General features: G+C 38.1%; 109 protein-coding genes, 1 tRNA gene, 5 pseudogenes and 1 riboswitch (1 of these 116 cut by a window edge). Of the genes and pseudogenes, 20 read left to right on the top strand and 95 right to left on the bottom strand.

The features are described from left to right. From HMPREF1481_RS04230 to HMPREF1481_RS04190, 9 genes and pseudogenes are all read right to left on the bottom strand, one after another. On the bottom strand, positions 1-1208 hold the 5' portion of the coding sequence (locus HMPREF1481_RS04230; RefSeq protein ID WP_016465822.1) for a glucosaminidase domain-containing protein. The gene continues 862 nt to the left of window position 1, outside the view; 1208 of the gene's 2070 nt are visible here — the first part of the coding sequence; it begins with the start codon at positions 1206-1208; its stop codon lies beyond the left edge, outside the window. A 218-nt stretch (positions 1209-1426) separates the two neighbouring features. Then, a complete protein-coding gene (locus tag HMPREF1481_RS04225; RefSeq protein ID WP_016465821.1) occupies positions 1427-1852 on the bottom strand; it encodes a hypothetical protein in 426 nt (141 codons plus the stop codon). Beyond that, a pseudogene (locus HMPREF1481_RS10520) lies at positions 1827-2738 on the bottom strand (phosphodiester glycosidase family protein). Before HMPREF1481_RS10520 ends, HMPREF1481_RS04225 begins: the two are co-directional and overlap by 26 nt. Continuing rightward, positions 2735-3778: a bifunctional glycosyltransferase family 2/GtrA family protein gene (locus tag HMPREF1481_RS04215; protein ID WP_016465818.1), complete on the bottom strand. Its 1044-nt coding sequence runs from the start codon at positions 3776-3778 to the stop codon at positions 2735-2737. Before HMPREF1481_RS04215 ends, HMPREF1481_RS10520 begins: the two are co-directional and overlap by 4 nt. Before the next feature lie 238 nt (positions 3779-4016). Beyond that, on the bottom strand, positions 4017-5672 hold the full coding sequence (locus HMPREF1481_RS04210; RefSeq protein ID WP_016465817.1) for an LPXTG cell wall anchor domain-containing protein: 1656 nt from the start codon (positions 5670-5672) through the stop codon (positions 4017-4019). Positions 5673-5869: 197 nt separating this feature from the next. Further along, positions 5870-6367 carry a YkgJ family cysteine cluster protein gene (locus HMPREF1481_RS04205; protein ID WP_016465816.1) on the bottom strand — a complete coding sequence of 166 codons (498 nt, stop codon included), beginning with the start codon at positions 6365-6367 and terminating at the stop codon, positions 5870-5872. An 88-nt stretch (positions 6368-6455) separates the two neighbouring features. Further along, complete coding sequence (addA, locus tag HMPREF1481_RS04200; protein ID WP_016465815.1) at positions 6456-10106, bottom strand: helicase-exonuclease AddAB subunit AddA; 3651 nt, start codon at positions 10104-10106, stop codon at positions 6456-6458. Beyond that, entirely contained in the window at positions 10103-13354 is a 3252-nt protein-coding gene (rexB, locus tag HMPREF1481_RS04195; protein WP_016465814.1) for an ATP-dependent nuclease subunit B, read from the bottom strand. The genes addA and rexB overlap by 4 nt, the downstream gene beginning before the upstream one ends. Positions 13355-13484: 130 nt before the next feature. After that, positions 13485-14156 carry a CPBP family intramembrane glutamic endopeptidase gene (locus HMPREF1481_RS04190; protein WP_016465813.1) on the bottom strand — a complete coding sequence of 224 codons (672 nt, stop codon included), beginning with the start codon at positions 14154-14156 and terminating at the stop codon, positions 13485-13487. Between the two features lie 179 nt (positions 14157-14335). Between HMPREF1481_RS04190 and HMPREF1481_RS04185 the strand changes: the two genes are divergently transcribed. Then, positions 14336-15145 carry a Cof-type HAD-IIB family hydrolase gene (locus tag HMPREF1481_RS04185; RefSeq protein WP_016465812.1) on the top strand — a complete coding sequence of 270 codons (810 nt, stop codon included), beginning with the start codon at positions 14336-14338 and terminating at the stop codon, positions 15143-15145. 47 nt (positions 15146-15192) lie between these two features. Here HMPREF1481_RS04185 and HMPREF1481_RS04180 read toward each other — a convergent pair whose 3' ends face one another. From HMPREF1481_RS04180 to glmU, 6 genes are all read right to left on the bottom strand, one after another. After that, positions 15193-15453, bottom strand: coding sequence for a SemiSWEET family transporter (locus tag HMPREF1481_RS04180; RefSeq protein WP_016465811.1), 261 nt, complete (start codon positions 15451-15453; stop codon positions 15193-15195). A gap of 169 nt (positions 15454-15622) precedes the next feature. Continuing rightward, complete coding sequence (pcrA, locus tag HMPREF1481_RS04175) at positions 15623-17911, bottom strand: DNA helicase PcrA (protein ID WP_016465810.1); 2289 nt, start codon at positions 17909-17911, stop codon at positions 15623-15625. Between the two features lie 119 nt (positions 17912-18030). Then, positions 18031-18726: a 5'-methylthioadenosine/adenosylhomocysteine nucleosidase gene (locus tag HMPREF1481_RS04170; RefSeq protein ID WP_025173260.1), complete on the bottom strand. Its 696-nt coding sequence runs from the start codon at positions 18724-18726 to the stop codon at positions 18031-18033. 11 nt (positions 18727-18737) lie between these two features. Beyond that, positions 18738-19049 carry a cell wall synthase accessory phosphoprotein MacP gene (macP, locus tag HMPREF1481_RS04165; protein WP_016465808.1) on the bottom strand — a complete coding sequence of 104 codons (312 nt, stop codon included), beginning with the start codon at positions 19047-19049 and terminating at the stop codon, positions 18738-18740. An 11-nt stretch (positions 19050-19060) separates the two neighbouring features. Beyond that, on the bottom strand, positions 19061-19606 hold the full coding sequence (locus tag HMPREF1481_RS04160; RefSeq protein WP_016465807.1) for an NUDIX hydrolase: 546 nt from the start codon (positions 19604-19606) through the stop codon (positions 19061-19063). Between the two features lie 9 nt (positions 19607-19615). Continuing rightward, positions 19616-20995, bottom strand: coding sequence for a bifunctional UDP-N-acetylglucosamine diphosphorylase/glucosamine-1-phosphate N-acetyltransferase GlmU (gene glmU / locus HMPREF1481_RS04155; RefSeq protein WP_016465806.1), 1380 nt, complete (start codon positions 20993-20995; stop codon positions 19616-19618). A 157-nt stretch (positions 20996-21152) separates the two neighbouring features. Here glmU and HMPREF1481_RS04150 point away from each other — a divergent pair, with 157 nt between their 5' ends. The 5 genes and pseudogenes from HMPREF1481_RS04150 to lysS all read left to right on the top strand — a co-directional run bounded on the left by HMPREF1481_RS04150 (position 21153) and on the right by lysS (position 25638). Then, entirely contained in the window at positions 21153-21953 is an 801-nt protein-coding gene (locus HMPREF1481_RS04150) for a glycoside hydrolase family 25 protein (RefSeq protein ID WP_016465805.1), read from the top strand. 108 nt (positions 21954-22061) lie between these two features. Next, positions 22062-22903 (top strand): annotated as a pseudogene (locus HMPREF1481_RS10515) (DUF368 domain-containing protein). Then, the gene (locus HMPREF1481_RS04140; RefSeq protein ID WP_016465802.1) at positions 22903-23388 is read left to right on the top strand and encodes an aminoacyl-tRNA deacylase; all 486 of its coding nucleotides are present in this window, start codon (positions 22903-22905) and stop codon (positions 23386-23388) included. The pseudogene HMPREF1481_RS10515 and the gene HMPREF1481_RS04140 overlap by 1 nt, the downstream one beginning before the upstream one ends. Then, positions 23385-24008 (top strand): histidine phosphatase family protein, encoded by a 624-nt coding sequence (locus tag HMPREF1481_RS04135; protein WP_016465801.1) that lies wholly within the window; start codon positions 23385-23387, stop codon positions 24006-24008. Before HMPREF1481_RS04140 ends, HMPREF1481_RS04135 begins: the two co-directional genes overlap by 4 nt. Positions 24009-24147: 139 nt before the next feature. Continuing rightward, on the top strand, positions 24148-25638 hold the full coding sequence (lysS, locus tag HMPREF1481_RS04130; protein WP_016465800.1) for a lysine--tRNA ligase: 1491 nt from the start codon (positions 24148-24150) through the stop codon (positions 25636-25638). Between the two features lie 98 nt (positions 25639-25736). Here lysS and HMPREF1481_RS04125 read toward each other — a convergent pair whose 3' ends face one another. Next, positions 25737-27407, bottom strand: coding sequence for a formate--tetrahydrofolate ligase (locus HMPREF1481_RS04125; protein ID WP_016465799.1), 1671 nt, complete (start codon positions 27405-27407; stop codon positions 25737-25739). 232 nt (positions 27408-27639) lie between these two features. Between HMPREF1481_RS04125 and HMPREF1481_RS04120 the strand changes: the two genes are divergently transcribed. The 3 genes from HMPREF1481_RS04120 to HMPREF1481_RS04110 are packed head-to-tail and all read left to right on the top strand — an operon-like array spanning position 27640 to position 29439. Then, on the top strand, positions 27640-28326 hold the full coding sequence (locus tag HMPREF1481_RS04120; RefSeq protein ID WP_016465798.1) for a phosphopantothenate--cysteine ligase: 687 nt from the start codon (positions 27640-27642) through the stop codon (positions 28324-28326). Positions 28327-28340: 14 nt separating this feature from the next. Beyond that, positions 28341-28892: a phosphopantothenoylcysteine decarboxylase gene (gene coaC / locus HMPREF1481_RS04115; RefSeq protein ID WP_016465797.1), complete on the top strand. Its 552-nt coding sequence runs from the start codon at positions 28341-28343 to the stop codon at positions 28890-28892. Beyond that, complete coding sequence (locus tag HMPREF1481_RS04110) at positions 28876-29439, top strand: ECF transporter S component (protein WP_016465796.1); 564 nt, start codon at positions 28876-28878, stop codon at positions 29437-29439. The genes coaC and HMPREF1481_RS04110 overlap by 17 nt, the downstream gene beginning before the upstream one ends. A gap of 33 nt (positions 29440-29472) precedes the next feature. Here HMPREF1481_RS04110 and udk read toward each other — a convergent pair whose 3' ends face one another. The 3 genes from udk to HMPREF1481_RS04095 form a co-directional block, all read right to left on the bottom strand. After that, positions 29473-30111, bottom strand: a complete 639-nt coding sequence (udk, locus tag HMPREF1481_RS04105) for a uridine kinase (RefSeq protein WP_004253618.1) — start codon at positions 30109-30111, stop codon at positions 29473-29475. Positions 30112-30233: 122 nt separating this feature from the next. Then, positions 30234-31967: a phosphoenolpyruvate--protein phosphotransferase gene (gene ptsP / locus HMPREF1481_RS04100; protein ID WP_016465795.1), complete on the bottom strand. Its 1734-nt coding sequence runs from the start codon at positions 31965-31967 to the stop codon at positions 30234-30236. A 4-nt stretch (positions 31968-31971) separates the two neighbouring features. Then, positions 31972-32235 carry a phosphocarrier protein HPr gene (locus HMPREF1481_RS04095; RefSeq protein WP_000146947.1) on the bottom strand — a complete coding sequence of 88 codons (264 nt, stop codon included), beginning with the start codon at positions 32233-32235 and terminating at the stop codon, positions 31972-31974. Positions 32236-32596: 361 nt separating this feature from the next. Between HMPREF1481_RS04095 and nrdH the strand changes: the two genes are divergently transcribed. From nrdH to HMPREF1481_RS04075, 4 genes are all read left to right on the top strand, one after another. After that, positions 32597-32815: a glutaredoxin-like protein NrdH gene (gene nrdH, locus HMPREF1481_RS04090; protein ID WP_016465794.1), complete on the top strand. Its 219-nt coding sequence runs from the start codon at positions 32597-32599 to the stop codon at positions 32813-32815. A 69-nt stretch (positions 32816-32884) separates the two neighbouring features. Next, positions 32885-35044 (top strand): class 1b ribonucleoside-diphosphate reductase subunit alpha, encoded by a 2160-nt coding sequence (gene nrdE, locus HMPREF1481_RS04085; protein ID WP_016465793.1) that lies wholly within the window; start codon positions 32885-32887, stop codon positions 35042-35044. A gap of 138 nt (positions 35045-35182) precedes the next feature. Next, entirely contained in the window at positions 35183-36145 is a 963-nt protein-coding gene (gene nrdF, locus HMPREF1481_RS04080) for a class 1b ribonucleoside-diphosphate reductase subunit beta (RefSeq protein WP_006151169.1), read from the top strand. 133 nt (positions 36146-36278) lie between these two features. After that, complete coding sequence (locus tag HMPREF1481_RS04075; RefSeq protein WP_016465792.1) at positions 36279-37046, top strand: DeoR/GlpR family DNA-binding transcription regulator; 768 nt, start codon at positions 36279-36281, stop codon at positions 37044-37046. 35 nt (positions 37047-37081) lie between these two features. Here the strand turns inward: HMPREF1481_RS04075 and lacG are convergent, their stop codons facing one another. From lacG to eno, 22 genes are all read right to left on the bottom strand, one after another. Further along, positions 37082-38488: a 6-phospho-beta-galactosidase gene (gene lacG / locus HMPREF1481_RS04070; protein WP_025173259.1), complete on the bottom strand. Its 1407-nt coding sequence runs from the start codon at positions 38486-38488 to the stop codon at positions 37082-37084. A 213-nt stretch (positions 38489-38701) separates the two neighbouring features. Continuing rightward, positions 38702-40393, bottom strand: coding sequence for a lactose-specific PTS transporter subunit EIIC (locus tag HMPREF1481_RS04065; protein WP_016465790.1), 1692 nt, complete (start codon positions 40391-40393; stop codon positions 38702-38704). Further along, the gene (locus HMPREF1481_RS04060; protein ID WP_016465789.1) at positions 40390-40710 is read right to left on the bottom strand and encodes a PTS lactose/cellobiose transporter subunit IIA; all 321 of its coding nucleotides are present in this window, start codon (positions 40708-40710) and stop codon (positions 40390-40392) included. Before HMPREF1481_RS04060 ends, HMPREF1481_RS04065 begins: the two co-directional genes overlap by 4 nt. Positions 40711-40743: 33 nt before the next feature. Continuing rightward, complete coding sequence (locus HMPREF1481_RS04055) at positions 40744-41580, bottom strand: PRD domain-containing protein (protein WP_016465788.1); 837 nt, start codon at positions 41578-41580, stop codon at positions 40744-40746. A 222-nt stretch (positions 41581-41802) separates the two neighbouring features. Continuing rightward, entirely contained in the window at positions 41803-42783 is a 981-nt protein-coding gene (lacD, locus tag HMPREF1481_RS04050; protein WP_016465787.1) for a tagatose-bisphosphate aldolase, read from the bottom strand. Position 42784: 1 nt separating this feature from the next. Next, positions 42785-43714 (bottom strand): tagatose-6-phosphate kinase, encoded by a 930-nt coding sequence (locus HMPREF1481_RS04045; RefSeq protein WP_016465786.1) that lies wholly within the window; start codon positions 43712-43714, stop codon positions 42785-42787. 10 nt (positions 43715-43724) lie between these two features. Next, on the bottom strand, positions 43725-44240 hold the full coding sequence (gene lacB, locus HMPREF1481_RS04040; RefSeq protein ID WP_001216925.1) for a galactose-6-phosphate isomerase subunit LacB: 516 nt from the start codon (positions 44238-44240) through the stop codon (positions 43725-43727). 29 nt (positions 44241-44269) lie between these two features. Continuing rightward, entirely contained in the window at positions 44270-44695 is a 426-nt protein-coding gene (lacA, locus tag HMPREF1481_RS04035) for a galactose-6-phosphate isomerase subunit LacA (protein WP_006148584.1), read from the bottom strand. 255 nt (positions 44696-44950) lie between these two features. Then, on the bottom strand, positions 44951-45844 hold the full coding sequence (locus HMPREF1481_RS04030) for an aldose 1-epimerase family protein (protein WP_016465785.1): 894 nt from the start codon (positions 45842-45844) through the stop codon (positions 44951-44953). A gap of 95 nt (positions 45845-45939) precedes the next feature. Next, positions 45940-47415, bottom strand: a complete 1476-nt coding sequence (locus tag HMPREF1481_RS04025) for a PTS galactitol transporter subunit IIC (RefSeq protein WP_006151120.1) — start codon at positions 47413-47415, stop codon at positions 45940-45942. A gap of 44 nt (positions 47416-47459) precedes the next feature. After that, positions 47460-47765 (bottom strand): PTS sugar transporter subunit IIB, encoded by a 306-nt coding sequence (locus HMPREF1481_RS04020; RefSeq protein WP_000590575.1) that lies wholly within the window; start codon positions 47763-47765, stop codon positions 47460-47462. Positions 47766-47806: 41 nt separating this feature from the next. Next, positions 47807-48283: a PTS sugar transporter subunit IIA gene (locus tag HMPREF1481_RS04015; protein ID WP_016465784.1), complete on the bottom strand. Its 477-nt coding sequence runs from the start codon at positions 48281-48283 to the stop codon at positions 47807-47809. A 189-nt stretch (positions 48284-48472) separates the two neighbouring features. Beyond that, the gene (locus tag HMPREF1481_RS04010) at positions 48473-49084 is read right to left on the bottom strand and encodes a hypothetical protein (protein WP_016465783.1); all 612 of its coding nucleotides are present in this window, start codon (positions 49082-49084) and stop codon (positions 48473-48475) included. A gap of 90 nt (positions 49085-49174) precedes the next feature. After that, the gene (gene lepA, locus HMPREF1481_RS04005) at positions 49175-50998 is read right to left on the bottom strand and encodes a translation elongation factor 4 (protein ID WP_016465782.1); all 1824 of its coding nucleotides are present in this window, start codon (positions 50996-50998) and stop codon (positions 49175-49177) included. A gap of 78 nt (positions 50999-51076) precedes the next feature. After that, positions 51077-51805, bottom strand: a complete 729-nt coding sequence (locus HMPREF1481_RS04000; RefSeq protein ID WP_016465781.1) for a metallophosphoesterase family protein — start codon at positions 51803-51805, stop codon at positions 51077-51079. Continuing rightward, positions 51806-53473, bottom strand: a complete 1668-nt coding sequence (gene recN / locus HMPREF1481_RS03995) for a DNA repair protein RecN (protein WP_016465780.1) — start codon at positions 53471-53473, stop codon at positions 51806-51808. It lies immediately after the preceding gene. A 6-nt stretch (positions 53474-53479) separates the two neighbouring features. After that, the gene (locus HMPREF1481_RS03990) at positions 53480-53911 is read right to left on the bottom strand and encodes an arginine repressor (RefSeq protein WP_016465779.1); all 432 of its coding nucleotides are present in this window, start codon (positions 53909-53911) and stop codon (positions 53480-53482) included. After that, positions 53904-54719 (bottom strand): TlyA family RNA methyltransferase, encoded by an 816-nt coding sequence (locus HMPREF1481_RS03985; RefSeq protein WP_016465778.1) that lies wholly within the window; start codon positions 54717-54719, stop codon positions 53904-53906. The genes HMPREF1481_RS03990 and HMPREF1481_RS03985 overlap by 8 nt, the downstream gene beginning before the upstream one ends. Continuing rightward, complete coding sequence (locus tag HMPREF1481_RS03980; RefSeq protein WP_016465777.1) at positions 54712-55587, bottom strand: polyprenyl synthetase family protein; 876 nt, start codon at positions 55585-55587, stop codon at positions 54712-54714. The genes HMPREF1481_RS03985 and HMPREF1481_RS03980 overlap by 8 nt, the downstream gene beginning before the upstream one ends. Next, positions 55584-55796, bottom strand: coding sequence for an exodeoxyribonuclease VII small subunit (locus HMPREF1481_RS03975; RefSeq protein ID WP_016465776.1), 213 nt, complete (start codon positions 55794-55796; stop codon positions 55584-55586). The genes HMPREF1481_RS03980 and HMPREF1481_RS03975 overlap by 4 nt, the downstream gene beginning before the upstream one ends. Further along, on the bottom strand, positions 55774-57114 hold the full coding sequence (gene xseA, locus HMPREF1481_RS03970) for an exodeoxyribonuclease VII large subunit (RefSeq protein ID WP_016465775.1): 1341 nt from the start codon (positions 57112-57114) through the stop codon (positions 55774-55776). The genes HMPREF1481_RS03975 and xseA overlap by 23 nt, the downstream gene beginning before the upstream one ends. A 177-nt stretch (positions 57115-57291) precedes the next feature. Beyond that, positions 57292-58596, bottom strand: a complete 1305-nt coding sequence (gene eno, locus HMPREF1481_RS03965; RefSeq protein ID WP_006151137.1) for a surface-displayed alpha-enolase — start codon at positions 58594-58596, stop codon at positions 57292-57294. Between the two features lie 162 nt (positions 58597-58758). On the opposite strand from eno, the gene HMPREF1481_RS03960 reads away from it, so the two are divergent. Next, a complete protein-coding gene (locus tag HMPREF1481_RS03960) occupies positions 58759-59205 on the top strand; it encodes a DUF1694 domain-containing protein (protein WP_016465774.1) in 447 nt (148 codons plus the stop codon). On the opposite strand, the pseudogene HMPREF1481_RS10510 reads toward HMPREF1481_RS03960, so the two are convergent. The 26 genes and pseudogenes from HMPREF1481_RS10510 to gyrA form a co-directional block, all read right to left on the bottom strand. After that, positions 59202-60317 (bottom strand): annotated as a pseudogene (locus HMPREF1481_RS10510) (glycerate kinase). The gene HMPREF1481_RS03960 and the pseudogene HMPREF1481_RS10510 sit on opposite strands and share 4 nt — an antisense overlap. Positions 60318-60335: 18 nt before the next feature. After that, complete coding sequence (gene serB, locus HMPREF1481_RS03950) at positions 60336-60977, bottom strand: phosphoserine phosphatase SerB (protein ID WP_016465772.1); 642 nt, start codon at positions 60975-60977, stop codon at positions 60336-60338. A 62-nt stretch (positions 60978-61039) separates the two neighbouring features. After that, entirely contained in the window at positions 61040-62473 is a 1434-nt protein-coding gene (gene glgA / locus HMPREF1481_RS03945) for a glycogen synthase GlgA (protein ID WP_016465771.1), read from the bottom strand. Then, positions 62470-63609 (bottom strand): glucose-1-phosphate adenylyltransferase subunit GlgD, encoded by a 1140-nt coding sequence (gene glgD, locus HMPREF1481_RS03940; protein ID WP_016465770.1) that lies wholly within the window; start codon positions 63607-63609, stop codon positions 62470-62472. The genes glgA and glgD overlap by 4 nt, the downstream gene beginning before the upstream one ends. Next, entirely contained in the window at positions 63599-64741 is a 1143-nt protein-coding gene (locus HMPREF1481_RS03935; RefSeq protein ID WP_016465769.1) for a glucose-1-phosphate adenylyltransferase, read from the bottom strand. The genes glgD and HMPREF1481_RS03935 overlap by 11 nt, the downstream gene beginning before the upstream one ends. Beyond that, on the bottom strand, positions 64731-66659 hold the full coding sequence (glgB, locus tag HMPREF1481_RS03930) for a 1,4-alpha-glucan branching protein GlgB (RefSeq protein WP_016465768.1): 1929 nt from the start codon (positions 66657-66659) through the stop codon (positions 64731-64733). Before glgB ends, HMPREF1481_RS03935 begins: the two co-directional genes overlap by 11 nt. 411 nt (positions 66660-67070) lie before the next feature. Continuing rightward, positions 67071-69353, bottom strand: a complete 2283-nt coding sequence (gene pulA, locus HMPREF1481_RS03925; protein WP_016465767.1) for a type I pullulanase — start codon at positions 69351-69353, stop codon at positions 67071-67073. A 105-nt stretch (positions 69354-69458) separates the two neighbouring features. Next, positions 69459-71417, bottom strand: a complete 1959-nt coding sequence (ligA, locus tag HMPREF1481_RS03920; RefSeq protein WP_016465766.1) for an NAD-dependent DNA ligase LigA — start codon at positions 71415-71417, stop codon at positions 69459-69461. Between the two features lie 93 nt (positions 71418-71510). Further along, the gene (locus tag HMPREF1481_RS03915) at positions 71511-72770 is read right to left on the bottom strand and encodes a nucleobase:cation symporter-2 family protein (protein WP_016465765.1); all 1260 of its coding nucleotides are present in this window, start codon (positions 72768-72770) and stop codon (positions 71511-71513) included. Next, positions 72770-73351 carry a xanthine phosphoribosyltransferase gene (locus tag HMPREF1481_RS03910; protein ID WP_016465764.1) on the bottom strand — a complete coding sequence of 194 codons (582 nt, stop codon included), beginning with the start codon at positions 73349-73351 and terminating at the stop codon, positions 72770-72772. Before HMPREF1481_RS03910 ends, HMPREF1481_RS03915 begins: the two co-directional genes overlap by 1 nt. Positions 73352-73427: 76 nt before the next feature. Next, positions 73428-73524: riboswitch (purine riboswitch) on the bottom strand. Continuing rightward, on the bottom strand, positions 73517-74500 hold the full coding sequence (guaC, locus tag HMPREF1481_RS03905) for a GMP reductase (protein ID WP_006148610.1): 984 nt from the start codon (positions 74498-74500) through the stop codon (positions 73517-73519). (Overlaps the previous riboswitch by 8 nt.) Positions 74501-74698: 198 nt before the next feature. After that, positions 74699-75478 (bottom strand): L-threonylcarbamoyladenylate synthase, encoded by a 780-nt coding sequence (locus HMPREF1481_RS03900; protein WP_016465763.1) that lies wholly within the window; start codon positions 75476-75478, stop codon positions 74699-74701. Between the two features lie 27 nt (positions 75479-75505). Next, positions 75506-76099 (bottom strand): 3-isopropylmalate dehydratase small subunit, encoded by a 594-nt coding sequence (gene leuD / locus HMPREF1481_RS03895; RefSeq protein ID WP_016465762.1) that lies wholly within the window; start codon positions 76097-76099, stop codon positions 75506-75508. Between the two features lie 9 nt (positions 76100-76108). Beyond that, positions 76109-77491: a 3-isopropylmalate dehydratase large subunit gene (gene leuC / locus HMPREF1481_RS03890; RefSeq protein WP_016465761.1), complete on the bottom strand. Its 1383-nt coding sequence runs from the start codon at positions 77489-77491 to the stop codon at positions 76109-76111. Between the two features lie 3 nt (positions 77492-77494). Beyond that, positions 77495-77764, bottom strand: a complete 270-nt coding sequence (locus HMPREF1481_RS03885; RefSeq protein WP_016465760.1) for a DUF1294 domain-containing protein — start codon at positions 77762-77764, stop codon at positions 77495-77497. Beyond that, complete coding sequence (leuB, locus tag HMPREF1481_RS03880) at positions 77761-78798, bottom strand: 3-isopropylmalate dehydrogenase (RefSeq protein ID WP_016465759.1); 1038 nt, start codon at positions 78796-78798, stop codon at positions 77761-77763. The genes HMPREF1481_RS03885 and leuB overlap by 4 nt, the downstream gene beginning before the upstream one ends. Before the next feature lie 11 nt (positions 78799-78809). Further along, complete coding sequence (locus HMPREF1481_RS03875) at positions 78810-80372, bottom strand: 2-isopropylmalate synthase (protein ID WP_016465758.1); 1563 nt, start codon at positions 80370-80372, stop codon at positions 78810-78812. 314 nt (positions 80373-80686) lie between these two features. Continuing rightward, positions 80687-81343, bottom strand: coding sequence for an MmcQ/YjbR family DNA-binding protein (locus HMPREF1481_RS03870; RefSeq protein ID WP_016465757.1), 657 nt, complete (start codon positions 81341-81343; stop codon positions 80687-80689). Positions 81344-81386: 43 nt separating this feature from the next. Beyond that, entirely contained in the window at positions 81387-82019 is a 633-nt protein-coding gene (locus HMPREF1481_RS03865) for a copper homeostasis protein CutC (protein ID WP_016465756.1), read from the bottom strand. Positions 82020-82110: 91 nt separating this feature from the next. Next, positions 82111-82470: a YbaN family protein gene (locus HMPREF1481_RS03860; protein ID WP_006148621.1), complete on the bottom strand. Its 360-nt coding sequence runs from the start codon at positions 82468-82470 to the stop codon at positions 82111-82113. 108 nt (positions 82471-82578) lie between these two features. Further along, on the bottom strand, positions 82579-84666 hold the full coding sequence (topA, locus tag HMPREF1481_RS03855; protein WP_016465755.1) for a type I DNA topoisomerase: 2088 nt from the start codon (positions 84664-84666) through the stop codon (positions 82579-82581). Between the two features lie 120 nt (positions 84667-84786). Then, a complete protein-coding gene (gene dprA / locus HMPREF1481_RS03850; RefSeq protein ID WP_025173258.1) occupies positions 84787-85644 on the bottom strand; it encodes a DNA-processing protein DprA in 858 nt (285 codons plus the stop codon). Positions 85645-85750: 106 nt separating this feature from the next. Next, the gene (gene dapA / locus HMPREF1481_RS03845; RefSeq protein WP_016465753.1) at positions 85751-86686 is read right to left on the bottom strand and encodes a 4-hydroxy-tetrahydrodipicolinate synthase; all 936 of its coding nucleotides are present in this window, start codon (positions 86684-86686) and stop codon (positions 85751-85753) included. Positions 86687-86737: 51 nt separating this feature from the next. After that, positions 86738-87814 carry an aspartate-semialdehyde dehydrogenase gene (locus tag HMPREF1481_RS03840; protein WP_016465752.1) on the bottom strand — a complete coding sequence of 359 codons (1077 nt, stop codon included), beginning with the start codon at positions 87812-87814 and terminating at the stop codon, positions 86738-86740. A 156-nt stretch (positions 87815-87970) separates the two neighbouring features. Then, positions 87971-88717 carry a class A sortase gene (locus HMPREF1481_RS03835; protein WP_016465751.1) on the bottom strand — a complete coding sequence of 249 codons (747 nt, stop codon included), beginning with the start codon at positions 88715-88717 and terminating at the stop codon, positions 87971-87973. Beyond that, entirely contained in the window at positions 88717-91185 is a 2469-nt protein-coding gene (gene gyrA, locus HMPREF1481_RS03830) for a DNA gyrase subunit A (protein WP_016465750.1), read from the bottom strand. The genes HMPREF1481_RS03835 and gyrA overlap by 1 nt, the downstream gene beginning before the upstream one ends. A gap of 194 nt (positions 91186-91379) precedes the next feature. Here gyrA and HMPREF1481_RS03825 point away from each other — a divergent pair, with 194 nt between their 5' ends. Next, entirely contained in the window at positions 91380-92366 is a 987-nt protein-coding gene (locus tag HMPREF1481_RS03825) for an L-lactate dehydrogenase (RefSeq protein WP_004253416.1), read from the top strand. Between the two features lie 63 nt (positions 92367-92429). On the opposite strand, the gene sdbB is transcribed toward HMPREF1481_RS03825, so the two are convergent. The 10 genes from sdbB to HMPREF1481_RS03775 all read right to left on the bottom strand — a co-directional run bounded on the left by sdbB (position 92430) and on the right by HMPREF1481_RS03775 (position 99976). Beyond that, a complete protein-coding gene (gene sdbB, locus HMPREF1481_RS03820; RefSeq protein WP_016465749.1) occupies positions 92430-92993 on the bottom strand; it encodes a thiol-disulfide oxidoreductase-associated lipoprotein SdbB in 564 nt (187 codons plus the stop codon). A gap of 12 nt (positions 92994-93005) precedes the next feature. Next, positions 93006-93713 (bottom strand): thiol-disulfide oxidoreductase-associated membrane protein CcdA2, encoded by a 708-nt coding sequence (gene ccdA2, locus HMPREF1481_RS03815; protein ID WP_016465748.1) that lies wholly within the window; start codon positions 93711-93713, stop codon positions 93006-93008. A 126-nt stretch (positions 93714-93839) separates the two neighbouring features. Next, the gene (locus tag HMPREF1481_RS03810) at positions 93840-94700 is read right to left on the bottom strand and encodes a methionyl aminopeptidase (protein ID WP_006148631.1); all 861 of its coding nucleotides are present in this window, start codon (positions 94698-94700) and stop codon (positions 93840-93842) included. Between the two features lie 15 nt (positions 94701-94715). After that, complete coding sequence (gene spxR / locus HMPREF1481_RS03805) at positions 94716-95993, bottom strand: CBS-HotDog domain-containing transcription factor SpxR (RefSeq protein WP_016465747.1); 1278 nt, start codon at positions 95991-95993, stop codon at positions 94716-94718. Further along, on the bottom strand, positions 95986-96537 hold the full coding sequence (locus HMPREF1481_RS03800; protein ID WP_016465746.1) for a GNAT family N-acetyltransferase: 552 nt from the start codon (positions 96535-96537) through the stop codon (positions 95986-95988). Before HMPREF1481_RS03800 ends, spxR begins: the two co-directional genes overlap by 8 nt. Positions 96538-96554: 17 nt before the next feature. After that, the gene (locus HMPREF1481_RS03795; protein WP_016465745.1) at positions 96555-97814 is read right to left on the bottom strand and encodes a UDP-N-acetylglucosamine 1-carboxyvinyltransferase; all 1260 of its coding nucleotides are present in this window, start codon (positions 97812-97814) and stop codon (positions 96555-96557) included. Positions 97815-98026: 212 nt separating this feature from the next. After that, positions 98027-98320, bottom strand: coding sequence for a 50S ribosomal protein L27 (gene rpmA, locus HMPREF1481_RS03790; RefSeq protein WP_006154204.1), 294 nt, complete (start codon positions 98318-98320; stop codon positions 98027-98029). Positions 98321-98336: 16 nt separating this feature from the next. After that, positions 98337-98681, bottom strand: coding sequence for a ribosomal-processing cysteine protease Prp (locus HMPREF1481_RS03785; protein WP_000613699.1), 345 nt, complete (start codon positions 98679-98681; stop codon positions 98337-98339). Between the two features lie 15 nt (positions 98682-98696). Next, positions 98697-99011, bottom strand: a complete 315-nt coding sequence (rplU, locus tag HMPREF1481_RS03780) for a 50S ribosomal protein L21 (protein WP_000109141.1) — start codon at positions 99009-99011, stop codon at positions 98697-98699. A gap of 269 nt (positions 99012-99280) precedes the next feature. After that, positions 99281-99976 carry a YoaK family protein gene (locus HMPREF1481_RS03775; RefSeq protein WP_016465744.1) on the bottom strand — a complete coding sequence of 232 codons (696 nt, stop codon included), beginning with the start codon at positions 99974-99976 and terminating at the stop codon, positions 99281-99283. 146 nt (positions 99977-100122) lie between these two features. Between HMPREF1481_RS03775 and HMPREF1481_RS03770 the strand changes: the two genes are divergently transcribed. Beyond that, complete coding sequence (locus tag HMPREF1481_RS03770; RefSeq protein WP_016465743.1) at positions 100123-101100, top strand: Gfo/Idh/MocA family protein; 978 nt, start codon at positions 100123-100125, stop codon at positions 101098-101100. Further along, positions 101097-102179, top strand: a complete 1083-nt coding sequence (locus tag HMPREF1481_RS03765; RefSeq protein WP_016465742.1) for a DEAD/DEAH box helicase — start codon at positions 101097-101099, stop codon at positions 102177-102179. Before HMPREF1481_RS03770 ends, HMPREF1481_RS03765 begins: the two co-directional genes overlap by 4 nt. A gap of 179 nt (positions 102180-102358) precedes the next feature. Here HMPREF1481_RS03765 and HMPREF1481_RS03760 read toward each other — a convergent pair whose 3' ends face one another. Continuing rightward, a complete protein-coding gene (locus HMPREF1481_RS03760; protein ID WP_016465741.1) occupies positions 102359-102736 on the bottom strand; it encodes a DUF1934 domain-containing protein in 378 nt (125 codons plus the stop codon). A gap of 72 nt (positions 102737-102808) precedes the next feature. Here HMPREF1481_RS03760 and HMPREF1481_RS03755 point away from each other — a divergent pair, with 72 nt between their 5' ends. Continuing rightward, entirely contained in the window at positions 102809-104113 is a 1305-nt protein-coding gene (locus tag HMPREF1481_RS03755) for an HD domain-containing protein (protein WP_016465740.1), read from the top strand. 12 nt (positions 104114-104125) lie between these two features. Beyond that, positions 104126-104932, top strand: coding sequence for a sugar-phosphatase (yidA, locus tag HMPREF1481_RS03750; protein WP_016465739.1), 807 nt, complete (start codon positions 104126-104128; stop codon positions 104930-104932). Between the two features lie 74 nt (positions 104933-105006). Here yidA and HMPREF1481_RS03745 read toward each other — a convergent pair whose 3' ends face one another. The 17 genes and pseudogenes from HMPREF1481_RS03745 to HMPREF1481_RS03665 form a co-directional block, all read right to left on the bottom strand. Further along, positions 105007-105480, bottom strand: a complete 474-nt coding sequence (locus tag HMPREF1481_RS03745; protein WP_016465738.1) for a hypothetical protein — start codon at positions 105478-105480, stop codon at positions 105007-105009. Positions 105481-105529: 49 nt separating this feature from the next. After that, positions 105530-106402 (bottom strand): hypothetical protein, encoded by an 873-nt coding sequence (locus tag HMPREF1481_RS03740; protein WP_016465737.1) that lies wholly within the window; start codon positions 106400-106402, stop codon positions 105530-105532. A 78-nt stretch (positions 106403-106480) separates the two neighbouring features. Beyond that, a complete protein-coding gene (locus HMPREF1481_RS03735; protein ID WP_016465736.1) occupies positions 106481-107152 on the bottom strand; it encodes a hypothetical protein in 672 nt (223 codons plus the stop codon). A gap of 70 nt (positions 107153-107222) precedes the next feature. Continuing rightward, positions 107223-107890 (bottom strand): annotated as a pseudogene (locus HMPREF1481_RS10505) (hypothetical protein). A gap of 220 nt (positions 107891-108110) precedes the next feature. Continuing rightward, positions 108111-108770: a DUF6572 domain-containing protein gene (locus HMPREF1481_RS03725; RefSeq protein ID WP_016465734.1), complete on the bottom strand. Its 660-nt coding sequence runs from the start codon at positions 108768-108770 to the stop codon at positions 108111-108113. 32 nt (positions 108771-108802) lie between these two features. Then, a pseudogene (locus tag HMPREF1481_RS10995) lies at positions 108803-109237 on the bottom strand (hypothetical protein). A gap of 69 nt (positions 109238-109306) precedes the next feature. After that, positions 109307-109558 (bottom strand): hypothetical protein, encoded by a 252-nt coding sequence (locus HMPREF1481_RS10495; RefSeq protein ID WP_016465731.1) that lies wholly within the window; start codon positions 109556-109558, stop codon positions 109307-109309. 40 nt (positions 109559-109598) lie between these two features. Then, entirely contained in the window at positions 109599-110153 is a 555-nt protein-coding gene (locus HMPREF1481_RS03710; protein ID WP_016465730.1) for an NAD glycohydrolase inhibitor, read from the bottom strand. 153 nt (positions 110154-110306) lie between these two features. Next, positions 110307-110951, bottom strand: a complete 645-nt coding sequence (locus tag HMPREF1481_RS03705) for a DUF6572 domain-containing protein (RefSeq protein ID WP_016465729.1) — start codon at positions 110949-110951, stop codon at positions 110307-110309. A 16-nt stretch (positions 110952-110967) separates the two neighbouring features. Beyond that, the gene (locus tag HMPREF1481_RS03700) at positions 110968-111390 is read right to left on the bottom strand and encodes a hypothetical protein (protein WP_016465728.1); all 423 of its coding nucleotides are present in this window, start codon (positions 111388-111390) and stop codon (positions 110968-110970) included. Between the two features lie 5 nt (positions 111391-111395). Beyond that, entirely contained in the window at positions 111396-112052 is a 657-nt protein-coding gene (locus HMPREF1481_RS03695) for a hypothetical protein (protein WP_016465727.1), read from the bottom strand. A gap of 121 nt (positions 112053-112173) precedes the next feature. Continuing rightward, positions 112174-112245: transfer RNA gene (locus HMPREF1481_RS03690), tRNA-Arg, on the bottom strand. Positions 112246-112289: 44 nt separating this feature from the next. After that, a complete protein-coding gene (rplS, locus tag HMPREF1481_RS03685) occupies positions 112290-112637 on the bottom strand; it encodes a 50S ribosomal protein L19 (protein WP_001068670.1) in 348 nt (115 codons plus the stop codon). A 118-nt stretch (positions 112638-112755) separates the two neighbouring features. Next, positions 112756-113085: a fluoride efflux transporter CrcB gene (gene crcB, locus HMPREF1481_RS03680; RefSeq protein WP_016465726.1), complete on the bottom strand. Its 330-nt coding sequence runs from the start codon at positions 113083-113085 to the stop codon at positions 112756-112758. Further along, entirely contained in the window at positions 113079-113453 is a 375-nt protein-coding gene (gene crcB / locus HMPREF1481_RS03675; RefSeq protein ID WP_016465725.1) for a fluoride efflux transporter CrcB, read from the bottom strand. The genes crcB (HMPREF1481_RS03680) and crcB (HMPREF1481_RS03675) overlap by 7 nt, the downstream gene beginning before the upstream one ends. Next, positions 113450-113716 carry a chorismate mutase gene (locus HMPREF1481_RS03670; RefSeq protein ID WP_006149688.1) on the bottom strand — a complete coding sequence of 89 codons (267 nt, stop codon included), beginning with the start codon at positions 113714-113716 and terminating at the stop codon, positions 113450-113452. Before HMPREF1481_RS03670 ends, crcB (HMPREF1481_RS03675) begins: the two co-directional genes overlap by 4 nt. A gap of 115 nt (positions 113717-113831) precedes the next feature. Then, entirely contained in the window at positions 113832-114275 is a 444-nt protein-coding gene (locus HMPREF1481_RS03665; RefSeq protein ID WP_016465724.1) for a flavodoxin, read from the bottom strand. Positions 114276-114378: 103 nt separating this feature from the next. Between HMPREF1481_RS03665 and HMPREF1481_RS03660 the strand changes: the two genes are divergently transcribed. Further along, positions 114379-115317, top strand: coding sequence for a DHH family phosphoesterase (locus tag HMPREF1481_RS03660; RefSeq protein WP_016465723.1), 939 nt, complete (start codon positions 114379-114381; stop codon positions 115315-115317). Positions 115318-115343: the final 26 nt, after the last annotated feature.

Genomic DNA, 115343 nt, shown 5'->3' with positions numbered 1-115343 from the left:
TTACCATTGATTTTCAGAGTTCCAGTAGCATAAACTCCGTCTTCTTTTAGATAGTACCAGGCATTGTAACTCTTATCAAAGATCCATTCATTCTTGGCCATATAGCCATACGATTTGAGATAGTAAGAACCTTGCCACTGATTTTCAGCATAAGCACCATCAGATTTTAAGTAAAACCAACTATTGTACTTCTTATCAAAATACCATTCACTTTGAGCCATGGCACCACTATCTTTTAGATAGTATTTATCTTTCCATTGACTACTCAACATGATTCCGTCTTTATCAAATACATACCAAGTGCCATTGATTTTTTCCCATTTATTGCGGATGATTTTTCCGGAATCAGTAGCAAAATACCACTTCTCATCCATCTTCACCCAATCCTTTTCAGCCATAGCGCCGCTAGTTTTGAGAAGGTAGTCATTATAAAAAGTTTTACTTAACATGGTGCCAGATTCATCAAAACGATACCAAGAACCATTGATTTTTTCCCATTTATTGCGGATGATTTTTCCAGAATCAGTAGCATAATACCACTTCTCATCCATCTTCACCCAACCCTTTTCATGCATTGCTCCACTAGTCTGAAGAAGGTAGTCATTGTATACGGTATTACTTAACATGGCACCCGATTCATCGAAGCGATACCAAGAACCGTTGATTTTTTCCCACTTATTTCGGATAATTTTCCCTGAGTCTGTAGCGTAATACCATTTATCATCTATTTTTACCCAAGAATCCTCAACCATAGCACCACTTTTATTTAAGAGGTAGCCATCATAAACAGTATCACTAAGCATGACACCATCCTGGTTAAAATAGTACCAGCGACCTGCTATTTTCTTCCAATTTGTGACAGCTTTTTTATTCTCATAATAACGCCATTGGCCATTTTCTTTTTGCCAACCTTCTTTGTTGACTTCCTCAATAACTGCTTCTGTTGAAGTGTTTTCCTTTTTCTCAGACGTTTCCTTCTTCGGCGTGGTTTGCGAAGACTCTTTATTTTGTTCTTCTTTTGAACTTTGTTTACTATCCTTATCGTGGCTTTTGATTTGCTTTTGATCTTCTTTTTCAATACCATTAGCTACAGCCTGTTCTGAGGTTTGATTTTTATTTGTAGCCTGGTTTTCCTCAGCGAATACAGTAGTTTTTGTAATTCCAGCCATGGAAAGAACAACTGTACTTGCCAGTAATATCTTTTTCATTTTTATCCTTTCAATTTTATAAATTTCATATTCTATATTTCTTGCTTATCACTTGTATAGATTGCAATTATCCATTTTATTATACAATATAATTTTAAATATAAAAGGAACATCTTTAAGAAGAAAGAAAGTTGTAATATTGTTAAAACATTTTAGAAATATAAATCAACAAAAAGTAGTCGAAAATTACTGAACGACTACTTTTTTTATTCTAAGAATTAACCTTCTATTACTTTGGTACGTTTATTAGTTAGAAGCGGACTTATAAATATAGATAGAATAGCTAAAATCGCAAAACTAATACCGACATACCAATATGGTAAATCAAGTGTGGTTGAACGACCAGATAGATTGACTATCCCACGGAATAATGTTCCTGTTGTAACAATTGCTACTGCTGAGTTCCATAAATTAAGGCTTAATCTTGAAAAATACGGAAGGACTTTGAGCAAAATTGCTAGTATTATCCCACCCACCAGAGGTACAGCGAACAAGTAATGCATATGAACTGATGTCTCTCCAAAACTAAATGATTCATAAATTCTAGAGAAAGCAAAGAAGAAAATCGTAATTAATGTATAAGAAACAACAGTTTTTGTAAAGCGTTTTTTGTTAGGATTAATAACCAATGTAGACAATATCACTCACCGCCCTTTCTGAAATTCTGTTTCCTCCAGTCGTTGGCTTGTTAATAACCTGACCGTTGAAGTAAAGCGTAGATGATCCACCACCATCAAGGTTGTAGGCGGTTTTTACACCGTATGATTTCATGACTTCAGCCATTTGGTATAGGGATAGGCCCTTACTTTCGGATGTACGTCCGTCAGAAACTACGATAATATAGTGGTTCTCATCAATAATCCCAATCGCAGTACGAGGATTTGATGCCATAGCTTGTCCAACTTCTTCATTTGTTCCTACTGCAATCTCACCATTTTAACTAAAGCAGGACCAAAAAGCCAAGAGGTTGACAACACCATCTTTAACTAGTTGGTCAGCTGAAATTTGATCTTCGTAGATAATCTTGAAAGAACCAACTTTATAGATAGCTAAATCACCATTGCTTGAATCTTCTCGAACAGTATCACGATAGACGACACCATTACGGATAACATAACCAGTTGAGTTTGCACCGTAATAATCTCCGTTGACTGCTAGAATAGCATTGTTATCAGCTGCTGTTTCAGAAGTTTTTGCAGTTACGTTGGTCCCAAAGGCATTTTGGGCGAAAGCTGTTTTCAGATAATCTGATGAGCTTACTGTAACATCTGCAATGTAGACTTGCGTACTATTAACTGTCGTTTCAGACAAGTTAATGGAGATATTATCGTCCTTATAACTTGAGTCTGTTACTGTTGCTGTTTTTGCTGCTTGACTTGCCGTCGCAGTATTTGTACTAGTGCTAGTTGTTGCTACTGTCGAAATAGTCTCAGCAAGAACAAAAGTCTTTAGCATAGAGTAACTAAAAGATCCTGTCAAAAGTAACCCGACAACTGAAGCATAAGCATATCGTTTTTTTATAAATTTCATAGTACAGTTGATGTCCTTTCCTTAAAAATGAATTTCTTCTGAATGGTCCAAGAAACAGCAAAGAGAAGAATTCCAACAATAATCTTAACGATTAAGAGATTCATTCCAAATACTGCATAAAATAGACGAATAAGAAGCGTGTCTAGAACAAAGAGTCCTACTGCAAGACCGAAATATCCCATACCTGTTTTTACAAGACTATCCTCGTTTTTAAATACTAGTTTCTTATTTGTAGAGTAGTTAAAAATGGAGCTGGTCACACGGGCTAGTCCGTTAGCTAGGAAGATACGGAAACTCGTCGGTACTGTTGGTAAAAACAAAATCGCTAGAGCATAGACGATATAATCAATAACAAAGCTACTAAGGGATGATAAGGCAAATTTAAAAATATTTTTATAAATCATTAACCCATCTCTAATCGGGCGGAAGTGAGATCCTTCATTATCATTTATATAGACAGTTTCAATGGGAACTTCTAAGATTTCATATTCTTTTGTTGCTTCCAGAAGCATGTTCATTTCGTATTCATACCTTTTTCCTTCTATTTTTAACATAAAAGGTATAAGATTTGTTGTAAAAGCGCGAAGTCCTGTTTGTGTATCTGTTACTCCTACTCCTGTTTGTAATTTAAAGAGAGCTTTTGTCAGACTATTTCCGAAACGGCTACGAAGTGGTACTTTACCTGTGAAGGCCCGAACTCCTAGGATTAGTTTGTTAGGATTTTCAGAAGCTTTGTTAGACGTACGGAAAATATCCCAAATCTTATGCTGACCATCTGCGTCTGCTGTGACTACTGTTCCATAAATGTTTTGTTCTTGGATATAAGAAAAGGCTGTTTTAAGCGCTTGCCCTTTACCTTGATTCACTTCGTGACGGAGTACCGTAGCATATTGCTTAGCTTTTTCAAAGATATTTTGACACTTTGATGAACTCCCGTCGTCGATAACTAGAATATGAAAGTCACTCTTTTCATGGATTTTTTCGATGAGTTTGATAAGTTTATTATCAGGTTGATAAGCTGGAATTACTATATAGTTCATACCGGCACTCCTTTCTTAGTGATGGTATAACTATACAGAATATCGCTTAAAGATACCTTATATCAGTTTTCTTTAAGAAAAAGTTCAGATAAATTTAAGGTTTTAAAAAGATTGTTAATCGTTATTTGTAATAAATATGCATAATACCCTTTAAATGCTTCAGACTTCACTTAACAAATCATTCAATTAAAAAAGTCAGCCCCAAAGGGTTGACTCATGTTAATTCTTTGATTGAGACTCACTTATTATCGTGTGTCTTTTTTAATAGTGAAATTCCAAAGAATCCCATTAGAATAGATGCGATAGTAAAGAATAATTGAGAATTTGTCTCACCTGTATTTGGTAACTGTGCTTGTTCTGCTACAGATTTTGACTCTGTTTCTGTTGCTTTTTCGGAACTATAAGTCTGTATCTGTCCGGGGTCTGAACTCGTCTCAGTAATTGGCTCCTGCGTTTGGTCTGCACTAGGTGCTGGCTGAGCCTCTTTTTCATATTCGTAAACAATATGTACAGAACCATCTTTCAGGGTGCCAGTTTCTGCATCAGATGTAGCTGAAATTCCGACAAACTTATAAGCTGTACCATCAACTGTTATTGTTTCAGGACGGTCATTTTTATCATCCCCAACTGTATAGGAAATTAACGCTCCCGTAGAATCATAAATCGGAGATAAGGAAAGCTTGGTATAAGTATCTTTAAGTTTTTGATCAGTTCCTTTGATAACATAATCTACCAAAACATTACCTGTATAGAAAGCTGAAACATCTTGGTCAGCCATATCTTCTTTTTCAGATACGTAATAAACTACTTTCTTGTTTGCTCTTAACGTAAATTTATCAACATAATTGAAAAAAGTTGATCTATCTATATTGGTATCTTCAGGAATCCTTGTCCAGTCACCGTTATTTGGAGTGATATAGGTACTTGGATTTGAAACTGACTTTATAAGGTGACCATTCTTTACATGACTATCATCAATCAACGAAGGATTTCCTATACCACCAATGTCGTCACTATTCAAGTCGGCAGCAAAATAATGGTTAGAATATTCTTCTAAGTTTTGAGAACCTGTTTCATAGCTATTAACACCACCTTCTTGACTAGCTTTCCAAACCATTCTAGCGTCAATTGCTAAGTATTTGATTTTTTTAGCTTCTTCCATTGGAACTGTGACTTCTACTTTGTATGCTTGACTCTTATCAAAATTAGTAAACAAACCATAAGATTTAACTTTACCATCTGTCATGTAGCCATATTCATAGTTGCTGGTATTGACTACGTAAGGTGTTTTTCCAACTTCAAGTTCTTCAGAAGTCGGAGTATTAAAAGTTTCAGGATCATAATTTTCAGTATCATCAAAGCTAATCTCTGTCATTGGAGCATTAACATTAACAGGATTGCCCTGTGCGTCTCGTGTACCAATAAGAGTAAATTGAACTGTAGCATCCTTAATCTTTGGAACTCGAATCAAAAGATCATTTACTGTTTGCCCATGGTCACTAGAATGGATTCGCTGATAAGCAACTGTATAGCTATAAGTGACACTTTTCCCATCGGCACTTACAGTAGCATTCTGCCCCTCTACGTTAACCTGACCACCATCAGAAATGATATTGTTATTCTCTAAAACTTCAGTACTTGAATTGTTTTTATCAGTTGTCGAAGTTGATGAGTTTGTTGTTTCATTAGAACCATTCCCTTGTGTTTCTGAAACACTATCTACCTGTGGAACTGCATTCTCAGAGTTGTTTGAATTCAAATTTGCACTTGGAGATTTAAGAATGGCACTATTAGTGGCACCAACTTGTTCATCTGCTTTAGCATTAGTTTGGATATGAGCATTTAACACGAAGACTGAAAGAGATGCTATACCGAATTTTAATAATTTATTCATAATTAATGACTCCTACTTAGAATATAATATCAGTTAACAAAATTAAACTCATAGTCTTAAAAAATCATCCTTTATTATAAATAAAAAAGATTAATATTGCAACAAATCATATAAATTCCTTCTTTAAAGAAAATTTTATCTATAATCTATATCCAAGAAAAATCCCACCAAATTCTATCTAGTGGAGATTTTTTCTTTTATTCTATTTTGCCCCTTAACTTCTCAACAAAAAGATAGGCTGCTGGGCAGGTTAGAGTATTTTTGATTGTAAGATTGTTTATTTGGTAGATTTTCTTTCGGTCAGTATGAGGAAATTCTCGACAAGCTTTTGGGCGGACCTCGTAAATAGAGCAGAGGTTATCGCCACCTAAGAAAGGACAAGGCATAGATTTAAAAACCTTATCTCCATCTTCATCAACTTGTAAGAATTCGGCTTCGAAGGCAGGAAGTTTCATCTTAAAATACTTGGCAATGCGTGTGATATCTGCTTCTTTAAAGTCAGGACCAAGAGTTTTACAACAGTTAGCACAAGCTGTACAATCAATCTCTTTAAAAACCTCTTGGTGTATCTCAAGTGCAATCTTATCCAAATTTTTAGGAGCTTTCTTCTTTAAGTTTCCTAGAAATTTTCTGTGTTCCTTTTGTTTTTGTAGCGCTAATTGATGATAGTATTCAATATCGATTTCTTTTGGCATAAATTCTTTTACATCCTTTTCTGAAACTAGTATACCATAACTGAAAACAAATAAAAACTACTGCCAAAAAGGCAATAGTTTTAATAGGTTAGTTAACCTCGACTATTTCTACAGTATCCTTGCCAAGTAAAATTAGATGTTTCTCAATTCTATCTATCTGATAAGAACGAGATAGAGCCTCAGCATATAATTCTAATTGACCACGATAACGTTCAATCAGTTGACTAGCGTAATCGTATCGGTCTGTCTTGTAGTCAAACAGAACAATCTTATCATCATAAAGTAAATAACCATCTAAAATACCACGGACAACAAAGTATTCCTGACTCTTTTCATCTCTTTTTAACATAGAGAAGGGTTGTTCACGATAAAGCTTGTCCTGGTTTGCAAGAATTTCTTGACCGAGTTGAGTATCGAAAAAGGACAAGATTTTATCTAGATTAACTTTATCTTTAACAGCAGGGCTTGCTTGCACTTGCTCTAAAGCCTCTGTCAAAGTCTCTAAAGTAGGTTTCTTATTGAGATTAATTCGCTGCATGAGTTCGTGAGTTGCACTACCAATCTCAGCCCCTGTAACTTTTTCAGTTTTTGAAAAATCTGGAAGCTCAAACTGAACAGTAGTCTCTTTTGGTTTGCTTTGACCAGCTACTACAACTCCTTCCATATCCATGACCGGTTCATAGAACTTTTTAATCTGACTCGGTGTCTGAACACTTGGAAGATTGATTGCTGCACGGTGGATTTCGTTATACACTTCCACTTCTTTTAGCATTTCCAACGCATCTTTGATGGTTTCTGACTGACGGTTGTCTGCTTGGGATAAATCTTGAAGTTGACTTTTATGTTCCAATTTTCCGATAGCTTCTTTGGTTAGGTCTTCTTCACCTTCAAAGCGCACACTAAAGTGTAAATCCTCTTTAAAAAATGCTTGATAGATGGCCCAAATCCAATCCTGGAAATTTTGAGCGTCTAGTCTAGTTTCTCTCGTCAAAAGACCTTTTCCATTTGTCGGATATTCTTTAGACTCTAATTTTTCACGTGATCCTTTTCCGACTAGATAGAGTTTCTTCTCAGCACGTGTCATGGCTACATAGAGCAAACGCATGAGTTCAGAATAACTTGCTAATTGGAGTTCTTCCTCATTTTGAGTATATGTCAAGCTTGGAATAGATAATTTAATGGTAGATGGAACATATTCCTCTTTTGCATTTGTAGCGACTCTAGCTACATAATTTAACCCAATTCCATTTGTGCGACTGAGGATAACCTCAGACATAGTATCCTTCTTGTTGAATTTTTGATCAATATTGAGGATAAAGACATAAGGAAATTCAAGCCCTTTACTCTTATGAATACTCATAAGTTCTACAGCATCCTTTGGTGGTGCTACAGCAACATTGGCAAGGTCATGCTGGGCTTCCAAGACTTGGTCAATCATTCGAATAAAACGGGATAATCCCTTGTAATTACTCTTTTCAAACTGATCTGCTCTTAGAGCAAGAGCGTAGAGATTTGCCTGTCTGGCCTGTCCATTTGGCAACGCACCGACATAGTCATAGTAAAAGCGGTCGCTATAGATTTTCCAAATGAGATCATAAAGAGAATGTGTTTTTGAATATAAACGCCAAGCCTGGACGGTTTCCATGAAAAATTCTAATTTTTTATGAAGTTCAGACTTAATTAAATCCTTATGAAGACTAGTTTTCGCTTGAGCATTGACTAGTTTCTCATAAAAGTTCTCTTGAACTTTATCCTCAGATTTTTGGAGAGCGAGACGAGCCAATTCATCCTCATCAAAGCTAAACATCGGAGATTTCATTAGAGAAACCAAAGCAAAGTCTTGAAGAGGGTTGTGGATGACACGAAGAGTATCCAACATCACCTGGACTTCTAGGGATTGCAAATAGTTTGCTTGAGCACCGTCTGTCTTGACAGGAATACCATATTCAGACAAGGCGAGCAGAACTTGATCATTACGACTTCGACTAGCAGTTAAGAGAGCCATGTCCTTGAAAGGTACACCCTTATCATTATGAAGGTGAATTATCTCCTTAAGCACCATCCGCATTTCACCAGTCAGTTTGTTAGTTACAAGTTCCTCCTCATCATCAGAATCGCTATCATCATCCTTATCGTACAAGAGAACTTCTGCCTTGTTTTCTGGATTTGATTGAATATCAGTATTTCCAAAAACAAGCTGGTGCATACCGTCATAAGATATCTCTCCAACTTCCTCGTCCATGAGGTGTTTAAAGACATCGTTCGTAGCATCAAGAACCTCTGAACTGCTTCGGAAATTTTCTTTAAGCAGAATTAACTGACCTTCTTTGTCATCTTGAGTGAAGCTGTGGAATTTTTCATTGAAGATTTGGGGATCTGCCTGTCTAAAACGATAAATAGACTGCTTAATATCTCCTACCATAAAACGATTATGACCGTTTGAGAGGAGTTCTAGCATTCTTTCCTGAATGTGGTTAGTATCCTGGTACTCATCAACCATGACTTCATGGAAGCGTTCCTGATACTCATGTCGAACCTGAGGGAAGTTTTCCAAAATCTCAATGGTATAGTGACTAATATCAGCAAATTCGAAGGCATTTTCTTCACGTTTTCGTTGTCGATAGGCATCAACAAAATCTCTCATGAACACTTGGAATATCTTTGCCAAGTCCCAGGACTCTTGATGATAATCTTCTTGGAATTTTAGTAAAGTGATTTGATTATTGAGTGCAATCAGCTTTTCAAATTTTGATTTTCTATCTTGGTTGTAAGCTTCTTTCAAGTCTTGCAGTTCGGCCTTGCGACTGGCATTTGTGAGAGCTTTACCATTCTTAGCTTTAGAAATATTTACAACTCGCTCTAAAACTTCTTGGTATTGTTCAAAAGTAGAATCATGAGTTAAAGAACCGATTTCATCAAGAACTTGTTGAACAGATTCTAAATAAGCTGCTTTACCAAATTCCTTGGCATCATTATCCAAATGGTAACGGAAAAAGCTTTCTAAATCCCAGAGTTTCTCCTTTATATCGTCTACAAGGTTTTCTTTAGCAAATGTAAAATCAGCCTTTTCAAAACCTTTTAGAAAAGATTCCTTTAGCCAAGCCTGAGGATTGCTAGTAGATTGCAAAAAGTCATAAATCATATAGACCTGTTTACGCAGTCCACGCGCATCTTTACTCCTACCTGCAAAGTTCTTGACCAATCGACTAAAATTATCTTTCTCCTGGCCTTGGTAATGACTTTCAAAAACTTGTCGAAAAACCTCATTTTTTAAGAGAAGTTGTTCACTTTCGTTCTGAAGGATACGAAAGTTTGGAGCAAGATCTAGTAGATAGCCATGCTTGGCCAGGAATTTTTGGGTAAATGAGTCCATGGTTCCAATTGCAGCATTGGGTAAATCGGCTAATTGTCTACCAAGATGTTTTTTTAGTTCCACATCTTGCGTTTCTTGGATCTGTTGGCTGATTTTCTTTTCCAAGCGTTCTTTTAACTCGGTTGCTGCCTTAACGGTAAAGGTAGAGATAAAGAGTTGGCGGATTTCTACGCCACGCGCTAACTGGTCAAGAATCCGTTCAGCCATGACGAAGGTTTTCCCCGAACCAGCAGAAGCTGAGACTAGAATATTTTGTCCTGAGCTATAAATAGCTTGAATTTGTTCAGCTGTTTTCTTAGGTTTCTTGTTAGATTGAGCTTCTGCTATTTGTAACTCTTTAATCTCTTCTTGAGATAAAAATTTCATCGCTCCAACTCCTCTCTGATTTTATTAAACCATGCTTCCTTGTCATTGCTCTTAGCTACCTTATCTAAAAATCTAGCCTGACCTAGATGATAATTAGCTTCAAAACCTGTAATAGACTGATATTGCTGAACATAGGGCGCAATGCTTCTACCGTTTTCAGTATATGGATTAATAGCAAATTGACCAGATAAAATCTTCTCTGCTGCCTTTTTGTAGATAAGGGCATTATAGTCTAGTAATAATTGGAATTCTTCATCAGATAACTGATATGTCTTGTTTTTATTGTAAAACTCTCCAAGGTGTTGCATCTCTTTTTCGAGAAAGAGACCTTGGTATTTCATGCTCTTATTGGTTTCAGTTACTGCTTTTGAAAGAGTTTTAACAGTTTGTAATGACTGAGTTGGTTCAGACATTTCTAAGTACATAGCACCGAAGAAGTCTTTATTTCCTTCTTTCTTAAGAGCAGCCAAGTATGTTGGCAATTGTGAGTTTAGACCGTTAAAAAAGAGAGGAAAGTTAAATTGAGTTAGAGAAGATTTGTAGTCCACAACACCAATAGCATCTGAAGTTTTCAAACGGTCAATACGATCGACCTTCCCACGAACATAAATATTACGACCATTATCTAACTGTACAAAAGCTTGTTCCTTGCCACCAAAAACAGCCTCCTCTTGAATTGTTTCGACATCAGCATTGTGACGAAGAATATGTCCAGTAGCGCGTGCCACATCTAAGAGAACTTCCTTAGCAAATTGAGATTCTAAACTTTCTTGATAAATGGCTTGAAAGTCTCTTTCTTGACTAGTTTCAGAGATGGCCTGTTCTAAACGGCGATCAAAAGATGTATCAGCAGGAAGTTTCATTGCACGTTCAAAAATACGATGCAAGAAATTCCCGTGACTTCTAGCGTCAGGTTTTAATCGCAATTCTTCCTGTAGGCCCAATACATATCGGAGGTAATAGCTGTATTCATTTCGATAGAATTCTGTTAGACCAGATGTTGATAGATAAAAATCTTGCTTCTGAGGATATAAAGCTTCCAGTGTATCACTAGCTAAAGTTTTGCTTTTAGGACTTGTTGGTAAAACTGGATTTTCTAAACCTTGGTCTTCCAACTTTTTCCCCATGACACGAGCCAGAACTTTTACAAAAGTTAAGTCTTCATCACTTGAAGTGGATTCGCTTTGTTGATGATAGGCAACGAGACTAGACAAAAGACTGTGATAAGAACCAATATCATCTTTCGATAGATTTTTTCTGTCGATTCTTTTTTCGATTTTGGTAAAACCTAAGTTTTGCAATTCCTTCAAATAAATGGACTCTTCACTCTCGTCTTCATTGAACAAACTTGGAGCTGACAAAACTAACTGTTTACGAGCAGAGTTAACCTGAGAAAGCATAGTATAACGATTCTTTTTAAGATTTTCCTGGCTAGCAATCATCAATTGTGAACCTTCTTGAGTCACTTGATTCAAGGTTTCTCTTTCTTCATCACTCAACAAACTGGTATTTTGAGTGATTTTTGGCAAATTGTTCTGACTTAAACCAAGCGCATAGATATAATCGGATGTCAACGGTGAAATCAAATCATAACTCTGCACCAGAACAGTATCTACCGTTGCAGGGATTGTACGATAATTTGATAAGGACATCCCTGAATGAAGTAGAGCCAAGAAATCATCTAAAGTAACCTGAGTCCCTTCAAAAACAGTAGCAAATTGCTCCATGACATGGCAAAAAGCCTTCCAGACTTCTTCTTGTCTGTCTTGTTCAGATATCTCCAATGTTTCTGTTAAGACTTGTAACTGCTTGGTCACATGAGCTTCCTTCAAAAAGTTGTTCCATTTTGCAAGAATATTTTCAGCCTTTTGCTTGCGACTTCCTAGTAAATTTTCTAAAGGTGTAATGATACGAAGTCGAAGTTCATTTAATTTTTCTAGATCAAATTTTCCATGATGTGACTTTGTAAACTCTTGTTTAAAACTAGAAAGTCCATCGATCCCTAGATAACGGAGATATTGTTCAAAGTTATCAATTTCCTCTTGACTAAGGTCAGTATACAAACCAGTGCGTAGGAGATTAATCAAATCTTCCTGACGGAAATTGTATCGTTTCAAACGTCCAATGGATTCTACAAATTGCGTTAAAGGATGATGAGCCATGGACTCACTCTTGCCCAGATAAAATGGAATCTGATACTGATTAAAGATTGTCTGCAAGGACAGTTTATAAGACTCTACATCTCCTAGCAGGATTCGAAAATTCTTATAACTAAGTTCTGAATCATGGTGCAATTTCTGGCGAATACTTCGAGCAACTAACTCCAGCTCTTCTTTTTGTGTCAGACAAGACCAGATTTGCAAGTCCTTTCTATCTTCGTCATTCACATCTAAACTAATTTCGGAATAATCATAAGCACTTTCCAGTAATTTTGAGGCTTTAGCAAAGGCATCAAGTTTTCCATGTTCTTGACACGCAGCTTCTGCCTTAGTCTGGTATTTAAAGGCTAAATGATGCAAAAACTCAACACTGGCTTGATAGAGATTCCCTTCAGTAAATGGACTTGTATAAGCTTTTTTAGTCGCATACACACCTATGATAATCTCAACACCCTTACGGTGCAATAAATCCACTAGGTGTTCTTCTTCTGAAGAGAAACGAGTAAAACCATCAATAACTAGGGCAATCTGGCTAAAATCACTACTTACTTTGTTTTCTTCGATAGCATTGATCAGATATGATAATTGACTCCCTTGTGAAATTTGTCCTTGGTTGAGATAGGCTGCTACCTTTTCAAAAATCAAGAGTAAATCAGAACGTTTATCAGCGTCAGATAGACTTTCAAAATCCAAAAAGCTCATCTTCGCAGTTGTCATTTCATGATAAATTTCAATCAGTTGTTGGATGAATTGCGGATCTTGCTTAATAGCCCCGTAAACACGCAAATCCTTAACATCTATCTCAGATAAACATTTATAAAAAGCCATACCAAGACCGATATCATCGAGACTAGACTTCGCTGGTATATCGTTTAAAACCAGATAACGAGCCATTTGAGCAAAGCGCGTGACTGTAATAGCAAAAGAAGCCTGCTGACTCAAGCACTCAAGCACGGCGCGTTCCTTTTCAAAAGAAAGAGAGTTAGGGGCAATATAAAAGACTCGTTTGCCTTGATCAACTAGTCCTTGAGCCTCCTTGGTTAGGATTTCTGTCAAAGAAGTCCGAATATCGGTATAAAGTAGTTTCATCTCTGCCTCATTTGTTTTTGTCATTCCCTTTTATTATATCATTTTTTAAGTCAAAACAGATTGATATAAAGCCCTAATTTTAACCTGTCCCATATCAAAAAAGTCGGAATAAACTCCGACTTTTTATTATTTACCCACCAGAAAACAAGAGTACCCATAATTCCCAAAATGCAGTAATGTTAATCATGATATGGAGCAAAATGGGATAATAGAGAGAATGAGTTTTTCGGTAGAGGAATGCAGCAATTGCTCCTCCACTTGCATATGTGAAAAAGGCGAGTGGTGTTAAACCTGAACTGACATGCACATAGCCAAAGACACAAGCTGATAGTAAAACATCTCCATACCAAGATGAATCTTTCAAAAATGTATTCATCAGAACTCCTCGATATCCCAATTCTTCTGTAATTGGTCCTAACAGACAAACAATAAGTAAAAGATAAGGTAACTCTTGTCGCCCTGTCATCTCAGTCAATTCATTTAAAGCGATTTGATTGGACGTTGCTGGGGTTAAAAAGGAAAACACAATACCTGAAAGATGACTGACTCCATAAGCAAGAAGCAAATAAACTGGATATCTCCATTTCCACTTCAACTCAAGAATTTTCCTACCTTCGAATACTAGTAAATAAAGAATAGCTAGAAAAGTAACGCTAAGCTCTAAAAAAGCAAGAATTTGAAAAAATTCTCTACTAGCAGGCACAAACCTAGCTGTAAAGTGATTAAAAATCCACCAAAACCAAGTCTTCCTATAAATGATTACCAATAAGGCTAGTAAAATCTGTACTACTCTTTTTTTCATGCCAAGTCCTCAGCTTTTTATACTTTATACTATAATATTAAATGCTTGCAAATTTAGTATATCATATTTTTGTTATCTATCTACTAAAACCTAAATAGAAATGGCATTTCACTTAGCTTTAGACTTATTTACCTCAAAATATGCTATAATATAAGCAAAACACGAAAAAGGGAAATGCTATGATTAAACTACTTGCTCTTGATATGGATGGTACTCTTCTCAACGAAGCCAAGGAAATTCCTCAGGCTCATATTGATGCTATTCATAAATCTATCGAAAAAGGTGTTAAACTGGTTCTATGTACTGGTCGTCCTCTCTTTGGAGTTCTTCCCTACTACAAGAAACTCGGTCTTGATTTGCAGAATGAATACGTCATCGTCAATAATGGTTGTTCAACTCACCAAACCAGTGACTGGGGCCTTGTTGACTGGCGAGAACTTAGCAAATCTGACATCGAATACCTGAATGAACTTGCTGAAAAGAGCGAAGTCCAGTTGACTCTCTTTGACGAAGAACACTACTTCGTTCTCGGAGGTAAACCAAATCCTATCGTTCAATATGATGCGACACTCGTCTTTGCTGATCTGACTGAAATCTCACTAGAGGAAGCCATTAGCGGTAAGTACCGTATGTTCCAAGGCATGTTCTTAGGCACAAAAGAACAAACAGATGATTTTGAACAACGATTTGCGGATGAACTTTGTCAGAGATTTAGCGGTGTTCGTTCTCAACCGGTTATCTATGAAGCAATGCCACTCGGTACAACTAAAGCTTCTGCTCTTTCTCGTTTGGCTGAGATTTTAGATCTCCAACCTTCTGAAATCATGGCCATGGGTGATGCCAATAACGACATTGAGATGCTGGAGTTTGCAGGGTTAGGGATTGCTATGGGAAATGCTAGCGACCACGTCAAATCTCTTGCTGATGCCGTAACTGCTAGCAATGAAGAAGATGGTGTTGCACTCGCTATTGAGAAATACATCTTGTAAATAAATAAAAGCAACTAGCAGAACATTCTGCTAGTTGCTTTTTATTTTTAGAACAAAGCTGTCAACGCGGTAATAAGTCCAAAAACAATACCTGGTGCATTAGCTGCTGCTAAAGGAATGTCACGTTCTTTTTTAAAGAGTCCGTAGTAAACCCAAAGACTGCAGTTAATTGCAGCTACTGCTGGCTGGATAAAGTTTCCCTTTTGACCTGCAAGGTTGTTCATAATTTGTGGAATATATGAGATATACATCATTACAGACATAAAGGTTGCAATCCAACCCAATGTTTTCATTTGTTTTTCGGTCATTTTCTTCTCCTTTCGACTTAGAACCACTGTATTATACACTATTTTTCAAAATCATGTAAGCAAAAATTTCCATTGTTATGAAAACGTAAATTATCACAATCTTGTGATAAGATAATCATCAAAAAATCCCTCTGAATATTACAGAGGGATTTTTATTCGTTAAGAAAACTTACTTTTTCGAAATTGGTGCTACACTGGCTAAGAGTTTTTTGAGACCAACCCCTGGGAAATTGATTTTCAATTCTTGAGTGGATCCACTGCCTGAAACTTCCAGCACAGTTCCTTCACCCCATTTTTTATGAAGGGCAATATCACCAATAGACCAGCTTGTATCACTAGAATCTTGCTTATTCCCAGCCGCAAATTGTCCAAATGGTAAACCACTTGATTGGATCGATGTAGGCGCAGCATTCCGCTTTCGTTCTTGAAGCGCCTGAGCCAAACTCATTCCTTTACCAAATGCTGTTCCTCCGCCACTATAAGACGCTTTAAAACTTGTATTAGCAGGACGTGCCAATCCTTGATAGGTCAACAAATCTGAACTAATCTCATTGATAAAGCGTGTGGGACGATTGTAACTAGTACGTCCGAATAGCAAGCGAGAGTTTGCATTGGTCAGATAAAGAATTTTCTCAGCTCGCGTGATTCCTACGTAAGCCAAACGACGTTCTTCTTCTAACTCATCAGGATCCTCAGCTGCGCGGCTAAGCGGAAAGACATTTTCCTCCATACCAATGATAAAGACAACAGGAAACTCAAGCCCTTTGGCCGCGTGAAGAGTCATCAAGGTTACTTCAGATGTCTCTTGGCTACCAGAGTCGGTATCTGCTATCAAAGCCAAGTCGTTCAAGAAACGACTAAGTTTATCTAGTCCTGTTTCCTCTTCTTCACTTTCAGGATTATCATCGAAGTTTTTCGTAACAGAGAGGAACTCCTCAATATTTTCAACCCTAGCCTTACTTTCCAAGGTTGCTTGGGCCTTAAGTAAATCAACGTAACCTGTTTTTTCTAATACTGCTTCTACCAACTCAGTGATTGTCAATCGGTCCAGTTGTTCACGCAAATCGAGAATCATATTTGCAAAGTCCCAAATAGATTGAGCCGCTTTACCTTTGATACCTGATAACATGATATTTGCAGAGGCATCTAGCATAGACATTTCTTGCATGTTCGCAAAGTCACGAATCTTCTCAACAGTTCCTGGGCCAATACCACGTTTTGGTTCGTTGATAATGCGTTCGAAACTGATATTGTCACTCAAATTAGCAATAAGATTGAGGTAAGCAATAATATCACGAATTTCCTTACGACTGTAGAATTTTGTTCCACCAACCATTGTGTACGGAATATTTGACTTAAGCAATGCTTCTTCAATGGTACGTGACTGGGCATTGGTACGATAAAGAACTGCAAAGTCTTTGTGAAGGAAGTTGTGGCTACGACTAAGTTCATCAATTGTTTTAGCTACAAAGACAGCCTCGTCCTGTTCATCATTTGCACGATAGTAAATAATTTGTTCCCCATCTGCATTTTGAGTCCAAAGGTTTTTAGGACGACGATTTTTATTGTTTTTGATAACATCGTTGGCAGCTTGGAGGATGTTTTTAGTGGAACGATAATTTTCCTCTAACAAAACGACCTTTGCATCTGGATAATCTTTTTCAAAATCAAGGATATTCTGCATATCAGCGCCACGCCAACCATAGATAGACTGGTCAGCATCCCCGACAACACAGATATTTTTGAAACGAGAAGCTAAGAGTTTAACAAGTTGATATTGAGCATGGTTTGTATCTTGATACTCATCAACATGGATATACTGAAACTTTTGCTGGTAGTATGTCAGGACATCTGGATTCTGATCAAAAAGTCTCAGTGTCAACATGATCAAATCATCAAAGTCTACTGACTCAGACTGACGAAGCTCCTTCTGGTATGCAGTATAGCATTTAGCCACAATATCAGTATACAAATCTCCAGCTTGAGCAGCATAAGCCACATCATCAATCAGGTCATTCTTAGCATTAGAAATAGTTCCTAAAATAGAACGTTCATTCCATTTTTTAGGATCTAAGTTTAATTGTTTTAAGATACGCTTCATCAGTGTTCGCTGTTCACCTGGATCGATGATTGTAAAATTTCGATTATAGCCAATATGATCTGCATCACGACGTAAGATACGAACACACATAGAGTGAAAGGTCGCTATCAAACAATCCTGAGTAGCTGGATTGAGCCCATAGGCACGCTCCTTCATCTCTCGTGCCGCTTTATTAGTAAAGGTAATGGCTAAAATATTCCATGGATTAACCATCTTTTCGTCAATTAAGTAGGCGATACGGTGGGTCAAAACTCGTGTCTTACCGGAACCAGCCCCCGCCATAATAAGCAAGGGACCTTCTGTAGTCTGTACCGCTTCTGCTTGGCGGTCATTCATACCGTTTAATAAAGGGTTCATTTTCTCTTCCTATTCTTCAAATCAATGTTTCTATTATATCAAAAAAGACCAAAAATAACCGTAATTGGAATAATCTACTTATTTTCAAAAAAAGAACACTAACAAGTGTTCTTTTTATTTTAATCATGAATAGATTGTAAAAGTGTCAACAAGGCTTGAGCCGATCTGTGTCCAGCTTCTACGATAAATTCATCAAATGAAATAGAAGCTTCGTGGTTGGCATTATCACTCATGGCACGAACAACCAAGAATGGTAGTTTCAAGGCATTTGCTGCCTGAGCAATAGCTGCCCCTTCCATCTCGACTGCAAGAACCTGAGGAAAATGCTCTTTAATCACCGCAATCTTATCATCACCAGCTACGAAACTGTCTCCTGTCGCAATCAAACCTAAATGCCAATTTTGATCAAGTTTAGATAAGCTCTCTTGAATCAAAGTAACAAACTTTTTGTCTGATTCAAAGTAAAGTGGTTGTTGGGCCATTTGACCGTATTCATAACCAAAAGCAGTCACATCAACATCGTGGAAGGCTAGTTTTTCAGCAATCACGACATCTCCTACTGAGATACCTTCAGCAAGGGCACCCGCTGAACCCGTATTGATGACAGCATCCACTTTAAAGTGATCAGCTAAGATTGCAACACTCATGGCAGCCATGACTTTTCCAATACCACTCTCCACTAATACAAGCTCAACAGCCCCAATCTTTCCAGTGTGATAAGTATTACCCAATACCATTTCTTCACTGGCGTTCTCCAGGTGTTGAATCAGGTAGGCTAATTCTTCTGGCATCGCTGCAATAATACCGATTTTCATGACATCCCCCATTAAATAAATCTCATTGCTAAAACTAGCAGAATCAAGAGAAGGATAACAGCAAATAGAATCTTATTCAATTTAGAGTTAAAGACATTTCTCTTGGTATTTTCGATTCGACGACTCTTATGGATTTGAGGTTCAACCTCAATCGTTAAAGTATCCTGACTAAATCCATGGTCACTTGAACGTGAAGCTCTATAATGTTGAGATGAAGTAGATAGTATCTTTGTCTCTTGATCATCCACTAGAGTGGGACCAGAGATGTCTTCACCACGATTAGCGCGTTCAATTATTTCGTCTGTTAATAAAGGTTTTCCCATGGGTTCCTCCTCTATTTTTCTTGTAATTCCCAGTACTGGATGGCCATGATAGTTTTGGCATCACAAATATCACCAGACTGGATGAGTTGTTTTGCTTGTTCAAGGCTAACTTCTAGTAATTCTAAAGTTTCATCTTCATCTTGTGGACGTGGATTTTCGACTTTGGATAGGTTGCTTGCCAAGTACAGTTTCAATCTTTCATTACAGAAACCAATAGCAGAATAGAAATCATACAAAAGAGTCAGTTTTCCAGTATAGGCAGTTTCTTCTTCAAATTCACGAAGGGCTGCTGCTTCAGGATCAGCGTTTTCTCCAATTTCTAGTTTTCCTGCAGGAATTTCAACAGAAACTTTTTCAATCGCCTTGCGATATTGCTTGACTAGAACTATCTTATTTTCTGGAGTAACTGCAAGAACACATACTGCACCGTTATGGAAAATCAAATCGCGTTGAGCCGTCCCTTTTCCTGAAGGAAGTTCAACCTGGTCTTGAACTAATTGGAAAATAGAACCTTTATAGATTTCTTTTCGACTAATCGTCTTCTCTTCAAATTCCATGGTTAGCTCCTATTTGTTTTTAGGATGGTGAGGGAGACGAGTTGCATATTCGTCCTTATTAACTTGACGACCTCGCCCGATGGCAATAGCATCAGCAGGCACATCTTTAGTAATTGTTGAACCTGCACCAACAAGAGAGTTATCCCCTAGTTCTACCGGAGCGATAATCGTTGAATTAGACCCGACAAAGACATTGTTACCGATGATAGTTTTGAACTTGTGTTGACCATCGTAATTCACAGTGATGGTTCCAGCACCAAAGTTGACATCACTTCCAACTTCACAGTTTCCAATATAAGTCAAATGACCCGCTTTGGTATTTTCGCCAATAGAAGAACCTTTCACCTCAACAAAGTTTCCGATATGAACATCCTTAGCTAAGCTAGATCCAGGACGAATATGAGCGTAAGGTCCAACTGTAACGCCATCTGCTACTGTGCTTTCTTCAATCATCGAGTTAGTAATTACAGCACCAGAACCTACCGTACTATCAACGATATGAGTTCCGTTCGTCAAAATAGTTTCTGCACCAATCTTACTAGAACCTTTAAGGGTTACATTCGCTTCAATTTGAACGTCAGGGGCAATTTCGACATCAACATCAATATAAGTCGCATCTGGATTTACAAAACTAACACCATTGACCATGTGAGCTTGGTTAATTCGACGACGCATTACAGCTTCTGCTGTAGCAAGTGCGACACGGTCGTTTACACCGAGACTTTCATCAAAGTCTTTCAGAGTATAAGCTCCAACTTTCTCACCAGATTCACGGAAAATACCAATCACATCTGTTATATAGTATTCACCTTGAGCGTTGTTGGTATTGATATTCTTAAGTGCCTCAAAAAGACGAGCATTATCAAAAACATAAGTCCCTGTATTGATTTCTTTGATTTGTTTCTCAAAGTCAGTCGCGTCTTTTTGTTCAACAATACGGAGCACTTCAGCGTTGTCATTACGAACAATACGTCCATAACCAAATGGGTCATCAGCTTCTGCAGTTAAGATTGTAGCTACATTCTTGTGGTTTACATGGAAATCAATCAAGTTCTTTAGACTTTCACCAGTGATTAAAGGTGTATCTCCAGCGATAACCAATGTTTGTCCAGAAAGACCTTCAAGAATTGGCTCAGCCATCATTACTGCATGACCAGTTCCCAATTGCTCAGACTGTCTTACAAAATCAGTTTGTCCGGCTAAAACTTGTTCAACAAGCTCCGCTTTATGTCCAACAACTGTAACAGTTTTTTCGGGGTCAATTGCGCCTACACTTCGAAAAACATGCTCAAGCATTGAAATTCCTGCAACCTTGTGCATAACTTTCGGTAAATCTGATTTCATACGGGTACCCTTACCCGCTGCTAAAATAATTGCATAATTTGCCATATTTTTCTCTTTTCTATAGAAATTCTTTATTATTATACCACAATTTAGTTCACGATACACAAATTTGATGAACTCAATACCACTCAAAAGACTGTCATTACTTAATTTTGAGTAAATATTTTGATTTTTTTCATTATTTACGATAAACTATAGTGGTATGAGAAAAAAAATTCGTCCAGCTTTTATAGTTACTATATTTGCTGTTTTTATAGGGCTCTTATTTCTCAACCGGCCTCGGTTTGAAGAACACCCTGTAAAAACTAAACAAAATCCAGTACAAATAGAAACACAAGCTCTACATAACTTGGATAAGCCTATCATCGATATCTCTGGCTGGCAAAGACCTTCAGAAATCAACTATGATATTTTATCTCAAAACATCTCTGGTGCGATTGTTCGAGTTCACGGAGGAAACCAGATCACTACTGAGAACGATGCATCTTATACGAATGGAATAGATAAAGCTTATAAAAGTCATATTTCAGAGTTTCAAAAACGAAATATCCCAGTTGCTGTCTATGCATACGTTTCTGGAAAAAGTGTAGAGGAAATGGAAAAAGCAGCTGAATCATTTTATAATTCTGCCTCGCCTTATAATCCTAGTTACTATTGGTTAGATGTCGAAGAAAAAACCATGTCTGATATGAACAAAGGGGTTGAGGCTTTCCGTGCTAAACTAGAATCACTTGGTGCTAAAAACATCGGTATCTATATTGGTGTTTACTTCATGCAAGAACATAGCATCAGTACAGATAAATTTTCTGCCATTTGGATTCCTTCGTATGGGCTTGATTCAGGCTACTTTGAAAGTTCACCAAATACCGACCTTGACTTTGATCTTCACCAATACACCTCAAAAGGAAAATTAGTGGGATTTGAGCATCATTTAGACTTAAACATCATTTCCTTATCAAAAGATAAGGAAGAGACATTTAGAAAGTTATTCTTAAAACCTTAAATGTAATTAGCAAGTTAGACATTATTTCTGCTTGCTTTTTTTATTTCTCTTACTTTGTGATATAATACTAGAAGAGTTTTTAATGAAAATAATGTACGGAGAGAGTTTATGTTATCTTGGATTTCAAAAATTATTAAGGGAATTGTTATTGCGCTAGGCTTTATTTTACCAGGAATTTCTGGTGGTGTTCTAGCAGCAATCTTGGGTATTTACGAGAGAATGATTCGTTTCTTAGCTCACCCATTTAAAAATTTTAAAGAAGATGTTCTTTATTTTTTACCAGTTGCAATTGGTATGTTACTAGGTATTGGACTATTTTCATATCCTATTGAATATCTCCTTGAACACTATCAGGTTTATGTATTATGGAGTTTTCGGGTGCCATTATTGGAACCGTCCCAAGCCTTGTAAGGGAAGCTACTAAGGACTCCGAAAGAGATAAGATAGATATGATTTGGTTTTGGGCAACCTTCATCATTTCAGGGTTTGGGCTTTATGCTTTAAACTTTGTAGTTGGTTCACTAAATGCAAGTTTTACAAGTTTTATCTTAGCTGGTGCCCTTCTCGCTTTAGGGGTTTTAGTTCCAGGATTAAGTCCTTCAAACCTTCTCTTAATTTTAGGACTATATAGTCCAATGTTGACTGGTTTCAAGACTTTTGATTTAATCGGAACTTTTCTTCCAATTGCAATTGGAGCTGGTGCAACTCTGATTATTTTCTCAAAATTAATGGATTATGCTCTTCGTGTCTACCACTCTCGTGTCTATCACTTTATCATTGGGATTGTCCTTTCAAGCACTCTCCTGATTTTGATCCCAAACGCTGGTAATGCTGAAAGCATTAGCTATAGCGGCTTATCTCTTGTTTCCTATGTCATCATCGCCTTCTTCTTCGCCCTTGGCATTTGGTTAGGGATTTGGATGAGTCAATTGGAGGATAAGTACAAATAATGGCCAAAAAAACTAAAGTTAAAAAGACCTTAGTCGAGCAAATATTAGCTAAGGCAGGTGTTGAACACCAAGGGATTCAAATCAATGCTTTAGAGGGAGATCTTCCTTCTGAGTATGAGAGAAGTCACATTTTTAAAACACTAGCTCTTTTAGGGGACAAGACTGGTCCAGTTATTGGGATTGTTCCTATTACTGAACATCTTTCTGAAAAGAAATTAGCAAAGATTTCTGGTAATAAAAAAGTGAGTATGATTCCGCAAAAGGATTTAGAAAAAACAACTGGATATATCCATGGTGCAAATAACCCTGTCGGTATCCGTCAAAAACACAACTACCCTATTTATATTGATGAAAGTGCATTGGAATTGGAAAAAATGATTGTTTCTGCTGGAGAAGTCGGACACAGCATTATCATTGCTCCACAAGATTTAGCAAACTTTGTTAAAGCGAACTTTGTAGATATTTTGGAGGAAAATAAGTCATGAAACTTTACTTTGTCCGTCATGGTCGAACAGTCTGGAATCTAGAAGGTCGCTTTCAAGGTGCAGGCGGAGACTCACCACTTCTTCCTGAATCCATTGAGACTTTAAAGGAACTAGGCCAATATCTTAAAGATGTTTCATTCGATAAAATATATTCGAGTGATTTACCAAGGGCTATAAAATCCGCTGAAATTATCCAAAGTCAACTGACAAATCCATGTCCTTTGCAAAGTGTACCTGAACTAAGAGAATGGCACCTTGGCAAACTCGAAGGTTTAAAAATTGCTACTTTAAACGCAATCTATCCGCAACAAATTCAAGCCTTTAAAACAAACTTAGCCAAGTTTGATACTAGTATGTTCGAAGCTGAATCACTCTACAGCACAACTCAACGCACCATTCAATTTATTAAATCTTTGAAAAACACGAAGGCAGAACAACTATTACTGGTTGGTCACGGAGCAAATCTCACTGCAAGCCTTCGAACACTTTTAGGATTTAATGAAGCGCATCTTCGTAAAAATGGTGGTTTGGCCAATGCAAGTCTAACAATTATAGAGACTGACGACTTCGAAAAATATACTCTTAAGACTTGGAACGATACTTCTTATCAAAGAAAATGATAGAACTTGATGAATAGCATCAAGTTCTTTTTAGTTTTTATAGAATATCCGTGAATTTCTTGACTTTTTATGATAAAATGGGAGTATCGTGAAAATTGATTTATTATTTCAAAATTTGATTAAAAATTAGGAGGAACCAATGTCAATAGAACATATGGAAGAATTGAATGACCAGCAGATCGTTCGCCGTGAAAAAATGGCTGCGCTCCGTGAACAAGGAATTGATCCTTTCGGTAAACATTTTGAACGTACTGCCAACTCTCAAGAACTAAAAGATAAATTTGCTGACCTTGATAAAGAACAACTACACGAATTAAACGAAACTGCTACTATCGCTGGACGTTTAGTAACAAAACGTGGGAAAGGTAAAGTCGGTTTTGCTCACCTTCAAGACCGCGAAGGTCAAATCCAAATCTACGTTCGTAAAGATGCTGTCGGTGAAGAAAACTATGAAATCTTCAAGAAAGCTGACCTTGGTGACTTCCTTGGTGTCGAAGGTGAAGTTATGCGTACAGATATGGGAGAACTTTCTATCAAGGCGACTCACATCACGCACTTGTCTAAAGCCCTTCGTCCATTGCCTGAAAAATTCCACGGACTTTCAGACGTTGAAACAATCTACCGTAAACGTTACCTTGATTTGATTTCTAACCGCGAAAGCTTTGAACGTTTTGTCACTCGTTCAAAAATCATCTCTGAAATCCGTCGTTACCTTGACCAAAAAGGATTCCTCGAAGTAGAAACACCTGTTCTTCACAACGAAGCTGGTGGTGCTGCTGCTCGCCCATTCATCACACACCACAATGCACAAAACATCGACATGGTACTTCGTATCGCGACTGAGCTTCACTTGAAACGCCTTATCGTTGGTGGTATGGAACGTGTGTATGAGATTGGTCGTATCTTCCGTAACGAAGGAATGGATGCTACACATAACCCTGAGTTCACTTCTATCGAGGTATACCAAGCTTATGCAGACTTCCACGATATCATGGACTTGACTGAAGGTATTATCCAACACGTAGCTAAAGCTGTTAAAGGTGACGGTCCAGTTATCTATCAAGGAACTGAAATCAAGATTAATGAACCATTTAAACGTGTACACATGGTTGATGCAATCAAGGAAATTACTGGTGTTGATTTCTGGAAAGATATGACTTTTGAAGAAGCTAAAGCTATCGCAGCTGAGAAGAAAGTTCCAGTTGAAAAACACTACACAGAAGTTGGTCACATCATCAATGCCTTCTTTGAAGAATTTGTTGAAGAAACATTGATTCAACCAACATTTGTATATGGTCACCCAGTAGCTGTATCACCACTTGCTAAGAAAAATCCTGAAGATGAGCGCTTTACAGATCGTTTCGAGCTCTTCATCATGACTAAAGAATACGGAAATGCCTTTACTGAGTTGAATGATCCAATCGATCAACTTAGCCGTTTCGAAGCCCAAGCTAAAGCTAAAGAACTTGGTGACGATGAAGCAACAGGCATTGACTATGACTACATCGAAGCACTTGAATACGGTATGCCGCCAACAGGTGGTTTGGGAATCGGTATCGACCGTCTCTGCATGCTCCTCACTGATACGACTACTATCCGTGACGTATTGCTCTTCCCAACTATGAAATAACAACAAAGAAATAACAACAAAACTCCTAGAATTTTTCTAGGAGTTTTAAATAACTAGAAAGATAACCTTGCATTTGGAGGTTGTCTTTTTTTGTTTACTTAGAATAAACCGAGAACTGTTCCATCGCTTTCAACATCCATGTTAAGAGCTGCTGGGCGTTTTGGAAGTCCAGGCATGGTCATAACGTCACCAGTGAGCGCAACGATAAAGCCTGCACCAAGTTTCGGTACCAATTCACGAATAGTAATTTCAAAGTTTTCAGGTGCACCAAGCGCATTTGGATTGTCTGAGAAACTGTATTGAGTTTTCGCCATACAGATTGGCAATTCGTCCCAACCATTTTGTACGATTTGTGCGATTTGAGTTTGAGCTTTCTTCTCGAAATTTACTTTGCTACCACGATAGATTTCTGTTACAATTTTTTCAATCTTTTCTTGTACTGAAAGGTCGTTGTCATACAAACGTGTATAGTTAGCTGGGTTTTCGTCAATTGTTTTGACAAGAGTTTCAGCTAGAGCCACTCCTCCTTCTGCTCCATCAGCCCATACGCTAGCTAACTCAACCGGAACATCAATGGAAGCACAAAGTTCTTTCAAAGCTGCGATTTCTGCTTCTGTATCAGATACAAATTCGTTAATAGCAACAACTGCTGGAATACCAAATTTACGGATATTTTCAACGTGACGTTTCAAGTTTGCAAATCCTGCACGAACTGCTTCTACATTTTCTTCTGTAAGAGCATCCTTAGCAACTCCACCATTCATCTTAAGAGCACGAAGGGTTGCAACGATAACTACTGCATCTGGCGCAGTTGGCAGGTTTGGAGTTTTGATATCAAGGAATTTCTCTGCACCAAGGTCTGCACCAAAACCTGCTTCTGTTACCGTGTAATCTGCCAAATGAAGGGCTGTAGTTGTAGCCAAGACTGAGTTACATCCGTGTGCGATATTGGCAAATGGGCCACCATGTACAAAGGCAGGTGTTCCATAGATGGTTTGAACCAAGTTCGGTTTGATAGCGTCTTTCAAAATCAATGCCAAGGCACCTTCAACCTGTAGATCACCTACTGAAACAGGTGTACGATCATAACGGTAACCGATAACGATATTGGCTAAACGACGTTTCAAATCTTCAATATCAGTTGCCAAGCAAAGGATAGCCATGATTTCTGAAGCCACAGTGATGTCAAATCCATCTTCGCGTGGAATACCATTAAGTGGACCACCAAGTCCAACTGTCACGTGACGAAGAGCACGATCATTCAAGTCCACTACGCGTTTCCAGAGAATACGACGTTGGTCGATACCTAGCTCATTTCCTTGATGCAAGTGATTGTCAATCAAGGCAGAAAGAGCATTGTTTGCAGTTGTAATAGCATGCATATCACCAGTAAAGTGAAGGTTGATATCTTCCATTGGTAAAACTTGTGCATAACCACCACCAGCAGCTCCTCCTTTAATCCCCATGACAGGACCAAGAGAAGGTTCACGGATAGCAATCATGGTTTTCTTACCAATCTTATTCAAAGCATCAGCAAGACCAATAGTAATAGTTGATTTCCCTTCACCTGCTGGTGTTGGATTGATGGCTGTAACTAGAATCAATTTACCAACTGGATTTGCCTCAACCTCACGAATCTTATCAAAGCTTAGTTTAGCCTTGTACTTTCCATACAACTCCAAATCGTCGTAAGAAATCCCAAGTTTCTCTACAACATCAACAATCGGTTTTAACTCAATACTCTGTGCAATTTCAATATCTGTTTTCATAAAAACTCCTCTAGCCTCTAATGTGTTAATTCATTATATCATAAAACAAGATTTTTAACAGTGATTACGATTAGTAACGTTCGTAAATATCGCTAAATGATAGGCTTTCTATATCTCTATTTAAATTTTTATATGCCTTTATAGGTTTTAACTATGGATTAATATCCTATTTCCGACCCTCGTTATATCGCTTTCATTTTACTTACTGCTCATTTTTTTGTACAATAGTTCTATGAAAATTTTAGTTACTTCTGGCGGTACAAGTGAAAAAATCGATAGGGTTCGTTCTATTACCAATCACTCTTCCGGTAAACTTGGAAAAATTATCACCGAAACTCTTCTAAAGGCTGGTCATGAAGTTTGTTTGATTACCACTCTTCAAGCAGTTAAGCCAGTTAGTCATCCAAACTTGACCATCATCGAAATAAAAAATACAGCTGATTTACTGCAATCGATGAAAGATAAGGTTAAGGATTACCAGGTCTTGATCCATTCTATGGCTGTATCAGATTACACTCCTGTCTATATGACTGGATTTGATGAGGTTAAAGCTAGTCAAGATTTAACAGAGTTTTTAGATAAGAAAAATCAGGAAACAAAAATCTCATCTAAGGAAGACGTCCAGGTACTATTTTTAAAGAAAAACCCTAAAATCATTTCACTTGTCAAAGAGTGGAATCCCTCAATTCATCTGATCGGATTTAAATTATTAGTTGATGTCAGTCGTGAATACTTGATTCAAATTGCTCGGGAAAGTCTTGAAAAAAACAAAGCTGATATAATTGTTGCTAATGATCTCACACAGATTAATGCTGAACAACATATCGCATATCTAGTTGAAAAAGCTAACTTCCAAACTGCTTCTTGTAAACAAGAAATTGCGGATTTACTTCTCGAGAAAATCAAAAGCTATGACTAAAAGAAAGGAATATTATGGCCCGTATTACACTCGCTATTACTGGATCTATCGCCGCATACAAGACAGTTGACCTAGTTAGTTCTTTGAAAAAACAGGGGCATTCAGTAACTGTTCTTATGACCCAGGCTGCAACAGCATTTATTCAACCTTTAACTCTACAAGTACTATCACAAAATACAGTACATCTCGATGTCATGCAGGAACCTTTTCCAGACCAAGTGAATCACATTCAAATAGGAAAAGAAACAGATTTATTTATCGTGGTACCAGCAACAGCCAATACAATCGCTAAATTAGCTCACGGTTTTGCTGATAATATGGTGACTAGTACTGCTCTGGCATTACCAGATAATATCCCTAAATTACTTGCTCCTGCCATGAATACAAAAATGTTTACCCACCCTGCCACACAGTCAAATCTTAAAACTCTTGAAAGCTATGGATACGAGATCATCTCTCCTAAAGAATCTCTCTTAGCTTGTGGCGACTTCGGAAGCGGCGCTTTAGCCGATTTGGAAATTATTATAGAAAGAATAAAGGAAACTCTTAATGAACAAACGCTCTAATATTGCTCCAATCGCTATCTTTTTTGCCAGTATGATTGTTATTCATTTACTGAGCTCAATCCTATTTAACGTGCTGCCCTTTCCTATTAAACCAACTATCGTCCACATTCCAGTCATTATCGCAAGTATTATCTATGGACCAAGAATTGGTGCAATCCTTGGATTTTTAATGGGTATGATTAGCTTAACAGTTAATACACTTACAATTCTACCAACCAGCTATCTCTTCTCACCTTTTGTACCTAATGGTAACCTATATTCAGTTGTGATTGCAATTGTCCCACGTATCTTGATTGGTTTGACACCTTATTTCGTTTATAAACTGCTAAAGGGAAAAGCCGGGCTCATTTTTGCTGGTGCACTTGGCTCGCTGACAAATACAGTATTTGTCTTAGGTGGTATCTTCTTCCTCTTTGGTAATGTTTTTGATGGAAATATTCAAAAACTATTAGCGACTGTTATCTCTACAAATTCGATAGCAGAATTAATTATCTCGGCTATTTTAACTCTCGCCATTGTTCCAAGACTTGAAAAAATTAAACAATAAAAACTGTATCAAGAGATACAGTTTTTTTAGTTATTACTGAGCTAAACGAGCTTCTTCTAAAATCTTTTCAATCTTAGTAGTCAACAAATCAATCGCTACCGTATTGGTTACTCCTTCAGGAATCACAATATCAGCGTAACGTTTTGTAGGTTCAATAAATTGGTGATACATAGGTTTTACTACACCAAGATATTGATCAATAACGCTATCCAAGCTACGACCACGCTCTTCCATATCCCGTTTAATACGGCGAATGATACGTACATCGTCATCAGTATCTACAAAAATCTTAATATCCATCAAATCACGAAGGCGTTTGTCTTCTAGAACTAAGATTCCCTCTACGATAAAGACATCTTGAGGTTCTTGACGATAGGTTTTCGAACTTCTAGTATGGGCAGCATAATCATAGGTAGGAATATCAACAGGCCGTCCTGCCAATAATTCTTTGATTTGCGCAATCATTAAATCAGTATCAAAAGCAAAAGGATGGTCATAGTTGGTTTTGATACGCTCCTCAAAGGTTAAATGAGATTGATCTTTATAATAGGAATCATGCTCAATCATGGCGATTTTTTCATTGGGGAAATGCGATAAGATTGCTTTAGAAACGCTGGTTTTTCCTCCCCCAGATCCCCCTGTTACTCCGATAATGATTGGTCTGTTTTGCATAGTTGCCTCCGTATTTTTCCTTTGTCTATTTTACCATAATTTTTGGAAATTTTACAGACAGAGTTTTCTATACGAAGAAACAAAAAAACCTTGTAACTTATTGTTACAAGGTTTTTAAATGATTAATCGAAGTTAACGTATTCTTTTGAAAGTTCAAGAACTTCTTCCATTGTTGAACATTCAGTAAGAGCTCGGTTAGCATATTCTTGCATTTTAGCTGTATCAAGTTTCTTCATCAAGCTACGTGTACGAAGTACTGAAGTAGCTGACATCGAGAACTCATCCAAGCCCATTCCAACAAGGAGTGGAACCGCAGTTTGGTCACCTGCCATTTCGCCACACATACCAGCCCATTTACCTTCAGCATGAGCTGCTTTGATAACATTGTTAATCAAGCGAAGGATTGATGGATTGTATGGTTGGTAAAGATATGAAACTTGTTCGTTCATACGGTCAGCAGCCATTGTGTATTGGATCAAGTCGTTTGTACCAATTGAGAAGAAATCAACTTCTTTAGCAAATTGATCAGCAAGCATAGCTGCAGCAGGAATTTCAATCATGATACCAACTTGGATATCATCTGCAACTGCAACACCTTCAGCAACCAATTTCGCTTTTTCTTCTTCAAGAATAGCTTTAGCAGTACGGAACTCTTTCAACAAAGCAACCATTGGGAACATGATACGCAATTTACCGTGAACAGATGCACGAAGCAAGGCACGCAATTGTGTACGGAACATTTGGTTACCAGTTTCAGAAATAGAGATACGCAAAGCACGGTAACCCAAGAATGGGTTCATTTCTTTAGGAAGATCGAAGTAAGGAAGTTCTTTATCCCCACCGATATCCATTGTACGAACGACAACAGGTTTACCATTCATACCTTCAAGAACTGCTTTGTAGGCTTCGTATTGGTCATCTTCTGTTGGGAAGTCTTGTGAATCCATGTACAAGAATTCTGTACGGTAAAGACCAACAGCTTCTGCACCGTTATCATTCACACCTTCAACGTCTTTAGGTGTACCAATGTTGGCAGCCAACTCAAAGTGTTTTCCATCAGCAGTAACTGTTTTAGCGTCTTTCAAAAGAGCCCATTCAGCTTTTTGTTTAGCGTAAGCTTCACCAGCTACTTTGAATTCTGCAATTTGTTCTTCAGTTGGGTTGATAACAACTTCACCAGTAATACCTGAAACTGCTAAAACATCACCATCTTTAACAAGTTCAGTAATGTTGTTTGTACCTAAAACAGCAGCAATTTCAAGTGTACGAGCCATGATAGCTGAGTGGCTTGTACGTCCACCAATGTTTGTTACAAAAGCTTTTACAAAGTTTTTGTCCAATTGAGCAGTATCAGATGGAGTTAAGTCATGTGCAATCACGATTACTTCTTCATTAATAGAAGCTGGGTTTGGTAATTTCTTACCAAGAAGATTTGCCAAAACACGTTTGGTAACGTCGCGGATATCCGCTGCACGTTCTTGCATGTATGGATTGTCTTCCATTCCCTCAAAGATAGTAATAAACATGTCTGTTACTTCTTTAAGACCTGCTTCTGCATTTACTTTTTTTGCACGAATAGTTTCTTTAATCTGACCGATCAATTCAGGGTCGGCAAGAACCATCAAGTGAGCGTCAAATACTTGCGCCGCTTCTTCACCAAGCGTACCTACAGCCTTCTCGCGGATAAGAGAAAGCTCGTTTTGAGAAGCTTCAAGAGCAACATCCAAACGAGCCTCTTCTGCATTTGTATCTTCGACTGTAATAGTCTCGAATGATAAATCCGGTTGAACGAGTAGATATGCTTTAGCAACTGCAACACCATCAGATGCTGCGATTCCTTTAAGCATTTCTGTCATATTCTTATGCCAATCCTTCTTTTTCCATTGTTTCTGAGATTGCAGCGATAGCATCATCAGCATCCGCACCTTCAGCAGAGATTGTAACGTCTGCACCTTGGCCAACACCAAGACTCATAACACCCATGATTGATTTAAGGTTAACTGATTTACCTTTGTATTCAAGAGTGATATCTGAAGCAAATTTGCTAGCTGTTTGTACCAACAATGTTGCTGGACGTGCGTGAATACCTGTTTCTGCCACTACGTGGAAATCTTTAGAAGCCATAATTTGACTCTCCTTTAATTGTTTTCTTTTTGAGTTATATCTGATAACCCTTACAATTTGGTATTATATCACCTTCTGTGATTTTTTTCAAGTGTTTTATGGGATTTCTTCGTTTTCCTTTCAGATAACTTGCTGAAAATCTTCTATTTTATATATCAAAATACATCATGTAGTTTTTTATATTTTTAACATTTAGAAAACGCTGTTATTTATGGGTTTTATTTTTTCGCAAGCACTATATATTGTGTTTAGTCATCTCTCATCTAAAAAAAATCTACAATATTTAGTTTTTCTTCGTTGACAAAGATTTTTTTTCTGATATACTTAAGATGTAATTAAATTTTGAAAGGGGAGTTACAGAATGGTAACCGTTTATTCTAAAAATAATTGTGTTCAATGTAAAATGACCAAACGATTCTTAGATAGTAACAACATCACATATCGCGAAATCAATCTTGACGAACAACCTGAATTTATTGAACAAGTTAAAGAGCTCGGCTTTAGCGCTGCTCCTATCATCCAAACACCGACTGAAGTTTTCTCTGGGTTCCAACCAGCAAAACTCAAAAAACTTGCTTAACAATCAGGACTCAAAGCTTCTATGTCAATCTTAGAAGCCTTTCTTTTGTAATGAATTAAAGGGAATTTTATGGGATTAAAACAACTCGAGGATGTAACTTACTTCCGTCTAAATAATGAAATTAACCGTCCAGTTAATGGTCAAATTATGCTTCATAAAGATAAAGAAGCCTTGGATGCATTCTTTAAAGAAAATGTTGAGCCTAACTCAATGGTATTTGATTCTATCAGAGATAAAATTGATTACCTCATCAAACAAGACTATATCGAAACAGCATTTATCAAGAAATATCGTCCAGAATTCTTAGAAGAGCTTTATCAATTTATTAAAGATCAAAACTTCCAATTCAAGTCATTCATGGCAGCATACAAGTTTTACAATCAATATGCCTTGAAAACTAATGATGGGGAATACTATCTTGAGAGCATGGAAGACCGTGTCTTCTTTAACGCTCTTTACTTTGCTGATGGCAATGAAACTATCGCAATTGATATTGCCAATGAAATCATCCACCAACGCTACCAACCTGCTACACCATCTTTCTTAAATGCAGGTCGTGCACGTCGTGGTGAATTGGTATCCTGTTTCTTGATTCAGGTAACAGATGATATGAACTCTATCGGACGTTCTATCAACTCAGCTCTTCAGCTTTCACGTATCGGAGGCGGTGTCGGAATTTCCCTCAACAACCTTCGTGAAGCTGGAGCCCCTATCAAAGGATATGAAGGTGCGGCTTCTGGTGTCGTTCCAGTTATGAAGCTTTTCGAAGATAGCTTTTCTTACTCTAACCAACTTGGTCAACGTCAAGGTGCTGGGGTTGTTTACCTCAACGTCTTCCACCCAGACATTATCGCCTTCCTTTCAACTAAGAAAGAAAATGCCGATGAAAAAGTTCGTGTGAAGACTTTATCACTTGGTGTTGTGGTACCAGATAAATTCTACGAATTAGCACGTAAAAACGAAGAAATGTATCTCTTCAGTCCTTATTCTGTTGAAAAAGAGTATGGCGTACCTTTCAACTATATTGATATCACTGAAAAATACGATGAATTGGTTGCAAATCCAAACATCCGCAAGACAAAAATAAAGGCGCGTGATTTGGAAACAGAAATCTCTAAATTGCAACAAGAATCTGGCTATCCATATGTTGTCAATATCGATACGGCTAACCGCGCAAATCCAGTTGATGGAAAAATCATTATGAGTAACTTGTGTTCTGAGATTCTTCAAGTTCAAGAACCAAGCTTGATTAATGACGCACAAGAATTCATTAAAATGGGTACTGACGTTTCATGTAACCTTGGTTCAACAAACGTTGTCAACATGATGACTTCACCTGATTTTGGTCGCTCAATCCGAGCTATGGTACGTGCTTTGACCTTCGTTACTGATAGTTCTCACATTGTAGCTGTTCCTACTATCGACCATGGAAATAGCCAAGCTCACACATTCGGACTTGGTGCTATGGGACTTCACAGCTACCTTGCCCAACAATTGATCGAATATGGATCACCTGAGTCTATTGAGTTCACCAGCATTTACTTTATGCTCATGAACTACTGGACTCTCGTTGAATCAAACAACATCGCACGTGAACGAGGTGTTACCTTCCACAACTTTGAAAAATCAGACTACGCAAACGGAAGCTACTTCGACAAGTATGTAACAGGCGAGTTTGTTCCAAAATCTGATCGTGTCAAAGAACTCTTTGAAGGTATCTTTATCCCAACTGCTACTGACTGGGCTGAACTTCGTGATAAAGTTAAGGCAGATGGGCTTTACCACCAAAACCGCCTTGCTGTAGCACCAAATGGTTCTATCAGTTACATCAACGATGTTTCTGCTTCTATCCACCCAATCACACAACGTATTGAAGAACGCCAAGAGAAGAAAATTGGTAAGATCTATTATCCTGCTGCAGGATTGTCAACTGAAACAATTCCTTACTACACTTCTGCCTATGACATGGATATGCGTAAAGTCATTGATGTTTATGCTGCGGCTACTGAACATGTAGACCAAGGACTTTCACTCACTCTCTTCATGCGCAGTGATATTCCAACAGGTCTTTACGAATGGAAGTCAGAAAACAAACAAACAACACGTGACTTGTCTATCCTTCGTAACTACGCCTTTAACAAGGGTATCAAGTCTATCTATTACGTTCGTACCTATACAGATGACGGCGGTGAAGTTGGTGCTAACCAATGTGAAAGCTGCGTGATTTAAGGACTTACTTAGAACATCTATACTATTAGGTAATAACAAAAAGTCGGTACCCCGACTTTTTGTGCGGTAGTCCAAACCTAGAATGATACAAGATTCATCATCATTTTATTTAATAAAATCAAAAGAAAGAGATTTGTAATGGAAACTTACTACAAAGCCATTAACTGGAATGCCATCGAAGATGTCATCGATAAATCAACATGGGAAAAACTAACTGAACAATTTTGGTTAGATACTCGTATTCCTTTATCTAATGACTTAGATGACTGGAGAAAGTTATCAAATCAGGAAAAAGACTTGGTAGGAAAAGTCTTTGGTGGTTTGACACTTTTGGATACCATGCAATCTGAAACTGGGGTAAATGCGCTCCGTGCTGATATCCGTACTCCTCACGAAGAAGCTGTTTTTAACAATATTCAATTTATGGAATCTGTTCACGCTAAATCTTATTCTTCAATCTTTTCAACTTTAAATACCAAATCTGAAATTGAAGAAATTTTTGAGTGGACTGATACGAATCCATATCTTCAGAAAAAAGCACAAATCATCAATGAAATTTACCTCAATGGTACTCCTCTTGAAAAGAAAGTAGCCAGTGTATTCCTTGAAACCTTCCTCTTCTATTCTGGTTTCTTTACACCACTCTACTATCTTGGAAATAACAAATTGGCTAACGTTGCTGAAATCATTAAGTTGATCATTCGTGATGAGTCTGTTCACGGTACTTATATTGGTTATAAATTCCAACTTGGTTTCAATGAGTTACCTGAAGAAGAGCAAGAAAAATTAAAAGATTGGATGTACGACCTTCTCTACACACTTTACGAAAATGAAGAAGGTTATACCGAAAGCCTTTATGATGGTGTTGGTTGGACTGAAGAAGTTAAAACCTTCCTACGTTACAACGCCAACAAAGCTCTTATGAATCTGGGGCAAGACCCTCTCTTCCCTGATTCAGCTGATGATGTCAACCCTATCGTTATGAACGGGATTTCAACCGGTACATCTAACCACGACTTCTTCTCTCAAGTTGGTAACGGATATCTACTTGGTGAAGTTGAAGCCATGCAAGACGATGATTATAACTACGGATTAGATTAATTTAAACAACAAAAGAACATCTCTGTTTGTTTTGGACCAAGATGTTCTTTTGTTTTTGTTTATTTTTGTTTCCTTTAAGTTGCTTAGGTGTTTAAAATATGATAAAATAGTATTGGATTGGGGGGGTGATTTAATGCTCAAGCAAGAAAAACTAGATATGATTTTAGATATTGTCAATACAAGAGGAACCATCACTGTCAAAGAAATAATGAATCGTTTAGATATTTCTGATATGACTGCTCGACGTTATCTACAAGAGTTGGCTGACAAGGATTTACTTGTTCGAGTACATGGAGGTGCTGAAAAACTTCGTTCTGGTTCTCTATTAGCAAATGAACGATCGAATGTTGAAAAACAAGGTCTTCAGATTGCTGAAAAACAAGAAATCGCAAAATTTGCTGGTCATTTAGTCGAAGAAAGAGAAACGATTTTTATCGGTCCAGGTACTACTCTCGAGTTCTTTGCTCGTGAACTTCCAATTGATAACATACGTGTAGTGACAAATAGCTTACCGGTATTTATCATCTTGAATGAACGGAAACTCACAGACTTAATCTTAATTGGCGGAAATTACCGTGAAATTACTGGTGCCTTTGTAGGTACTCTGACCCTCCAGGACATCGAAAGCCTTCAATTCTCTAAAGCTTTCGTTAGCTGTAATGGAATTAAAGACCATGCTATTGCTACTTTTAGCGAAGAGGAAGGCGAAGTCCAAAAACTAGCATTAAAAAATGCTAACCAAAGAATTCTTCTAGCCGATCATAGCAAATTTGATAAGTTTGATTTCTACACTTTCTACAATATCGCAGATATCGATACCATTATCTCCGATTCAAAACTTAGCGATGAAATCCTAAAAGCTTTATCCAAACAAACAAAAATTATTAAATCAACACCTTAAAAAGTCTCACTAATAGTGAGACTTTTTTTATACATTTAATCGATAAGGCCTGTTTCAGCTACTTTCTTATACCAATAAGCTGATTTTTTCGGGTAACGTTCTTGAGTTTCGAAATCTACATAGAAGAGACCGTAACGTTTTTCGTAACCATTTGACCATGAAAAGACATCCATCAACGACCAGATAAAGTAACCTTTTACGTTTGCTCCATCTGCTATAGCATCAGACAAGACTTCCAAGTGTTGTTTCACATAATCAATACGGCCATCATCGTAAACAGTGTTGTCCACAAACTCATCTTTGTATCCAAGTCCGTTTTCAGTGATGTAGATTTTCTTATAGTTTGGATAGTCGTTTTTCACGCGCATGATCTGGTCATACAAACCTTGCGGATAGATAATCCAGTCCCAATCAGTACGAGGAACATAATCAGGCGCTACTCTACGACCAACACCTTTGATTTGGTATTTAGAGCTTCCTTTCTCCCCTTTACCATTATGGATGATTTCTGTTTCACCATCAAAGGCTTCCATCCAGTCACTCATATAGTAGTTAATTCCAAGGAAATCATTCAGGTCTTTAGCAACTTCAAGTGCAGCAAAGTCTTCATCTCGAAGATCCAAGCTCCCTCCATTAACCGCTAGGATGTGATTGACCCCTTCCATGGTTGCATCTGAATAGTGTCCAAGGTAAGTAGCATCCAAGATAAATTTGTTGTGGATGATATCTTCCAATTCAGCCGCCCGAACATCTGCTGGATTTTCTGGATCCAAAGGATATTTCGTAGGAAGAGCGTGAACAACCCCAATTTCACCTTTGTAGCCTTTGTCTTTGTACAATTTCACAGCACGCGCATGTGAAACCATCATATTATGGTGTGATTGGAAGACTTTGGCAAGATCATACTGAATCCCTGGAGGGAATTTACCGACCAAGTATTGACCATCACCAATTGGGCCAATTTCATTGAAGGTTGTCCAGTAGTTGACTTCTGGGAATTCTTCGAAACAGAAGGCAGCGTAATCTACAAAGTGTTCGATGTTTTCACGGTTCAAGAAGTCTCCATTTGAGTGAAGAGCCTCAGGGGTATCAAAGTGATGGAGGGTTACGAAAGGCTCCACATGGCGTTTGTGGCATTCTGCAAATAGATTGTGGTAGAACTCAACCCCTTTAGGATTCACCTCACCATAACCAGTTGGGAAAATACGTGACCAAGCAATGGAAATCCGTATACCATTGACCCCATATTCTTCAGCTAATTGAAGATCTACTGGATATTTGTGGTAGAAATCGCTAGCCGGTTCAGCGGTGTACCAATAGTTGTCAGCTAAGTATTTGTCCCATGCAACAGGGCCTTTCCCATCTGTATGAGTAGCCCCTTCTGCTTGATAGGCAGCTGTAGCGCCACCAAAAATAAAATCTTTAGGAAGTATTTTTGTCATTTTTTCACCTATTTCTTGATTGGATAAAATGAAAAGTGAGGGGAGAGGAGTTAGTGAGCCATCCATCTCCATCTCACTTCTTGTTCCAAACCACCGAATTGTGACATGAGGAGGTAAAAACGATATATTTTTACCGACGAATTAACAAAGCGATTAGGAAAATCGCCATAGCGATTTCCGTTACGATAGGAGACTGTTTCACAGTCCCTATCGTTAATCGAATTGCGCCTGAACGAATGCGAGAGCGCCTTTACCATCACGAGTCAACTTGATGTATTGAGCTCCTTCAGTCTTAGCCAATTTGATTCCAAGTTTATCTGTTTCAGCCTTCATATCTTCATAGTTTGAAGCTACTTGAGGAGCAAGAATAACCAGGTCAAATTCTGGCAACATTTCACGGTGTGCTCCATACCCACCTGCTGCCGCTTTAACAGGAACATTATATTCTGCTGCTGCTTTATTTAATGCATTAGCAAGAAGTCCACTTGTTCCTCCACCTGCACAGAGAACAAGTACGTTTGTTTCTTCAGTAATTGTATTTTGTACTGATTCTACACCAGCTTTTTCAAGAATTGCGTCTGCTTTAGCTGTATTAAAGTTTGCTGCTACTTTTTCTTTTAATTCATCATTTGATTTTCCAGAACGTTCTTCTTCAAGAATTTGTTCATCATAAACCTTGAGGAATGGATAGTAGATAGCAGTGTCTACTAAAATTAATAATGCTGCAAGAGCGAATGATAAGAACTGGAAGTTTGTACCAAGAACAATACCAAGAGGTCCTGGTGTAGTCCATGGAAGGTTGGCAGTAAATGAGTTCATGCCAAGAGTTTCGATAAAGAATTTGAAGATCCATACGTTTGCAATAGGTGCAAAAATAAATGGGATAAAGAAAATTGGGTTCAATACTAAAGGTGCACCAAACAAGATTGGCTCGTTGACACCGAAGAATGTAGGAACTACTGAGGCACGTCCGATGGCACGATTACGTTTTGATTTACATAACCACATAAACATGAATGGAACTACAAGAGTTGCACCTGTACCACCCATAGTGACGATAAACATTTGTGTGCCAGATGTAAGGATTTTATCAGCGTGCATACCTTGTTGAAGAAGATTCAAATTCACTTCAGCATTGGCATAAGTAATAGCTGCAATAGCAGGTTCAACGATAGAAGGTCCATGGATACCAATAAACCAGAAGAAGGCGAAAGCACCAAATATAATGGTAATACCTAGATAACCATCTGCTGCTGAGAAAAGTGGGGCAAAGAATTTACCGATTGATTCTGCTACACTTGCACCAACAAATTGACGAGCAAGTAAGTCAAGACCGTATAGGGAAACGACAGAAAGCGTAAATGGAATAACATCTTTAAAGACCTGTGAGATATTTGGTGGAACTTCGTCAGGCATGCGAATAGTAACATTATTCTTCACACAAACCTTATAGATTGCTACAGTCACAAAGGCTGCTAGGAAAGCTGAAAGCAAACCTTTTGTTCCGAGGAAACCTGTTGCAAAGCCCCCTTCAATTGGGTCAGCTGCCAACATCAATAAACCAACAATAGCAGCTAATAGAGTTGACATATAGTTAATTTGGTTGGTTTTTTCCATGCTACGGTTAACAGAGTCTGTTAAGGACTTAGCAGTCGTACCTGCTACCAAAAGTGCGAGAATACCCATTGAATAGCTATATGGTTTCATCAAAAGCGCTACAACATCATCAGACCATACAAATCCCCATGAATTAGGCACAAAGGCAATCAAGATAAAAATACTTGAGAATAGAATGACTGGCATCCCAGCGATAAATCCATCACGAATAGCACGAAGATAGATATTACGAGATAGTTTTTCAAAGAAAGGTTTTCCTTTCTCGATAAAGGCAATTAACTTATTCATTGTTTAGCTCCTCTTTTATAAAGTTCAATTAAATGATGCATCAAATCTTTTAGCAAGATTGTTGTCATCAGGTGATCTTGTCCGTGCATCATTGTGATGCTGTATGGAATTTCTTCCCCCGTAGCTTCTTGAGCAAGCATAGATGTTTGCGCTTTGTGAGCTTCCGCAATGCAACCTGCTGCTTCTTCAACAAGAGCTTCTGCTTTAGCAAAATCGCTAGCTTCAGCAGCTTTCAGAGCTTCTAAGAGTTTTGAACGAGCATCGCCAGCATAGGCAACAATCTCAAAACCTAGCAATGTTACTTCTTCTCTATTCATGATAGATTTCTCCTTATATAATTTTTAGCAATATTATGACAATAAACGTTGAATATGTAGAACAAGGTAAACTCGTTCACTCTTATAAAGGTCAACACCCGTTTCCTGTGCAATAACTTCATAAATTTTACTACCAATCTCGAATGCTTCTGGATAGGTGTTTTTTATATGTTCTTCCATATCGAGCAAGGATTGATTATCATCGCGACTACGATCAAGGTAATCCAAGAAATAATTTAGATGAATCATAAAGCGGTCATAGAAATTATTATTATCTGGTGTTCTCTGAATACCATAGCTTCTTAGAACATTTTCAACACTTTTTAAAATTTCTTTTCTCTTATCAATCGTCTCAACTACTTCGACTTCATTCACACCTTCTGCGTTGATAAAATGATAAGCTATACGAATAATTTCGTCTTCGGGAAGGTTTTCTGTCAGTTTCTGACGATAAATTTCAAAAGCTTCATTTGCAATTTGAAAAGCTGTTGGATACTTGGTAGAAATATCAGGTAAATTACTATCCTTATAGCGCCCTTGACTAATAGCTTGATAAGAACAATAGATATGATCAGTTAATGTTACGTAGAGATACTCTTGAACAGGATATTGATATTTTTTTGAAAGGTTATCTATAATCTCATAAGTAACCGTAATAAAATCAAGTGGAACATCTTTAAGTAAAGCCATGAAATTTTCTCGAGATTCCTCGTTTTTCATTCGAAAGATTTTTTCAACTTGATCCTCAGAAATCAAATCTCCCTTCTTTTTACCAAAGGCAATTCCTTTTCCAATTACTACAAGCTCCTCACCTTCATCGTTACGTACCAAAGAAACATTATGGTTCATTGGATTTAATATCCGATACATGATGACCTCCTTATCTTTCCATTTAAGATTATGAGTATAAAAAATGACCACAAATGAACTCAGAAAAATTTTTCTAAGTCATCTGTGATCATGCCTAATATTACTTAGTAACACTCACTCTTATGATTTTGTGATTTAAGTATATCACAAGATTTTGTTTTTGTAAACCTTTTCATCTAACTTTTTTAAATTTAGTAGATTTAAAAGACAAACATAGAGAGTTTATACGCGTTCAGTCCATGAAGTAGCTGTTTTTTGAAGTACTTTATTAAGTTCATCGATGTTTTCAAAACCAGTTGTACGAAGCCATTCGCGTGCCGCTGCTTCACCATCTTTTATGTAAGCCTCAACTGATCCAGCCCATGTTGCACGCCCACAAAGAACACCATTGAAGTTTGCGCCTGATTCGTGGGCAAAGACAAGTGTTTCTTGGAAGAGTTTAGCTGATACACCTGCACTTAAATAGATGTAAGGAAGATTTGTTGCTTCGTCTTGTGCTTTGAAGAATGCTGCTGCTTCTTCACGAGTGTGAACAACCTCTCCTTCAGCAAATCCTTCAACGTATTTAACGTTAACTGGAACTTCCACTTTCAAAACATCAATGTTAAAGCGTGGGACTGAGAAGACTTTCATAGCACCAATAACTTTGTGTGGTTTTACTTTAGCGTATTCAGCAGAACCTGCATCAGCAATTTTTTCATCGTAAGCAAGAATTTCAAGGAAGAATGGAATATCTTCGGCTACACACTCAGAACCAATACGCTCGATGTAGGCTTGTTTTTGTTGGTTGAGTTCGTCAGAGCTATCTACGTCGTAATAAAGCAAGAACTTAACAGCATCTGCACCTTGTTCTTTGATACGTTTTGCAGACCAAACGTCCAAGCAGTCTGGCAAGCGTTTTGTGCTTGTTGTGTCGTATCCAGTTTTTTCATAAGCAAGGAGAAGACCTGCATTTGGATCAAGAGCTTTTGTAGCTGGAAGTCCGTACTCAGGGTCAAGAAGCATTGATGAAGCGTATTTAGTCAATTCATCTGCTACCAAAACTTTGAGTTCTTCCATTTGAGCTACTGTAGGCTCTTCTGTTTGGTATTGAGCCATCAAACGTTTCAAAGCACCACGTTGGTCAAAAGCAAGAGCTGAGATGATTCCATTTTCATCTGAGAGTTTTTTCAAACAAGCACGTTTATTTTCTGTTAAAGTCATTTTATACCTCTTTCACAATTAATTGGTCAAATAAATTTTGATAGTTAGCCATATTGACATGACCAGTCATTTTTTCTTGAGCATTTAGCATACCAAGAACATTCGCCTTAGTCAACAATTCTTGATCAGATTCTTTATGGAAAAGACCTGATGCAATACCTGCTACAGTAGAATCACCAGAACCAACTGGATTTAGTACTTGAATTTTTGGAATATCTACTTTATAGAAAGTATCCCCGTGTTTTGCAAAGGCACCGTTAGCACCTAGAGAAACGACAATCCACTCAATACCTTCAAAAAAAGGTTCTTGTAGAACTTCTTTTAGTTCATCCAGATCTTTAGAAATTTCTCTTCCTAATAGTTGAGATAATTCTTCATTATTTGGTTTGATAACCGTAGGTTTGTGTGGTGATTCAAGAACAGCCTGAAGAGCAGCTCCTGAACAGTCCAAGACAACTGGTTTTCCGGCTTGGTTAGCAAGTTCCACTAAACTAGCATAATAATTAACTGGGAGTCCAGCTGGTAGACTACCTGAAATAGCTACTACTTCTACAGTATTAAGAAGTTCTTTGAAGTAAGCCAAGAAATCTTGTCCTTCTTTTTCTTGAACCTCAGGACCTTTTTCAAGAATTTCAGTTTGATTATCACCATGAAGAATAGCGATACAGTTACGTGTTTCACCTTGGATATAGAAGAAACGCTTGGTGACTTTATCGTCAATATTTTCAACTAGAAAATCACCCAGTTTACCACCAACTAGACCAGTTGCGACTACAGAATCACCAAATTCTGATAGGACGCGTGTAACATTGAGACCTTTACCACCAGCTGTTTTCGTAACATCAACAACACGGTTTACAGTATCAATTTTTAATTCATCCAAAGGATAGGAAATATCAATGGATGGGTTCATTGTGACTGTTAAAATCATAAGTCACCTCTTAGTCGTGGTATTCACCACGATCCCATTTTTCAAGGAACTCTGTAAAGAAGTTGGCATCAGTTTGATGATCGTTATGAGTTTCAACGTGTTGGATTTTAGCGATCAATTTTTTGTTTTCTTCTGATGGTTTGTATTCAGCATTGATGAAAGCTTCAATGATATCACACATGAGCAACTCACCAGTGATTTTACCACCAAATCCGATAACATTGGCATTCAATTGTTCTTTTGCATATAGAGCTGTTGTCATATCTCGAACCAAAGCAGAACGAACACCAGGAACCTTGTTAACAGCATTATTGATACCTACACCAGTACCACAGATACATACACCAAGATCAGCTTGGCCACTAACTACTGCTTCACCAACTTTTTTACCAAAGATAGGGTAGTGGGTACGAGCATGGTCATAAGTACCAAAGTCGATAACTTCATGTCCTTTTGATTTCAAAAATTCTGAAACAGCCATTTTTTCATTTGTTACGATGTGGTCACATCCGATTGCAATTCTCATTTTATCTTACCTTTCTTTCAATATCAAAATTAGCACATTTTGTTCAACATGTCGACCCTGATTTGGTGACGACCGCCGTCGTATTTACCATTTACAAAGCCTTTAGCAATGTTTTTTGCTAATTCATCACCAACAAGTTGAGCACCCATCGTAATCATACGTGAGTTGTTGTGACCGCGAGTCATATAAGCTGAACGTTCATCAGAAACTTCTGCAGCAACCATTCCTTTGATTTTAGTAGCAACCATAAACGGACCTGCACCATAAGCATCAATGACGATACCAAGGTTTTGTTCTTCTTTCTTGACTTCTTCCGCAACTGCTAGAGTTACATCAACAAAGTCTTGACCTTCTGCTGTAACATCCACTACGTGGAAGTTTTCTTTTTCCAAGAAGTCTTTTACAACTTCTTTCAATCTTAAACCTGCAGCATCTGCACCAATAACAATAGCCATATTGTATACTCCTTTTTTTTATAATAGACCAGTAAACTTTTGAATTCAGATAACATCATCCTCAAAAAGCTACCAGTAGTTTTATTGACAATATTTTGTGTTAAGGATGAACAATCATTTTCATTCTTAACAAGTTTTCATTAGAGAAAAACTGGAACAACATTTTGTTTAAACAAACACAAATTGTTCTTTATAAACATAATATACTACTATTGATTGAAAAAGTCAACAATTTGTGTTTGTTTTTGTTTATTTTTATAAAATTTCGATATCGAAACCAATTTTATCAATTTGACCTGGATTTAATATACGAACATCCTTCTTATTTTCGAGTCTATCTCCTTCTTCTATTGAAGTAGACAAACCTGACCATGGTTCCAAGGCAATAAAAGGCCCTTTATTAAGAGTTGACCATACGATTAAATTTGGAAACTCTTTAAAATCTAGTTTCAAACCTTTATCATGTTTTCGTGAACGCAAAGCTACTGTGCGAGATTCCAACTCATCTAATGTCACAGCATCATAGCTAAACAAATCATAATTTAGGTCTAGCTCTTTTTGATTTTTTAACCAAGAACTTCTATCTTTGAAATCTAACATCCCTGTTTCTGGGAAAGGTCTTGGAACGGAGCAAGTTTCAGGCTTCTCAAATTCAAGATAGTAGTCCTCATATACCTCATTATCTAGTAAAGGACAATTAAAACCAGGATGTCCTCCAATAAAGTATGGCATACTCTTTTTAGATTCCTTATTGAATATTTTGTACTCTGTACGAATTTTTTTACCAGTGACTGTATAAGTAATTTCTAAACGGAAATGATAAGGATAATTCTCATACATCTCCTCAGTATCTTCAATAACAAAGGTCACAGAATTTTCTTTTTGCTCTACTAAGTCAAATTCTTTTTTTCGAACTAACCCATGACGTGGAATTTTACCTTTTACTTGACTACCATCTTCTTGATCATACAAGACAGTATCATTTCTAACAGATCCACAGATTGGAAATAAAACAGGTGCTTGACCACTCCAATAAGTTGGATCCCCCTGCCACAAATACTCTACATCATCTTTATCTTTTATAGAGGATAGCGCTCCTCCAAGTGTTTGAAACTCAACACATAATTGATCTGATTTTAATACAATCATAAGTCTTCCCTCTAATTTTCTAAAAAAACTAGGCTGACTGCTCCATAGTGGAAACTGACAACCTAGTTTTTACAATTTACATTTTTAGGAGCAAATTATTTTGCATTTGCTGCATATTCTTCGTTACGTTTAATCATTTGTTTTCTGTACCATGCAAAGATACCAACGTAGAATACAAGGAATACTAATGCGCCAAGGATTGCTTTGATATCACCAGTTGTAGCGTTACCAATTGCCCAACCAAATAGTTTTTCGATTGGTCCTTCAAGAGTTGAGTGAGTAATCAATTGTGATTGGTTCACACCTTCTGGGAAGGCACCTACACCTTTAGCAAGTTCTGTTGCGAATGGTGCAATAAGTGTACCTGAAAGAAGGAAGAGTGGCAACAAGAGAGTTCCGAAGATAATCATACGGAGTAATTTACCACGAGTAACAACCAAGAGAGCTGGAGTCACACCCATTGCAATGATACCAGCAAGTGGCAAGATACCATTTCCGACATTTGAAAGAAGTACTGCTTCAACCAACATGATTGGTGCAAGTACGTTGGCACAAGCCCAAATTTCAGCGCGACCAGCGATGAATGGCCAGTCAAGACCGATGTTGAATTTACGTCCTTGAAGACGTTTAGTAGCAACGTTTGTAATACCTTGTGAAAGTGGTTCTACGGCTGCGATGAACCATGAACCGATAAGAGAGAATAGCTCCAAGCAGACACCGGCAGTCAAACCAAGTGACAACCAACCTTTAATAACAAGTTCCCATTTATCAGCGCCTTCTACACCAGCAACTGGATGTGGAGTTCCCATCAAACCGATAACGATACCAAGGATGAAACCGATGAAGAATTTAGATCCCCAGAAACCGATTTTCTTGTTTAGTTTAGCAGCGTCGAAGTCGTATTTATCAAGACCTGGGAAAAGTTTGTCAAAAATCTTATCCAAAACCATGATAACTGGGTTCATCATGTAGTTCATGTGAGTTGAAGTCATTGGTGATGAACTTGGTGCGTTAAGTAGGTCATCAAATGTAGGTTTCATCAAGTCAGAGTTAATGATTTTAAGAACCCCAACAAGAACAACTGCTGCAGTCGCGATAAAGAGTGAAACTCCTTGGCTAACTCCATTGTTGTCAGCGTACCATTTGATCAAAAGACCTGTGATAGACAAGTGCCAGATATCGAAGATATCAACGTCAAGTGTATCAGTTTTCTTCATTGCAAGCATCACAACGTTGACAATCAACATGATGAGCAAGAAGTAAAGTGTCCAGGCAGAACCCCAAGTGATTGTGGCAAGTGGTGCCCAACCAACGTCGGTGATGTTCAATTGAATACCAGTATTTTCAACGAATTTTGCAAGAGAAGCAGAGAAAGCTCCATTCAGCATACCAATGATAGCACCGATACCAGTAAGTGCGATGGCAAGTTTGATACCACCTTCAAGCGCTTTGGAGAATTTCACTCCAAAGAGTAAAGCCAAGAGTGTCAACACGATCAGCATGATGACTGGTGCACCCATTTCCAAAATAGGTTTAAAGACCTCATTGGCTATGTTAATAATGACGTCCATAATTTTTCCTCCCTTTATTTTTATGGAAACTTACAAAATAATATTTAACTTAATCCGTGTTCTTTGATTGCTGCTTCAATATTGTCATAAACTGGAGCGCTCATAGCAGGAATACGGAACAAGATTGGTCCAGCTTCAACTACTGGGATACCAGGGTCAAAACCTAAGTCAGTTGCAGCGATTGGTGTGAAGATATCATAACCTTTAATCAAGTCTTCATTGACGTCTTTTACCATAACTGCGTCACATTTTACATCGTACCCACGGTTTGAAAGCTCTTCTTCTAGAGCACTTTTAATTTGGTGGCTTGAGTTGACACCTGCACCACATGCAGCAAGAATTTTAATCATTTGGATTTCCTCCGTTTTTTAATTTCTATATATTTATAAATTTAAGCAGTTGCTTCTGAGATATACTGGTACAGAGCTTCTGGATTAGTAAGCTTAGATAGTGCTTCTAGATGACCATTACCTGTAAAGAAGTCCATCAATTGAGCAAGAATATTTGTTTGACTTGAACTTGAATTATTGATGATAAAGAAAAGTAATGATACTTCTACTTCCTTGTCAGGGGCAATCATATTGTGGAATGTTACTGGTTTTGGTAAGCGAACCACAACAACATTTTCAGTTAAATTATGAATCGTATCTGTGTGAGGGATTGCTACGTTTGGCAAGTCCTTCCCTAGAAATTCCATATCTAAACCGGTTGGGAACATTTTTTCACGTTCAATCAAAGCCGATCGATAGGTATCCGTAACAACTTTCTTTTCTTCCAATAGGGTTGCAACTTGATCAAATAGTTGCTCTTGATTATCTGCTTCTAGACAAAAGACTAAGTCTTTGCTGAAGAAATGATCTAATCCCATGACCTTCTCCCTTCATATTTAACTTTTATGATACAAGTATAACACTATATGAAACCGTTGTCAATATTTTTTGTTGTATTTTGTTTGATTTTTATTTTTTTTGTTTGATTGTAAACAATTTTGTTTCATACATTTTCTTTAAAGGTTAAAAAGATATAAAAAAACAGGATAATAATCCTGTTTTTAGATTTAATTCTTCTTCGCTGTCCAACTTTCTTCTACCAACGGAATCATGTCTTTCAATACTTCAGGTGTTCCTTCTAGAGAAACATATCTAAACTTACCATCATCTGATTTAAAGATATAGATAACTAGATATTTTCCGTTTTTAGCAATACAGTTTACCACATAGGCATCATAACCACCAATTTTTGACTTAGAACCCCATACTTTTGAGAAGTCCTTACTCTGTTGTTTGGTTTGATAGATACTAGTAGAAACTTGAACAGTATCGAGAGCAGCATATTCGCTTTCGCTAACACCTAAATGCTCTGGTTTAAAGGTATTTAAAGTTACAATATTGATGTCTGTTCCATCACAGTACTGAATATCATCACCACCCTCAACTTCTGTAAAATGAATCCAAGATTTTGGAACCTTTACAAAACCATAAGCATCTGATCCAATTACCTGGGTATCTTTTATCGTTGATTCGGCTACAGTTGTTGTTTCTTGAGCTGTAGTAGTTTCCTGAACTGTTGTTGTATCTGAGGCTGCTTCTTTCTTAGTTTTTGAAGTATTACAAGCAGCAAGAGTTAAGCAACACACTAAAAGCGTAGATAAGCTGATGATTTTTTTCATAATGCTTCTCCTTTCACCCCTATTTTAATGTATGTAAATAAAAGTGTCAAAAGATAACTGTGATTCATTCTAAAGAATGATAGAAATTAATTATTCTTCATCCATGCTTAAGACGCTAAGGAAAGCTTCTTGAGGAACTTCAACTGAACCAATAGCTTTCATGCGTTTCTTACCAGCTTTTTGTTTTTCGAGAAGTTTGCGTTTACGTGAAACGTCACCACCGTAGCACTTGGCAAGAACGTTCTTACGAAGAGCTTTGATATCTGTACGAGCTACAATCTTGTGTCCAATTGCAGCTTGAATGGGAACTTCAAACTGTTGACGAGGAATGATTTTCTTAAGTTTATCTACGATAAGTTTCCCACGTTCATAAGCAAAATCTTTGTGAACGATAAAGCTGAGGGCATCGACCTTGTCTCCGTTGAGAAGGATATCCATTTTGACCAGTTTAGATGGGCGGTACTCTGACAATTCGTAGTCAAAGCTTGCATAACCACGTGTCGAAGACTTAAGCTTATCAAAGAAGTCAAAGACAATCTCAGCAAGCGGAATTTGATAGATGACATTGACACGATTATCATCAATATAATCCATCGTCACAAAATCACCACGTTTCCGCTGAGCTAGTTCCATTACTGCTCCAACGAATTCTTGTGGTACCATGATTTGTGCCTTTACATATGGTTCTTCAATGGTCGCAATCTTTGTAGGATCAGGAAACTCAGATGGATTCGATACATCCATAGATTCACCATCTGTCTGATTGACCTTGTAGATAACGGATGGTGCAGTCATGATCAGATCAATATTAAACTCGCGCTCCAAACGTTCCTGAATAACATCCATATGAAGTAATCCAAGGAAACCACAACGGAAACCAAAGCCGAGTGCTTGAGAAGTTTCAGGTTCAAACTGCAAACTAGCATCATTGAGTTGCAATTTTTCAAGGGCTTCACGAAGATCGTTATATTTATTTGACTCAATTGGATAGAGACCTGCGAAAACCATCGGATTCATCTGCTTGTATCCAGATAGTGGCTCTGAAGCAGGGTTTGTCGCCAAGGTTACTGTATCACCAACACGGGTGTCCTGAACAGTCTTGATAGATGCTGCAATATATCCAACGTCACCTGTCGCAAGGAAATCTCGTCCCACTGCTTTAGGTGTGAAGATACCAACTTCGGTAACATCAAAGGTTTTACCATTACTCATCAGCTGAATCTTATCGCCTGATTTGACAACTCCATCCATAACACGAACCTGGAGGATAACTCCACGATAAGCATCATATACTGAGTCGAAAATCAAGGCTTTTAACGGTGCTGAAACATCACCCGTTGGGGCTGGTACTTTTTCGACAATTTGCTCGAGAATTTCTTCGATACCGATACCAGCTTTTGCAGAAGCTAATACAGCCTCACTAGCATCTAGACCAATGACGTCTTCAATTTCTGTACGCACGCGCTCTGGATCTGCTGCAGGCAAATCAATCTTATTGATAACTGGAAGGATTTCTAAATCATTATCCAAGGCAAGGTAAACGTTAGCTAGTGTTTGAGCCTCAATCCCTTGTGCAGCATCGACTACCAAGATAGCACCCTCACAGGCAGCAAGGGAACGTGAAACTTCATAGGTAAAGTCCACGTGTCCTGGTGTGTCAATCAAGTGGAAAATATAAGTCTCGCCATCTTTTGCAGTATAATTCAACTCAATAGCATTGAGTTTAATGGTAATCCCACGTTCACGTTCAAGGTCCATACTATCTAATAGTTGGGCCTGCATTTCACGGCTAGAAACTGTTTCTGTCTTCTCTAAAATACGGTCTGCTAGCGTTGATTTCCCGTGGTCAATATGGGCAATAATAGAGAAGTTACGAATCTTCTCCTGTCGTTTTTTCAAGTCTTCTACGTTCATGATTCTCTTCCTTTCAGGGTATCTATTAATTATAAAATGTTTTTAATATTTTGACAAGACCATACCCTGCTAGGAGTACTAATCTTCGGCAACAAAGCCATCATTTTCGATGAAATAGCGGTCAGTCATACCTTGGTCAGTAAAGACAATACCGTGAAGGACACCGCCGTAAACAGCTCCTCCATCCATTCCAATCTTACCGTCTTCTGTAATCCAAAGTTCCGCTGTACCGCGTTCTTGATTCAGTAAACCATAGACTGGTGTATGTCCAAAGACAATCGTTTTACCAGTATGATTAGGTGCTTCATGGAATGGTTTTCTGAGCCAAACTTTCTTGTAATCTGTAGTATCATGCCAGTCATCCAAAGTCAAATCAATACCAGCATGAACAAAGATATATTTATCTGTTTCAATCACAAAAGGCATCTGACGGATAAACTCCACTAAGTCAGTTGCTTCAGTTTCAACACGCTTAGCGTCTGCTACACCATCTACTGGTGCATCCAAGGGACGACCTAGAATAGAGTTAATAGTTGTATCCCCACCATTACGACGATAGTGGTCATAGCTTTCTTCAGGGTTATCCAACCAAGTTAAAAACATATACTCATGGTTCCCTGACAAGCAAATAGCTCCCTGATTGTCGACCAAGTCTTTGACCATTTCTAGAACTCGGCGACTATCTTCACCTCTATCAATCAAATCTCCAAGAAATAGTAATTGAGTCTTACCATCCCATGTTTTTAGAAGGTCCTCAAGCATACCTGCTTTTCCATGAACATCTCCAATAACATAATAGTCTGTCATTTATTTCTCCTTACTTTGCAATAATTCTCTCGCTTGACTAAGTGCTGCTTCAGTTACATTTTCACCTGCCAACATCTTAGCAACTTCTTCCACTCTTTCATCAACTGTCAACAGGCGAACGGTTGAAACAGTTGAATGCTCATTGCTAATCTTTTCAATAAAGAACTGATAATCTGCGATTGCAATGACTTGAGGAAGGTGAGAAATAGCCAATACTTGTCCGTTCTGACCAATTTTATGAATCTTTTGAGCGATTGCTTGAGCTACACGACCTGAAACTCCTGTGTCTACCTCATCAAATACAATGCTAGTCTTACCTTCCTTAAGAGAAAAGGCAGACTTAATAGCCAACATCAAACGAGATAACTCACCACCAGAAGCTACTTTTACTAATGGTTTAAAATCTTCTCCAGGGTTGGTTGAAATATAAAATTCAACACTCTCATTCCCTTCACGACTAAATTTTCCTTTAGTAAACTGAACCTGAAATCGAGCCTTGTCCATATAAAGGTCTTTAAGCTCTTGTTGAATCTCAATTTCTAATTGTTGAGCTAAGTTGTGGCGAGCAGATGCAAGTTTACTTGCTAAATCAACCAGACTTACTTCTAAGTGCTTGAGTTCTGCTTCCATATCTTCTGAAGAAAGATTATTACCAGTAAGTAAATTGTATTCTTCAGTTATTTTTGCAAAGTACAACAAGACATCATCGACATTTCCGCCATATTTACGTGTAATGGCATGTATGAGATCTAAACGACTCTCAATCTGCATCAAGCGATTGCCGTCAAAATCTAAATCTTCTATAATATCCTCTAAACGTTTGGTGACATCTTCTAATACATAATAAGACTCTGATAGAGAGGTTGATATTTCACGGTATTCTGCATCAAACTCTTCTAAACTTTCCATGTCATTCATAGCAGAACGCACGTTAGCCAGGCTTGAAAATTCTTCATTATCTAGCATGGTGTAAGCATTAGTCAGCGTATCAGCAATATTTTTATGATTCAAAAGTTTATCGCGTTCTTGATTGAGTTTGAGGTCTTCACCTGGCTGTAATGCTGCAGATTCAATCTCTGCCATTTGAAATTCCAACATCTCAATACGAGCCTTATGTTCTTCTTGGTTTTTCTTAATCTCAAGAAGTTGCTTGCGCATTAGACGGTAGGTATCAAAGTTGGTCTGATAAGATTGCTTCAGTTCAAGGAAATCTGAATCACCAAACTCATCCAGCATCTGAATATGTAATTGTGGACGCATCAACTCTTCTTGGTCATGCTGACCATGAATGTCGACTAGATGTTGTCCTATTGCGCGTAGAACAGAAAGATTAACCATCTGTCCATTAACTCGACTAACACTGCGCCCGTTTTGTAAAATTTCACGACGAATGATGATTTCATCACCTAAATCGATACCTTGCTCATCAAAAATCTCTTGAAGGGGGAGACTATTTTCGATTGAGAAAAGACCTTCGATTTCTGCTTTAGGTGCACCATGACGAATGACATCTGTTGTTGCTCTTGCTCCCAGCATCATGTTCATAGCATCGATGATGATAGACTTCCCGGCACCAGTTTCCCCAGTCAGAACTGTCATTCCCTTCTCAAAATTAAGTGAAATAGCCTCAATGATGGCAAAGTTTTTAATTGAAATTTCAAGTAACATAAGGTCCTACCACTTTTTAACTTGTTCAACAATTTCTACAGCTGCTTCTTCAGTTCGCGCTACAATTAAAATGGAATTATCATCTGCTAAACAGCTAAAAATCTTATCTGAAAATGTTTGAGTTAATTGACTTTTAACAAAAATTGAATTTCCAGGAATGACATCCAAATTGATGAAATTTCCCATTCTCTCAAAGCTTTCAATATTATTTTCGGCCAACTGTAAACTTTTGACTACTGACTTTGGCAATTCATAGACATAAGTATTGTCTTTCAATGGAATTTTCACAATCCCTAGTTCTTTGATATCTCGTGAAACAGTTGCTTGAGTAGCAGTGATTCCTGCTTCTTTTAAATGCTCAACGATTTCTTCCTGAGTACCGATTTGATAATCAGTCACAAATCTTCTAATCTTCTCAAGTCTCTCTTTTTTATTCATCTTTAAACTCTCTATGTGCTTTTTCTACTAGTAGTTCTATTTCAGAAACCACCTGATTGCTTGCGTGTTCTTCCTTACGTAAATAAGCAAGAAACTCAATATTACCATGACCACCTTGTATAGGTGAAAAATCCAATCCTAAGACGGAAAATCCTTCTGTGACCGCCATTTCTGTTACCGATTCTAAAACATTTTTGTGAACCTTAGCATCTCTAATAATCCCATTTTTCCCAATTTGTTCTCGACCAGATTCGAACTGTGGTTTTATGAGGGCAACAACTTGTCCTTGATCAGCTAAGACTCTATGTAGAGCTGGAAGGATAAGACTCAATGATATAAAACTCACGTCGATACTTGCAAAACTAGGTTCTTGTTCAAAATCAGTCTTTTCAGCATAACGAAAATTAAACTGCTCCATGCTAACAACACGAGAGTCTTGGCGTAATTTCCAAGCAAGCTGATTGGTCCCGACATCAACTGCATAAACTAATTTTGCTCCATTTTGAAGCATGACATCCGTAAAGCCTCCTGTTGAAGCTCCAATATCAATGGTCGTTTTGCCTTCAACTGATATATCAAACTTCTCTAGGGCTTTCTCAAGTTTCAAACCTCCTCGGCTCACATACTTAAGCTTCTCACCCTTGAGTTTCAATTCAGTATCATCTGGAATTTTTTCTCCCGGCTTATCGAAACGTTCACCATTTAGAACCGCAACAACCAAACCAGCCATAACGCCACGCTTAGCTTGTTCTCTCGTTTCAAATAAACCTTGTTTGTAGGCAAGTACATCTACTCTTTCCTTAGCCATTGATTCTCAAACTTTCTACTATTTTTACAATTGGTTCCTTATCAAAGGTGACTAACTGACTAATCTCTTCCAGTTTTGCATTAGCCTGATTCAAAGTTTGGTTACAAAATACTTTTGCTCCATCTAATCCTAACAAAGCAGGATAGGTCGATTTCTCAGCTTGCAAATCTTTCTGGGGTGTTTTACCAATTTCTTCAAAGCTAGCTGTAACATCAAGAATATCATCTCTCACTTGAAAGGCAAGACCAATCAACTCTCCAACAATTTTAAGAGCTGTTTGAATAGTTGTATCCAATCCAGCGATGATTCCTGCCGCATGAAAAGGAAAGGCTAAGAGTTTACCAGTCTTATTAGCATGGATAGTCCGAAGTTCCTCTAAATTCAAGTGTTTTCCTTCGCCTTCCATATCTAAGACTTGCCCAGCTACCATTCCCATACTTCCAGATGCAAGTGACAAAGAAGCTATTATATCTACCTTAATTTCGTTTGGCAAATCTGCCTGCGCTATCAAAGCATAAGGATCTAAAAAGAGGGCATCTCCTGCTAAAATTGCTAGTGCTTCACCAAACTTCTTATGGTTGGTTAAACGACCACGACGAAAATCATCATCATCCATAGCAGGAAGATCATCATGAATCAAACTACCTGTGTGAATCATTTCGAGGGCTGCTGCAACTTGAGCATGAGCTGGTGTGATAGATACTTGTAAAGATTCCAAAACTTCTAAAAGTAGATAAGGACGAATTCGTTTACCACCAGCATGAATAGAATAAAGAACAGCTTCTCTAAGATTTGAAGCTATTTGTTGCTCACCATAAAACTCCTCAAGCGCTGACTCAACCAAGTCTAGTTTTTCTTGCTTGTTCATACGAGTTCGCTCTCTGTTCCATCTTCTTGCATGACTTTAACTAATGTCTTTTCTGCTTTATCAAGTGTTGCTTGCAATTCCTTTGATAAGACCATTCCTTTTTGAAAAGCTGCAATGGCATCTTCTAAAGCAATTTCTCCATTTTCTAAGCTCTGAACAATAGTCTCAAGTTCTGCTAAATTTTCCTCAAATTTCTTCTGTTTTGACATCTTTAACCTCTAATTCTACCTGACCATCTCGCATCATTAACGTTACTTGATCAGTTTTCTTCAAATCTTTTGCTGACGATACTACGGCATCCTCTTTTTTCACAATCGCATAACCTCTGGCTACGATACGACTAGTATCTAACATGAGTAGCGCTTCTGACAAACGTTTGACTTCGGAGACCTTGGCATCATAAACTACTGCCATCTGACTACGAAGTAACTTTTCAAATTGGAGTAGACGGTCCTGATAACGATGAACCTTATTGATTGGTGATAACTGCTCTAGACGATGAACTTGTTCCAAGACTTTTTGTTGTTGTCTGACAAGTTCTGTATTAATACTTTGTTTGAGACGTAATTGTAACTGATCCAATCGTTGTAAATAACCATCATATAAGCGTTCAGGTTGCCTGAAAATAACGGATTGACTTAGTACTTTTAATGCTTTTTCTTTCTTAGATAAAGTGTTTTGTACAGCTGTAGCCATACGTCTCTCTTGATTCTTCAGATAAGTCAAAAGATCTAACTTAGTAACAGGAGTCGCTAGTTCTGCTGCAGCTGTGGGTGTTGCCGCTCTCTTATCAGCCACAAAGTCTGATAAGGTTACATCTGTTTCATGCCCTACACTTGAAATAACAGGTAGGCGTGATTCAAAAATAGCGCGGACAACAATTTCTTCGTTAAAGGCCCAAAGATCCTCAATCGATCCACCTCCGCGCCCAATAATCAGAACATCTAAGTCGTCACGTTCATTAGCTTTAGCAATGTTGCGGGCAATCTCCTCTGCCGCTCCTTCACCTTGAACCTTGGTAGGATATAAGACAATTTCCACACCAGGAAAGCGTCTGCTTACGGTTGTAATGATATCCTGGATAACAGCTCCACTACGACTTGTCACTACCCCGATACGGTTTGCAAACTGAGGAATCACTTGCTTAAAGCGGTCTTGAAAAAGTCCTTCCTCTGAAAGCTTCTTTTTCAGTTGTTCAAACTGAAGGGCAAGTGCGCCGACACCATCCGGCTCTGCCTTTTCAATAATAATTGAATAACTTCCACTTGGTTCATAGACTTGAACTCGGCCGACTACATTAATCTTCATGCCTTCTTCCAAGTCGAACCCAAGTTTCTGATAGATACCAGACCATATGGTTGCTTGGATAACAGCACGATCATCTTTTAGAGAAAAGTATTGGTGAGTTGGACGTTTTCGAAAGTTAGAAACCTGACCAGTTAAATAGACCCTCTCCAAGTATGGGTCTTTATCGAATTTCATTTTCAAATACTTGGTCAAAGTTGTTACCGATAAATACTTTTCCATCTCAACCTCCTTCTTTCTCTAGTTTTTCCTGGGTATTATTATACCAAAAAAACGTTTAAAAATCTCTTTTTTCATCTCTAGAATACGAAAACGAGACTGAATTTCTTTGACCTTGTCTTATAATATACAAAAGCCCTTGGAAAACTCCAAGGGCTTCTATTAGTTCACTGAACTATTTTATTTTTTAAGGTTGTAGAATGATTTCAATCCACGGTATTCAGCTACTTCACCAAGTTGATCTTCGATACGAAGCAATTGGTTGTATTTAGCGATACGGTCAGTACGTGAAAGTGAACCAGTCTTGATTTGTCCTGCGTTTGTTGCAACTGCGATGTCAGCGATTGTTGAATCTTCAGTTTCACCTGAACGGTGTGATACAACTGCAGTGTAACCAGCTTCTTTCGCCATTTCGATAGCGTCGAATGTTTCAGTCAAAGTACCGATTTGGTTAACTTTGATAAGGATTGAGTTAGCAGCACCTTCTGCGATACCTTTTTCAAGGTATGAAGTGTTTGTTACGAAGAAGTCGTCACCAACCAATTGAACTTTACCGCCAAGACGTTCAGTAAGAGCTTTCCAACCGTCCCAGTCGTTTTCGTCCATACCATCTTCGATAGTGATGATTGGGTATTTGTTTACCAATTCTTCAAGGTAGTCGATTTGTTCTGCAGCAGTACGTACAGCAGCTCCTTCACCTTCGAATTTAGTGTAGTCGTATACTTGACGTTCTTTATCGTAGAATTCTGATGATGCACAGTCAAATCCGATAAATACGTCTTTACCTGGAACATAACCAGCAGCTTCGATAGCAGCAAGGATAGTTTCAACACCATCTTCAGTTCCTTCGAAACGAGGAGCGAATCCACCTTCGTCACCTACGGCTGTTTCAAGACCACGAGATTTAAGGATTTTCTTAAGAGCGTGGAAGATTTCAGCACCCCAACGAAGAGCTTCTTTGAATGTAGGTGCACCAGCAGGTACGATCATGAATTCTTGGAAAGCGATTGGAGCATCTGAGTGAGAACCACCATTAATGATGTTCATCATTGGAGTTGGAAGAACTTTAGTGTTAAATCCACCAAGGTAGCTGTAAAGTGGGATTTCAAGGTAGTCAGCAGCAGCGCGCGCTACAGCGATAGACACACCAAGGATTGCGTTAGCACCCAATTTACCTTTGTTAGGAGTACCGTCAAGTGCGATCATAGCACGGTCGATAGCTTGTTGGTCACGTACATCGTAGCCGATGATTGCTTCAGCGATGATGTTGTTTACGTTGTCAACAGCTTTTTGTGTACCAAGACCACCGTAACGAGATTTGTCACCATCACGAAGTTCAACTGCTTCGTGTTCACCAGTAGAAGCTCCTGATGGAACCATACCACGTCCGAAAGCACCTGATTCAGTGTAAACTTCTACTTCAAGTGTTGGGTTACCGCGTGAGTCTAGGACTTCGCGAGCGTAAACATCAGTAATAATTGACATTTTTTACTCTCCTTTGAGTTAAATTTTTTACACCTCTATGATACCTTAAAAAGAGTCCTTTTTCAAGAAAAAACGTTATCTTTGTGCAAATTTTCCTTAAGTTGATAAAGTAATCGCTTTCTTTTCCCTTTTATCTTGAGACTTTTGTGATATACTATATTTATGACCGATCTATCTAAACAAATCCTAGAAAAGGCCAATGGTGGTCTTAAATTAAATCCTGATGAACAAAGACGTTTTCTCGGAACATTTGAAGAACGTGTCCTTGGATACGCGGACCTTGAAACAGCCGATGATGATAAATTTCAAAAAGGATTTTTAACAATTTTAGAAACCTTTAAAAAAGAGACTGAACCTCTATTTGTCAAAATTTCTCCTCAGGTTGAATTTGACAAACAAGTCTTTTATCTAAAACAAGCCAAAGAAGCTGAATGTCAAGCAACCATCGTTTCCGAAGACCACAACTCTTCTCCTTTTGGTCTCATTATCCATAGCGATGCTCCCGTTCAAACAAGTGAAAAAGACCTCAAAAAGGCCTTTTCAGACTTGTGGCAGGAAAAAGAGATGAAAAAAGCTCCGACTTCTCTCTGGAAAAAATGGTTTGGTTAACTCTTTTTCAATGATAAGATTTGACCGATATTTGTTGCAGTATTTTCTAAATAAGTTACTGCATTTTTTAAACTATCTTCTAATGGTTCGCTTTTTTCTAGTATAGAAAAAGCAGCGATAATATTCTCAAATGGTAAAGGAGGTAAGTCCTCTGCCAAACTCCCACAAATAGCAATAACCGGAACACCATTTGGTGTTCTTTTTGCTACTCATATTGGAGCCTTACCAGCAAAACTTTGAGCGTCCAATCTACCTTCACCAACAATAACGAGATCTGCATCTGCGACCTGTTCATCGAAGTTTATCAAATCCAAACAAGTTTGTATTCCAGAAACAATCTCTGCATCAGCAAAGACACACAAACCTGCAGCAATCCCACCACCAGCACCACTACCTTCTAATTTTAAAATTTCAGGTGCAACTTTGTGGTAAAAGTTTTCAATAGCAATATCAACATCTTGGAATTTAGCAGGGTTTAATCCTTTTTGTTTTCCGAATGTATAGGTGGCGCCATGAGGTCCACATAGGGGATTGGTTACATCCGCTAAAATTTTGATATGGATATCATCTGGAATGAGACTAACATGACTATCCAAAATCTCACTGACTTTAAACAAGGATTGGCCACAAACTTTCAGTTCAATTCCATTTTCATCATAAAATTTATATCCGAGACCTGCAGCAATTCCAAGTCCCCCATCGTTACTGGCTGTTCCACCGACACCGATGTAGATATTTTTTATACCTTGCTCTATTAAATGTAGAATTAGCTGTCCAATTCCCTTTGTTTGAATCTCTAGTGGATTTCGTTTTTCATAAGGTATCTTAGCAAGGCCTACCAAATCAGCAACTTCAAATAGAGCTAGTTGACCTTTTTGAAAATAGGGCATTTGTACCTCATCACCAAAAGGTCCAGTTACCTGGACTGTTTTCTCTTCCAAACCTAGAGAATTTTTTATAGCAGCAACGGTTCCTTCTCCTCCATCGCCTACAGGCAAAAGTACACATTCCGAATCAGGTAGTGCCTTTTTAAAGCCTCGTTTAATAGCTTCAGCCACTTGGTTTGCAGGTAGACTCTCCTTGAAGGAGTCAGGTGCTATAACAATTTTCATTTTGATTCCTCTTTCTATCTAAAAGAAATCTATCATTTCCAAAACTTTCCCAAAATCTCTCTCATCTACCTGAAGATTTATTTCCTTTTTCACAATATCCCTGGCACAAAAGGCTATACCAAGTCCTGCAATTTTAAGCATTTTTAAGTCATTAGCTCCATCACCGATAGCTATCGTTCTCTCGAAAGGTACCTCTAACTCTTTAGCCCAACTGACCAATGTTTCTTCTTTAACTTCTCTGCTTATAACAGGATCAATTAGATTACCAGTTAAATGTCCATCACTAATCTCAAGTTGATTTGCCACAAACAATGGAATTCCAAATTCTTTAGCTAACTTTTCAACGATGATAGTAAATCCACCTGAAACCAAACCAATTTCTATCTGATTTTCTTGTAAAATTTTAATAAATTGTGAAGCATTTTTACTTAAGTGTAATTCCGAGTATATCTTGTCAAAAACATCTGTAGAAATTCCTTTTAAAAGAGAGACACGTTTTTTTAAACTTGATTCAAAGTCTAATTCCCCTCTCATCGCTTGAGATGTTATCTGAGCTACTTCTTTTTCACAACCCGCCTCTTTGCCTAATAAATCAATGACTTCTTCTTCTATCAGTGTCCCATCAACATCAAGGACACAGAGACCTTTAACTTTATTCATCTATTTCCCATACTTTCATTATCTCAAAAAATCGTATGAAAACTTCATACGATTTTAACTATTTAGTTTGCTAAACTGTGATATAAATCTAGGTAAGACTGACAAGCTGTATCCCAAGAGAAATCACTCTCCATCGCTTGAACTTGAAGTTTCTTCCAAACAGCTGGATGATTATAATAAACATCCAAAGCAGTTTCTAGAGCCCAGTTAAGCCAGTATGATGTCAAGTTGTCAAAACTAAATCCTGTACCTGTTCCTTCAATTGGGTTGAACGGTTGAACAGTATCTCTCAAGCCCCCTACCTCATGAACAAGAGGCAATGTCCCATAGCGCATAGCCATCATTTGAGATAGTCCACAAGGTTCAAAACGACTTGGCATAAGGAAAATATCACTTGCTGCATAAATCTCTTGTGCAAGTTTCACATCAAAAGTAATATTAGCAGATAATTTGTCTGGGAATACTTGACCAAACCATGAGAAAGCTTCTTCGAAACCAGGGTCACCTGTACCTAATAGAACGATTTGAACATCTTCTTGAAGCATGCGATGAAGACCTTCAACGACGACATCAAAACCTTTCTGTCTTGTCAAACGTGACACTATACCAATCATTGGAACATCAGGTCTTACAGGAAGACCTAGCTTCTCTTGCAATTTAGCTTTGTTCTGAGTTTTTCCTGACAGATCAGATTTGTTAAAATGGTAATCCAATAAAGGATCCGTCTCAGGATTGTAAAGATCAGTGTCTATCCCGTTCACAATACCAGAAACCTTACCAGATTCCATTCTAAGAATCTGATCCAAACCACATCCAAACTCTGGTGTCATAATTTCATGAGCATAGCTTGGTGATACAGTTGAAACACGATCGGCATAAAGAATACCAGCCTTCATCCAGTTAAGGCAATCATTCCAACGAACAGTACCATCCGCATAGCGCTCAAAACCAACTCGGAACAAATCCCAAAGCATACCCTCGGAGAACTGACCTTGGAATTCCAAATTATGGATGGTTAAGATGGTTTTAATATTCTGGTAAGCTTGAATCCATCTGTATTTTTCCTTCAACAAGAAAGGAATCATTGCTGTATGGTAATCATGGGCATGGAGAACGTCAGGGATGAATCCAATACGTTCCATAGCTTCTAGGGCTGCAAGTTGGAAGAAGGCAAAGCGCTCACCATCATCAAAATCACCGTAAACGTGACCACGGAAGAAATAATATTGATTGTCAATAAAATAGAAAGTAACACCATTTAAAACAGTCTTCTTAATGCCACAAAATTGTCTACGCCAACCAACATATACTTCAAATTGAAGAACGTCTTCAATCTGATCACCGAACTTAGCTTCTACCATGTCGTAGTAGGGTAAGATAACAGCAACTTCTTGACCTGCTTTTACTAATGATTTTGGAAGAGCTCCGATAACATCTCCTAAGCCACCTGTTTTTGAAAAGGGTGCACCTTCTGCTGCTACAAATAAAATTTTCATGAAAGAATATCCTCTGTTACTTTTTCGCCTTTTTTGATGACAACAGGATTTTCTGCTGTACCTCGAACGACAACTCCCTCGGCTATTTCAGCACCTTTATCTACAATTGCATACTCAACCTGTGCACCTTCTCCAACGACAACGCGAGGGAAAATAAGAGATTCTTTAACTAAACTATTTTTGTGAATTTGAACATTACGTGAAATAACAGATTTAATCACTTCACCTTCAATGATACTACCAGAAGCAAATTGAGATGTGTTCACTTTTGAACCTGATGCATAGTAAGTAGGTTCTTCGTTTTTAACTTTAGTGTGAATCTTTTGATTTGGCGAGAACAAAGAGTAGAATTTATGCTGATCAAGCATATCTAAATTAGCTTGGTAATATGTTTCTACTGAATGAATATTGGCTAGGTATCCTGTGTATTCATATGCAAAAGCACCTTCTTTTGCTGCCAAATCACGAAGAACATAACGTAATTTTTCTGGATATTCTTTTTGAGCTTCTTCTTCCAAACGTTTAATCAACCATTGAGTGTCTACAACAAAGATATCTGTTGACATATTGTAAAAATCTTGATTTGATTTTTTATCAAAGAGTTTGTGAGAAGCCACATGGTCAGTTTCGTCGATATCAAGTATTGCATTTACTTCTGAAATGTCCTTCTTAGGCAATTTCTTATAAACAACTGTAATTGGTGATTTTGTCGTATTATGCAAATGGAAAACTTGATTGAGATCGATATTCACTAAAACATCACAGTTCAAGGAAACTGTTTGGTCTGAGCCTGAACGTTTTAAGTAAGTCAAAAGTTGTTGATAGTATTCTTTACCGACCGTGCTACTTTCTACACGTGTATTGTAAATACCTAAATAGTAGTGACTAAGTAGTGTATTCAAGCCCCACTCACGACCTGAACGAATGTGGTCGAAAACTGAGCTGATATTATCTTGTTGGAAGATTCCAAAGACACTACGAACACCAGCATTTGCTAAACTTGAGAGTGGGAAGTCAATCAAGCGATACTTTCCTCCGAATGGCAAACTCGCCACAGGACGATTACTCGTCAAAGTTGACATATCATGAAAACCAACAGTGTTTCCTAAAATCGCTGAATATTTATCAATCTTCATCTGTTGCTACCCCCACTACTTCGTTATATCCGACTACTTCTACTTCTTCAGTTCCATCAATTTCTACACCATCAGCAATGATAGCACCTTCACCAATAATGGCACGTTTAATCTTAGCACCTTTTCCGACTACTGCTCCACTCATGATGACAGAATCAACAACTTCTGCTCCTTCACGAACTTGTGCTGCTGTAGATAAAATAGAGTGCTTCACAGTACCATCCACATAACATCCATCTACTACGAGAGAATCTTCTACATGAGCATGTTCTCCAATAAAGTTTGGTGGAGAGATTAGGTTACGAGAATAGATTTTCCATTGACGATTACGACTATCTAGAGCGTTGTCTGGAGAGATATATTCCATATTTGCTTCCCAAAGCGATTCAATGGTACCGACATCCTTCCAGTATCCACTAAATTCATAGGCATAAACACTTTCTCCAGACTCTAGGTAGTTAGGAATAACATTCTTACCAAAGTCTGACATGTCAATATTATTCTTTTCAGCTGCAACGAGCATATTGCGCAGACGTTTCCAATCGAAAATATAAATCCCCATTGATGCCTTAGTTGATTTTGGTTGGGCAGGCTTTTCTTCGAATTCAACAATACGATTATTAGCATCTGTATTCATGATACCAAAACGGCTAGCTTCTTTAAGCGGAACATCCAAGACCGCTACTGTCAAACTGGCATTATTGTCCTTGTGTGATTGGAGCATATCATCATAGTCCATCTTGTAGATATGGTCACCTGAAAGAATCAAAACATACTCGGGATTAATGCTATCGATATAGTCGATATTTTGGTAAATCGCGTGACTCGTACCTTCAAACCAACGATTTCCTTCACTTGCAGAGTATGGTTGAAGGATAGAAACACCTGAATCAATTACATCTAGACCCCAGCTCGAACCGTTCCCAATGTGATTGTTAAGAGCAAGAGGTTGATACTGTGTGATAACCCCAACATTGTGGATACCAGAGTTGGCACAGTTAGAAAGAGCAAAGTCAATGATACGGTAGCGCCCACCAAATTGCACAGCTGGTTTTGCAATGATTTGAGTAAGTTTACCGAGACGAGTTCCTTGCCCACCAGCAAGGATTAAAGCTAGCATTTCATTCTTCATTTTCTACTCCTTTTTGAGTTTTATTAGCGATTTTTTTAGCAGGTTTTATGCGACGTTTGATTTTCCAAATACTTGCCCCCATAGCTGGCAAGGTAAATGTCAAAGTCTGTTCATAATCCTTCCACAATCCTTCTTGAGTTTGAACTGTTTGGTTGTGCTCTTTCCAAACACCACCCCATTGTTCTAACTCTGTATTCCAAATTTCTTCGTATACGCCTGCAACCGGAAGACCAATTGTGAATTCAGGACGTTCTACAGGTGCCATATTGAAGACACAGACTAGCATCTCGCCTTTCTTTCCTTTACGGATAAAGGAAAGAACACTCTGATCTCTGTTATCCGCATCAATGATTTCAATACCATCGTAACTTGTATCAATTTCCCAAAGACAACGGTGATCTTTATAAAGCTGATTCAACTGAGATGTGAAGTATTTCATCTTGGCATTCATTGAATCTTCGAGGTTTGACCATTCTAATTGCTCTTCTGATTTCCACTCTAAGAATTGACCAAATTCACTACCCATAAAGAGCAATTTCTTACCAGGGTGACAGATTTGATAAGTGTAGAGATTTCTCAGTCCTGCAAATTGATTGTAACGGTCTCCCCACATCTTATGCATCATACTCTTCTTACCATGGACAACTTCATCGTGTGAGAATGGCAAGAGGTAATTTTCATTAAAGATGTACATAAAGCTGAAGGTAACAAGGTTAAAGTCATACTTGCGGTAAATTGGATCTTCCTCGTAGAAACGTAAGATATCATTCATCCATCCCATGTTCCACTTGTAGTCAAATCCAAGACCACCCATCTCCTTCATCCCAGTAATCTTAGTGCCAGAAGAAGATTCTTCAGCAATCATCATGACATCTGGGTGAGCTAGCTTGATAACGGTATTCAAACGTTGTAGGAAATAATAACCTTCATAGTTGAGATTGCCCCCGTCTTTATTTGGAGTCCAAGGTGCATTATCGTAATCAAGATAAAGGATATTACTTACAGCATCGACACGGATACCATCCAAATGATAGAAATCAATCCAGAACTTAATGCTTGAAATCAAGAAAGACTGAACTTCATTTTTACCTAAATCAAAGTTTAATGCACCCCAACCATAGTTATGAGCTTTGTTATGGTCTTGATATTCAAAAGTTGGTGTTCCGTCATAATAAGCTAGAGCATCATCATTGATAGTGAAATGACCTGGAACCCAGTCTACGATAACACCTATATTATTTAAATGACACTCCTCGACAAAGTCCTGAAACTCCTCTGGACTACCATAAGAATGCTCTAAAGCAAAGTAACCCATGAGTTGATAACCCCAACTTAAACCAAGCGGATGAGCCATCAAGGGCATAAACTCAATGTGCGTGTAATTCATCTCAACTAGGTAAGGGATTAACTCTTCTTTTAATTGAGCAAAACTGTATGGTGTTCCATCAGGATTTCTCTTCCAAGAGCCTGCATGAGCCTCGTAGATATTAACAGGTCTTTCAAAGAATCCCAAACGTTTTCTTCGAGCTAGCCAAAGCCCATCTTTCCATTTTTTCTCAGAAATTTCTGTTAGAACAGCGCCTGTCCCAGGTCGGGCCTCATAGCGTACAGCTAGAGGATCAATCTTCATCAACTGATGACCGTTAGCACGTGTGATATGATATTTATAAATCTGACCTTCTTGGGCTAAAGTTGTAAAAACTTCCCAAACTCCAGATTCATTTCGAACCATAGGGATTTGATTTTCAACCCAATTCGTGAAATCACCAACTAGATGAACAACTTGCGCATTTGGAGCCCAAACACGGAATGTGTATCCCCATTCCCCGTCTTTCTCCTCACGATGTGCGCCCAAATAGTGTTGAAGATGGAAATTTTCGCCTGTAGTAAAAGTTCTTAAAGCTTCTAATGTATCCATAAATCCCCCTTTATATTGTAAGCGTTTTCTATATTTGTATTATACTATCTTTTTAGAAAAGTTTCAACCAATTTCCGAATTATCATAAATATTTTTTAGAAAATCTACAGATTATTATCTTGACATTTCTAAAATTTTCAGTATTTATCGATATCCTTACATGATCATAGCCTCTATACATCAAATTACTTACAATATTTTATTCAATCTTTATTTAACAAAATGGATGCTTTAAAAACCTAACGTTGTTTTCAAATATTTTTCATTTTGTTCGGATAAAGTATTTTGAATACAATTTTATCAAATTTTCTGAAATTTTCAACTATTTATTGGAATATTCTATATTTTTTTAGGATAAGATTTAAAACACAACAAAAAACTCAAGATTTTATCTTGAGTTTCATTAAAGATTTATGATAAAACATTCATAACAGCTACACTCACGTTGTCAAGGGTATTTTCTTGATTTGAACAACTGTTCGTAATCAACATTTCGAGATTACCAGCATTTTCATAATAGTGGGATTCACCCTTAGCATTAAAGACAACTAGGTAATGCTCATCATCTCCTTGAATTTCATAGACAATCCAGCCACTATTTTCAATGGCTGTATGGACAAAGACATGACGATAAACTTCCTCATATGTAGGGTATGAAAAGGCACTACTCTTTGTTTTAAGACCTATTATCTGACGAATAAATTCAATGCTATCCTGACGTTCATGAATCAAGTCCCAGTTTACCTGGTTAACTGCATCTGGAGCATTGTAACTGTTCATAGCCCGTTCACGATCGGCATGGGTCAATTCTCCATTTTCGCCTGTAGGAACTAGCTTGGTACGTCCAAACTCTTGACCGAGTTCCATAAAGGAAATACCTTGCATAAGCAGATTCATAGCAGTAGCCGTTTCTACTTTTTTCATGATGCTAGCTTGATCTTCTGTTGGATGGAGTGTTGCTAACAAATCATGCAAGTTATAATTATCATGGGCCTCTACGTAGTTGACAACCTGGTTAGGGTTTAGATAAGAGCCTAGTTCACGACTTCCAAGGATTGCTTTGGCAACAATTGGTTCAGTGGCAGCACCACTTACAAAACCAGACTTGATTTCTCCATAGACTTCGCCACCTTTTACAGCATCACGTTCGTCATCATTGAAAAATCCAATATTTGGCAACTGATAAGCATTGTCTTTCTTAGCCTTATCATATGGTGCAAGACCCGTTCCCATGTCCCAGCCTTCTCCATAAAGGATAATTTTAGGATCAACTTCATCCATTGCCCAACGAATCATCTGCATAGTTTTAACATCATGGATTCCCATCAAATCAAAACGGAAACCATCGATGTTGAATTCATTTACCCAATAGAGAAGTGAGTCAATCATATACTTACGGAACATTTCGTGTTCGCTGGCAGTTTCATTTCCTACACCTGTCCCATTTTGATAACTTCCATCACGGTTCATTCGGTAATAATAATCTGGTACTGTTGTTTGGAATGGGGCATCAACAGTTGAAAAAGTATGGTTATAGACAACATCCATGATAACGCCAATTCCTGCATCATGATAGGCTTGAATCATCGTCTTCAAATCACGAATAACTTGACCTGGATCATTTGGATTCGTAGACATGCTGGTTTCTGGTGCATTGTAGTTCTGTGGGTCATAGCCCCAGTTGTAGGTTACATTTCCGTCTGCATCATATTCTTTGTGACGATCAGCAATTGGCTGTAGTTGAACATAGTTCACACCAAGTTCCTTGATATAGTCAAATGCCGTAGACTGACCATATTTGTTGACAGTTCCAGTTTGAGCAGCACCCAAGAAAGTACCTTTTAATCCCGGAGCAACACCAGAAGTTTCAGACTTGGTCAAGTCACGTATGTGCATTTCATAAACAACCGCTTGGCAAGGATTTTCCAATCGCCAAGTTGCTTCCGCCCCGTTCTTAACTTCAAATCCTTCGACTTGACGCTCTTCTTCTGAAAGAATCGCTGAACGTTTTCCATTTGGACTTGTTGCTATTGTATATGGATCGCGGGTTAATGATTGATGATGTGGAAAATCAATCTGGTATTGATAGGCACGACCTGCAAGACTTTCAGAAACTGTCAAATTCCAAACGCCAATTGTATTATCCTTGTGACTATAAGAATAACTATTTCCACGTTTCATCTCATACGTTTTTAGGATAGGAGCGTCATTGCTTGCTGATTCATAAACTACAACTTGTACAGTTGTTGCTGTTGGCGACCAAAGTTTAAAGCTTGTTTCTTCTTCGAAAACCTGGCATCCCAACTCTCCTTGGTAACCCCAGTGGTGATCAAAACTAGCACTGTTAATCGCTTTATCAAAAGCAAATGGATTTTGATCTTTATAGTGTGGACTTGCAATAGCTGGATTTTCAGAATAATAAACAGTGTCATCTCCATCTAAAATCCATACTTCCGTTAGAAGTGGATAATAGTTGAAACGGATATGATATTCTTTGGTTTCCCCATCTTTTTCTACTCTAAAAATAAATTGTTCAAGAGGTGTTTCACTTGCTTGTGTCAATGAAAATGTAGTTCCAAAATATTCTTCTTCTCGGATAAGTTCTGCGGAATCTTCTGGAATCTTACTAAAGTTACATACCTCGTATGCTTCATCCTTGCGATGATAATGAATAAGTACAGGATAATTGTACATGGATCTCCCTAATTTCTAATTGTTAAATTTTAAAAAATAATTTCTTGTTTAAATTTTCGAGTTAGAGCAAGAAATCTAAGATAGTCATTCTTTAGTGTGTAATGATTATAAACTCTCCAACCAAGCTTCATCTCGAATCTCAATTCCAAGTTCTTGTGCTTTTTGAAGTTTGCTACCTGCATCTGCTCCTGCTACTACGAGATCTGTCTTCTTCGATACACTTCCAGTAACCTTAGCTCCAAGATTTTCTAGTTTACTTTTTGCTTCAGAACGAGTAAGACGTTCAAGTTTTCCTGTCAATACCACAGTTAGTCCTGACAAGGCCGCATCTGCTGCAACTATCTGTCCTTTATAATCTAGATTAACACCTAATTCTTTTAATTCGCTTAAAAGTATTTTAGAACCCTCAGTTGCAAAGTAAGTCTGCAAACTTTGAGCAATCACAGAACCCAAACTCTCGATAGTTGCAATTTCTTCTGGATTTGCCTGAGCCAAAGCTTCAACAGAATGAAAGTTTTGGAGCAATAACTGACTTGCCTTGCTTCCTACATGACGAATTCCCAAACCAAATAAAAGTTTTTCAGCAGAGTTTTCTTTAGATACTTGGATAGCCTGATAGAGTTTTTGGGCTGATTTTTCCTTAATGCCTTCTAGCAAGAGGAAATCTTCCACGGTCAAACGATAAATATCTGCTACATCCTTGACTAATTGTGCTTCAAAAAGTTTTTCAACGACTGATGGACCAAGACCAGCAATATTCATGGCATCACGAGATGCAAAGTGTGTCAAGCCTTCCTTAATCTGAGCTGGACAACGTGGGTTTATACAACGAAGAGCAACTTCATCTTCAAAATGCATAAGCTTGCTCTCACAGCTTGGACAGTTGGTTGGAATATCAAGTTTCTCCTCAGACACACGCTTAGATTCAACCACTCGCAAGACCGCGGGAATAATATCGCCTGCCTTATAAACGATGACAGTATCATCCTTGCGAATATCCTTTTCAGCGATATAGTCAACATTATGAAGCGTTGCACGACTAACTGTTGTACCTGCCAATTGCACCGGAGTAAGATTGGCAGTCGGAGTTACGACTCCTGTTCGTCCAACTGTCCAGTCAACAGAAAGGAGTTTTGCTTCTTTTTCTTCTGCCGGAAACTTATATGCCACTGCCCACTTAGGTGCTTTTACTGTAAAACCTAGTTGCTCTTGACCAGCTAAGTCATTAACCTTAATCACAACACCATCGATATCATAAGGCAGCTGGTCTCTTTCTCGACCAACTTCTTGGATAAAATCCCAAACCTCATCCATGCTGTGCGCTAATAAGCGTCTTGGATTAACAACAAAGCCCAATTGTTCCAAATGCTCCAAAACCTTCTCTTGGCTATCTCGAGTTGAAGGGCTTGCTTCTTGATAGAGGAAGGTTGCAAGATTACGTTTGGCTACTACTGCTGTATCCAACTGGCGAAGAGTACCTGCAGCAGCATTTCGTGGATTGGCGAATTCAGACTCGCCGTTTTCTTGACGAGCAAGATTGACTTGATTGAAAGAAGCTCTCGGCATATAGCATTCACCACGAACAGTTATATCTAATTTTTCTGGTAAAGTTAAAGGAATGTCTTTCACTCGTTTAAGATTTTCAGTGATATTTTCACCAATAGAGCCATCACCACGAGTTGCTCCAGCAACAAAAAGTCCTTGCTCATAAGTCAAGGAAATCGATAGTCCATCAATCTTCAACTCACAAATATAAGTGACATCATCCAATTCTTTACGGACACGCGCATCAAAGGCATCCAATTCTTCACGTGAAAAAGCATCCTGCAAACTATAGAGAGGATACTGATGACTATATTTTTCAAATCCATCAAGAATCTTTCCACCTACACGATGTGTCGGACTTTCTGGCAAGACTTGGTCCGGATGAGCTTTTTCTAACTCTACCAATTCACGATAAAGACGGTCATACTCACTATCAGATACAGATGGATTATCACTTGTATAATACTCTGTCGCATAGCGATTGAGCAACTCAACGAGCTCTTTCATTCTTTCATTCATAAAACCATTTTACCATAAAAAGGACTATAGAAACAATATTCAAGCTCTAAAAAAGAAAATGAGAAGGATATTTCTATCACTTCTCATTTATTTTTATTTTTTACGATTCAAAATAGCATTCAAGATGATGGCTACAGCACTCGCAATGACGATACCATTTGAGAAGAACATTTGCAGTTCAGTCGGTAAAGTATTGAAGAGATTGCTTCCGTTTAATCCCACACCAGCAGAAATAGAAACTGCTGCAATGAGGAAGTTGTGTTCATTGTGCTCAAAGTCTACACGAGCCAAGATTTGCATACCTTGGAGCGAAACAAAACCAAACATGACGAGCATAGCACCACCAAGTACAGGACTAGGAATAATCTGTGCCAAGGCTCCAAACTTAGGCAAGAGACCAAGCAAGATAAGGAAACCAGCTGCGTAGTAGATTGGCAAACGAGTACGAATACCTGAAAGTTTAACCAAACCTACGTTTTGTGAAAATCCTGTATAAGGGAAGGTATTGAAAAGTCCACCAAGTAAAACAGCGAGACCTTCAGCACGATAACCATTACGAAGTCGAGTGCTATCAATTGGATCTTTAGTAATATCAGAAAGAGCAAGATATACACCTGTTGATTCTACCATTGATACAGTAGCGATGATACACATCATGACAATAGATGAAATCTCAAATTGTGGAGCACCGAAGTAGAATGGAGTTGGGATATGAACAAGTGGAGCTTCTGCTACTGGAGAAAAATCAACCAAGCCCATAGTCGCCGCAATAATGGTACCTGCAATCAAACCAATCAAAATCGAAATTGATTTGATAAATCCTTTTGTAAAGATATTAACCAAAAGAATAATGAGAACTGTAATCATTGCCAAAGCTAAACTTTGACCAGTCGGTTTTTCTACGTTATTTCCCATATTTCCAATAGCAACTGGAATCAAGGTCAATCCGATAGTTGTGATAACAGAACCAGTTACGATAGCAGGGAAAAGATTGGCAACCTTAGAGAAGATACCTGAAATCAAAATGACATAAATCCCTGATGCAATCAAGGCTCCAAACATAGCACCACTACCATGACTCTGACCAATCATGATAAGAGGAGCAACAGACTGGAAGGCAACACCAAGTACTATTGGCAAACCAACACCAAAGTGTTTATTGAGTTGCAATTGTAAAAGAGTTGCAACCCCACACATAAAGATATCTGTTGAGATAAGGTAGGTCAACTGTTGAGCTGAGTATCCCAAGGCACTCGCAATCATGATTGGAACCAAGATTGAACCTGAGTACATGGCAAGTAAGTGTTGCAAGCCCAATACGGCCGCTTTTGAGTGGTTTTCTTTTTGATTCATTATATGTCTGCCTCCTTGAAGATAACTCTTCCATTTTCAAAACGCTCTAAACGAGCAAGTGATACTACCTGATGACCTGATTTTTCTAACAGTTCACGACCATCTTGGAAAGATTTTTCAATCACAATCCCGACGGCCTCGACTGTAGCACCAGCTTGTTCGATAATCTGAATCAAACCTTTAGCTGCTTGACCATTAGCCAAGAAATCATCAATAATTAATACTTTATCTCCTGGAGATAAGAACTTCCCTGCAATGGATACGGTACTAGTAACTTGTTTAGTGAAAGAATAAACCTCAGCAGTCAAAATTCCTTCATTCATGGTAATATTTTTTGCCTTCTTAGCAAAAATCATAGGTACATCTAATTGTTCAGCAACATATAGAGCTGGAGCAATTCCAGATGCTTCAATGGTTACGACTTTGGTAATACCTGCATTTTTAAAATATTCTGCAAAGGTGCGACCAATCTCGCGCATTAAGGAAAAATCCACTTGGTGAGTCAAGAATGAATCCACCTTAAGAATATTCTCACCTAGAATATTCCCATCTTTTAAAATACGTTCCTCTAGTAATTTCACAATAACCTCCGAAATAAAAAGGGACTTACATAGTAAGCCCCTTAGAAAGATTGAAAAAGATATCCCTGCTTCTTTTATCTCTCTTCGACTTACTCATTGTTAGGTATTTACGGTACCTTGTAGAAACGCCACGCCAATTCGCGACATAAATAAGTAATCATATTTTTAGTGAGCATCTCCATTCCAGATAGAGTTCTTCACAATCACATAATCTACATGTCTAAGATCAGCTACCTTTCGACCTCCAGCATAAGAAATCGAACTTTGCAAATCTTGTTCCATCTCAGTTAGGGTATCTTGTAAATGTCCTTTGGCAGGAAGAAGAATTTTCTTACCTTCGACATTCTTATAAGCACCTTTTTGGTATTCTGAAGCCGAACCATAGTATTCTTTGAATTGTTTACCATCGACTTCAACTGTTTTACCAGGGCTTTCAATATGGCCTGCAAATAGTGAGCCAATCATAACCATACTTGCACCAAAGCGGATTGACTTGGCAATATCTCCGTGTGTACGGATTCCACCATCGGCAATAATCGGTTTACGCGCAGCTTTAGCACACCAGCGAAGAGCTGCTAACTGCCAACCACCAGTACCAAAACCAGTTTTAACCTTAGTAATACATACTTTACCTGGACCGATTCCGACCTTAGTAGCGTCTGCTCCAGCATTCTCTAATTCGCGTACAGCTTCGGGAGTACCAACGTTACCAGCGATGACAAAGGTATCTGGCAATTCTTTCTTAATGTGCTGAATCATTGAAATGACACTGTCGGCATGTCCATGAGCGATATCAATAGTGATATACTCTGGAGCATCTTCCTTTAATTGGCTAACAAAATCATATTCGTAATCTTTAACACCAACAGAGATAGAAGCAATCAACCCTTTTTCATGCATGCGTTTCACAAAAGGAATGCGTCCAGCTTCATCGAAGCGATGCATGATATAGAAATAACCACCTTTTGCAAGTTGTTCTGCAACATCTTCATCCAAGATAGTTTGCATATTTGAAGGAACAACTGGTAATTTAAAGGTGTACTTCCCTAGTGTTACTTGTGTGTCAGCTTCTGCTCGACTTTGAAGAACACACTTATTAGGAATTAGCTGAATATCTTCATAGTCAAAAATCGGAAATTCGTTTAACATTTCGATGTCTCGTTTCTTTTATAATGACCTACCTATGCTTTCGCATCGCTACGTCTTTTCCGACGTTTCCTTTAACGATTATAAACTAAGGTAAAGTTTTTGTCAAACATTTTGAAACATTAAAATTATTATGTTCGGATTTTACTTATGATTTCATAAAAAATAGAGAGTTCACAGGCTCTCTAATTTTGTTTTATATTAATAATATTCACCTTGACGGTAATCCCATGAGTTAAAGGTATCTGATAGATGCATCATGATTTTATCAATATCCAGTCCTTTACGGATCACAACTGGAGCTGGTGAGATTGAGCGTGCTCCTCCTTGTTCTGGAATAAGCTTGCCGTCTTTATCAACCATAGACACCATCACACCTTGCTCGTAGCGAGTTTCGATTGTTTTGTCTGGCTGGATTGAAGCAACATAGTCGTCTGCTTCGATGACAAGGTCCACTGCTCCTTCGATACGTTGACCGATACCTTCCACCTTACCACGGTTTCCTTTTCCAGATGGATTTGCAGATGAGGCATAAACCATTTTCCCTTCTTCCCAGAGTTTGGCAGCCAATTGTTCACCAGCTTTACCAAACTTGATGACAAAACAGCTAGTACCACGAACGTCTGTCATGAGTTCTTCACGTCCATCACCGTATGCTTTCAATTTTTCAAAAGCTTCTGGTTTCCACGGAAGGATACAACCAAGGAGAATATCTTGGTCCCAATGTTTTTGATAGAAGGCTTCGATTTCAGGATTTAGCTGTGCTAAGGCGCGAAGCTCATCCATACTACCACAGAGGACTACGCCTGGTTTGTTACGATTACGTTCTTTAGCTTCAAACTTACGCTCAAGTCCAGCCTTGTCACTGGTCATGATAATGTAACCGACCTTAGTAGGGCAAACGATACAACCGCCCTCACCTTTTAAAATGTCATAGCCTTCTTGTGAAAGTGTTCCGTTCCATTGAATGTGTTTTGTCATAGTTCTATTTCCTTTTCTATATTTATTCTAATCCTGCCAATAGGCTGGGCGTTGTTTTTCATAAGCAGCAATCAAGTCTTCATACTGCATGGTAATACCGATATCATCCAAACCATTTAAGAGCTTGTGTTTCCATTCGCTATCAATTTCGAAAGGGAATTCCCCTACTAGTGAAATGATTTTTTGTTGTTCCAAGTCCACAGTTACATGGTCGCTTGGTTTGAGTTGGGCGAGTTTTTCTCTAACTTCCCTTGGTTGAACAATAGGCAACATGCCATTATTGAGCTCATTATTGTAATGAATATCTCCAAAAGATCCTGCAATTACGACCTTAAAACCATAGTCTGCTAGCGCCCAAGCTGCATGCTCCCTCGAAGAACCAGCTCCAAAGTTATCCCCTGAGATGAGGATAGTAGCTTTTCGGTATTCAGGTCGATTAAAGACAAAGTCTGGATCCTCAGTGTACTTATCGTCCAGATAACGCCAAGCATACATGAGGTATTTGCCAAAACCTTTCTTGTCAATCAACTTCAGAAACTGTTTGGGAAGAATTTGGTCGGTATCGATATTATCATTCAACAGAGGAACCGTTGTTCCTGTATAAACTGTAAATTTTTCCATATCCTCTCCTTACTGGGCCTCTGACATTTGCCGAACGTCTACGAAACGTCCTGCGATAGCTGCCGCAGCTGCCATTGCTGGACTACAAAGATGAGTCTTAGCACAAAAACCCTGTCTATCTTCAAAGTTGCGGTTACTTGTTGAGGCACAGTGGACACCATCAGGTACCTTGTCAGGATTCATCCCTAGACACATGGAGCAACCTGGATCTCTCCACTCAAAGCCCGCATCTAGAAATACCTTATCCAAACCTAACTTCTCAGCTGCTCGCTTGACTGGTCGAGAACCAGGTACCACAATCGCTGTCAGGTTGGGAGCAATTTTCTTCCCTTCGACAAATCGAGCTGCTAGTTGCAAATCGCTGAGTCGAGCATTGGTACAAGAACCTATAAAAACATAGCCAAGTTGGATATCTGCTGGTTTCTGTCCTGGTTGTAAATCCATGTAATGATAAGCACGTTCATCATTCATATCTTTTATTTCTGGGAAGCTAGTCTCAAAGTCAACTCCCATGGCAGGATTGGTTCCCCAAGTCACCATAGGTGCTAATTCAGAAACATCCATACGAATCACCTTGTCATAAACAGCATCGTCGTCGCTAACTAATCTTTTCCAATCAGCAACTGCTGCGTCAAAATCCTTTGGGACACACTCGCGCCCCTTAAGATAGTCATAGGTGGTCTGGTCTGGATTCATAATTCCCATCTTGGATCCAAACTCTATGGACATATTGCAGATGGTCATTCGCTCTTCCATGCTCAAGGTATCAATAGCCTGACCTCGATACTCCACCACGTAGCCAACACCACAAGCAACACCATACTTGGCAATCAAGGCTAGTATGAAATCCTTAGAATAGATTCCTTTTTGAGGAACTCCTGTGAATTCCACCAACATTTTCTTTGGTTTAACCTGCCAAATAGTTTGAGTAGCAAAGACATGTTCGACTTCACTAGTCCCAATTCCGAAGGCAATCGCTCCAAAAGCTCCATGGGTCGCCGTATGGCTATCACCACAGACGATAAATTTCCCTGGTTGTGTTCGTCCTGTTTCTGGACCAACCATGTGAACGATGCCTTGTTTTTCAGAACCGTGGGCTGCATGTTCAATCCCGAATTCCTCAACATTTTCTGCCAACTTATCAATCTGTGCTTTCGAGATTACATCTCGAATATCGTAAATATTTACCGTTGGAACATTGTGGTCAAAGGTACCAAATGTTAAATTTGGTCTTCTCAATCTTCGCCCTGCATCTCGTAATCCTTGAAAAGCTTGAGGACTAGTCACTTCATGGATGTAGTGCTGATCCACATACATGAGTTGTGGTTGTCCCTCTTCTCCTGTGATTACATGGAGGTCCCATAATTTATCAAAAATCGATTTTCCTGCCATTCATTACCTCCATACAAAATACAAAGTTACTAGTGTAGTCACTATTCCTAGGAACCAAACCGTTTTAAAATACCATTTTCTAGTCTTGTGATGAAAGGTAACACCTGCCAACCAAGCACCAAATCCACCAAGAAAGAATGCAAATGATAATAAATATTTTTCCGGGATGCGCCAAGCACCTTTTCTTGCTTTGGATTTGTCAATACCATAAATCATAAATACCAATAGATTCCAAATCAAAATAGCAAAAGTAATTCCTTGATTTATCTTCATAATCTTTCAATGATGGCTTCTGTCATTTCCTTGGTAGAAGCTTCTCCTCCTATATCTCTCGTTAAAATTCCTGCAGCTAATGTTGCTTCAACTGCATCTTCGATACGCTTAGCATCCTCATATCGTCCAAAACTATCTCGTAACATCATAGCAACTGATAAAATCATAGAAATAGGGTTGGCGATTCCTAGGCCTGCTATATCAGGCGCCGAACCATGAATGGGTTCATAGAGACTAGGTCCATTTTCAGAATGACTGGCTGATGGCATAACACCCAGTGTACCAGATAGAACACTTGATTCGTCTGATAGGATGTCTCCAAATAGATTCTCTGTTACGATAACATCGAACTTAGCAGGATTAGTAATCATAAGCATGGTAGCTGAGTCCACCAACTTGTGCTCCAAGGTTACATCTGGAAAATCTTGCGCAACCTCGTCAGCTACTCTTCGCCAAAGTTTTGATGTTGCCAAAACATTTTGCTTATCAATACTGGTAAGGATTTTTCTCCGACTTCTTGCGATTTCAAAAGCCTTACGAACAATCCGCTCTACTTCCTCATAACTATAATCATTGATATCACGCGCTTTTCGGTCTTCAAGGATATGATCACCAAAGTAAATCCCACCTGTCAACTCACGTACTACAAGAAAGTCAACACCAGCAATTCGTTCAGGTTTTAGAGGCGATAAGTGTTTAAGACTATCAAAAATTTTAACTGGACGAATATTGGCATAAAGATTAAGTTCCTTGCGGAGTGCCAAAAGCCCTTGTTCGGGTCGAACTGTAGCATTATCATACTGAGGACCACCTATTGCAGCAAGGAGGATAGCGTCCGCTTCTCTAGCAGCCTTTAGTGTTGCTTCTGGTAAAGGGTGTCCTGTAACATCAATACCTGCACCTCCAAAAGGTCTTCTATCTATCTCATAGTCAAAGCCTGTTTTTTCAGCTAAAGCCTCCAGAACTTCTAACCCAGCCTCCATGATTTCTGGTCCAATCCCATCACCTGCTAGGGCAACAATTTTCTTTGTCATGGTGTTCTCCTTTAAAGACTAGGCATGTCGCGATAGGAAACATTTGGACCTATCTCTCCGGTATTCTCTTTTTGAACAAAAGTATTGGCATTGATGTAGGCAATAGCTGAAGCCTTCAACACATCGAAATCAATTCCGGCTGCGTTAAAGATGGTTTCTGTATCTTTGTTTTCAACAGTAACCAAAACCCTTGCCTGAGCGTCTATACCATCCGTTACCGCATCAATGGTGTAGGATACCAGGCGAACAGATTGATTAAAGAACTTGTCAACAGCGTTAAAGATAGCTTCAACAGAACCTTGTCCAGTTGCATTAAAGTCGACTTTCTCACCATCCAAATTAGCCAATCTGACAGTTGCTTCAATTTCATTTTCCTCATGAGTTTGAAGTTGTAAATCATCAAAGTGAAAGCCTTCTGGGTTTTCAACCATGGTTCCAGCTACCAGAGCACGAATATCCGCGTCTGTGACTTCTTGTTTCTTATCTGCAAGTGATTTGAATTTGTCAAAGAGTGGCTTAATATCCTCTTCTGTGAAGTCTAAGGCCAGTTCTCTCAGTTTTTCTACAAAGGCATGGCGACCAGATAATTTTCCAAGCGGAAGACTATTACTCTTTACACCCACCAATTCTGGTGTTATGATTTCATAGGTAAGTGGGTTTTTAAGAACTCCGTCTTGGTGAATACCTGATTCATGAGAAAAGGCATTTCCACCGACAACTGCCTTATTTTTGGGAACTGGAATTCCTGAAAAACGAGAAACCATTTCAGAAGTATTGATGGTTTCATTTAGGACAATACTTGTCTCTGCTTGGTAATAATCTTGGCGAATATTGAGAGCTACTGCTATTTCTTCTAAAGCAGCATTCCCAGCTCGTTCTCCAATACCGTTAATGGTTCCTTCGACACGTCCTGCACCATTCTTTACAGCTGCAAGGCTATTTGCTACTGCCATTCCGAGGTCATCATGACAGTGAGGAGAATAGATAATCTGACGGTCTGTTTGGACATTGTCAATCAGATATTTAAAGATACTTCCGTATTCCTCTGGAGTTGTAAAACCTACTGTATCAGGAATATTGATATAAGTCGCACCCGCATCAATCGCAGTTTGAACGACTTGTAGGAGAAAGTCCAGCTCAGTTCTAGTCGCATCTTCTGGAGAGAATTCTACTACTTCAAACTTACTCCGTGCATAGGAAACATGTTCACTGATCGCTTCCAAAATCTCTTCCTTACTCTTATTGAGCTTATACTTACGATGAATAGGACTTGTTGCTATAAAGACATGTATTTGTGGATACTTAGCATCCTTGAGTGCTTCATAACAAGCGTCAATATCTGATTTAACAGAACGAGCTAAGCCTGTCACGGCTGTTTTTTTCATAGCCTTAGCAATTTCTTGAACAGCTGTAAATGAATCTGGACTAGCAGCTGGGAAACCAGCTTCGATTGCTGAAACACCCCATTTCTCAAGCTGTTTTGCTATAGCAACCTTTTCCTTTATTGAAAAATTGACACCTGGTGTCTGCTCACCATCTCGGAGACTGGTATCTAAAAACTCAACTACACGCATGAGGATTCTCCCTTCACATTTTCGATATAGAAAAAACATCTCGCTCGGAGTTCCAAGCGAGATGTTGATTTACTCCCGCTTGGTAAGCCAAACAGGACTAATGCTTTTGCACTAGTCCGAGTACCTCAACAACAAAGCAAATTGATTAAACTTAGCTGTTTTCATGTTTGGCTTTCTCCTTTGTTTGATGTCTTGTTTAGTATTCTAGCATAGGAAAAATCACTTGTCAAGAAAAAATCCAATATTTTCTGAAAATTTCTTCAATAAAGAATATTTTGCGAATTGAAAGTATTTGAAAACTCAAATATGTTTATTTATTTCTTAGAAGTCAAAAACCAACTTCTCTCAAATAATTCAAGCACCTTTTCGTCAGTTAGAGTGTCATCGAGTGGGAGACTAATCCAATAGCGTTTATTCATATGAAAGGCTGGATAAATCCCGTTTTGTGAAAGCAAGTCAGCTACTTGGTCGTGTTTGAGGTTGACTGCTTCCACTAGCCCTTCTCTCCCCTTATCTAGCCTATCCCAAGGAATTCTCATTAAAATAGCATACCACTTCTGGTTATCTTCATGGCGCAAAACAGCCGTATCAGGTGATTTCTCCCATAGATATTCCAGCTGATTGCTATACTTTTCTTGAACAAGCGCCATGATTCTCTTGGTCTGTGGACAGAGAAATTCCTGTACCTCAAAACAAGCCTTTCGAATGCTATAAAGAACTTCTAAACATGCCTCTCGAACACTTCCGACAAAAGTTCCTCTCATACTTTCCATATGAACTTGAGGATAGAGTTCGCCAGTTTCTTGGTCATAAACTTGAAAACTTAAGTCCCCATCCTCAACTGTAACCATCATGAGAAAATCTCCCTGCAAGATAGTCGAACTATAGGTCCATACACCTTGATTTTCTATAAATCCATACTCTTTAGCCTTTTTACTATTAAACTGATAGGCTTTAAAAATTTCAAACATAAGCGAAAACTGCTACCAAAAGCTAGCAGTTCCTTTCTATTTTTTAAAAGACAACCTTTGTTCCATGTAATTGTGTCACACCTAATTGATCGATAAAGGTTTGACGGTTGTCCATGTCAATCCCCCCACCCGGTAAAATTTCGATTTTTCCTGCAGCGTGTTCTAGAATTCTGCGGTAGTGAGCAAAACGTTTCTCTAACGAGTCGCCAGATACACCCGCTCGAGTGAGGATGCGTGTTACACCAGCCTGACTGAGCCAATCAATGGCTTCCAACTGATCTTCATGACTCAAATCATCGAAAGCCATATGGAAGACAACCTCCATACCTTTAGATGCATCAATCAACTTTTCAAGGTTAGCCTTATCCAATTTCTTATCTGCTGTTAAGGCACCAAAGACAACCCCTTGGCTTCCTGCTTGAGCAGTTAGACGAATATCTTCAAGCATAATAGAAATCTCGAGGTCATTATAAACAAAGTCACCACCACGTGGACGAATCATCGTCATGATAGTCGTATCGTAGTTTGATGCAAGTTCAACAGCTGCCTTGGTTACTCCGTAGCTTGGTGTCGTTCCACCAACTGCTAAATTATCACAGAGTTCAATACGGCGAGCTCCTGCCTGCATAGCTTTTTCAAGCAAGGTCACATTTTCAGCACAAAATTCGTAAATCATTTGATACTCCTTGAAAGTTTCTTTAATATTATTATATCATATTATTTTTAGTAATCTCTATTTTTTATCAAGGGAAATCATGACTTTTTAGCTATTCTTTATCTGGTATCACCTTAAAGAGATAATAGGTTATAAATACTGTTAAGCAGCCTAAAGCAATTTTTACAGGTAAGAGCGGAGCAAAATAGATCGAGATTCCCATCAAAATATAAATCGATACAATGATTTTTTTCTTGCGTTCACGCGCAATAGACTTAGTTTCTCTAAAGTCCGCAACATAGGTTTGATAAAGCTTGGTATGATAGAGCCAATCTTCAAATCGTTTAGAGGATTTTGAAAAACAAGCTATTGACAACAAGAGAAAGGGTGTTGTCGGTAATAGTGGCAAGGCAACTCCAACGATTGCTAAAGCTAGTGAAATGAATCCAATGCAAAGATAAATAATGCGCATATCTACTCCTAAGTAAGAATAATCTTCTTCTAGTTTCCCATAAAATGATGAGTTCTGTCAAGTTTAAATTAAAAAGAGCTGAAATTATCATTTCAACCCTAATTATTTTTATTTAATCTTTTCTTCCTCGTAGTCACCATTGCTACATACAATCTGTTTCCCGCCACCACGGATTTTTTTCTCCATGAGGAAGTGACCACATTTAGGACAATCACGTCCAACAGGTTTATCCCAAGAGGTAAACTCACATTCTGGATAACGATTGCATCCATAGAAAATACGATTACGTTTGGTTTTACGTTCGATGATTTGCCCTTGATGACAATTTGGACATGTAACACCGACTTCTTTAACAATGGCTTGCGTATGCCGACAATCTGGGAAATTGCTACATGCGTAAAACTTACCGAAGCGTCCAATCTTAATTACCATAGGACTACCACAAACTTCACAGTCAAATCCAGCTGGCTCATCCTTAATTTGAATTTTTTCCATCTCTGCTTCAGCTTTTGCGACCTCTTTAGAGAATGGTTTGTAAAATTCATCAATAACCCGTTGCCACTCTTCTTTTCCGACCTCAACATCGTCCAATTTACCTTCCATTTCAGCGGTAAACTTCACGTTAACAATGTCTGGGAAGTATTCAACAATCAGCTTGTTAACGACTTGACCTAGTTCAGTTGGCTCAAAGCGTTTAGATGCTAGTCTTACATAGTAACGTTTTTGAATTGTTTCAATGGTTGGAGCATAGGTAGATGGACGTCCAACTCCGTTTTCTTCCAAGGTCTTAATCAAAGTAGCCTCAGAATATCGTGCCGGTGGTTGTGTGAAATGTTGTTCAGGTTTGCTATTAACCTGTTTGACCACATCTCCTACTTCCATATCAGGCAGCATCTTATTTTTATCAGAATCGTTGTAAATAGCTAAATAACCATCAAACTTAACCTGACTACCATTCGCTGCGAATTGAACACCATTTTGCGAAAGTTTAACAGCCATTGTATCAAAAATTGCACCAGTCATTTGACTCGCTACAAAGCGGTTCCAGATAAGGGTATAAAGTTTTAGCTGGTCTTTATCCAAATACTTAGCAATTTTCTCAGGTGTATTAAAGACACTTGAAGGACGAATAGCTTCGTGGGCGTCTTGAGCGCCAGAGGCATTTTTCACCTTGCTACCATGTTTAGAATACTTACTACCAAAACGTTCATTGATGTAGCTAGCAGCTTCATTCTGAGCAACTGGACTGATACGAGTAGAATCCGTACGCATATAGGTGATCAAACCTTGGACACCTGTACCAATATTGATTCCTTCATAGAGTTGCTGAGCAACCATCATAGTCTTTCGAGTACGGAAGTTAATCTTGTTAGCAGCATCCATCTGCATAGAAGACGTTGTATATGGAAGAGGAGCATTGCGCTTTCTTTCCTTTTTATCTACTTGATCAACTGTAAAATCCTTGCTGTTCAAATGAGATAAAACTTTTTTGACTTCATCATTGGTAGTCAACTTCATCTTCTTGCCATTCATTCCATAAAAAGAAGCTTGGAACTGCTTGGTTCCTTTTTTAAAGGTACCATCAATAGTCCAATATTCTTCAGGTTGGAAGGCATTGATTTCATTTTCGCGATCAATGATTAGTTTAAGCGCAACAGATTGAACACGCCCAGCTGATAAGCCTTTTTTGACCTTTTTCCATAAAATGGGAGAGATTGAATACCCCACCAAACGGTCCAAAACACGACGTGCTTGTTGGGCATCTACCAAATCCATATTAATTTTACGTGGTTCTTTAAAGGCATTTTTTACTGCATCTTTGGTAATCTCGTTGAAAACAACACGGTTGGTATCATTCTCATCTAGATCTAAAATATGAGCCAAATGCCATGAAATAGCCTCCCCTTCCCGGTCCGGGTCACTTGCAAGAAAGACTTTATCGGCCTTCTTAGCTTCTTTTTTCAAATCATTGATGAGAGGACCTTTTCCACGAATATTGATATATTGCGGTTCGTAATTATTTTCCACGTCAACTGACATACTTGATTTTTTCAAATCTCGTATATGTCCTACGCTGGCTAAAACCTTATAATTACGTCCTAGATATTTTTCAATCGTTTTCGCCTTAGCAGGCGACTCTACGATTACAAGATTTTTTTTACTTGTTGATTTTTTCTTTTTGGTTGCCGTTACCACAGTATCACACCTTCTTAAAGTAATTAAACTTTATAAAGTGTAAACCATTTTTAAAAACCTGTCAAGACATAACACCCATATAATAGAAGAAAAGTTCGTGAAATGAAATCATTTCATTCATTAAAATTCAAATTCTGCTAGTATATCCTGCCCACATGTTGCTAGTTTTGCTCCTTCTTGGATTAAATGATGACAGCCGTCCGAGCGTCCATCTAAAATGGAACCTGGAATCGCAAAAACATCTCTACCTTCCTCCATCGCACGCTCACAAGTAATCAAACTACCAGATCTCATTTTAGCTTCAACAACGATAACTCCTCGACACAATCCTGCAATAATGCGATTTCTTGCAGGAAAATGAAATTTCAAGGGTTCTTCTCCCGGACCGTACTCACTTAGTATTAAATGATTGTTTCCAATATATTCTTGGAGCCGTTTATTGGAGCGAGGGTAATAGACGTCTAAACCAGTCCCAATCACTGCAATCGTTTTGCCACCAGTTTGAAGAATTGACATATGAGCTGCTGTGTCGATTCCTCTAGCAAGACCGCTCACCACAACCAATTCATTCTCCAGTTCTTCGATGACTTTTCGAACTGACTTGGTTCCGGTTTGACTACAAGAGCGACTACCTACAACTGCAATCTTTGGTAATTTTAAGAGATTTAAGTCTCCTTTGTAGAAAAGCAAGACTGGTGCATCATAAATTTCACTAAGCGAAATGGGATAAACATCATCTAGAATTGAAAATGACGGAAATTTTGCAAAATCCTTTTGTAGACGTTCCATGCTTTCAAGGCTCAATTTATGATACCGTTCCATAAAGACTACTGGATTACGACATTCTGAGGCTTCTGCAATAGTCTCTAAACTCAATTCCTGATCATAAATTTCTCCATATTGAAGAACTTTTAGTACTTGCTGATTACTTAATCCTGCTTGCTTTAACTTATAAATTTCAAAATTATCAATCTTAATTTTCATGATCGACTCCTTTTTCTCTCTCTATTTATCTATTCGTAGAAAAAGAAAAAAACTCCCAACAATTTGACTTGTTAGGAAGTTTCTATTTATCTTTGTTATGTTAGTAATCAGGTCGAAGAACTCCAGTAACAGTCGCTTTAGTTGCTTCGTAATCTCCGTCAATAACAACCTTGATAATGCGTTTAGCATCTTCTTCCGGCGCAGGAACCAATGGGAGGCGCGTTGGACCAGCTTCAAATCCCATATAGTTGAGAACTGCCTTAACAGGTGCAGGACTTGGGTATGAGAAAAGAGCATTGACTTTAGGAATAAATTTACGTTGAATTGCTGCTGCCTTCTTCATATCACTCTCTTCAATTGCAGTGAACATTTCATGCATTTCATCACCATTCGTATGAGAAGCAACAGAAATTACACCGTCAGCACCAAGATTCATAGCATGGAAAGCATCCCCATCTTCACCAGTGTAAACCAAAAATTCTTCAGGCTTATGCTCAATCAAGTAAGCCATATTGGCAAGACTAGTACATTCTTTGACACCGATAATATTTGGATGTTCCGCCAAACGAAGCAAGGTATCTGGAGTCATTTCAACAACCACACGACCTGGGATGTTATAGATAATAATTGGCAAATCAGATGCGTCTGCAATGGCTTTAAAGTGTTGGTACATACCTTCTTGAGATGGTTTATTGTAGTAAGGAACAATCGCAAGACCAGCTGCAAAACCGCCAAATTCTGCTACTTCTTTGACGAACTCGATAGAGTCGCGAGTATCGTTAGTACCAACACCCGCAATTAAAGGAACACGGCCGTTAACAACCTTTTGTACAGCCGCAAACAACTGCAACTCCTCATCGTGAGTTAGGGTTGGACTCTCAGCAGTTGTACCTGCTAAGAGAATTCCATCTGTATGATGTGCCAATAAGTGTTCAATTAAATTTGGAATAGCATCGAAATTGATAGAGCCATCTTCATGAAAAGGAGTAATAAAAGCTGTAATAATTTTACAATCTTTTAAATCTTGATAAGACATACAATAATTCCTCTCTATTTTAAAGAAGGAGTTCAAACGAACTCCAACATGTTATTTCAATTCAAATTTTAATTCAGCTGTTGGGCGAACCAAACCACGTTCGTGAAGTGTTTCTGCGATTTGGACTGAATTCCAAGCGGCACCTTTAAGGAGGTTATCAGAAACTACCCACATATGGATTCCTTTTTCAGCATCCAGGTCTTTGCGGATACGTCCAACGAAAGTATCGCGTGAACCTACAGCATTAACAGCTTGAGGATAGATTTGGTGAGCAACATCGTCTTCAAGGACGGCACCTGGGAAGGCAGCAATAGCAGCTTTCACTTCTTCGATTGGGGCTACTTCTTTTGTTTCAATATAAACAGACTCAGAGTGAGCTGACAAAACTGGAATACGTACGCAAGTTGCTGAAACGGCAATGCTATCGTCTTCCATGATTTTCTTAGTTTCGTTTGTCATCTTCATTTCTTCGTATGTGTAGTCATTATCTGTGAAGACATCAATTTGTGGAAGAGCGTTGAAGGCGATTGGATAGTGTTTCTTATCTCCACCTGAAGGTAAGATTTCTGATTTAACATCACGTGGGTTAACTCCATCATTTAAGACTTCACGAAGCTCACGTTGAGTTTCAAGAATTGCTCCCATACCAGCACCTGAAACTGCTTGATAAGTTGATACGATGATACGATCCAAGCCCCATTTTTGACGAACAGGCTCAAGAGCAACCATCATTTGAATCGTTGAACAGTTTGGACAAGAGATGATTCCGTTGTGAGCATCAAGAGCGTGGGCGTTCACTTCAGGCACTACCAAAGGTACATCAGGATTTTGACGGAAGTAAGAAGTGTTATCTACAACAACTGCCCCTGCTTTAACAGCATAAGGTGCATATTTTGCAGAAGTTGATCCACCAGCTGAGAAGAGAGCAATGTCAACCCCTTCAAAAGCATCTTCTGTTGTTTCTTCAATCGTCACATCTTGACCTTTGAATTGCAAGACCTTTCCTGCAGAACGTGCAGACGCAAGGTAACGAATCTTATCGATTGGAAGAGTTGATTCTTCCAACATTTTGATCATTTGAGCACCAACGGCACCTGTAGCACCGACAACAGCAACTGTGTATCCCATAACAAACCTCTTTTGGAATTTTCTAAAAATTTCTATAATAGAAACATTATACTACTTTTTGGAGGAATTGAAAAGTCTTTACCTAATCTATTTTCTGAAATCTACAAGAAAAAAGACTCGCTATCTCTAGCGAAGCCTTTTCTTCAATCTTACTGATTAATATCTTTGTTTATAAGGTTTATTAAATGCAGCTATTACATCTGACGGAGTTTCTGAATAAGGTTTGATATCTTTTAAATCTCCTTTTACGATAATCCGTTCAGTAGCATTGTAGTCCACACAAGTTACTAAGGTAATTTCATTAATACCTTCACGATCATCAATTTCATCAACACGATCTGGTGTCACATGTTTCACTTCACGAATATCGTAGGTATAGACTTTATCTTTATCAGTCAAATAAATCTTCATCCCTTCTTTAGCATTAACCAATGGTGAGAAAAGCATTTGACTTGCATTCTCAGCTGTAAAGATATGGTGGCTAGCTAAAGAATAATTGCCCTCACCCATTTTTTGGTCTGGTTTCATCGTTCCTGCTCCGTAGAACAAGTTTACATTGTCCAAACCTTTAAAGATTGGCAAGTTGATTTCTACTTCAGGAACTGCAATTCCACCTATAACTGGCAACTGCTGTGCATCCCATTGTGCTGATAAAACTGCTTCAGAAGAGATAGCCTTAACAGAATTAAAATCGAAATTTCCTTTTGCATCGTTGTTTTCTTCGAGTTTCTCTTTTGAAACTTGACTAACTTGATACTTATTCGTATTCCATACCATGAAAATATTACGGATCTGCGAATTAAAAATCAAGGCTAGAGACAAAAGGATTAGAAAGCCAGCCAAAATATTAATCAGCAGATTCTTACGCTTATTCTTTTTATTTTTAGTTCTTTTTCGAGACATTATTCTTCACTTTCTGTTTCGTTTTCTGCCTCAACTTCTTCCTTCTCTGCTGCTGCAACTGTTGTAAAGGTTACAATCTTAGCATTTTCATCTAGACGCATTACTTTCACTCCCATAGTAGAGCGTCCAGTTTGTGAAATATTGGCAACATTTGTTCGAATCATAACACCAGTGTCTGTGATGACCATCAAGTCTTCGTCACCTTTTACTGTAAGTAGACCGGCAAGTTGACCGTTTTTATCAGTAATATTAGCGGTTTTCATACCTTTACCAGCACGACCTTTAGTTGGATATTCAGTAGCAACTGTACGCTTACCGTATCCTTTCTCAGTAATGATAAGAACTTCGTCCTGGTCAGTTATCACTCGTGCACCAACTACAGCATCACCTTCACGAAGGTTTACCCCTTTAACACCTGTGGCGCTACGGCTCATACTACGTACTGAAGATTGATTGAATCGAACTGCATAGCCTAATTTAGTACCGATGATGATGTCAGTATCTTCTTGAGTAAGGAGAACATTAATCAATTCATCCTCATCTTTCAAATTCAAGGCTTTGAGACCATTTTGACGAATATTTGCAAATTCTTTGACGCTGGTTCTCTTAACGATACCTGCTCGAGTTGTAAAGAAGAGGTAAGCATCGTCACTACGTTCTGATTCTACGTTGATGATGGTTTGGATACTCTCACCTTCATCTAATTTCAAGAGGTTTACGACAGGCAGACCTTTGGCTGTACGGCCATATTCAGGAATTTCATACCCTTTTAGTCGATAAACTCGTCCTTTGTTGGTAAAGAAGAGTAAGTGATCGTGGGTGCTAGTAGAAACAAGCTCACGAACAAAATCATCATCCTTAACACCAGTACCTTGAACACCACGTCCACCACGTCTTTGAGCTGTAAACTCGTCCTGGTCTAAACGTTTAATGTAGCCTTTATTGGATAGAGTAATGAGAACATCAGACTCTTCAATCAAATCTTCATCTTCAAGTGTCAAGACTTCACCAACCATCAATTCTGTACGACGTTTATCATTAAACTTACGTTTGACTTCATCTAGTTCTTCTTTGATGATTTGTGCTACGCGTTCTGGTTTTGCAAGAATATCAGCTAAATCAGCAATCAAAGCAATCAGGTCATCATACTCAGATTGAATCTTATCACGTTCCAAACCAGTCAAGCGACGGAGACGCATGTCGAGAATGGCTTGACTTTGACGTTCAGAAAGCTTGAACTTACTCATCAATTCTGCTTGGGCCTCTTCATCAGTTTCACTGGCACGGATAATACGAATAACTTCGTCGATGTGGTCTAGTGCAATCAGCAAACCTTCCAAGATATGAGCACGAGCTTCAGCTTTTTCTTTATCAAATTGAGTGCGTCGAGTCACCACTTCTTTTTGGTGTTCAATATAAGCATCTAAGATTTGACGAAGAGAGAGAATCTTTGGAACACCATTTTGGATAGCCAACATGTTAAAACCAAAGCTAGTTTGCATCTGAGTCATCTTGAACAAGTTATTCAAAATAACATTGGCAGATGCATCACGTTTCACTTCGATAATAAAGCGAACACCTTCACGGTTCGATTCATCACGTACAGCTGTAATGCCTTCAATACGTTTTTCTTGAACCAAACGCACAATATGCTCATGTACCTTAGTCTTGTTAACCATGTATGGGAATTCAGTAACAACAATACGTTCACGACCAGTTTTTGTTTCTTCGATTTCTGTACGAGAACGAAGAACAATGGAACCTTTCCCGGTTTCGTAAGCTTTGTGAATACCTGATTTCCCCATAACTAGAGCACCAGTTGGGAAGTCTGGACCAGGAAGAACTTCCATCAGTTCCTTGGTTGTAACTTCTGGATTGTCCATAACTAGTTTAACGGCATCAATTGTTTCACCCAAGTTGTGTGGTGGAATATTGGTTGCCATACCAACAGCGATACCTGTAGCGCCATTGACCAAAAGATTTGGGAATCGAGCTGGCAAAACTAACGGTTCACGTTCATTGGCATCATAGTTATCAGCAAAATCGACCGTGTTTTTATTGATATCACGAAGCATTTCAAGAGCAATTTTACTCATTCGAGCCTCAGTATAACGTTGAGCGGCAGCTCCATCACCATCCATGGAACCAAAGTTCCCATGCCCGTCAACAAGCATGTAACGATAACTCCACCATTGTGCCATACGAACCATAGCTTCATAGATAGATGAGTCCCCGTGTGGGTGGTATTTACCCATTACGTCCCCTGTAATACGGGCAGATTTCTTATGAGGTTTATCAGGCGTAACTCCTAATTCGTTCATTCCGTACAAAATACGACGATGAACAGGTTTCAACCCATCACGAACATCAGGAAGAGCACGCGATACGATTACACTCATGGCGTAGTCGATAAAGCTAGTCTTCATCTCCTTGGTCAGATTGACATTCACTAAATTTTTATCTTGCATTAACAAATGCCTCATTTCACTATTAGTAATTACATATATTATACCATAGTTTGGACTATTTTACAGTTTAACAACACGTGTAAAACGTTTACATATTTATCCCGAAGGTATATCCGTGACAAAGCTTAGCAAAAGTGATAGAATGAAATCAAATGGGGTTCCCCCTTAATAAAATAAAGGAGATGTTTAGACAAATGACAGCAACTAAACAACACAAAAAAGTTATCCTCGTCGGTGACGGTGCCGTAGGTTCATCTTACGCTTTTGCCCTCGTAACACAAGGAATTGCACAAGAACTTGGTATCATTGAAATTCCTCAATTGTTTGAAAAAGCAGTTGGTGACGCTGAAGACCTTAGCCACGCGCTAGCTTTTACTTCGCCTAAAAAAATCTATGCTGCTAAGTATGAAGACTGTGCGGATGCAGACCTTGTAGTTATCACTGCCGGTGCTCCACAAAAACCAGGTGAAACTCGTCTTGACCTTGTTGGTAAAAACCTTGCTATCAACAAATCAATCGTTGAACAAGTTGTTGCGTCTGGTTTTGACGGTATCTTCCTTGTTGCTGCTAACCCAGTTGACATTTTAACTTACTCAACTTGGAAATTCTCAGGATTCCCTAAAGAACGTGTTATCGGTTCAGGTACTTCACTTGACTCAGCTCGTTTCCGTCAAGCACTTGCTGAAACTATCGGTGTTGATGCTCGTTCAGTTCACGCCTACATCATGGGTGAACACGGTGACTCTGAGTTTGCTGTTTGGTCACACGCTAACGTTGCTGGTGTTAAATTGGAACAATGGTTGCAAGCTAACCGTGACTTGAATGAAGCAGATCTTGTTGAGCTCTTCATCTCAGTTCGTGACGCTGCTTACTCAATCATCAACAAAAAAGGTGCTACATACTACGGTATCGCAGTTGCTCTTGCTCGTATCACAAAAGCTATCCTTGATGATGAAAATGCGGTTCTTCCACTTTCAGTCTTCCAAGAAGGACAATACGGAGTTGAAAACGTCTTTATCGGTCAACCAGCTATCGTTGGTGCGCACGGTATCGTTCGCCCAGTTAACATCCCATTGAACGACGCTGAAACTCAAAAAATGCAACTTTCTGCTCGTGAATTGCAAGAAATTATTGACGAAGCATGGAAAAATCCAGAATTCCAAGCTGCTTCTAAAAACTAATTCAATTAAATTTTTAAAAAAAGAAATGTCTAGACAAAACAGTCTAGACATTTTTTTATAACGTTAATTCATTTGTGCAAACGCCGCTTCTGCATCTGCATTACTAATTGCACCTATTTGGATTTTGGCAATTTTACCATTTGAATCGATTAGAAATTCTGTTGGAATGCTTCGAATCTGATAGGCTTGGAAGGTTGTCCCCTTGGTGTCATATAGGACAGGAATATCCTTATAGCCCTGCTCCTCAAACCATTTTGGAAATTGGTCTATGGTTTTTTCACCTTGAAGGCCTGGTGCAATAACAGATAATATTTCAAAATCACGATCTTCTTTTGCAGCAAGTTCCATTAGTTCTGGCATACTTTTTTTACATGGTCCGCACCAAGAAGCCCAGAATTTTAGATAAACTTTTTTACCTTTAAAATCAGATAGTTTGACTTCTTTTCCATCCATCGATTGTAGCGTAAAATCAGGCGCTTCTGCTCCTACAGCTATTTGTTTAACCGTTGCTTGTTGCTGTGTTTGACTCGTTTGATTTTCCTGACTTGATTCCTTCTCTTCCTTGCCACAAGCAATCAAAAGAAAGATAGATAAGAAACTAAGTCCAAAATAGATTGTTTTTTTCATAGATTACTCCTTTTATCCTAATATTCCGGATAAGACATTTAACTGTCCCAACATTAATAAAATTCCCATGAGAATAATTAGTAAACCACCAATTCTTTTCAGTAAGAGTAGGTGAGATTTAATTCTACTAAAATAAGGCATGATGAGACCTGATGCCAAGGCCAATACTAAAAATGGAAGCGCCATTCCAAGAGTATAAACTAGGGTTAATAAGGCCCCTTGAAGAGCTCCATTTCCTCCTGAGGCAGCTAATGCTAAAATTGAACTTAAAACTGGACCAATACATGGAGTCCAACCAAAGCTGAAGCTAATACCTAATAGAAAGGCTGATAGATATTTACTAGACTGTTTTTGATCAAATCTTACTGTTTTTTGGAACTCTAATTTTCGTAAATGAAGGATTTCCATCTGATGTAATCCTAGTATGATAATAATACCACCCATAACATAACGAAACCAATCAGCATAGAGTAAGTTGCCGAGAAATCCTGCTCCAAACCCTAGAATAAAGAAAATTAGAGAGATACCTGCGATAAAACAGAATGTCCGAATTAATCCTGACCAGGCAACATCTTTACCTAAAAACCGAAATGTCTTTGACTGCTCTTGATCATCTAACAAAACACCTGCATAGACTGGTAACAAGGGAAATATGCAGGGTGAGAAAAACGATAAAACCCCAGCTAAAAATACAGAGATAAAAAATATAATACTTTCCAATTAAGAACCTTCTTTCATATAGTCATCTTTTATTTTACTATAAAAGAAAACGTTTGTAAGATATCTGCTACGCAAATTTGATTTCAACTTTAACGAATAAAAAAAGGAGCTCAGCTCCCTTTTTGATTAATAAGTTCCCTCTTCACCTTGACTTGTCAAGATTACAGGTCCATCCTTGGTAATAACAAACTGGTGTTCATACTGACATGATAGACCACCGTCGATAGTTTTGTGCGCCCAACCTGTCTTCATATCTGTATCGATTTCCCAATCACCTGTATTAATCATAGGTTCGATTGTCAAAACCATACCTTCACGAAGACGGAGACCACGACCAGCTACACCATAGTTAGGAACCATTGGTTCTTCATGCATAGTTGGGCCAACACCGTGTCCTACAAGATCGCGGACAACACCGTATCCACGACTTTCAGCATATTCTTGAATCGCTGCACCAATATCGCCAATTCGGTTACCAACAACAGCTTGCTCGATACCCTTATACATAGCTTCCTTGGTCACGTCCATCAAGTTTTTAACTTCTTCTGATGGTTTACCAACTGCGTATGCCCAACAAGAATCAGCCAAACCACCCGTAAAGTTTTGAGTATATTTTTTCATCTGCTCAACGTTGTTAAAATTGAGTTTAGAAACATTGAGGTCAGACTTCGCGATTGGCCCACCAAGAACCATATCAACCTTGAGAAGGTCACCCTCTTTGAGGATATAATGACGAGGGAAGGCGTGTGCTACTTCGTCATTGAGCGAACAGCAGGTTGCATATGGATAGTCCATCATTGCTCCATCAACACCAATCTGTAGTGGAAGGAAATTCTCTTCTTTACAACGACGGCGAACATACTCTTCTACTTCCCACATATCAACACCTGGCTTGATGATATCACGCAAGCCAATGTGAATGCTCGCAAGAAAATCGCCGGCCTTATCCATAGCTTCGATTTCTCTAGCTGATTTTAATGTAATCATGTTTACTCCTAGATTCTAATTAATTTTTACAGTTACATTTGCTTTTGATACAATTTGATGATTGAGATAAATGTCATAATCAATAATAGCCGATCGTCTCGTATGATGAATAATTCTAGCTTGAATCCGTAGAACATCATCAATCTGAACAGCCTGTAAGAAGTAAATCAACATTTGTTCAATGATGAGGTTACGCCCGCTATTAACGACCAAGTCTTGCGTCATATGAGTCAAGATTTCTGAAAGAACACCATTAGCCAGAACACCATTTTTTTCTAACATAAAGGGTTCGACTGTAATAACAACTTCATCATGATGATAAGACAACTTCTGTCCAATCTGTTCTGAAAAGGTTGGTAAAGTTGAGACCTGAGAACGACTCATTTTTTCCATGACATCACGTCTAGTAATGACACCAAGCAAGGTTTGATTGCTCCGTACAACAGGTACAATTTCAAAATCTTCTGCAATCATTCTCTGGCTCACGTTAGCAATATTTGTGGCTAAACCGGTCATGTAGACAGTTCTTGTCATGACCTTATCAATGGTAGTTCCTGGTGATTTATCTCCAGCATCACGCATGGTCACGACACCCACAACAACCTTATGCTGATTGATAACAGGGAAGCGACTACTTCTATTCTTACGAACTAAATCTAAGTAATCTTTAACAGTATCCGTTTCCTGTAAAAAACCATATTCATGACAAGTACGATAGATTTTTTCAACAGTTAAAATATCCGTCTTTATTTGAACATTTGACAAAGCTCGGTTAATCATAGTCGCAATGGTAAATGTATCATGTTTACTGCGTAACACTGGGATATTCTTCTTATCAGCTGCGTTCAAAACATCTTTATGAACTTCAAATCCACCTGTGACCAAGACAGCATTTTCGTTTTCTAATGCCAACAACTGGATGCGTGTTCGGTCACCGACAATGACTAGCCCACCATCATGAAGGTAAGAAAGGATATTCTTCTCGGTCATCGCTCCTATGGAAAATTTACTAAATTCTCTGTCCAACCCAGCTTGACCAGCTAAAACCTCTGAACCAGTGACTTCTGCAATTTCCGCAAAAGTGAGTTTCTCAATGGCAACTTTTTTTGATTTGACACGAACAGTTCCACTTCGAGGACGTGTTTCAACCAATCCTCTATTTTCAGCTTCTTTGATAGCACGATAAGCTGTACCATCACTCACTCCCAGTCTATTTGAAATACTTCGAACACTGACCCGTTTTCCGACTGGTAATTCTTCTAAATAAGCTAAAATTTCTTGGTGTTTACTCATTTAGCTCTCCTTTTGTATAGCGAAATTCTAGATAATCCCGCATCTTACGAGTATATCGATCACTACCCTTGAAACGGCGATATAGAACGAAGCCTGATTTTTGTGCAACCTTTTGACTAGCACTATTTTCTAGATGCGTCACAATAGAAAGTTGCTTTAATTCAAACTGATCCATAGACAAATCACGTAATTTAGTCACTGCTTCCGTCATATATCCCTGAGACCAATAATCTTTCCTTAAAAAATAGCCAATTTCCGCTTCTTTACGAATTTCATCTAGCTTTTCAAACTTGATGGCTCCAATCATCTTCTGTGCTTTCTTATCACAAATCGCCCAAATTCCCAAGGGTGATTTCATAAAGTAGTTAGCAAGAGCATATTGGCTTTCCTCAATGCTGGCTTGCGTAGGAAAAATAAATTGGAGATTTTCAGGGTCTGATGCTAGAGCATGAAAGTCATCTACATCCGTAAAAAAGAATGGACGGAAAAACAAACGTTCCGTCTCATAGAAAGAATACATTGCTAATTTTGTCCAGATATTCATTGTGTTCCTCAAAATGGCTAATCTTCGATTAGCTCAATATCTGCTCCAAGGTTACGTAATTTTTCAATAATATTTGAGTAGCCTCTTAAAATGAACTCTACACTAGTAATTTCTGTTCTACCTTCAGCCATTAATCCAGCAATAACCAAGGCAGCTCCTGCACGTAAGTCAGTCGCTCTTACACTTGCACCGTGTAAAGGATTGCCACCCTTGTAGAAAATATGGTCATTCGTTGTAGAAATATCTGCATTCATTTTGGCTAATTCGAAGACATGGTTGACACGTTTTTCATAAATGGTATCAATCAGTGTTCCTCGTCCTTCTGCTTTCAACAAAAGAGGGGTAATCGGTTGTTGAAGGTCTGTAGCAAATCCTGGATATGGAGCTGTTTTGATATTCACAGCCTTAAGATTTGTTTGTTCTTCAACGTAGATACTATCTTCAGAAACCGTCATATGAACACCCATTTCTTCAAGTTTCGCAATGAAACCTTCTAAATGTTCATAAAGTACATTGTTGATACGGATTCCTTGCCCCACAGCAGCAGCCATTGCAATATAAGTCCCTGCTTCAATACGGTCAGGAATTACCTGATGGCGTGTGCCGTGTAGAGATTCAACACCATCGATAGTAATCATATCTGTACCTGCACCACGAATATGAGCTCCCATATTATTTAACAATGTAGCTACATCAATGATTTCAGGCTCTCTAGCCGCGTTTTCAATGACTGTACGTCCTTGAGCTTTTACCGCTGCAAGCATTGTGTTAATAGTTGCTCCGACACTAACAGTATCCATATAAATATGAGCGCCTTGTAATCTAGAGCCGTTTGTTGAGAGATTCATATTGTCTCCCTCATAGGTTGTCTTAGCACCCATGGCTTCGAAGGCTTTTAAATGCAAGTCAATCGGACGAGGTCCCAAGTCACATCCACCAGGTAAACCTACTGTTGCTTCACCGAAACGTCCAAGAAGACTACCGTAGAAATAATAGGATGCGCGAAGACTGTTGATTTTACCATATGGCATTGGTTTATTTTGAACACCACGAGGATCAATCTCTAAAACATCATCATAGCGCTTTACACTAGCACCCATAATTTCCATGATATCAATCAAACTAGCAACGTCAGAGATGTCTGGAACACAGTCCAAAATAACTACATCATCTGACAAAATAATAGCTGGAATCAGAGCTACTACACTATTTTTCGCTCCACTGATGGTTATCTCACCCTTTAATGGGCGTCCACCGTTAATGACAATTTTTTTCATTATTTTTATATACTCTTTCACTATTTATTCATAAGGTCTCACCCTATATTATACCATATTTCTTTCTTATTATCTATCATAATAAATCAAATAAGTTCCTTAAGATTTTATTGATTCAGAATAGTTTTTGAAGTAAACTTAAAAAATAACTGATACTAATATTGTACAAGAAAAAAAGCTTTCCAAAAATCTTGGAAAGCCTTATTTAATGTTTATTTTGCGATTGGGTAAACAGAAACCTGTTTCTTATCGCGACCTTTACGTTCGAAACGTACTACGCCTTCAACTTTAGCGAACAAAGTATCGTCTCCACCACGTCCAACGTTTACACCTGGATAGATGTGTGTACCACGTTGACGGTAAAGGATTGATCCACCTGAAACAGTTTGTCCGTCAGCTGCTTTAGCTCCAAGACGTTTAGCTTGTGAATCACGTCCGTTTGATGTAGAACCTCCACCTTTTTTGTGGGCGAAAAGTTGCAAGTTGTTAAGAGTCATTTTTAACATAATGTTTTCCTCCGTGTTAGTTTTCTGTGATAACTCTGGTTTGGACGAACTCAGAAGAGTTCTCCGATAAGTTTGCCATACCTAAGAAAAATGATTCAAAAAATAATTGTGTCATTTCTCTCTGGTGAGAAGGAAGATCTTTTGGAATTTCAACCATCAGATAGCCACCTTCATCTTCGTTTAATTCTAAGATTGGTTCATAGCCTGCAAATTTCTCAATGGAATTGATAAAGTTTATGGCAAGCGTAGAAACCGATGCACACACGACATCTAGGCCGTATTCGCCACTCTCGGCGTGTCCAGTAATCTCCGCACTCCTCAGCTCGCCATCTTCGGCTCTCTCAAAGACTGCTTGTATCATGTGTTCTCCTTAAAATTAAGCGTTGATTGCGTTGATGACAACTTTAGTGTATGGTTGACGATGACCTTGTTTACGGTGGCTACCTTTTTTAGGTTTGTACTTGTAAGTAACAACTTTCTTTTGTTTTCCTTGTTTTTCAACAGTTCCAACTACAGTAGCTCCAGCAACAAGTGGAGTTCCGACAACAGTGTTTTCACCACCAACAAGAACAACTTCGTTAAAAGTAACTTCTTGACCAGCTTCAACGTTCAATTTTTCAACGTAAACTGCTTGACCAACTTCAACTTTAACTTGTTTTCCGCCAGTTTTGATAATTGCGTATGTGCTCATTATGCACCTCCTATGATTTTTTGGGGTTTCCCCGAATTTTTGTGAAGACTCGCCTAGCATCGTGGGACGAACCACTTAAAAGAAGAGCTCTTAGTATAACAAAGAATAAACTAGGAATTGAGCCGAAGACATAACTTGTGTTAGGCAAGGCGATAATGACAAAGTTTAAATTTGTTATACGACGAGCAACGATGTTCGTGCGGTTGCACAGGACTGTGCATAGTCAACTCTACAAGTATAGCATGATTCCAAATTTTTGACAAGTATTTTCACTCAAAATTCAGCCTTTTATTAGACTTTTTTCGCAAAGAAGATAAAACCATACTTAGATAAAAAATACTCATCATGATAGGGACACCTAATATCGTTTTTTCGTTGAAGATAATCGTTAAGTAAGCTGAAAATACTACTCCTAGAATGAAACTAACAAGTAGGCTCACAAAAATCAATCCTTCCATCAAAAAGGCTGTATGCTTGGTCCGGACGTATTCGCCAAAAGCCAACATGGTGCGTTTGATATTTCCCGTCATAAAGGCATTATTATAGGCAATTCCAGAAACCTCTCCAAAAGCTGTTGTAACGAGACCCATACAAAAAGCCAGAGGAGGAATAATAAACATGTTATCAACACTCAATGGAACAAAGCCGATTATCAATGATAAAATAGCTAATGGAACAAGTGATAGAATGGTTTTTTTAACAATGCGAAGTTTTTCCTTGTAAATCGTAAGCAAAAAAACGCCTAACATGAAAGATAAAAGTGTCAATATCTTTATTTCAGCATCAGCCAAATTTCTCTGAACGATTCCGACTGATAGAAATACCACATTCCCCGTTTGCCCAGCGACTAAGGTATTCCCTCTTACAATAAACGTATAGGCATCGACATAACCTGCACAAAAAGTCAAAAAAAGCGCCAATCTTTTTGAATGACGAGAAATTTTTCTCATAGGTAATAATCTCATACTAATCTCCTAAATATACTGTAACTATTGTACCATTTTTTCTAGAAATTTCGAAGTATCAAAGCAAAAGAATTATCTCAAGCTAACGAGTTGGCTCTTTCTATGATATAATGAAATCAATCATTACTTGTGGAAAAGGAGTAACTATGCTAAAACTTGGTATCATAGGAACTAGTTCAATCAGCCATCATTTTCTAGAGGCTGCCCATACTAGCGGGAAATTTCAACTGGCTACAGTCTATTCTAGAAAAATAGAAACCGCAAAAAAGTTTGTTGAACAGTATCAAGGCGTTAAGCTATTTGATCAGCTAAATGATTTCTTTAATGATTCATTCGATGTGGTATACATTGCTAGTCCGAATTCCCTGCATTTTAGTCAGGCAAAGATGGCTTTATCTGCTGGAAAACATGTTATCCTTGAAAAACCAGCGGTGACTCAACCACAAGAATGGCAGGAATTAGTTCAAACGGCTAAAGATAATAAATGTTTTATCTTTGAAGCAGCAAGAAACTACCACGAAGATGCTTTTGCCACAATCAAAGACTTTCTTGCGAACAAACAAATTCTTGGTGCAGACTTTAACTACGCTAAATATTCTTCTAAGATGCCTAACCTTCTTGTTGGCGATACTCCTAATGTTTTCTCAGACCGTTTTGCAGGTGGTGCACTTATGGATCTTGGTATTTATCCAATCTACGCTGCTGTTCGCTTATTTGGAAAACCGACTCATGCAACCTATCAAGCTCAGAAACTAGATAATAGCATTGATTTAAATGGGGATGGTATTCTCTCATATCCTGACTATCAAGTGCATATCAAAGCAGGAAAGAATATCACTTCTAATCTTCCTTGTGAGATTTATACTACTGATGGAACCTTGACACTTAATACAATCGAGCATGTCCAATCAGCTATTTTTAAAGATCATCAATGTAATGAAACACATCTAGCTATCCAGCAGGCTCCTCACAACATGACTGAGGAAGTTGCTGCTTTTGCAAACATGATCAAGCAAGCAGACCTGACTCTCTACCAATCTTGGATTGATGATGCGACACACGTCCACAACCTACTTTACACCATGCGCCAGAATGCTGGCATTAGATTTGAGGCAGAAAAATGAAAACCAAACTACCTACCGAATGGCTTGAACTCCTTGACCAACTCGGTTTCCAAGAATTCACCCCCATTCAAACTCAACTTTTTGAACCTATAACAGAAGGTGAAAACCTACTTGGAGTCAGTCCTACTGGAACAGGAAAGACTTTAGCCTATCTCCTACCTAGTCTTCTCAAACTGCAAAAGAAAAAAGCCCAACAATTATTGATTTTAGCACCTAATACTGAGCTTGCTGGACAAATTTTTGAAGTCACTAAAACCTGGGGTGAGGCCATCGGATTAACAGCTCAGCTATTTCTATCCGGTTCTAGCCAAAAACGCCAAATTGAACGACTTAAAAAAGGACCAGAAATCCTGATTGGAACTCCTGGTCGTATCTTTGAACTGATTAAGTTGAAAAAAATCAAGATGATGAACGTGGAAACAATCATTCTTGATGAATTCGACCAGCTCCTTGATGATTCTCAAATTCATTTTGTCGAGAAAATTACCAACTATGCACCTCGTGACCATCAACTTATTTACATGAGTGCCACTACCAAATTTGACCAAGATAAGATTGCACCTAACACGCGCGTCATTGATCTATCAGACCAAAAGTTAGACAATATTCAACACTTCTACATGCAAGTAGACCAACGTCACAGAGTAGATATGCTTCGTAAACTGGCACAGGTTGAAGATTTCCGTGGTCTTGTCTTCTTTAATAGCTTGTCAGACCTTGGAAGCGCGGAGGAAAAATTACAATATCGTGATGTTTTAGCAGTTTCGCTAGCTAGCGATGTCAACGTCAAATTTAGAAAAGTTATTCTAGAAAAATTCAAAGATAATCAACTGACACTACTTCTTGCCACAGACCTTCTCGCTCGTGGTATCGACATTGATAGCTTGGAATGCGTGATTAACTTTGATGTCCCTAGAGACACGGAAACTTACACTCACCGTGCAGGTCGTACAGGACGTATGGGTAAAGAAGGCTATGTCATCACTCTTGTGACACATCCAGAAGAACTTAAAAAACTGAAGAAATTTGCAAGTGTACGTGAAATCGTCTTGAAAAATCAGGAACTGTATATCAAATGAGAGTGGGGCAGAAATCGGTAATTCGTTAGAATTCGATTTCGTCGTCCCACCTCCGCACAGTTGAGTAGGGCTGTAAAAGCTGATGAAATCAGCGTAGTAGAGCCCACTCAACCACTGCGTCTTGCTCGACAATCCAAAGACAATTTAGAGGCTAGGACTTTTGTCCCAGCCTCTTTTTCTTATCCCCAAGTAATTTCTAAACGGTAGTTGGCAAATGGAACTCCTTCTTTGTTTTGTAGTTGGTAGGCTAGTTCAATCTTCTCTTCACCAACATCGTAGTGGCTTGTTTGGATGATAAACTCCTGCAGTCCCATAGGTGTTGGAATATAGGCTAAACTATCAGTATCCTTGAGAAAACGCATGATGGTCTTGGGATTTGAGAAACGTGTCATGACCAGTTCCTCCCCATTAAATTTCAAAACTACTTTTTCTTGGTCTTCATTGTAAAAAAGGAGATAGGAAAAATCGCCCTTTTCACGTAATTCAACATCATAAAGTTGATCGATTACTTCCAATTGTTCATCGAACTTGATGGTATTTCTCATTCTAATCTTCACAACTATTCCTCTTTCTTCTCACTTATCCCTACTATTTTACCAAAAAGCCTCGGAATTTGCTATAATGGTCTTATGAATGAAAAAGTATTTCGTGACCCAGTTCACAACTATATCCACGTTAACAATCAAGTCATTTACGACTTGATCAATACAAAAGAATTTCAACGGCTCCGTCGTATCAAACAGTTAGGGACATCTAGCTATACCTTCCATGGCGGAGAGCATAGTCGTTTTTCACACTGTTTGGGCGTCTATGAAATTGCTCGTCAAATCACTGAAATTTTCGAAGAAAAATACCCTGAAGAATGGGATTCCAATGAGTCTCTCTTGACCATGACTGCAGCACTTCTCCACGACCTTGGACATGGTGCCTACTCTCATACTTTTGAAAATCTCTTTGATACTGACCATGAGGCAATTACTCAGGAAATAATCCAAAACCCTGAAACAGAGATTCACCAGGTTCTTTTGCAGGTTGCTCCTGACTTTCCTAAAAAGGTTGCTAGCGTTATCGACCACACTTATCCCAACAAACAGGTCGTTCAACTGATTTCAAGTCAGATTGATGCGGACCGCATGGACTATCTCCTGCGCGACTCCTACTTCACCGGTGCTTTTTATGGCCAGTTCGATCTGACTCGTATTCTTCGTGTCATTCGCCCTGTTGAAAATGGAATCGCCTTTCAGCGTAATGGAATGCACGCTATCGAGGATTATGTCCTCAGCCGTTACCAGATGTATATGCAGGTTTATTTCCACCCAGCTACACGGGCCATGGAAGTTCTTCTACAAAATCTTTTGAAACGTGCCAAAGAGCTCTATCCTGAAAATAAAGACTTCTTTGCCCTAACATCACCACATCTACTGCCATTTTTTGAGAAAAACGTTAGCTTGTCTGACTATCTAGCACTTGACGACGGGGTTATGAATACCTATTTCCAACTCTGGATGACTAGTACAGACAAGATTCTAGCCGACCTTTCCCAACGTTTTATCAATCGTAAGGTCTTTAAATCTATTACTTTTTCTCAGAAAGATCAAGACCAGCTTGAAATCATGCGAAATTTCGTAGAAGAAATTGGGTTTGACCCCAACTACTACACTGCTATCCACAAGAATTTTGACCTTCCTTACGATATTTATCGACCAGAGTCTGAAAATCCAAGAACTCAAATCGAGATTGTCCAAAAGAATGGCGAGCTGGCAGAACTTTCTAGCCTATCTCCTATCGTCCAATCTCTTGCAGGAAGCCGTCATGGTGACAACCGCTTCTACTTCCCTAAAGAAATGCTTAAGCAAAACAGTATTTTCACAAATATCATTCAACAATTTTCTCATTTGATTGAGAATGATCATTTCACTCCAGACAAGAAATAACAGAGGAAATTTATGAGTATAAAACTAATCGCCGTCGATATTGATGGTACCCTGGTTAATAGCAAAAAAGAAATTACTCCAGAAGTTTTTGCAGCTATCCAAGATGCCAAAGCAGCTGGAGTCAAGGTTGTCATTGCAACAGGACGCCCCATCGCTGGTGTTGCCAAACTTCTTGACGACTTGCAGTTGAGAGATGAAGGTGACTATGTTGTGACCTTCAACGGTGCTCTTGTCCAAGAAACCGCTAATGGCCATGAGATTATCAGCGAATCCTTGACTTACGAGGACTATCTGGATATGGAATTTCTCAGCCGTAAACTGGGAGTCCATATGCATGCTATTACCAAAGACGGCATTTACACTGCCAATCGCAATATCGGAAAATACACCGTACACGAGTCAAACCTCGTCAGCATGCCAATTTTTTACCGTACACCTGAAGAGATGGCTGATAAAGAAATCGTCAAATGTATGTTTATCGACGAACCAGAGATTCTCGATGCTGCTATTGAAAAGATTCCAGCAGAATTTTACGAGCGCTACTCTATCAACAAATCTGCTCCATTTTATCTAGAACTCCTTAAAAAGGATGTAGACAAGGGTTCAGCCATTACGCACCTAGCTGAGAAACTTGGACTAAGTAAGGATGAAACCATGGCGATCGGTGATGAAGAAAATGACCGTGCCATGCTAGCAGTCGTTGGAAACCCCGTTGTTATGGAAAACGGAAACCCAGAACTCAAAAAAATCGCCAAATACATCACCAAAACAAATGATGAATCCGGCGTTGCCCATGCTATTCGTACTTGGGTCTTGTAAACTGAATAGAATATAATAAAAGCACCCCAGAAGTTAGAGAAAAAGTCTAACTCCTGGGGTATTTTCATTACAGATTACTCTTCTGATTCCCTTTTTATTTTTGGAATTTTTTTATTATCCAGTTTAGGAATGCCCTTGTTCTCAATCTTGGGAAGGTTCTTTAGTTCATCGGCAGTAGGGACCTTCTGGTATACCTTAGCAGGCCTATAGAGTAGAGCGAACGAAAAGCACAAGGCAACAACGCTCCCAACAGTTGCTATGTTTCGTTTACTCGCTTCTGTCGAAGGGACCCTAACTCCGCTTGTACTAAGGTCCTTCCATTCAGGATGCTCTGCTTCAATCGCTTTTTTCTCTTCCCAAAGTGGAACGAGTAAAAAATGGTTAAATGGCACAACTGTAGCAATGGCTGTCGCGCCTAGCGGGATAAATCTATTGAGATTTATGATAAGCAAAATACTTAGGATAGAAAATAATACGAATAGAACTAATACTAAGACTAAGCGAATTTTATATTCTTTTTTTAGTTGCAAATATTCTTCTTGGGTCATTTAAAAAATTTCATCTTTCTCTTATATTTTGAACAGTTGAACGCAACTTTTAGTATAAATCTTTGATAAACTCCACAACTTGACGATTCTCAATCTTTACATAATATCCACCGCTATTATTGACAAGTTTATCCCCTTCATATTTATCAATCTTTACAGCATAAAGACCGCTTGGTAAGGGTTGATTGCTGAAAAATTCTTTCATTTGCGATTCAAGGTCTTCAAGATAGGCATTATACAACTGATCTTTCTTGTCTTCTGGAGTGTAGTATCGAAATTGAAATTCTGGTATAAAAATATCTTTTTGGAAAAGATATTGAGCATCCATAGGATACATCCCTTGTAATGCTTGTCCATTTCTTTGATTTTCCTCTAATATTTTATCATAAAGATACATGTTGCCAGATTTACTATTAAATTGAAAATCAATCCCTTCGTACTTCAAAGCAGTCATTTTAGGATCTGTTATTGAAGTATCCAAATTTTTTAAAAATTCGCTGGTGCCTGGACTAATCTCAATTCCTAGATAGGCTAATTCTGGAAAAGCCTGATAAATTTTTTTGTTTTGTTCATAATCTACTTCTGCATCCGTCTTTTTATACTTTTTGTTTTCCGAAGGACGAGTATAGTATTCAAAGCGAGAATTAGCCTGATAGGTTTTACCATCTATATTTTCAGTGTAAGTACCATGGATTACAAATCCTCCTACACTTGTATAGTTTTTTTCATATTCTTCTAACTCAAACTGTCCTGTAAGACCGTAGTTCTCATAAGAGCGATGCACTGCTTGCTCAAGTTCATTCCGACTTGCATGGGCAAATAGCCCCCACATATCCATCATTGCAATAATAGGACTAAGTATTATGAACATTACAAATAGTATAACTATGGATAAACAGCCAATTAATAAACCTTTTTTCATGTTTCTATCCCTAACTAGCATTTGTATTGCTTACCTTTTAACCCGACGATTGCTCTTTTCGATTTCGTTCATAAACTATCATCCCTTTTGTTTAAATATTGTTAAATCCAACTGAACTGTCTTATCTTTCGAATTCATCTGAATTGTAATACCATAGATTGTTCCACTAGAGTAATCTAATATTATTCGACAGGTCGTATCCTCTGGCATATCGTACTTATTTTTAAGATATTTATAGAGGTCAGAATGATTTTCTGGTTCATAGATGATATCGCTCAATTCAGTTTCAGCACTCTTAAAGGTTTCTTTTATATTCAAGGAAGCGAAATAATCTCTTTGTACTACCAAATTAAGAATCTCTTCATCAAATAAAGGATTTATCTCTGACTCATAATTTAGTTTACCATTAGAGTATGTAACTGGAACTGTTTCTTTACTGTCACCACGTGTTATTGTATAATCACCCTTAATGCCTGATTCAGTAATATCTAAATCAATATTATAATCCTTTACTGGATATCCATCTTTTATATAAATATCACAAATATAAGCCTTTAGTCCCGTAAAGTCCTTCTTATCTTGCTCTAAAAATTTAAATATGGGCTCAAACGTTTTTTCGAATTCGTACTGTTTTTTTGTTCTATTTTTGGGGATTGTTTCACCACCCAAACTACATCCATTCAGTGCAAAAAGTGTCAAAAATATTAACGTTACACTAATAAGCCAAAATAAGTGTTTATGATTTTTCATGTAAAAATTTCTCCAATATTGAAATTAGTGCTATTTTTAGCTTACAATCTTTTTGATCGGATTCAAAAAATTACTTTCCTTTCACTAGATAAATTGCAGCACTAATTTGAACCAATTTTTCTTCTGATTCTAAACTTAGTAGTATATCGTATCTGTCATAATACGCATATCCAAGACTAACTGAAAGTTTTGTGTCAGATGGAAGATTATACTTTTCCACTATTTTTTTATAAAACTCTGATTGATTTTTGGCTCGTAGACAATATCACTCAATTCAGTTTCTGCGCTCTTAAAAGTCTTTTTCACATCTAAGGAAGCGAAATAATCTCTTGAAACCACTAAATTAAGAATTTCTTCATCAAATAAAGGATCTATCTCTGACTCATAATTTAACTTACCATTAGAATAAGTAACAGGAACTGTCTCTTTAGTGTCACCACGTGTTATTATGTAATCTCCTTTAATATCAGCTTGATTAATATCTAAGTCCACTTCGTACTTTTTGACTTTAGCTTGATTTTTTATATAAACATCACTAGTGTATGACTTTAGTCCAGTAAACTCCTTCTTGTCTTGTTCTAAAAATTTAAACATGGGTTCAAACGTTTTTTCGAATTCGTACTGCTTCTTTGTCCTGTTTTTGGGAATGGTTTCTCCACCCAAACTACATCCATTTAGTGCAAAAAGTGTCAAAAATATTAGCATTACACTAATAAGCCAAAATAAGTGTTTTTTCATTTCTTTCTCCTAAACATTCTACGCCTATTATACCACACCATGGATATCTTATGAATGGTTCAAAATTTGGTCAAAGAAAAAACACTGGTTATCCAGTGTTTTTGTGACTAGTTTCGCTCCCTGCAGGAATATAAAATATGTTTAGGAAACCTATTCTAAGGGCTTTTCTATCTAACTTGGTCAATTTTTGGTCAAAAATTTCGCTAACTTTTTATTCAACTCACTCCGTCAATTCCACCTTCAAGCTCATATCAGTCGGTTGTAACACTTTCTGAACCGCAGCGAGAAAGGCTAGTCCATTATCAGATGGAGAATACTGGAATGTGATATGGATGACTTTTTTATCAAAGTTATCACCATATCGATCCACATACTGCTTGCTTTCGAGGAAGTAAATATAATTGTTGATTTTTTCCTGCAGAATTTCCAGATGGACTGCTTCTATCTCTTCCTCCCAGCCAATTGGATCCACCAGAAGAAGCTCTAAATGACTATCAACTATACCAATTGCGTCAAGTTCGCTAGGTTTCAATTTTGAAACGATAGCTTGAGTGACAATTTGAGTAAACTCTTCAGAAGAAAATATTTTTTTGTTATCAGATAAATCATTAAAAATTAGGTCAGGATTATTTCGTATAAAAATTTTGTCTGACTCTTCCTGTGTATATTGCTTTTTAGATTTCCAAAAACCATAATCTGCATAATTCATCAACTCTTTACCAGTATGTTCTCCCGACATATAACTATCTACAGCTTCTTTGGGGATTTCTTGAACTACTTCTGGCATGGTAATATTAAAAGTTGGATAACGCAAGAAATACTTATCACCATCTTGACAAATTTCCAACATATCTTTTTTGCTTAAATAGATTACTTTCATTAAAATCACCTTTGTTATTTGAAACCTATTTACTAATCACTTATAGGCCAGTGCCCTGTTTCAGCATAAATCATGACTTCATATGCTCCCCTAGAAGATTCAAATGCTTTATCCATCAGTTCTTTAGTAATAGGATAGCGAACTTCTGGACCCATGGCTCCGCCAATTTCTTTAAAGAAGCTAATTTCGTAATAGCCGTCTGTCACATATACAATAAATCCATTGCCTCTATGTACAATCGTATCCGATTGATTATAATCTTCTAACTCATTTTTCTTTGGCCAATGATGATGTTCACAATAAAACATTACTTCTAAAGAATCTTTGTCTGATTTTTAAACACGTTCTGCTAATTCCTGGCTAATGGGAAAATTAAGCACTTCTTTCCCTCTACTCCACAGAATCTGATAATCATTATTATTCTTTAATATCGTACAATTTTTGTATTGTTGAATTTCTGTTGTCATACAACACCTTTTACATTGTTTTATTATTTCTAATCATTCTATTTCTGAAACGTCTAACTATATATGAGATTATTTTATCCAAAATGTTGATTTTATCAAACGAAAAAGTCGCTCTATTGCATCATTTTCATTTATAAATTTATCTCTAATCCAAATATCTTGGCGCTCATTAATCTCATACACCATATATTGTTTAGAGTTCTCATCGTAATAGTAGCCCAAAGTAAATTGTCCTTCAAATCGTTCATTAAGCGCAATATGAAATATCCCTATCTTATCCCTTTGTTTATTAATGAAATCTACTAATTCTTGTTTTGTCATTTAAAATTCTCCACAACTCTCACATTCACTATGGTGTTTGCTATAGTTCTACTACTTTAGGTGGATTGTAGTATTTTTCCTTGAATTCCTTAAGAATCTTCTCTACCTTTTCCACCTCATAATACTTGAAAGAAGGAATTGATTTAATATTTCCAATTAATCGAGCATAATATCCACTAGTTTTTAACTCGTTAGGAAGTTTTTCTATTGTATCAAGTATAAGAGGAACTAATTTTCTTGTATCAATTTCAAAAGGAAGAGGCTTATATTCCGCCAGTATAAAATCTTGAAGCAATAAATATTCTGTAACTTGCCATATTTTCTTTTCATCAATACTTAAAGAGAACTCTTTTAATATCTCAAATGTCCTTCTCTCTATATCTTTATCACCTTCTACATATAGAGGGAATAAACAATATTCCATCAACACCTGAATATCAGTGTATTCTGTTATCATTGAGTTGCGTTGTTGAAAACGATACCTAATATCCTCTCCAAGAAATGCTTCTGCTTCTCTTCTTTCCTTCATCACCTCTAGATAATGTTTGACAAAATATTTATAATTCTCTTTATTTTTTAATTTATATGTCTGCATTTATTTACTCCATTGATTTATTCTAAAAATCCCTTCAACTGAAATAATTTTATTAGTGCCTGGTTTATAGACACGTGGATTTTTGATTTCATAATAGCCTTGACGTTCAATCGCAGATAGAAAATTATCAAGAGAGCGTTTCCTATCCCTTTATCACTCCGGCAATTCCACCTTCAAGTTCATATCTGTCGGTTGTAACACTTTCTTAACCGCTGCGAGAAAGGCTAGTCCATTATCAGATGGAGAATACTGGAATGTGATATGGATGACTTTTTTGTCAAAACTATCGCCGTATCGTGCCACATACTGCTTGCTTTCGAGGAAGTGAATATAATTGTTGATTTTTTCCTGCAGAATTTCCAGATGTACTGCTTCTATCTCTTCCTCCCAGCCAACTGGATCCACCAGAAGAAGCTCTAAATGATTATCAACTATACCAATAGCATCAAGTTCAGTTGGTTTGAGCTCTGAAGAAATTGCTTTTTGTAACAGTTCTTCAAATTCTTGATTGGAAAACAATCGTTTAATAGATGATGGATTTACCAAAATACGAACCGGTGAGGATCTAAAGTAATTTTGCCTAGCTACTTCTTTACTTCCTTTAGTCACCCATTCTCCAGTTCGTAAGAATAGCTCAACCTCGTAAGCATCCTGTTCTGACATTAAAGCTTTATCTACTAATTCTTTACTTAGTGGATAAGTAACTTCTCTATCTTGAAATCCTCCCGTCATCCAAGACATTGTATAATTGCCATTTTCTTCAGTTATAATAAACCCATTTCCTTTGATTATTGTCATATTCATCCTTCTCTGCCTATTTCAATGGCGATACATAATCGTCTGGAAGATTGCCTCTCCAGTCTATCCACATTTGCTCAGCAATTGGAATTAATCTTTCAAGCTCTTCCTGAGTAAATAACTCTCTAGTTTCAGGTAAATCAATTAATGATGTAGGACTCTCTTCTATGAATCGTTTCTCACTATCCTTCTTTTCTTCCTCCGTCGGTGGCCAACGATCGTGCTTAATCTTCCAAGATATTTCGAGTAGTGATCTCTCTCCACTATCTAGTAGTGAGAATAATTCTTGGGGTAATTCATAGACTGCTAACCAAGAAGCCACAGTTCCCTCTTCTGAAACTAAATAATATTTATCCTCATTTTTCCAGATGGATTTCCCATAGCCTTCAACCTCTTCAAACTGGATTACATCTTCCCATTCTAAGTTTGTTGGTTTCATTTTATTTATCCTCTAAAAATAATGTTATCAGTGCTTTTCTTTTTCCAACCTGTAAATACTCGTGCATATTCAAGCCAATAGAAGGGAAGACAGACTATGCTCGCTACAACAAGGGAAGGAACAACATATACCGCCGGCAACGTAAATAAACGTGCTATAACCATTGCAATTGCTGAAATCAATAGGTAAACAATAGAAGGAAGAAATAAAAGATTTTTCCTATACTCACCATGTGGCAATTTCTTAGCTTTAGGGACAATTAACAACTGGTAAACAAAGGTTAGTAGTTGAAACATAATGCTTAGGACAATCAACATCATGAAGACAGACCAGTAGTTCTTCCCCAAAAATAAAGAACTCCAGAAAAGAAACTCAACATGAGAAATTAAAATAGAACTAGCTGGAATCAATTGCAATAATTTTGATTTGGAAAATATTTGAAATAGCAAAAACATGAACAACGAAACCAATATATGATAGATAGTGATGTAAAGGATAATCATACTCACATCATGTATCTCTCCTTCTATAACAATAGACACTATAAATACCAGTAAGGCAAAAATAACCTCCATCGCAACTGACTTTAAAAAGTCAGTATTCTTTATAGAACTGGTATCCACAACTGCCATATTCAAAAATTCATAATATCTTTCTTTCATTTCTCTCTCCAAAAAACAACAAAATCTATGTCTATTATAACACACCATGAATATCATATTAAATGTTCAAAATTTGGTCAAAGAAAAAACACTGGTTATCCAGTGTTTTTGTGGCTAGTTTCGCTCCCTGCAGGAATCGAACCTGCAACTACTCCTTAGGAGGGAGTTGTTATATCCATTGAACTAAGGGAGCTAGAGAAAAACCCTGCCGTATGAGCAGAGTTTTTGTTCATCGAATTAACGACGGATTTCTTTGATACGAGCTGCCTTACCTTGAAGAGCACGCAAGTAGTACAATTTCGCACGACGTACTTTACCGTAACGAACAACTTCGATCTTTTCAACACGTGGAGTGTGGATTGGGAAGATACGTTCAACACCTACACCGTTAGAGATTTTACGAACTGTGTAGTTTTCTGAGATGCCAGCACCTTTACGTGCAATAACAACACCTTCAAAGATCTGAACACGTTCACGGTTTCCTTCGACAACTTTCGCGTGTACACGAACAGTGTCACCAGGACGGAATGAAGGGATATCTGTACGAAGTTGACCTTCAGTCAAGCTTTGGATTAATGGATTCATTTTATTCTCCTATCTTTGTCAATCTTGAAGAAACTTCCTCAGCGGATAAACTGTATTTTTGTGCGTCCATTACACACAAGATACAGTTTACCAAATTTCCTAGAAAATGTAAAGAAATTTAAAGCAAAATTCCCAAAAAAATCGCCAAAAAACCAAGCAAGTAGGTTAATAATAAATAGCTATAAAATGCCTTCTTGTTACTAAGTAGTCTTTGGAGTTCATCATTCAAGGTTGAAAACGTGGTCAAACCGCCACAAAAACCTGTAGCAAGGATAAGATAGACTTCTTTTGATTCCACATGATTGTAGAATAAACCAATCAAAAAACAACCTAGAAGATTAGCTATGAGTGTTCCCAGTGGTAGCACTGACCCTTGATTATAACGGGAAAAGAAATAACGAACAAGAGCCCCCAGTCCACAAGCAAGCGTTAGATAAAATACTACCATTTCTTCCTCCCTAGACAATAAGCAAATAGAAGTCCACCACCGATACTCAAAAGCAAATAGGTCACCAAACTGAGGTACCGCCCTGTGTCCAGCAATTTCACTGCATCTAATAGGAGACTAGAAAATGTCGTTAAGCCACCACAGAACCCTGTTCCGAGCGCTAAAATGACGCCCTTACTAGTTCCTTTAGAAACTAGATAACCTTTTACAAGATAGACTAGGCAGAAAATCCCTAGATAATTGACAATCAATGTCCCCCATGGGAAGTCTGGACTCGCTGGTAACCATTTAGATATCTGATAACGGACTAATCCTCCTAACATGGCAGCTAGAAAGATTCCTAGCGGATAGATTTGTTCTTTTTTCATTTGATTGTTTTATCCTGATAATCACGCGAACGTTTGAGAATGTCTGAAAAAGTCTCAACAATTGTTTCTTCGTATTTTTTATTGCTGACGCGATTTCTGACTTTTTCAAAGATAACTTCTTCTCTTTTGGTATCCAAGATTGGTTTTCCTGTAGACTTTTTATAAGCAACTACACCCTCAACTAGATGCATTCTTTCTTCTAAAAGTTGAACGATTTGGTCATCGATTTGGTCAATTTCTTGTCTTATAATATCTAAATCCATTGAGTCTCCTTCTTTATTAGAATCATTGTGTACAAAGCTACTAAATAGGCAAGTTATTCTCAGGCATATCTAACAAAAAACTGCACTGACATCTATCATCAGTGCAACTTCATACTTATCCCACTTTGGCAGCCAATTCTTCTGCAAATTGCTCCAAGCGTTCGATATCTTCATCTTCTGCTGAAAGGTCTACTTTAACGCACTCTGAACCTTTTTCAGCTCCTGTTGCTACAAATACACGATCAAAGTCGTCAACAGCCTTACAGAATTCGTCATAGAAAGTATCGCCTGAACCAACTACACCATAGATTTTACCACTTAAGTTAAGATCTGCTAGGTCTTCGTAGAAGTCCATCATTTCGTCTGGTAATTCTCCATCACCATAAGTATAGGTTGCCACAATGGCGATGTCTGCTTCTAAAAAGTCAGAAGCATCAACTGTTGTACACTCATCAACATCGACATCTAAACCACATTCTCTTAATTTATCTGCTACAATATCTGCGATTTCTTCAGTATTACCGGTCATACTGGCAAATACAATTTTTGCTAATGCCATAAGGTCCTCCTCAATTAATCTTTCTCCATTATATCACATCTTTTTCATTTTAAAAATAAAAACTCTTGTGCTACAATGAAATGAGAAAGAATTGAGGTTCAATATGGAAATTTGTCACCAAATTTTAGAAAAAATCAAAGAATACGATACTATTATCATTCACCGTCATATGAAACCAGATCCAGATGCTTTGGGGAGTCAGGTAGGATTAAAGGCCTTGCTTGAGCATCATTTTCCTGAAAAAACTATCAAAGTCGTGGGTTTCAATGAACCAACCTTAACTTGGTTAGCTGAAATGGATCAGGTAGATGATAAAGACTATGAAGGCGCACTTGCGATTATCTGTGATACTGCAAACACAGCCCGTATCGATGATAAACGATATACTCAAGCTGATACCATTATTAAGATTGACCACCATCCAAATGACGAAGTCTACGGCGATCTTGTTTGGGTAGATACGAACTCTAGTAGTGCGAGTGAGATGATTTCTCTCTTTGCTGAAGCAACTAACTTAGAATTATCCGACTACGCTGCTAAAATGCTCTGCGCTGGAATTATTGGTGATACCGGCCGCTTCCTCTATCCTTCTACTTCTGCACGTACACTTCGTATCGCAAGTAAGCTCAGAGAACACAACTTTAACTACGCTGAATTAACTCGTAAAATGGATACTATGAGCTTTAAGATTGCCAAACTCCAGGGTTATGTTTATGACCACTTAGAAGTTGATAAAAATGGTGCTGCGCGTGTCATTCTGACTCAAGAAATTTTGAAGAAATATGACGTTACTGATGCAGAAACAGCAGCTATCGTAGGGGCTCCAGGCCGTATCGATACTGTCAGCCTTTGGGGAATCTTTGTGGAACAAGCAGACGGTCACTATCGTGTACGTCTACGTAGTAAATTTGTCCCTATCAATGGTGTCGCAAAAGAACATGATGGCGGTGGCCACCCTCTTGCTAGCGGAGCAAATTCTTATAGTTTAGAAGAGAATGAGCTCATCTACAAAAAATTGAAAAACTTACTGAAAAATAGATAAAAAGTCTTGCCAAACTTCTGATAATC

It is taken from the genome of Streptococcus sp. HPH0090 (genome assembly GCF_000411475.1).
GTDB lineage: Bacteria > Bacillota > Bacilli > Lactobacillales > Streptococcaceae > Streptococcus.
Note: the sequence above shows the minus strand (reverse complement) of the source record. Positions and strands in the feature narration are given on the sequence as shown.

What these genes read in the sequence shown, in the direction of transcription:
- addA (WP_016465815.1), bottom strand. Translation starts at nt 10,106, where the DNA reads ATGAAATTTTTATCTCAAGAAGAGATTAAAGAGTTACAAATAGCAGAA.
- serB (WP_016465772.1), bottom strand. Translation starts at nt 60,977, where the DNA reads ATGAATAAAGTTAAAGGTCTCTGTGTCCTTGATGTTGATGGGACACTG.
- gyrA (WP_016465750.1), bottom strand. Translation starts at nt 91,185, where the DNA reads ATGCAAGATAAAAATTTAGTGAATGTCAATCTGACCAAGGAGATGAAG.
- HMPREF1481_RS04120 (WP_016465798.1), top strand. Translation starts at nt 27,640, where the DNA reads ATGAAAATTTTAGTTACTTCTGGCGGTACAAGTGAAAAAATCGATAGG.
- HMPREF1481_RS04185 (WP_016465812.1), top strand. Translation starts at nt 14,336, where the DNA reads ATGATTAAACTACTTGCTCTTGATATGGATGGTACTCTTCTCAACGAA.
- HMPREF1481_RS04065 (WP_016465790.1), bottom strand. Translation starts at nt 40,393, where the DNA reads ATGAATAAGTTAATTGCCTTTATCGAGAAAGGAAAACCTTTCTTTGAA.
- glmU (WP_016465806.1), bottom strand. Translation starts at nt 20,995, where the DNA reads ATGGCAAATTATGCAATTATTTTAGCAGCGGGTAAGGGTACCCGTATG.
- HMPREF1481_RS10495 (WP_016465731.1), bottom strand. Translation starts at nt 109,558, where the DNA reads ATGACAAAACAAGAATTAGTAGATTTCATTAATAAACAAAGGGATAAG.
- HMPREF1481_RS03980 (WP_016465777.1), bottom strand. Translation starts at nt 55,587, where the DNA reads ATGAACAAGCAAGAAAAACTAGACTTGGTTGAGTCAGCGCTTGAGGAG.
- glgB (WP_016465768.1), bottom strand. Translation starts at nt 66,659, where the DNA reads ATGGATACATTAGAAGCTTTAAGAACTTTTACTACAGGCGAAAATTTC.
- HMPREF1481_RS03990 (WP_016465779.1), bottom strand. Translation starts at nt 53,911, where the DNA reads ATGAATAAAAAAGAGAGACTTGAGAAGATTAGAAGATTTGTGACTGAT.
- HMPREF1481_RS04060 (WP_016465789.1), bottom strand. Translation starts at nt 40,710, where the DNA reads ATGAATAGAGAAGAAGTAACATTGCTAGGTTTTGAGATTGTTGCCTAT.
- HMPREF1481_RS03825 (WP_004253416.1), top strand. Translation starts at nt 91,380, where the DNA reads ATGACAGCAACTAAACAACACAAAAAAGTTATCCTCGTCGGTGACGGT.
- HMPREF1481_RS03660 (WP_016465723.1), top strand. Translation starts at nt 114,379, where the DNA reads ATGGAAATTTGTCACCAAATTTTAGAAAAAATCAAAGAATACGATACT.
- leuD (WP_016465762.1), bottom strand. Translation starts at nt 76,099, where the DNA reads ATGGAAAAATTTACAGTTTATACAGGAACAACGGTTCCTCTGTTGAAT.
- rplS (WP_001068670.1), bottom strand. Translation starts at nt 112,637, where the DNA reads ATGAATCCATTAATCCAAAGCTTGACTGAAGGTCAACTTCGTACAGAT.
- HMPREF1481_RS03665 (WP_016465724.1), bottom strand. Translation starts at nt 114,275, where the DNA reads ATGGCATTAGCAAAAATTGTATTTGCCAGTATGACCGGTAATACTGAA.
- nrdE (WP_016465793.1), top strand. Translation starts at nt 32,885, where the DNA reads ATGGGATTAAAACAACTCGAGGATGTAACTTACTTCCGTCTAAATAAT.
- HMPREF1481_RS04205 (WP_016465816.1), bottom strand. Translation starts at nt 6,367, where the DNA reads ATGCCAAAAGAAATCGATATTGAATACTATCATCAATTAGCGCTACAA.
- HMPREF1481_RS03935 (WP_016465769.1), bottom strand. Translation starts at nt 64,741, where the DNA reads ATGAAGAATGAAATGCTAGCTTTAATCCTTGCTGGTGGGCAAGGAACT.
- HMPREF1481_RS03865 (WP_016465756.1), bottom strand. Translation starts at nt 82,019, where the DNA reads ATGATTTACGAATTTTGTGCTGAAAATGTGACCTTGCTTGAAAAAGCT.
- HMPREF1481_RS03785 (WP_000613699.1), bottom strand. Translation starts at nt 98,681, where the DNA reads ATGATACAAGCAGTCTTTGAGAGAGCCGAAGATGGCGAGCTGAGGAGT.
- rplU (WP_000109141.1), bottom strand. Translation starts at nt 99,011, where the DNA reads ATGAGCACATACGCAATTATCAAAACTGGCGGAAAACAAGTTAAAGTT.
- HMPREF1481_RS04150 (WP_016465805.1), top strand. Translation starts at nt 21,153, where the DNA reads ATGAGAAAAAAAATTCGTCCAGCTTTTATAGTTACTATATTTGCTGTT.
- HMPREF1481_RS04180 (WP_016465811.1), bottom strand. Translation starts at nt 15,453, where the DNA reads ATGACCGAAAAACAAATGAAAACATTGGGTTGGATTGCAACCTTTATG.
- HMPREF1481_RS04025 (WP_006151120.1), bottom strand. Translation starts at nt 47,415, where the DNA reads ATGGACGTCATTATTAACATAGCCAATGAGGTCTTTAAACCTATTTTG.
- guaC (WP_006148610.1), bottom strand. Translation starts at nt 74,500, where the DNA reads ATGTTAAACGAATTTCCGATTTTTGACTATGAAGATATTCAGCTAATT.
- crcB (WP_016465726.1), bottom strand. Translation starts at nt 113,085, where the DNA reads ATGGTAGTATTTTATCTAACGCTTGCTTGTGGACTGGGGGCTCTTGTT.
- HMPREF1481_RS03860 (WP_006148621.1), bottom strand. Translation starts at nt 82,470, where the DNA reads ATGCGCATTATTTATCTTTGCATTGGATTCATTTCACTAGCTTTAGCA.
- lacA (WP_006148584.1), bottom strand. Translation starts at nt 44,695, where the DNA reads ATGGCTATTGTTATTGGTGCAGATGCTGCAGGTTTAAGATTGAAAGAA.
- pcrA (WP_016465810.1), bottom strand. Translation starts at nt 17,911, where the DNA reads ATGAACCCTTTATTAAACGGTATGAATGACCGCCAAGCAGAAGCGGTA.
- rexB (WP_016465814.1), bottom strand. Translation starts at nt 13,354, where the DNA reads ATGAAACTACTTTATACCGATATTCGGACTTCTTTGACAGAAATCCTA.
- HMPREF1481_RS03985 (WP_016465778.1), bottom strand. Translation starts at nt 54,719, where the DNA reads ATGGCTAAGGAAAGAGTAGATGTACTTGCCTACAAACAAGGTTTATTT.
- lacG (WP_025173259.1), bottom strand. Translation starts at nt 38,488, where the DNA reads ATGACAAAAATACTTCCTAAAGATTTTATTTTTGGTGGCGCTACAGCT.
- HMPREF1481_RS04075 (WP_016465792.1), top strand. Translation starts at nt 36,279, where the DNA reads ATGCTCAAGCAAGAAAAACTAGATATGATTTTAGATATTGTCAATACA.
- HMPREF1481_RS04010 (WP_016465783.1), bottom strand. Translation starts at nt 49,084, where the DNA reads ATGAAAAAAATCATCAGCTTATCTACGCTTTTAGTGTGTTGCTTAACT.
- sdbB (WP_016465749.1), bottom strand. Translation starts at nt 92,993, where the DNA reads ATGAAAAAAACAATCTATTTTGGACTTAGTTTCTTATCTATCTTTCTT.
- HMPREF1481_RS04000 (WP_016465781.1), bottom strand. Translation starts at nt 51,805, where the DNA reads ATGACAGACTATTATGTTATTGGAGATGTTCATGGAAAAGCAGGTATG.
- HMPREF1481_RS03915 (WP_016465765.1), bottom strand. Translation starts at nt 72,770, where the DNA reads ATGAATCAAAAAGAAAACCACTCAAAAGCGGCCGTATTGGGCTTGCAA.
- nrdF (WP_006151169.1), top strand. Translation starts at nt 35,183, where the DNA reads ATGGAAACTTACTACAAAGCCATTAACTGGAATGCCATCGAAGATGTC.
- leuB (WP_016465759.1), bottom strand. Translation starts at nt 78,798, where the DNA reads ATGACAAAGAAAATTGTTGCCCTAGCAGGTGATGGGATTGGACCAGAA.
- ligA (WP_016465766.1), bottom strand. Translation starts at nt 71,417, where the DNA reads ATGAATGAAAGAATGAAAGAGCTCGTTGAGTTGCTCAATCGCTATGCG.
- HMPREF1481_RS03835 (WP_016465751.1), bottom strand. Translation starts at nt 88,717, where the DNA reads ATGTCTCGAAAAAGAACTAAAAATAAAAAGAATAAGCGTAAGAATCTG.
- yidA (WP_016465739.1), top strand. Translation starts at nt 104,126, where the DNA reads ATGAGTATAAAACTAATCGCCGTCGATATTGATGGTACCCTGGTTAAT.
- HMPREF1481_RS04055 (WP_016465788.1), bottom strand. Translation starts at nt 41,580, where the DNA reads ATGTATCGGATATTAAATCCAATGAACCATAATGTTTCTTTGGTACGT.
- HMPREF1481_RS03870 (WP_016465757.1), bottom strand. Translation starts at nt 81,343, where the DNA reads ATGTTTGAAATTTTTAAAGCCTATCAGTTTAATAGTAAAAAGGCTAAA.
- HMPREF1481_RS04020 (WP_000590575.1), bottom strand. Translation starts at nt 47,765, where the DNA reads ATGATTAAAATTCTTGCTGCATGTGGTGCAGGTGTCAACTCAAGCCAC.
- HMPREF1481_RS03745 (WP_016465738.1), bottom strand. Translation starts at nt 105,480, where the DNA reads ATGACCCAAGAAGAATATTTGCAACTAAAAAAAGAATATAAAATTCGC.
- HMPREF1481_RS03800 (WP_016465746.1), bottom strand. Translation starts at nt 96,537, where the DNA reads ATGAATATCTGGACAAAATTAGCAATGTATTCTTTCTATGAGACGGAA.
- HMPREF1481_RS04095 (WP_000146947.1), bottom strand. Translation starts at nt 32,235, where the DNA reads ATGGCTTCTAAAGATTTCCACGTAGTGGCAGAAACAGGTATTCACGCA.
- ptsP (WP_016465795.1), bottom strand. Translation starts at nt 31,967, where the DNA reads ATGACAGAAATGCTTAAAGGAATCGCAGCATCTGATGGTGTTGCAGTT.
- HMPREF1481_RS04210 (WP_016465817.1), bottom strand. Translation starts at nt 5,672, where the DNA reads ATGAATAAATTATTAAAATTCGGTATAGCATCTCTTTCAGTCTTCGTG.
- glgD (WP_016465770.1), bottom strand. Translation starts at nt 63,609, where the DNA reads ATGAAGATTGATAAATATTCAGCGATTTTAGGAAACACTGTTGGTTTT.
- HMPREF1481_RS03735 (WP_016465736.1), bottom strand. Translation starts at nt 107,152, where the DNA reads ATGAAAAATCATAAACACTTATTTTGGCTTATTAGTGTAACGTTAATA.
- crcB (WP_016465725.1), bottom strand. Translation starts at nt 113,453, where the DNA reads ATGAAAAAAGAACAAATCTATCCGCTAGGAATCTTTCTAGCTGCCATG.
- HMPREF1481_RS03840 (WP_016465752.1), bottom strand. Translation starts at nt 87,814, where the DNA reads ATGGGATACACAGTTGCTGTTGTCGGTGCTACAGGTGCCGTTGGTGCT.
- HMPREF1481_RS04170 (WP_025173260.1), bottom strand. Translation starts at nt 18,726, where the DNA reads ATGAAAATCGGTATTATTGCAGCGATGCCAGAAGAATTAGCCTACCTG.
- HMPREF1481_RS04110 (WP_016465796.1), top strand. Translation starts at nt 28,876, where the DNA reads ATGAACAAACGCTCTAATATTGCTCCAATCGCTATCTTTTTTGCCAGT.
- HMPREF1481_RS03695 (WP_016465727.1), bottom strand. Translation starts at nt 112,052, where the DNA reads ATGAAAGAAAGATATTATGAATTTTTGAATATGGCAGTTGTGGATACC.
- HMPREF1481_RS03710 (WP_016465730.1), bottom strand. Translation starts at nt 110,153, where the DNA reads ATGCAGACATATAAATTAAAAAATAAAGAGAATTATAAATATTTTGTC.
- lacB (WP_001216925.1), bottom strand. Translation starts at nt 44,240, where the DNA reads ATGAGAATTGCAATCGGATGTGACCACATCGTAACAAATGAAAAAATG.
- xseA (WP_016465775.1), bottom strand. Translation starts at nt 57,114, where the DNA reads ATGGAAAAGTATTTATCGGTAACAACTTTGACCAAGTATTTGAAAATG.
- pulA (WP_016465767.1), bottom strand. Translation starts at nt 69,353, where the DNA reads ATGTACAATTATCCTGTACTTATTCATTATCATCGCAAGGATGAAGCA.
- coaC (WP_016465797.1), top strand. Translation starts at nt 28,341, where the DNA reads ATGGCCCGTATTACACTCGCTATTACTGGATCTATCGCCGCATACAAG.
- rpmA (WP_006154204.1), bottom strand. Translation starts at nt 98,320, where the DNA reads ATGTTAAAAATGACTCTTAACAACTTGCAACTTTTCGCCCACAAAAAA.
- HMPREF1481_RS04190 (WP_016465813.1), bottom strand. Translation starts at nt 14,156, where the DNA reads ATGAAAAAAAGAGTAGTACAGATTTTACTAGCCTTATTGGTAATCATT.
- leuC (WP_016465761.1), bottom strand. Translation starts at nt 77,491, where the DNA reads ATGGCAGGAAAATCGATTTTTGATAAATTATGGGACCTCCATGTAATC.
- macP (WP_016465808.1), bottom strand. Translation starts at nt 19,049, where the DNA reads ATGGGAAAACCTTTATTAACAGACGAAATAATTGAACGCGCTAATCGT.
- HMPREF1481_RS04015 (WP_016465784.1), bottom strand. Translation starts at nt 48,283, where the DNA reads ATGGGATTAGATCATTTCTTCAGCAAAGACTTAGTCTTTTGTCTAGAA.
- HMPREF1481_RS04045 (WP_016465786.1), bottom strand. Translation starts at nt 43,714, where the DNA reads ATGATTTTAACAGTCACAATGAACCCATCCATTGATATTTCCTATCCT.
- dapA (WP_016465753.1), bottom strand. Translation starts at nt 86,686, where the DNA reads ATGTCTTATCAAGATTTAAAAGATTGTAAAATTATTACAGCTTTTATT.
- HMPREF1481_RS03765 (WP_016465742.1), top strand. Translation starts at nt 101,097, where the DNA reads ATGAAAACCAAACTACCTACCGAATGGCTTGAACTCCTTGACCAACTC.
- HMPREF1481_RS03770 (WP_016465743.1), top strand. Translation starts at nt 100,123, where the DNA reads ATGCTAAAACTTGGTATCATAGGAACTAGTTCAATCAGCCATCATTTT.
- lacD (WP_016465787.1), bottom strand. Translation starts at nt 42,783, where the DNA reads ATGACTTTAACAGAAAATAAACGTGCTTGTTTGAAAAAACTCTCAGAT.
- HMPREF1481_RS03740 (WP_016465737.1), bottom strand. Translation starts at nt 106,402, where the DNA reads ATGAAAAAAGGTTTATTAATTGGCTGTTTATCCATAGTTATACTATTT.
- HMPREF1481_RS03755 (WP_016465740.1), top strand. Translation starts at nt 102,809, where the DNA reads ATGAATGAAAAAGTATTTCGTGACCCAGTTCACAACTATATCCACGTT.
- HMPREF1481_RS04135 (WP_016465801.1), top strand. Translation starts at nt 23,385, where the DNA reads ATGAAACTTTACTTTGTCCGTCATGGTCGAACAGTCTGGAATCTAGAA.
- eno (WP_006151137.1), bottom strand. Translation starts at nt 58,596, where the DNA reads ATGTCAATTATTACTGATGTTTACGCTCGCGAAGTCCTAGACTCACGC.
- HMPREF1481_RS03670 (WP_006149688.1), bottom strand. Translation starts at nt 113,716, where the DNA reads ATGGATTTAGATATTATAAGACAAGAAATTGACCAAATCGATGACCAA.
- HMPREF1481_RS03775 (WP_016465744.1), bottom strand. Translation starts at nt 99,976, where the DNA reads ATGAGATTATTACCTATGAGAAAAATTTCTCGTCATTCAAAAAGATTG.
- HMPREF1481_RS04125 (WP_016465799.1), bottom strand. Translation starts at nt 27,407, where the DNA reads ATGAAAACAGATATTGAAATTGCACAGAGTATTGAGTTAAAACCGATT.
- HMPREF1481_RS03875 (WP_016465758.1), bottom strand. Translation starts at nt 80,372, where the DNA reads ATGCGTGTAGTTGAGTTTTTAGATACCAGTCTCCGAGATGGTGAGCAG.
- spxR (WP_016465747.1), bottom strand. Translation starts at nt 95,993, where the DNA reads ATGAGTAAACACCAAGAAATTTTAGCTTATTTAGAAGAATTACCAGTC.
- HMPREF1481_RS04160 (WP_016465807.1), bottom strand. Translation starts at nt 19,606, where the DNA reads ATGGAATTTGAAGAGAAGACGATTAGTCGAAAAGAAATCTATAAAGGT.
- HMPREF1481_RS04030 (WP_016465785.1), bottom strand. Translation starts at nt 45,844, where the DNA reads ATGATTGTATTAAAATCAGATCAATTATGTGTTGAGTTTCAAACACTT.
- HMPREF1481_RS03885 (WP_016465760.1), bottom strand. Translation starts at nt 77,764, where the DNA reads ATGAAGATAAATCAAGGAATTACTTTTGCTATTTTGATTTGGAATCTA.
- HMPREF1481_RS03700 (WP_016465728.1), bottom strand. Translation starts at nt 111,390, where the DNA reads ATGAAACCAACAAACTTAGAATGGGAAGATGTAATCCAGTTTGAAGAG.
- lepA (WP_016465782.1), bottom strand. Translation starts at nt 50,998, where the DNA reads ATGAACGTAGAAGACTTGAAAAAACGACAGGAGAAGATTCGTAACTTC.
- HMPREF1481_RS03810 (WP_006148631.1), bottom strand. Translation starts at nt 94,700, where the DNA reads ATGATTACATTAAAATCAGCTAGAGAAATCGAAGCTATGGATAAGGCC.
- HMPREF1481_RS03960 (WP_016465774.1), top strand. Translation starts at nt 58,759, where the DNA reads ATGACCGATCTATCTAAACAAATCCTAGAAAAGGCCAATGGTGGTCTT.
- HMPREF1481_RS03900 (WP_016465763.1), bottom strand. Translation starts at nt 75,478, where the DNA reads ATGACAAAACACATTCAATGGAACGGAACACTTTCACAAGAAGGCTAT.
- lysS (WP_016465800.1), top strand. Translation starts at nt 24,148, where the DNA reads ATGTCAATAGAACATATGGAAGAATTGAATGACCAGCAGATCGTTCGC.
- HMPREF1481_RS03705 (WP_016465729.1), bottom strand. Translation starts at nt 110,951, where the DNA reads ATGACAATAATCAAAGGAAATGGGTTTATTATAACTGAAGAAAATGGC.
- udk (WP_004253618.1), bottom strand. Translation starts at nt 30,111, where the DNA reads ATGCAAAACAGACCAATCATTATCGGAGTAACAGGGGGATCTGGGGGA.
- HMPREF1481_RS03795 (WP_016465745.1), bottom strand. Translation starts at nt 97,814, where the DNA reads ATGAAAAAAATTGTCATTAACGGTGGACGCCCATTAAAGGGTGAGATA.
- HMPREF1481_RS03725 (WP_016465734.1), bottom strand. Translation starts at nt 108,770, where the DNA reads ATGAAAGTAATCTATTTAAGCAAAAAAGATATGTTGGAAATTTGTCAA.
- HMPREF1481_RS04215 (WP_016465818.1), bottom strand. Translation starts at nt 3,778, where the DNA reads ATGAACTATATAGTAATTCCAGCTTATCAACCTGATAATAAACTTATC.
- HMPREF1481_RS03975 (WP_016465776.1), bottom strand. Translation starts at nt 55,796, where the DNA reads ATGTCAAAACAGAAGAAATTTGAGGAAAATTTAGCAGAACTTGAGACT.
- glgA (WP_016465771.1), bottom strand. Translation starts at nt 62,473, where the DNA reads ATGAAAATTTTATTTGTAGCAGCAGAAGGTGCACCCTTTTCAAAAACA.
- recN (WP_016465780.1), bottom strand. Translation starts at nt 53,473, where the DNA reads ATGTTACTTGAAATTTCAATTAAAAACTTTGCCATCATTGAGGCTATT.
- nrdH (WP_016465794.1), top strand. Translation starts at nt 32,597, where the DNA reads ATGGTAACCGTTTATTCTAAAAATAATTGTGTTCAATGTAAAATGACC.
- HMPREF1481_RS04140 (WP_016465802.1), top strand. Translation starts at nt 22,903, where the DNA reads ATGGCCAAAAAAACTAAAGTTAAAAAGACCTTAGTCGAGCAAATATTA.